The following is a 114,580-nucleotide window of genomic DNA, read 5'->3' as shown; positions in this document are numbered from 1 at the left end:
CAGGGACCCCTGCACCACCGTGGCCGTGGCGGCCCTGGTGGCCGAACCGGCGGGGTCGAAGCGGTTGGAGCCCATGCGCTGGAGGGAATCCGGGCTGGCGAAGTCCCGGATCTCGATCTGGCCCTTGGCCTCCGTGCCCTGCATGACCGTACCGTCGGCCAGCACCGTGAAGGCGGGGTCGTTGACGTCCAGGAGGATGGGCTGGCCATTTTTGCCCAGCACCTGGGCCCCGTCCAGGGTCTGCAGCTCCCCGGTCTTGGAGAGCCCCAGGCGCCCGTCCCGGGTGGCCAGGACACCCGCGGCGGTCCTGACCATGAAGAATCCGGAGCCCTCCAGGGCGAGGTCCATGTTCCGCCCCGTGGTCTTGAGGGTGCCCTGGGAAAAATCCGTGCCCCTTGAGGCCAGGACCGTGCCGTCGTTCAGGAACCCGGAAAGGGGCAGCCCCGAGCCTTCATTGACGGCCTTGTTGAACACCGCGAAAAAGCTCTTCTCGGGCTTGTAGCCGATCGTCGCGGCATTGGCCAGGTTGTTGGATACGGTGTCGAGCTGGAAGGAACGGGCCTTCAGGCTTCCGGCTGCGACATAGTATGCGGGATCCATGGGTGGGCACCTCTGGCCTGGGTCAGTGCAGAGGTCGTGCCAAAAACCTCAGGCCCGGTTCTCCCCCTCCACCCAGGCCTTCTCCCCGTCCCTGTAGTTCTCGCGCTTCCAGATCGGCACCGACTCCTTGATCCGGTCCATGATCCAGGCCACGGCCTCGAAGGCCTCCCTGCGGTGGCCGGAGGAGACGCCCACGACCACGGCGGCCTGAAGCAGCGGCACCTCGCCGGTGCGGTGGTGGATGGCGCAGCGGATCAGCGAGAAGCGGGCCATGGCCTCCTCGCGGATGCGGGAGAGTTCGGCCAGGGCCATGGGCGTGTAGGCCTCGTAGGCCAGGAGGTCGACGCTCCGGCCCTGGTGGTTGTCCCGGGCGCAGCCCTCGAAGACCACCACGGCGCCCGCGCCCGGGTCCAGCAGGGCCTCCCGGATCCCCGCCGCGTCAAGGATTGCGTCTGTGACATCGATCATACTAAGCAACGTAAGCCTCCCGGGACCCCATGGTAGTCTGGCTTTTTGCCGAGGCCGCCATGAAAAAAGCGCAGGAAACCCATGTACTCCCCGCCGAGGTCTTCGACGTCCTCGGGCGCCACCTCCTCGTCGACGGCTTCCACATGGTCATGGACCTGGAGAAGTCCTACGGTTCCTGGATCGTGGACGCCCGGGACGGCAAGAAGTATCTGGATTTCTACACCTTCTTCGCCACGGCGCCCCTGGGCCACAACCATCCCAGCCTCCGCGACGCGGCCTTCCAGGCCAAGCTGGGCTCCATCGCGGTGAACAAGCCCGCCAACTCCGACATCTACACCACCGCCTACGCGGAATGGGTGGAGGCCTTCGCCACCAAGGCCGCGCCCTCCTACCTGCCCCACCTGTTCTGGATCGACGGCGGCGCCCTGGCCGTGGAGAACGCCCTGAAGGCGGCCTTCGACTGGAAGGTGCGCAAGAACCTGGAGAAGGGCCTGCCCGAGAAGGGCTCCAAGGTCATCCACTTCAAGGAGGCCTTCCACGGGCGCTCCGGCTACACCCTCAGCCTCACGAACACCGCCGACCCGAGGAAGTACCAGTACTTCCCCAAGTTCGACTGGCCCCGCATCTCCAACCCCAAGATCACGTTCCCCCTGGACGCCGAGAACCTCGCCAAGGTCGAGCAGATGGAGAAGGTCGCCGTGGCCCAGATCGAGGCCGTGATCGCCCAGGATCCCGCCGAGATCGCCTGCCTCATCGTCGAGCCCATCCAGGGCGAGGGCGGCGACAACCACTTCCGCACCGAGTTCCTGCAGGCCCTGCGCGACCTCGCCGACAGGCACGAGTTCCTGCTCATCTTCGACGAGGTCCAGACGGGCTTCGGCGCCACCGGCAAGTGGTGGGCCCACGAGCACCACGCCGTGCGCCCCGACATCCTCGTCTTCGGCAAGAAGACCCAGTGCTGCGGCATCGCCGCCAGCGCGCGCCTGGACGAGGTGGAGAGCGTGTTCAAGGTGCCCAGCCGCATCAACAGCACCTGGGGCGGCAACCTCGTGGACATGGTCCGCGGCACCCGCATCATCGACATCATGGTCGAGGAGAAGCTGGTCGACCACTGCGCCGTCCAGGGCGAGCGGCTCCTCAAGGGCCTCCACGAGATCAACGCGGAGTTCCCCGAGTTCACCAGCAACCCCCGCGGCAAGGGCCTCTTCTGCGCCCTGGACATGGCCACCCCGGCCCTGCGCACCGCCACGGTGTCCAAGGCCCAGGACCTGGGCATGATCATCCTCTCCACCGGCCACAACGGCCTGCGGTTCCGTCCCGCCCTGAACCTGGCCACCGCGGACCTGGACCTGGGCGTCGAGCTGCTGCAGAAGAGCATCAGGCTCGCCGTGGAAGCCACCCGCCCCCACATGGCGAAGGTCTAGTGCAGGTCGAGCTTTACTGCGACGGCGCATGTCTCGGGAACCCCGGCCCCGGCGGCTGGGGCTTCCTGCTGCGCGTGAAGACCACCGACGGCACCAGGGAGAAGGAGGGTTCCGGCGCCGAGGCCGGGACCACCAACAACAAGATGGAGCTCACCGCCGCCATCGAGGGCCTCAAGCTCCTCACCAAGCCCTGCACCGTGGCCCTCTACAGCGACAGCCAGTACGTCGTGAAGGGCATCCAGTCCTGGATCAAGGGCTGGAAGGCCAAGGGCTGGCGCAAGGCCGACGGCAAGCCGGTGCTCAACATCGAGCTCTGGAAGGAGCTGGACGCGCTCTGCGGGAAGCACCGGGTGGACGCCCACTGGGTGAAGGGCCACGCGGGGCACCCCGAGAACGAGCGGGTCGACCAGCTCGCGTCGGACGCCGCCAAGAGCATCGCCTAGACGTCCAGATCGTAGGCCCGCCTCAGCCAGCCCTCCAGGTCCCCGTCGAGATCGGCGGCCGACCGCACCTCGAGCTTCAGGGTGATCCGGTCCTTCTTCGCGAAGCCGCCGGTGTCGACGAGGCGCGGCGCGCGGCCCGCGAGCTTCGCGGGGTCGCCCAGCACCAGGCCCAGGTCCAGGCGCGAAGCGAAGGGCTTGACCTCGGCGAACACGCGCCTTCGGTAGATGGAGACCAGGGTCCGGCAGGGGCAGGCCGTGACGTCGGCGCCCAGGCCGTAGGCGGCGTCCAGGATCCGGTCCAGGAGGGGGCGGAGGGCGGCCCTGGCGCCGGCGTACTGGGCGTCCAGGTAGCCGGGGCACTTGGCGAGGTAGCTCTCCGGGGTTTCCGGCTCCTGGCCGGCCGCCATCTCGGCCAGCCAACCGGCCGCGGACATGCCGAGGCCCCGCTCCCGGAAGAAGGCCCGGGCCGCCTTGAGGTCCACCGCTCCGGCCTCCCGGGCCAGGGCCAGCCAGGCCTCGGGCCCCCTGCCGGAGTTCCGCTCGAGATTCGCGAGAATGGCCGCCCCGTGGGCGACGCCGGGATGGATGCCCCAGGGCCGCCCCACGGCTAGCCCGTGATGGACTGGATCGCCAGGGACCAGAGCTCCTGGGGGTCCTCTGGCATGAGCCATTCGGGATTCAACGGCACGCGGACCCAGGCCCCGTCCTGGATCTCCTGGTCCAGCTGCCCGGCGCCCCAGCCCGCATAGCCGAGGAAGAGGCGGAAGGTGGATCTCGGCTCGACCAGCAGGGACTCCAGCAGGTCCTTGCGGTAGCTGATGAAGTCGGTGAAGTCCAGGACCGTGTCGTCGGCCTCGGGAAGCCCGCCGCGCACCAGGATGATGCCCCGCTGGGGATCCACGGGGCCGCCGCGCCAGGCGGTTGCATCCTCGTCCCCCGTGAAGGCCAGCCGGCTCTCCTGGCAGATCTGGCGCAGCGTCACGGGCAGCGGGCGGTTGAGGATCACGCCCATGCCGCCGGCCTCGTCGTGCTCCACGAGGAGCACCACGGAGTGGAGAAAATTCGGGTCCAGGAGCATTGGACTCGCCACAAGCAGACATGGGGCCAGTTGACTCATGCCCAAGATCATAACGCGCTACTCTCAGAGAATGATCAAGTCACCCAAATCCGATCTCGCCAGCTTCTCCGAAGGGATGGCCTTCCTCACCCGCCGCCCCCTCGCCGCCCTGGCCCTGGCCGCCCTGGGCATGGTCCTCGCCGCCCTCCCGCCGCTGCTCCAGATCAAGGTGGGCCTGCCGGACGACGACCTGGTCCGGTTCGTCCTCACCTTCGCATGCCTGGTACCCCTGGAAATGTATTTCATCCCCCGGTTCCTGGCCGAGGCCGACGCCAGCGCAGGGGACCGGACCCTGAACCCCGTGGCGGGGTGGGAACGGCTCTTCGAGGAGCGCTGGGTGCCGGCGATGGCCGCCCGGATCCTCCTCTACGCGGGGGTCTTCCTGGGGATGGTCCTCCTCGTCGTGCCCGGCCTCATGATCCTGTTCGCCTTCGGGTGGGCGCCCCTGCGGGTCCTCCTGCGGGGCGAGCCGCTGCCCGTGGCGGCGCGGGCCAGCCTCCGGATGATGGTGCAGGCCTGGCGCCGGGTGATGCTGGTGGTCCTGGCCCTGGCGACCCTCTACCTGGTCTACATGGGCGTGCTCGCCCTGGCCCTCACGCCCCTGGGCGAGGCCCCGACGCCCTGGGTGCGCCTCACCCATCCCGGCATGTGGGTGGGGAATTTCCTGGGGACCCTGCTGAACCTCTGGACCAGCGCCACGGTGCTCGCCCTGTTCAGGCGGGTCGAAGGGTTCGCGGCGGAGCACCCGACAGGTAATTAACAATTGATTCCATTTCGGATGACCGGTTTTTTGACATTGAATCCGGGTCGCGGAGGGCCATACTCCTGGCAACGCCCTCCGGACGCGCCCATGTGGAAACCCCTCCAGAAGCTCTTCGCCGACCCTGCGCCCCCCAGGGCCGAAGCCGAAGACCGGGAGTACCTCCAGGAGCGGTTCCAGCTCTTCATCGAGCAGGTCAAGGACTACGCCATCTTCATGCTGGACCCCCAGGGGAGGGTGGCCTCCTGGAACCAGGGCGCCCAGCGCCTCAAGGGCTACGAGGCCGGCGAGGTCCTGGGGCGGCACTTCTCCATTTTCTATGAGCCCGAGGACGTGGCCGCGGGCCTCCCGGCCCAGGAACTCGCCCTGGCGGGGGAGTACGGCACCTGCCAGCAGGAGGGCTGGAGGGTCCGCAAGGACGGCTCCCGCTTCATGGCCAACGTGGTGATCACCGCCCTGCGCGGCTCCGGGGGGGACCTGAAGGGCTTCGTCAAGGTCACCCGGGACGTCACGATGCAGAAGGACGCCGAGGCCCGCATGGCGTCCTTCGCCAAGGAACTGGAGGAGACCGTCGCGGCGACCACCCGCGGGCTCCAGGAAAGCGAGATCCGCCTCCAGGGCTTCGTGCGCCACGCCACCGCGGCCATCGCCTTCAAGGGCGCCGACGGCCGCTACCTGCTCCTCAACCCGGCCATGGAGGCCCTCCTGGGCCTGCCCGCGGAGCAGATCCTGGGCAGGACCGACCTGGACATCCTGCCGCCCCCCCGGGGCGAGGAGGTGACGCTCCTGGACCGCAAGATCCTGGGGGCGGCCCAGGCCGTGGAGGTGGAGGAGCGCTGGACCCACGCCGACGGGTCCGGCCACGACTACCTGTCCCAGAAATTCCCCCTGGTGGACGGCGAGGGCCGGAACTGGGGCATCGGGATCATCAGCACGGACATCACCGACCGCAAGCTGGCCGAGCAGGCCCGCCTCCAGAGCCAGAAGCTGGAGTCCCTGGGCGTCCTCTCCGGCGGGATCGCCCACGACTTCAACAACCTGCTGGGCGCCATCCTGGGCAACCTGGGCCTGGCCCAGATGGAGATCAACCCCGCCGCCTCCGCCTCCACCCGCCTCAAGACCATCGAGAGCCTCGTGGTCAAGGCCACCAACCTCACCCGGCAGATGCTGGCCTACTCGGGCCGGGGCACCTTCGAGATCAAGCCCCTCCAGCTCAACGCCCTGGTGGAGGAGATGACCCACCTGCTCACCATCTCCATTTCCAAGAAGGTCTCCATCCGCTACAGCCTGGACCGGACGCTGCCCCCGATCGAGGCCGACGCGAGCCAGCTCCAGCAGGTCGTGATGAACCTGGTGATCAACGCCTCCGACGCCATCGGGGACCGGCCCGGAACGGTCACCGTCCGCACCGGCGTCATGAGCGCGGACGCCGACTACCTGGAGCGCACCTTCCAGAGCCAGCCCATGAAGCCGGGCACCTTCGTCACCCTGGAGGTGGCCGACGACGGCGCCGGCATGAGTCCCGAGACCATGAAGCGGATCTTCGAGCCCTTCTTCACCACCAAGTTCTCGGGCCGGGGCCTGGGCCTCTCGGCCATCCAGGGCATCATCAGGGGCCACGGCGGCGGCATCCGCGTCTACAGCGAACTGGGCAAGGGGACCACCTTCAAGCTCCTGTTCCCGGCCTCCGGCGCCGCCGCGGGCCCCCAGGCGGCCCCGGAGGCCCCCCAGGAGTTCCGCGGCGCAGGCACCATCCTGGTGGTCGACGACGAAGAGAGCATCCGCTCCATGGCCGCGGGAATCCTCGCCCAGATGGGCTTCGACGCCCTCCTGGCCGCGGACGGCATGGAGGCCCTGATGCTCTACGAGACCCACAAGGCCGACATCCGCCTGATCATCATGGACCTGACCATGCCCCACATGGACGGCGCCGAGGCCTTCACCGCCCTGCGCGCCCGGGGGCACGCCACGCCCGTGGTGCTCAGCAGCGGCTTCAACGAATCGGAGGCCGTGAACCGCTTCAAGGGCGAGGGCCTGGCGGGGTTCCTGCAGAAGCCCTACCGGGTGCAGGCCTTCATCCAGGCGGTGAAGGGGGCGCTGGAGAAGTACGGTCGCGGTTGGCAAGGACCTTGATGAAATCGCTTGAGGTGCCAATTTCCAGTTTGAATTTTGCCTAACGCAATAGACTTCACCACTCAGGTGGTTATCGCTTCCCACCTATTTATGGAGCTGATTCAATCCGATTTTCCGTCTTCTGAAAAATATTGACCAAAGGAAGTCGAAGGGATGTCCCCATTCGAAATTTGATTTAGACCAAAGGATGCAAATAATGAAATTGTATTCGCGTCCTTCAGGCACATCTGGCCGGGCAAGAAATAGGTCCAGAAGCTGGGTCTTGAGGATGCCGGGCCTCCGTTCCGTTTTGATTCCACGCAGGGGCCCCCCTCGCGAACGCGTGAAAACAGGGCCGCGCGGCCTCCGGTGAACTCGCACGGGGAAAACCCCAATTCGGCGGTGTCTGAACCCGACTCGACGGTATTTCTGGCCCCTGGGCCATCCCCACCTATGCTGGACACTCATTCGGAAAAGGGGTTCCCATGGACATTACCGCCCTGACCGCCAGCACCGGAACCACGGCGACCACCGCGCTCCAGACCCAGCTCCAGGCCAGGCAGATGGAACTCCAGCGCGTCGAAACCAGCAAGATGGACGAGACCACCAAGGCCACGAAGATCCGCGAGATCAAGGCCCAGATCGAGGCCCTCCAGGCCAAGATCCAGCAACGGTCCCAGGCTAGGACGGCAAAGGCGGCAATGACTCTTGCGAACGCATCCACGGGATCCGTGGACGCGCTCGCCTAGGGCCTACTTCAGCGCCTCCACGCCTCCGAAGGCGCGCGCCGGGCTCAGCTCCTCCAGGATGGCGGCGTCGCCCTCCTGCAGGGAGTCCGTGGCCAGCCGCGCCACCAGGGCGCCCACGCCGGGGCCCAGCATGTAGCCCTGGCCGCACATGCCGATGGCGTCGATGTAGCCTTCCAGCGAGGCGGAACGGCCCACCAGCGGCGCGCCGTCGGGAGTCATGGGGTAGAGGCCGCGCCAGGTGCGGCGCACCTTCAGGTTGCCCAGCTTGGGCATGAGGTCCACCATGCGGCGGGCGATCATGGGCAGGTAGGCGCTGGTCTCGCGGCGGTCCGAGCCCACCACGGGGGGGTTGGGGGTGATGCAGAAGACCACCTGGCCGGGCTTGTGCTGGTAGAAGTAGAAGTTCTCGGAACCGGGGGCGGGGCGGATGTCCACGACCATCGGGTCCAGGAAGGGGGCCACGGCCTCGCTGATGCCCGCCTCGTGGCAGTCCGGCACCACCGGGGCGTCGAGGCCCCCGGCCTGGGCCACGGCCCGGGCCCAGGGACCGGCGGCGTTGACGATGCACCCGGTGGCGTAGCCGCCCTTGTCGGTGCGCACGCCCACCACCTTGCCCTTGCGCCGCATGATGCTGGTGACCTTCTCGTTGAAGCGGCAGTCCACGCCCAGTTCCACGGCGCGGCGGTGGAAGCCCAGGCAGCTGCGCATGGGGGAGGCCGAACCGTCCTCGGGGGAGAAGGTGCCGCCCAGCAGCCCTTCCTCCCGCAGGCCCGGAGCCACCTGAAGCAGCTCCTTGCGGTCCTTCCACTCGATGTTCAGGCCGGCCTGCTTCTGCACGACCAGGAGGTTCTTCAGGAGCCGCTCCTCGTGGGGGCGGTAGGCCACGAAGGCGTAGCCGCCCCGCGCCCACTCGATGTCCCACCCGTGCTCCTCCTTCCAGTGGCCGAAGGTGCGCAGGCTGTCCAGGCAGAGCTTGATCTTGGCGGGGGACGAGTGCGTGGCGCGGATGCCGCCGATGGCGCACTTGTTGCTGCCCTGGCCGGGGGAGGCGAACTGGTCGAGGCAGAGCACCTTCAGGCCCTTTTCCGCCAGGTGCATGGCGGTGGGCATGCCGACGCTGCCCGCACCGATGACGATGACGTCGTAGACGGCGGTGCTCATCACAGACCTCCCTGGAAGGCGCCTACCGCGTGCGCGCGCGCCACGTCCTGCACGGGACCCTCCCCCGTCACCACGCCCGCGAAGGCCCCCAGGGGCACCTCCATGAAGATGGGGCGCTGGGTGAGCTCGGTGATCTCGGAATCCTTGACGCCCTCCTCCCGGAAGATGCGCCGGATGAGGCTGGGGCAGGTCTTGCCGCCGCAGGCGCCCATGCCGGCCCGGGTCGAGGCCTTCAGCTCGTTCATGTCCCGCACCCCGGCCCGGATCTGGGCCCGCACGTCCCCGGCGGTGACCCGCTCGCAGCGGCAGACGATCTCGTCGTCGGCCAGGCGTTCCACCTTCTCGGGCATCGGCTCGGAAACCCAGGGCTGCTGCACCCGGATGCCCGCGATCTGCTTGGCGATCTCGAAGGGCGCCCGCACCTTCACCAGCACCGCGTGGTCGGCGAACTTGGGCGAGCGCACCCGGTCCACCTTCACGTTGCCCAGGATCCGTCCCAGCGTGTCCAGCACCGTGACCGTGTCGCCGGCCTTGATGGTGGACCCGGGGAACTCGTAGGGGATCGACACCAGGACCTCGTCCCCGCCCCGGCGGTAGTCCAGGAGCGTGATGGCCAGGCCCGGGCACACCGCGACGCACTGCTCGCAGGCGATGCAGTCCTTCTCGTTGAAGGTCGGCACCCCCAGGATGTCGTTGCCCTCGATCATGATCGAACCCTGCGGGCAGATGCTGGTGCAGGGGTTGCAGGGGATCTCCTGGCTGCAGTGGAAGACGGGGAAGACCCCCTTCTCGTCCTCGGGGATCTCCTCGGTGATGGTGGCGCCCGGACGGGACTTGAGCACGGCGGCGGTGCGGTGCCACTCCGTGGGCACTTCGCCCGTGTCCCGGCCCAGGGCCCGGGCGATCTCCAGGCCCCGGATCTTGCCGGTGAACATGGCCGCGGATGCCTCGGCGATCTCCTCGGCGTCGCCCGCGGAGTAGACCGGCAGGCCGAACTCCTTGGCCTTGCCGAAGAACTCGTTCACCGGCTCCAGGCCCACGGCCACCAGCACGGTGTCGCACTTGAACGTCTTCTCGGTGCCCGGCACCACCTTCCAGGCCGCGTCCAATTTGGCGATGGTCACCGACTCCACCTCGCCCTCGCCGTTGGCGGAGATGACGGTGTGGCTGTTGTGGATGGGCACGCCCATGCGCACCAGCTTGTCCCGGTGCACCTTGTAGCCGCCGCACTCCGGCAGGGCCTCGCAGAGCCCCACCACCTCGATGCCGGCCTGCAGCGCATGGTAGGCCGCGATCAGGCCCACGTTGCCGCCGCCGATGACGAAGAGCCGGTCCGATGGCTTGACCATGTCCCGGTTCACCAGGGTCTGGAAGGCGCCGGCCCCGTAGACGCCGGGCAGCGTGTTGCCCCGGAACACGAGCGACTTCTCCCGGGCGCCGGTGGCCACCAGCAGCACCTGGGGCTGGACGAGGACGTAGTGGCCCTCGCGCAGGATGCCCACCTTGCGGTCCGAGAAGACCGCCAGGGCATTGCTGTTGGCCCAGATGCGCACGTTCTCGAATTTCCGCACCTCGGCCTCGAGCTTGCGGCCGATGTCCATGCCGCGCGTGCCCGCGTGGCAGGCGTCGATGGACCCGAAGAACTTGTGGGTCTGCAGAACGAGCTTGCCGCCCAGGTCGGCCTTGTCGTCCACCAGCACCACGCCCACGCCCGCCTTGCCCAGCTCCACCGCGGCCGACAGCCCCGCGGGGCCGCCGCCCAGGATCAGGCACTCCACGTTGAGGGTCTCGATGTCCCGGAACGCCAGGTCGCCCTCGCCCACGTCGGGCAGGACGGGCTTGCCGTCCAGGGGGGCCACGGTCATGCCGTCGCGCACGGGGACCATGCAGGACTTCACCGGCAGCCCGTCGGCGATGACCGAGCACTGGGCGCACTGGCCGTTGGCGCAGAAGATGCCCATGGGGGCGCCGTCCTTGTGGTGGTGGCCGAAGGTCCGGATGCCGTTGGAGAAGAGCGCCGAGGAGATGGTCTCGCCCACCCGCGCCTTGAGGTCCCTGCCCTGCCAGGTGAAGGCCAGGGTGGGTTCCGCCGGGATGGGCAGAATCGGGTGTTCCTTGATCCGGTAGTCCGACATTCCTGAACTCCTCTCAGTCGCGCAAGCTTCAATTCAACCACCCCCGTGGCCGGGGCCGGGGCGAGTTGTGACCGGGGTCGCAGGGCTGCAACGGAATCTCAGGAACGGGGACCGCGCCGGTATCCTATCCTGGAGCCATGAGCGAGACCCGCCGGGAGAAGGACAACCTTGGAGAGCTGGACGTCCCGGCTTCGGCCCGCCACGGCGTCCACACCGCCCGGGCCCTGGAGAACTTCCCGCTGCTGGGCCGGCCCGTGCACCCCGAGCTGATCCACGCCTTCGGGGCCGTGAAGCTCGCCGCCCTGCGCACCAACCGGAACCTGGGCTTCCTTCCGGACGCCCTCAAGGCGGACGCCCTGGAGCAGGCCTGCCGGGAGCTCATGGACGGCCTCCTGGACGCCGACATCCCGGTGGATGCCCTGCAGGGCGGGGCCGGCACCTCCACCAACATGAACGTCAACGAGGTCCTGGCCAACCGGGCCCTGGAGCTGCTGGGCCTGTCCCGGGGCGACTACGCCGCCGTCTCCCCGCTGGACCACGCGAACCTCCACCAGAGCACCAACGACACCTTCCCCACCGCCCTGCGCATCGCCGCCATCCAGGGCCTCCGGGAGCTGGAGCGCCAGGTTCTGGCCCTCCAGGAGGCCTTCCAGGCCCAGGAGAAGGCGCTGGCCCACGTGGTCAAGGTGGCCCGCACCGAGCTGCAGGACGCCGTGCTGACGACCCTGGGCCGGTCCATGGGCGCCTACGCCGAGGCCCTCAACCGCGACCGCTGGCGCCTTGCCAAGGCCGAGGAGCGCCTGCGCGTGGTGAACCTGGGCGGCACGGCCATCGGCACGGGCCTGGCGGCGCCCACGGAGTACATCTTCCGGGTGGTCGACGAGCTGCGCGACCTCACCGGCATGGGCCTGGCCCGGGCCGAGAACCTCGTTGAGGCCACCCAGAACATCGACACGCTGGTGGAGGTCTCCGGCCTCCTGAAGGCCCTGGCCACCACCCTCGTCAAGATCTCCACGGACCTGCGGGTGCTTGCCAGCGGCCCCGAGGCGGGCCTGGGCGAGCTGAAGCTCCCTCCCCGCCAGGCGGGAAGCTCCATCATGCCCGGCAAGGTCAACCCGGTGATCCCGGAGGCCGCGACCCAGGCCGCCCTCCTCGCCATGGCCCACGACCAGGCCCTGTCCATGGCCGCTGCCATGGGCTCCATGGAGCTCAACCCCTTCCTGCCCCTGGCCGCCCACTGCCTCCTGGAGAGTTTCGACCTCCTGGCCCGGGCCTGCATGATCCTGCGGACCCATTGCGTCGAGGGCCTCACCGCCGACGAGGCCCGCTGCCGCGCCCAGGTGGAGAACGGCACCGCCGCCGCCACCGCCCTCCTGCCCCTGCTGGGGTACGACCGCGTCAGCGAACTGGTGGCCCGCGCCGCCGGCCGCGGGCTGCGGGCCGCCGGCATCGAGGACGGCTACTTCACCGCGGCGCAGTTCGACGAGCTCACCAGCCCCGAGGCGGTGGGCCGCCTCGGCTTCAGGAAGCCCCGCCCATGACCCAGCCCGCCCCCCGCTCCCTCCGCCTGCACATTGGCTTGTTCGGCCGTCGCAACGTCGGCAAGTCCTCCCTTCTCAACGCCTTCACCCGGCAGCAGGTGAGCATCGTCTCGGACGTGAAAGGCACCACCACGGACCCCGTGGAAAAGCCCATGGAGCTGCTTCCCCTGGGCCCCGTGCTCTTCGTGGACACGGCGGGCGTGGACGACGAGGGCGCCCTGGGCGAGCTCCGCATGGCCCGCACCCGCGCCGTGCTGGACCGGGTGGACCTGGGCGTCATCGTCACCGAGGGCACCAGCTGGGGCGAGTTCGAGGCGGGGCTCCTGGCGGAGCTCCAGGCCCGGAAGGTGCCGGCCCTGGTGGTGCACAACAAGGCCGACCTGGGCGGCGACGCCGCCCCGCGCCACCCGGCGGAGATCCCCTTCGTGGCCGTGAGCGCGCTCCGGGGCACCGGCATCCCCGGCCTCAAGGAGGCCCTGCTGCGGCTCGCGCCGGCAGACTTCTTCGACAACCGGCGCCTGGTGTCCGACCTGGTCCCGCCGGGGGGCCTCGCGGTCCTGGTGGTGCCCATCGACAAGGAGGCCCCCAAGGGCCGCCTCATCCTGCCCCAGGTCATGGCCATCCGCGATCTCCTGGACGGGGAGTCCATGGTGATGGTGGTGCAGGAGCGCGAGCTGCGGCCCGCGCTGGCGCGGCTCAAGGAGCCGCCGTCGCTCGTGGTGACCGATTCCCAGGCCTTCCTGAAGGTGGCCGCGGACGTGCCCCGGGACATCCCCATGACCAGCTTCTCCATCCTCATGAGCCGCTTCCAGGGCGACCTGGCCGAGCAGGTGCGGGGAACCCTCGGCATCGAGCGGCTCAAGGGCGGCGACCGGATCCTGGTGGCCGAGACCTGCGGCCACCACCCCGTGGGCGAGGACATCGGCCGGGTGAAGATCCCCCGCTGGCTCACCCAGTACGTGGGCGCGAAGCTGGAATTCGAGCACGTCCAGGGCCGGGACTTCCCCGAGGACCTCACCCCCTACGGCCTCGTCGTGCACTGCGGCAACTGCACCGGCAACCGCAGGGAGATGCTCAGCCGCATCCACCGGGCCCGGGAGGCGGGCGTACCCCTCACCAACTACGGCCTGACGATCGCGTATTCCCTCGGGATCTTCGAGCGGGCCCTGGAGCCCTTCCCCGCGGCGAAAGCCCTCCTGGAGCAGGTTCATGCAGCGAAATGAGATCCTTCACTGGCTCAAGGAGACCGACGAGGCCCGCCTGGAGGAGCTGTGGGCGCGCGCCGACGCCGTGCGCAAGGCCAACGTCGGCGACGAGGTGCACCTGCGCGGCCTCATCGAGATCAGCAACTTCTGCGTGCGCCAGTGCGCCTACTGCGGCATCAACGCCTGTTCCCAGGGCATCACGCGCTACCGCATGGAGCCCGCCGAGATCCTGGCCTGCGCCCGGGAGGCCCACCGCCTGGGCTACGGCTCCGTCGTCATGCAGTCCGGGGAGGACCCGGGCCTGAAGGTCGAGACCATCGCCGCCATCGTGCGGGAGATCAAGGCCACCACCCCCCTGGCCGTGACGCTGAGCCTGGGCGAGCGCGAGGACGACGAGCTGATGGCCTGGAAGGCCGCGGGCGCCGACCGCTTCCTGCTGCGCTTCGAGACCAGCGACCCCAAGCTCTACGACGTCATCCACCCCTCGCTGCCGGGCACCCTCTCGGACCGCATGGCCCAGCTGGACCGCATGCGGAGCTTCGGCTACGAGATCGGCACGGGCGTCATGGTGGGCATCCCCGGCCAGACCTGGGAGATCCTGGCCCAGGACATCGACACCTTCCGCGGCTACGACATGGACATGATCGGCATCGGCCCCTTCCTGCCCAGCCCCCGCACACCCCTGGGCGGCCCGGACGCGGCAAGCTACCTGGCTCCGCCCAGCCAGCAGGTGCCCAACGACGAACTCACCACCCTCAAGGCCGTGGCCCTCACCCGCATCGTCTGCCCCCAGTCCAACATCCCCAGCACCACGGCCCTGGCCACGATCGACCCCAAGGCCGGCCGGGAACTGGGCCTCTGCCGCGGCGCCAACGTGGTGATGCCCAACGTAACGCCGCCCGCGTACCGGGTCCTCTACGAGATCTACCCCGGCAAGGCCTGCGTGCACGAGACCGCGCAGGTCTGCCACGGGTGCATGGAGGCCCGGATCCGGTCCATCGGCCGGGTCATGGGCAAGGGCCCCGGAGGCCGCAGGGCATAGCCTTGAATTGGGCACCAGGCAGACTGGATCCTGCCGTCTCCACCGGAGGCATGCCCTTGACTCCGAGGGAAAGGGCGTCTTCAGCCCCCTGTCACGGAAGTCGCGACCCCGGATGGCGGCCGGCGGCCACTCCCCGCCACAAGGGCTTTCCACGCCTCTTCACATCCATGGTTCCGTAGGCGCTTTTCGTCCAGCAGAACCCAAGATGTCCTACCGGCGTGGCACGAGCGGCAAACGTTTCCCTGGATGGCCTCCAGGGGGAGTCCCTCCGGCTTTCCAGGGCCGTCAGCCCTGCGCCGAGTCACGGAGCCCCTTTTTCAGGAACAGCGTTCCCGGAATGGGAGTCGCATAGTAGGGCGGGATATCCTGGAATCCGAGCCGACGGTACAAGGCGAGGGCGCCGGCCATGGCCGGCAGCGTATCCAGGACCACTTCGGCATAACCCCGGACGCGTGCGCCAGACAGGGCAGCCTCCACCAATTGAGTTCCGGTCCCGGAGCGGCGGAATGCGGGGCGGACAAAGAGCCTTTTCAATTCGCATGTTCCTGGATGGAGGGGGCGAAGGGCCACCATGCCAACGGCGCGGTCATCGCTTAGGGCCAGGAAAATGGCCCCTCCCGGGGCGGCGTAGGCACCCGGAAGCAGATCCAGCTCCTTCTGGTAACCCTGGAACGACAGATCGATGCCCAGGCCTGCGGCGTACTCCTGGAGAAGTTCGCGGGCGGCACGGAAACCGGGTTCGGTGGTGACTTCCCGGATGCGGACCGGGCGGCTGCCGGATCCTACCTGACGCATGGACACCCCGGGCTCGCCTTCCTGGACATCCAACCGTGGCCACCCGCAAGGTGCTCGCCTCGGTCCGTGGCCACGACCGTATCAGGGCAAAGCAGATCCACATGGTACTGGGTCCAGGGCGTCAGGCCCAGCCCCCAGTGCACACAGCCCTGGTGATGGCCGTAGCTCTCATTCGGCGTGCGGTTGGCCGGGAGAGGAGTCATGGTCGTGTTGCTGCCGATACCTATTTCCCAGATGATCCGGTAGCGCGAATCCACCCTGAACAGGGCTTCCAGCATGGCCCTGGCGGTGCCGCTTCCGGCCCCACCCTCCCGGAGGGTCTGAATGCCCCCATTCTCAACGGTGGCGATCACGGTAGAGCTCTCGAGGCACGCCAGTTCCCCGAAGATCCGGTCCTGGTCTTCCCGCAGGAACGAGAGGGTTCCGGAGTTCACGATCGGCAGGCCGCGCAGCGCCAGTTCCCCCGTGAGCGCAAGGCGCCGGGAAGGGTCGAATCGTCCATGAACCATGGGAAGAACACTTATTTCCCCTGCTGGGCAGAATTGCTGGCCACCCCAGTCCAGGGGTCCCAGCTGTTCGAACCACTCATAGCCCTCGTTCAGGTGATCGAAACGCGCAAAGGTCCGTGCATCCTCGTCCGTGAAGGTCAAATATGACGCGGCTTCGCCAGCACGAAAAAACCGGTCACTCCAATCCTTCTGGGCCACGACATCCGTCGCCTCCATGGCACCGAGGTAGTGCTGGATGTCCTCCTCCTCGATGGAACTGGAATTGCAGGGCAACACCAACAGTTTGCGTTCCCGGCCCAGCCGTTCGGGTGCCGGGGAGGAGAAGCCGGAATCGGGAGCAACCACGAGCAGGTGCGAGGGGCGCGGAAGCACTTCTCCTTCGAGAAGACCCGCCAGCTCGTCCTCGCACATGAACGTGACGACGCCTGTGGTTTCGTAACGATCACTGTCTTCTATATGGAAGCTGGCTGAAAAACGGGGATTGGTCAGGAGCCTAAAGTGAACGCCCAGGGTGGCGCCGAGTTGCTGGTAGAGGTGTGGGCGCACATGGAGCACGAGAGCCTCCTGCGTGAAGCAATCAAGGGAGCTGCGTCCCTGGCGTCTCCCTTGATTCTGAATCAGGTTGAATCACCGGATAAGATTGCCAATATAGTTGCTATTAGTATTTCTACGCATGCTATCACCTCCTTTCCATAACCGGCCTGCTGCTTCATCGCTCAAGAGCTTAAGGGCCTGCCCTGCGGACGCTGGATGGGACTCATAGGGGCCCATACCAACTGGCTGCCGAATTGATTTCAGAAGTTTCACATGAGTAAGCATATGCGTTTCTACATGATACGATAACTATCAGCACATCACATTTTGGGATCACATTATTATTTTATTAAATATCTCAACGAAACATCGATTCTGGATGGTGCATCAACTTTCCAGGATGCGCTCCTTGGCGTAGTCCAGCGTCATTCGCATAAGCTGAGTCGAAGCACATACTTATCCATCAGTGTCACGGCATGCCTTCGTCACGGGGGTGCATATGAAAAATCTATTCATCAAGAAGCCCATTTCAAATTCAAAGATTGATATTGAACCATATTGTGACAATATCCATGACACCAAAACGTTGAAACGCTCACTCGGTCCTTTTAATTTAGCAATGATCGGCATTGGGGCCATCGTTGGGGCTGGAATATTCACGATGACGGGAGCTGGCGCCGCCTACTATGCGGGGCCCGCCATAGCCTATAGTTTCGTGCTGGCGGGCCTGCTCTGTTTCCTCTCCGGGCTCTGCTATTCCGAAATGGCGGCGATGCTGCCGGTTTCCGGCTCCGCCTACACCTACTCGTATGCCACGATGGGCGAATTCATGGCCTGGATCATCGGGTGGGATTTGATCCTAGAATACACCTTCGGCGCTGTCATTGTCGGCCATGCCTGGGGCGGGTATTTCTTGTCGCTCTTGGAAAAGCAATTCGCCGTGCACCTTTCGGACGGCCTGCTGGCCTTCACCAGGGGGCCCTGGGAGAGTCTCCTCCTTGCCGATGGCTCTACCCTGCACGGCATCTGGAATGCGCCCGGGTCGATCGTCGTCCTGATGGTGGGGGCTGTCGTCTATCGCGGCCTGAAGGAATCCACGTTTGCGAACAACCTGATGGTGTGTACCAAGATTGCGGTGATTCTAGGCTTCGTGTTGACCGGGTGGTCGGTGATGGACGCGACCCTCTGGAAGGCGAATCCCCAAGCGGTTGGCTTCCTCCAGTTCATCCCCCTTGAAGGCTCCATCCTGAAGAACGGCCGGGAAGTGAGCGGCTACGGATGGCCTGGAGTGCTTGCCGGAACGGGAGTCGTCTTCCTCGCATACATCGGCTTCGATATTGTCGCGACCTCCGCCCAGGAATGCAGAAACCCGTCCAGGGATATCCCCCGTGGAATCATCGCGTCCCTGGCCGTGTGCACCGGGCTCTATGTGCTGGTTTCCCTCGTTCTCACAGGCGTGGTGTCCTACAAGCTGCTGGGTATTTCCGACCCCATTGCCCTGGGCATCGACCGCATCGTGGCACTGCACGGCTGGTCCCCGGAGATGCGGAAACTCATCGGTGTCCTGGTGAAATTGGGCGCCCTTGCGGGCCTGACCTCCGTGCTGATCACGTTCATTTATGGACAGAGCCGGATCTTCTACGCGATGGGGAAGGACGGCCTGCTGCCCTGGTTCGACCGCCTTCACACCAGTCATGCAACCCCCCATGTGGCAATCTCCACCGCAACCCTGGCCATTGCTTTGGGAGCCGGCATCCTTCCACTGAGCCTGGTGGGGGAACTCGTTTCCATCGGCACCCTCCTGGCGTTCATGATCGTTTGCCTGGGCATTCCCGTCCTGAGGGTGACCAGCCCTCATGCAGCGCGGCCGTTCCGGACACCCCTGCCCTGGCTTGTGGGCCCCCTCGGGGCGCTGGCCTGCATCTGGGTCATGTCGGCCTTGCCCGTGGACGCCTGGATCCGTTTGGCTCTGTGGCTGGCAATCGGGATCGTCATCTATTTCAGATACGGAATGCGGAACAGCAAACTCCGGAATTCTTCCCGACCAAGCGCCGGAGGCGGCGATGACTGACTGGAACAACACGATATTGCAATGCCTCCAGCTGGATCCCGCAAAAACCCGCTTCCAGGTTTGGCCCGTGGGCGAGGTACCGGAGTCGGTCAAGCGCAGTTTCGACGAGCTTCCCGCGGACGCCTATCTGGATGCCCCGAGGGCTTACCGGTTCAGGAGCTACGGCTGCGGCGAAGTGGAGGATGGCCGGTTTTCATACCTCGGCGCGCCGCCATTCATCCAGGACCCGCGCTACAACGTATTCAAGGGCGGCGTGCACAGAACTTTCGGGCCGCTCTCAAGTCAGGTCAAACGATATTTGGAAACGACCCTGCTGAAGAAGATCTTCCTTCCCATTCTTCCTCCCGCCCCCGGGTACGACGTCGGCATCCATCAGATCAGGGTCATCGCCGGTCCGTCCCTGGTGGGCCTGCCTGCTCCCGAAGGCGTTCACCAGGACGGGTTCGACTTCGTTTCGATCCTGATGGTCGGCGTCGAGAACGGGATGGGCGCCAAATGCATGCTTTACGATCTGCAGGACAACGAGAGGATCGTTCTGGAAGCCACCATCCCGGAAAATACGCTTTTCATCTTCAACGACCGTACCTACAAACACTACACCACGGCCTTGACCCCCATGCGCTCGGGGCCGGCCAGGCGTGACGTGTTCATCTTCACCATTTCCCGAAGGATGCTCCATGGCCAAGCCGTCTGAGTACGCCATTCAGAGCTGGCTGTTTGAAGTGGCCCTGGGCAACTTCGACATCGACCTGGGCGAAAGCGGCATTCAATGTCGCCACCTTGAGGAACTGCGCCAAGCTCCGACGCAGGCCTTGGACTATGCCCCGGACCGGGGCCAGGCCACCTTGAGGGAGGAGGTTGCCCTCCTCTATTCGGTGGATCCGTCCCAGGTCCTCATTACCCACGGTGCCCAGGAGGGGCTCTTCCTTTTCTACTGCAGCCTGCTTGGCTCCGGCGACCACGTGGTGACCACGATGCCAGGTTGGCAGCAGTCCTGGGAAATCCCTCGCTGGCTCGGAGCGGACATCTCCACCCTTCGTTTCGGACGGGACCAGGGGTTCCGCTTCGATTTGGCTCAGCTGCGCAGGAGCATACGCAGGAACACGAATCTCCTCGTGCTGAATTTCCCCAATAACCCTATCGGTTGCGATCTTACGGAGGAGGAGTGGAAGGAGGTGGGAGCGTTGGCAGAGGAGCATGGGCTGAGCGTGATGAATGACGAGGAATACGCTAGCAATTATGCGAAATCCATCATTCACCGGATGCCCCGCGCTTCGGCGGTTTCAGGTCTTTCCAAGATATACGGCTTCCCTGGCCTTCGAATCGGGTGGCTCATTTCGGATTCTGCCACGATTCAGGCCGCCACCAATATGAAGCGGTACACCACGGTGTGCAATGCCTCCCTGTGCGAGCAGCTGGGACTTCAGGTGCTTAAGAAGAGGGCTATGTTTCTGGAGACCTACCAGACCTTGAACCGGGAGGGTCTGGCAATCCTGAAGGATTGGCTTGTGGACCACCCCAACCTCAGGCTTTCCGTTCCTCGAGGCACGCCCTTCGCTTACCTGACGGTCCCCCCGTCTGTGGACAGTGCCTGTCTGGCACGCAGACTCCTATACGAACAACGGACGTTGGTGATGCCAGGTGAAGTGTTCATGGATGAGCATGCCCTTCGCCTTACGTTCGGAAGATCGGCGGCCATTCTCAGGCGGGGGCTTCAGGCCCTGGCAAGGGTACTTTGACGCCATGTGCGGCCTTCGTCCTGTCCTCAAGACTGCTTTCCAGGATTCTGTTCCTGTCTTTTTCGGTTACGTTCCACTTGGCATCGTCTTCGGCCTCCTCCTGGTGGGCCACGGTCATCCCTGGGTGCTGGCCCCCTTGATGAGCACGTTCGCCTACGCTGGCACCACCCAACTCGTGGCCATCGGGATGATCGACCGGAATGCCTCACTATTGGCCCTTTTCTCGGCCATCGCCATCATCGACCTCCGCCATATCTTCTATTCCCTCTCAGTGGCGGAACGCTTTCCTGTCCGGTGGCGCAGAAAGTGGTATCTCACCCATGGCCTCACCGACGAGACCTATTCCATTCTTACCTCCCGTCCGCCTCTGCCCGAAAACGATGCGGAGTATTGCCTGTTCCTTACCCTCCTCAACCACCTCTACTGGATCGGCGGCACGACCCTGGGCGCGCTGTTCGGGACGCTGGTGAAGGTGGAGATCCCTGCCCTCCGGTTTGTGCTGACCGCCCTCTTCCTGGTTCTTACCCTGGAGCAGTGGCAGGCAAGCAGATCCCGGTATCCCTTCCTGGCCGCCCTCCTGGCGGGGGGCCTCGCCTTGGCCATGTGCAGAAAGCAGCTGCTTCTTCTTTCCCTGCTCATCGCGACAATCCTCCTGCTTATGGAAAGGGAAGAACCATGCGCTACCTGATCGGCGGCCTAGGTGTCATGTTCCTCACAACGGCGCTGACCCGGACCCTGCCTTTCCTCCTCGCTGCGCGCCTGGGAGCGAGGCCTCGGCTCAGAAACCTGGGCCGAAAACTCCCGGCGGCCATCATGGTGCTGTTGAGCCTGCAAAGCCTCAGCGAAGTGGACTATTTGAGGTATCCCCATGGGCTGCCCGAAATCCTGGCGTCGGGAGTCGTGCTGGCCGTCCATGGCCTGGGTAGGAACAGTCTCCTGAGTATTTCCGTGGGCACCCTCGCCTATGCCCTTTGTTCACAGTTTGTCTTCGTTCCGCCCATCGCCCCGTGATGACAGATTGAGGGGGTCATGGGCAAGGGCCCCGGAGGCCGCAGGGCCGTTTAGCGCCTGGAGACGGTTCCCGACGCGGTGTTGTTGGCGCACCAGATGTTGACGCCATCGAACGCGATGCCCGACACGCCCAGGCCCGCCGGGACGGTGGCCGCCAGACTGGCGTCGGCGACCTTGATCTTGCCCATGGTGTTGCCGCTTGCCACCCAGAGGTGGACGCCGTCGAAGGCCATCGAGGTGGGAGTGTTGATCCCGGTGCAGGTGGCGGCGACGGTGCCGTCGGCGACGTTGAGCTTCTTCACCGAACTCGGCACGGAGCCCGAGCCCAGGAGCGAAACCCAGATGTTGGAGCCGTCGAAGGCCACAGCGACCGGGAAGGCGCCGTTCTCCCAGTCCTGGTCCATGGAGCCCACCGTGTAGGTCGCCACGATGGCCGGATTGGCCACGTTGATCCGCGTGACGGTTATGTCGTTCGAGTTGGCGGTCCAGATGCTGGTGCCGTCGAAGGCCATGGAGATGGGCCCCTGCCCCACCAGGTAGGCTCCAAGCTGGCTGCCGTTGGACACATCGACCCGGTAGACGTACCCGTCGATGCTGGCGACCCAAAGGACCGTCCCGTCGAAGGCCACCGCGAAGGCGTTGTCGGTCCCGATCTTGTAGGAGCCGAGCACGGTGCCGTCGACGCCGCTGAATTTCGTCAGGTTGGTGGTGGCGCTCCCCAGCAGGCTGCAGACCCAGACGTTGACGCCGTCGAAGGCCACGCCGGTGGGGCAGTTGCCCGGAATCGCATAGGTGCCGAGCACCGCCCCGGTGGCCGTCAGGATCCGGGTCACGTTGTTGCTGGAGTAGTTCCCGACCCACATGCTCCGGCCATCGAACGCCAGCGCCACGGGATGGGAGCCCACCGCGATCGCGGGAAAGGTGGTGTTGGCGCCGTACCAGGCGAGCGTGGCGATCTGCAGCGGCGACCGCGTGGCCGAGCTACCGCCACCGGAACTGCCCGCCGGCCCCGCAGGCCCCTGAATGCCCTGGGGCCCGGTCGCGCCCGTTGCGCCGGCCGGCCCGGTAAGCCCCTGGGGTCCGATGCTGCCAGGCGCTCCGGTCGCACCGGCAGGTCCGGCAGGTCCCTGGAGTCCGGTCGCGCCGGCTGGGCCCGCGGGTCCGGCCGAGCCTGTCAGGCCGATGGGTCCCTGGGGTCCCATCGCCCCCGTCAGACCCGCTGCGCCCTGAGGACCGGCGGCACCGGTTGCGCCCGCGGGCCCGGCCGGACCCGTCAGACCGACGGGCCCCTGTGCGCCGACGGAACCGGTGGCGCCCGTCAGACCGATGGGTCCCTGTGGGCCGACGGAACCGGTGGCGCCCGGCAGGCCAATGGAACCCTGTGGGCCGACGGGACCGGTGGCGCCCGTCAGACCGATGGGCCCCTGCGTGCCGGCGGGGCCGGTGGCGCCCGTCGGACCGATGGGCCCCTGCGCGCCGGTGGGACCGGCGACGCCCGTCAGGCCGATGGGCCCCTGGAGGCCGGTGGGACCCGCCGTGCCCGCGGGGCCCTCGGGCCCCTGGGCTCCGGAGGGGCCGGCGATGCCCGCAAGGCTCGACGGAGCCCAACGGGTGCCGTCGAACACAAGCGACTGGCCGGGGACGGGGGCCGCCGTGGTCAGGTCCAGGGGGTAGCCCTGGAGGCCCGTCACCTGCGTCTGCCCCTGGGTTCCCGTGAGGTCCCCGGCAAAGGCGCCGGTGACTTCCCAGGCGCTGCGCGCCTGGAAGCCGGGGATGATGTCCACGTCGGGGGTGAGGGCCAGGCCGGAGAGGGTGACATGGAGCTTCAGGCCGGCCCGGCCCAGGATCTCGGCGGGCATGGGGGGCATGCCCGCGGAACCCAGCACCGCGGAATAGAGGCCGACGTTCACGGCGAGGGTCTGGGGGCCCGAATGCCACACCGGGCTTCCCGCCGCATCCAGGATGGTGAAGGTGAAGCTCCGGTCCCCGGTCACGGGCGCCGCGCCTTCCAGGAGCCGGCCCTGGTAGGCCAGGGTGGGCGGCGGGGCCGGATCGGCGGCGAGTGCGGGAGCGGCGAGGAGGATGGCGAGGAGGGGGGTTCGGAGGGCGTGTCGCAAGGGGGGCACCTTCAAGGGGGAGGTCGGGACGACGTTCAAAGGCCGGGAGGCAGGAAACCGTGGCGCACCTGCACGGCCGGGTCGGCGCTGACGGCGTTGGTGACCGGAACGACTTCACCCACCAGCGCGGCGTTGGCGGCGCCGGTGCCGGGCTGGGTCTGCCCCTGGCCCGAGGCCTGCTCCTGGCCCGGGGTGGAGGTGGCCGGAGCCGGGGGCGGGAGGATCGTCACGTTGGCCGTGGCGCGGTAGGGGGCCTCCAGGCCGTAGCTGACACGGACGGTGCACGCCCCGGGGGCGCCGGCGGCGGTGAAGGCGCCGGTGGGCGAGATGAGGCCGGCGGACGGAGGCTCCACGGACCAGGTGGCCACGGCTCCCGGCGGCAGGGCGGCGGAGAACTGCACCGACTGGCCCACGGCCAGGATGGGGGAAGACGGCGCCAGGACCAGGGCCGCCGGCGCCTGCGGGGAGCTCCTCCGGGAGCCTCCGCACCCCGCTGCGAGAAGGAGGGCCAGGGCCAGCCAGGAAAGGGAACGGGGACGGCAGGTGGACACGAGGGGGCTCCCTGTGGCTGATCACTCGGCTGACCACGCCGGGACTCCGGCGGGGATGGGGATCCGTCATTCGGGCCCACGAAGGCTGCCCTAGACCGAACCTTGAAAAGCGTATCGGCAATTGAGACTCATTACGTAATGTATTTTCAAAATTCCAAAGAGGCGCCGGAAGGCGGATCGGCCCCTTGAGAAAGGACGGGAAAACCCGTCGCGAGGAATGAGTCTCAACAAGGTTCAATCGCCTGGAAACGAAGCCGGAGCCCCGGCCTGCGGAGGAGACAGTTGCCCCCCCTTCCCCCTGGCTCCATCATGGGAACCAAGGCCCGTTCCAGGGCCGAGAGGCCCGCATGAACGAAGAAGCCCATTCCCAGAGAGCCCGGATCCGCGTCTCGACGCTGTCCATCACCGCGGGTCTCTTCATCCTCGGCCTGAAATACTACGCCTTCCACATCTCCCATTCCGCCGCCCTGAAGTCCGATGCCATCGAGAACGTGGTCAACGTGGTGGCCGCCGTGTTCGCCCTGGGCGCCATCATCTTCGCGGGCAAGCCGGCGGACAGGGAGCACCCCTACGGCCACGGCAAGATCGAGCACTTCTCCGCGGCCTTCGAAGGCGGCATGATCAGCCTCGCGGCGGTGCTCATCGGGTACGAGGCCGTGCACTCCCTGGTGGACCGCCCCCCCCTGGAGCACCTGGGCAAGGGCATGGCCATCAACTTCGCCGCCGGCGTGCTCAACGGCGCGCTGGGGCTGTACCTCATCCACTGCGGCAGGAAGCAGCGCTCCCTCGCCCTGGAGGCCGACGGCCACCATGTCCTGTCCGACTTCTACACCACCGTGGGCCTGGGCATCGGCCTGTTCCTGGTGGCCCTCACGGGCTGGCAGTGGCTGGACGCGATCATCGCCCTGGGCGTGGGCGGGCTCCTGGCCTGGACCGGCTTCAAGCTGGTGCGTTCCTCCAGCGCCGCCCTCCTGGACACCGAGGACCCCGACCTCCTGGACAAGCTGGTGGCCGCCATCAACCGGATCCGCCCCGACGACATCCTGGCCATCCACGAGCTGCGCACCATGCGCTCGGGCCGCTACATCCACGTGGACATCCACATGGTGGTGCCCGAGTTCTACGGCATCGCCCAGAGCCACGACCTGGCCGACGCCTTCGCGAAGTCCGTGGTGCGCGAGGCGGGCATCGAGGGCGAGCTCCACACCCACGTGGACCCTTGCCAGCGGGCCCTGTGCGACCACTGCTCCGTGGAGCCCTGCCCCATCCGGCAGCACAGCCAGGAGCGGACCCTGCCCATCACGACGGAGGAGGCGGTCGCGGCGGGCCCCGTCTAGCTGACCGGCACCGTGAGCCTGGCCTGGAAGGAATCCCCCGCCTCGTTGGTGATCTCGCACACCAGCTCCAGCTTCGGCCCGTCCCCGGCCTCGAAGACCACCAGGGGCGCGTCGGCTCCCGAGGTGATGGTTCCGCCCGTGACCTTCCACGCATAGCGGCACCCGGCCTGCTCCACGACGCTGGCCCGAAGGGCCTTGGCGCCCGGAGCGACCTTGCCGGGGCCCTTCACGGCGCCTGCGGGGGCGGCCACGACCTTCACGGGCACGGTGGCCTTGATGGCGGGATCGTCCTTGGAGCGCACCTGGACCGTGTAGGCGCCGGGCTTGCCGGGGGCGCGGTACCTGCCCGAGGCGTCCACCGTGCCGCCGCCGGCTTCCAGCACCGACCACTGCACCTCCCCGGTGGCGCCGCCCTCCAGGGTGAACCCGAGCTTCGTGCTGGCCCCGGCGGTCACGGTGACGGAGGCGGGCGTGACCGACAGGTCCACCCCGGGCGACAGGGGCAGTTCCAGGGAGGCCGTGAGCCCCTGGCCGGCGGCGTTGACCACCCGGCAGGAAAGGACGGCCCTGGGCCCGGAGCCGGCGTCGAAGGCCACCGTGGCGCCGCGGGCGCCGCCCTTGAGGACCCCGCCCTCCACCTTCCATTCGTAGGTGGCCCCCTCCTGCGCCGGCACCGAGGCGCGCACGTCGCGGGCGCCGGCCATCACCCTCGCGGGGGCCGTCACGGGGCCCCGGGGGGGAGGCACCACCTTGACCGTGGCCGAGGCCGTGCGGCCCCCGTAGGCCCTGGCCACCACCGTGGCCGTGCCCGGCTCGGCAGGCGCCGTGAAGTGCCCGGAGGCGTCCACGGAGCCGCCCTGGGCCTCCCAGGCCACCGCGGGCCTGGAACCGTCCTGGGCCCGGGCCTTGAAGTCCGTCCCCTGACCCGCGGTCACCGCCACGGAGGCCGGTTCCACCACCAGGGGCGAGGGGGCCATGGGGGACACGGGCGCGATGGCCTTGGGCTCGACGCAGCCCAGGACCAGGAGGAGGCAGGCCGGGATCAGAAGGGTGGAATGAGCCATGTGCGTCTCCCCAGGAATGCCTCCAGTCTACCAAAGCCAAGGTTCCGCACCGGCCCCCGGGGGGCCCCGGGCCGCCCCTGAAGGTCAACACCTTCATTTTCCAACACTTGAACGGTTGGCATCCCTTTCGCTCCCCGGTATCCCGGTGTCAACATGCTGACCTTCCTGGACAGGCTCCTTCCGTATATCACCCGCCTCTCGAAGCGGGCGGACCTGGCCACGCCCGTTTTCGTCCTCATCGTCATGGTCGTCATGATCCTGCCCCTGCCGGCGTTCGTGATCGACATCCTGATCGTCTTCAACATCACCATGTCCCTCCTGATCCTCATGGTGGGCATGTATGTGGCCAAGCCCCAGGAATTCAACGCCTACCCCTCCATCCTGCTGATCATCACCCTGTTCCGGCTGGCCCTGAACGTGGCCACCACGCGGCGGATCCTCCTCTACGGTGGCGAGCAGGGGCCCGAAGCGGCCGGGCACATGGTGCAGGCCTTCGGCCAGTTCGTGGTGGGCGGCAGCTACATCATCGGCCTGGTGGTGTTCCTCATCCTCCTGGCCATCCAGTTCCTGGTCATCAACCACGGCTCCGGCCGCATCGCCGAAGTCACCGCCCGGTTCACCCTGGACGCCATGCCCGGCAAGCAGATGGCCATCGACGCCGACCTGAACGCCGGCTACATCGACGAGGTGGAGGCCCGCAAGCGCCGCAGGGAACTGGGCGAGGAGGCCAACTTCTACGGGGCCATGGACGGCGCCGTGAAGTTCACCCAGCGGGACGCCGTGGCGGCCCTGCTCATCCTGGCGGTGAACATCATCGCCGGCATCCTCATCGGCATCCTCAAGTACAACCTGCCCGTCCTGCAGTCCATGGAGACCTTCACCCTCCTGACCGTGGGCGACGGCCTGGTGACGGCGGTGCCCAGCCTCCTCATCTCCGTGGGCGGCGCCATCCTCACCACCCGCAGCGGCTCCCAGTCCCCCAACCTCGGCACCGAGGTCATGGGCCAGCTGGGCATGGACTACCGGCCCCTGGCCATCGCGGCGTCGGTGCTGTTCCTGTTCGGGGCGGTGCCGGGCCTGCCCCTGGTCCCCTTCTGGATCATGGGGATCATCTTCGGCATCATGGCCTACGCCACCCGGAAGTTCGCCGCCCAGCGCCTGGAGGCCAAGGCCGAACCCAAGGAGAAGGCCAAGGCCGAGGCCCCCGAGCGCGTGGAGTCCCTCCTCAAGGTGGACCCCCTGGGCCTGGAGGTGGGCTACGGCCTCATCAGCCTCCTGGACGTGAACCAGGGCGGCACGGTGCTCGAGCGCATCAAGGCCCTGCGCCGCCAGATGGCCCAGGAGCTGGGCATCGTCGTGCCCCCCATCCGCATCCGGGACAACCTCCAGCTCCCCGCCAACACCTACCGGGTCCAGCTGCGGGGCGAGGAGATCGCCCGCAGCGAGGTCACCCCCGGGGCCTTCCTGGCCATGAACCCGGGCACCGCCACCGGCGACGTCCAGGGCACGGCCACCACCGAGCCCGCCTTCGGGCTCCCCGCCTTCTGGATCCAGGAGGCCCAGCGCGACCACGCCCAGCTCATGGGCTACACCGTGGTGGACCCGGCCACCGTCATCACCACCCACCTCTCCGAGCTCATCAAGCAGCAGGCCCCGGAACTGGTGGGACGCCCCGAGCTGCAGCAGCTCCTGGACAACCTCAAGGAGACCACCCCCAAGCTCGTGGAGGAGCTGGTGCCCAACGTGGTGCCCGTGGGCGTGCTCCTGAAGGTCGTCCAGAACCTCCTGCGGGAGCGGGTCCCCGTGCGGGACCTGGGCCGGATCCTCGAGGCCTGCGCCGACGCCATCCCCATCACCCGCGACCCCCTGACGCTCACCGAGTACGTGCGCCAGCACCTGGGGCGCTCGCTCACCACGCCCCACATCTCCGAGAACAACGAGCTGGGCGTGCTGATGCTGGACCCCCAGCTGGAGCAGACCATCCAGTCCGGCATCGAGACCACGGACCGGGGCAGCTTCCTCGCCCTGGACCCCGGGCGGCTCCAGGAGATCCTCGGCCGCATCTCCACGGGCATCACCAACCTCCTGCCCGGAGCCCAGCCCGTGCTCCTCACCAATCCCGTCGTGCGGCCCCACCTGCGCCGCCTGCTGGAGCGGGCCCTGCCCCACCTGGTCGTCCTGAGCCACAGCGAGATCCCCATGGACGTGCGCGTGGTCAACCTCGGGACGGTCTCATGACGCCACCCACCCCCCCTCATCGGACGGACCCATGCGTGTGAAGACTTTCGAAGCCGCTTCCATGCAGGAGGCTCTCGCCGTCGTCAAGCGCGACATGGGCGAGGAGGCCTTCATCCTCTCCACCCGCACCAAGCGGCGGAAGTCGCTCATGGGCGAGGAGACCTACATCGAGGTCACCGCCGCCGTGGACGAGCAGCCCGCGGCCGCCAACGGCACCTACGGCCTCCGGGATCCCCTGGCCAGCCGTCCCGCGGAGGCTCCGAAACCCCTCCAGGTGAAGGCCCCGCCCCCCCCGGCCCCCGCGCCCGCCCCGGCCCCCCCGCCCCCCATGGACCTCCAGCCCCTGCGCCGGGAGCTCCTGGAGATCAAGGGCGCCGTGGAGGCCCTCAAGGACGTGGAGAACCGGAACACCTCCATCCTGCGCGAACTGGACCTCATGAAGGCCCAGCTCACCCGCATCCAGAAGCAGGGCATGCCCCAGTCCCAGCTGCAGCTTCCCCAGACCCTGCTGGAACTGTACGGGGACCTGGTGGCCAACGACGTGGACCCCTTCATCGCCCTGCGCCTTTGCGAATACACCCAGCGCACGCTCCTGGACCAGGACGGGGAGAACCCCCTGGACCCCGAGAAGGCGCGGATCTTCATGCGGCGGATCATCTCCGACTTCATCCCGGTGGCCCCGCCCATCCAGCTGGAATCCGGCAAGACCCGCGTGGTGGCCCTGGTGGGGCCCACCGGCGTGGGCAAGACCACCACCATCGCCAAGCTCGCCGCCTACGCCAAGCTCGAGCTCAAGCAGAAGGTGGCCCTGCTCACCCTGGACACCTTCCGCATCGCCGCCGTCGACCAGCTCCACCAGTACGCCGAGATCCTCCAGGTGCCGCTCCACGTGGCGCTCACGGTGGAGGACCTCAAGAGCGCCCTGCGCTTCTACCAGGACCGCACCCTGGTGCTCATCGACACCCCCGGCCACAGCCCCAAGGACGCCGAGATGATGGCCCAGCTGCGCCGCTTCCTGGACGAGCTCCCCGACGTGGAGGTGCACCTGGTCCTGTCGGCCACCACCAAGCCCCGGGACCTGGCCGACATCGCCCAGCGCTTCGAATCCCTCAAGCCCACGCGCCTCGTGTTCACCAAGCTGGACGAGACGAGCACCCTGGGGCCGCTGCTCAGCACCCTGGTGCGGGTCAAGCGCCCCCTGAGCTACCTGGGCACGGGCCAGGAGGTCCCCCAGGACCTCGAGATGGCCACCAGCCGCCGCCTGGCGGACCTGATCCTCCCCCTGCCCCAGCCGGCCTGCTAATCATGTTCGAAATCCTGGCGGTAAAATGAACGATCAAGCCAACCGACTTCGCGCCCTCTCCCGCAACCAGCCCGCAGCCGGCACCCTCTTCGGCTCAAGGGTGATGGCCATCGCCTCCGGCAAGGGCGGCGTGGGCAAGACCAACGTGGTCGCCGGCCTCGCCATGTCCCTGGCCCAGATGGGCCAGCGCGTGGTGGTGCTGGACGCCGACTTCGGCCTGGCCAACCTGGACATCCTGCTGGGGCTCAGCCCCCAGTGGACCCTGGAGCACGTGCTCCGCGGCGAAAAGATCCTGGAGGAGATCCTCCTGGACGGCCCCTTCGGCATCCGCATCATCCCGGCCTCCAGCGGCATCCAGGAACTCACCCGCCTGGACGCGGCGGCTGAGCTGCGCCTGGTGCAGGGCCTCCAGCGGGTGTCCCAGGGCATCGACTGGCTGCTCATCGACACCGCCGCCGGCATTCATGATTCAGTGATAAAGCTCCTCATGGCCGCCCAGGAGGTGCTCCTGGTGACCACCCCCGAACCCACCGCCCTGGTGGACGCCTACGCCATGGTCAAGACCGTCCACCTGCGCGACCCCCACAAGCCCCTCTGGCTCCTGGTGAACAACGCCCAGAACGCCGAGGAGGCCGAGGAAACGATCGAGCAGCTCCAGGCCGCCACCCGCCGTTTCCTGAGCCGGGACCTGCAGGTCCTGGGCATGGTGCCCACCGATCCCTTCATGCTCCAGTCCGTGCGCCAGCAGCGCTGCGTGGCCGACCTCTACCCCCAGGCCCCCTCTTCCCAGGCCTTCCTCGGCGCGGCACAGCAGTTGCAACAGAAGATCCCCTTACAAAAAGAGGGATTTGCTGCATTCTGGAAAGGCCTTAGCGCAGAGGAGCCATGACGGAGGGAAGCCAGGGAGGAAAGGGCCCCGAGGCCAGAAAGCCCCCATCGCCCGTAGCCCGGGCGGCCATGAACGCCTATGGCCGCAACACCCCCCCGCCGCCGCCCAAGCCCGAGCTCCCCGACGCCGAGCCGGACTTCCAGGACCGCGAGTTCCTCATCACGGAATGCCTGCCCCTGGTGAAGTTCGTGGCCCACCGCATCTCCAGCCGCCTGCCCTCCCACGTGGAGATGGACGACCTCATCCACTCCGGCATCCTGGGGCTCATGGACGCCGTGCGCAAGTTCGAGCCCGACCGCAACGTCAAGTTCAAGACCTACGCCGAGCAGCGCATCCGCGGCGCCATCCTGGACGGCCTGCGAGACCTGGACTGGGTTCCGCGCAGCCTGCGCCGGAAGAAGAAGGACATCGAGACCGCCTACCACCTCCTGGAGCAGCAGCACGGCAGGGCCGCCACCGACGAGGAGGTGGCCGCGCACCTGGGCCTGGCCCTGGAGGATCTCCACCACAGCCTGGACGAGCTCAAGGGCGTGACCCTGGGCGCCTTCGTGGACGCCGGCGAGAACGGCGAGGGCGAGAACCTCATCAGCTTCGTGCCCGACCCGGACGGGGAGAACCCCCACATCCTCCTGCAGGCCCGGGAGGTGAGACTGCTTCTCAAGTCCGCCGTGGACCGCCTTCCCACCAAGGAGCGGTTCGTGGTGCAGCTGTACTACTTCGAGGAACTGACGATGAAGGAAATCGGCACGCTCCTCAACATCACCGAGAGTCGGGTATCGCAATTGCATACCAAGTCCATGCTCCGGCTGCGGGGCAAGCTGAAAGAACGGCGCATCGATGGTTGAATGGACTGACAAATGGCCAAGATTCTAAGCCAGGAAGAGGTAGATGCCCTCCTGAAGTCCCACGCCAAGGGGGCCAAGGCGCCTGCACCCGCTGCCGCGTCCGCGGAGCGTCCCTCGGCCGGACCCGCCCCCCAGAAGGCAAAAAAAGCCCAGCCCCAGAAGAAGGTCAGCCTCTACAACTTCCGCCGCCCCGACCGGGTGAGCCGGGAGCAGATGCGCAGCCTGCACTTCATGCACGACCGGTTCGCCCGGAACTTCTCCAGCTCCCTTTCCGCCTACCTGCGCACCATCACCGAAGTGAACCTGGTCTCCGTGGAGCAGCTGAGCTACCAGGAGTTCCTCCTCTCGGTGCCCGACCCCACCTGCTTCAACGCCATCTCCATCCGCCCCCTGGAGGGCGCCTTCGCGCTGGAGGTAAACCCCCAGCTGGTCTTCCCCATCATCGACAAGATGCTGGGCGGCCCCGGCGACCCCCTGAAGAACCTGCGCACCATGACCGACATCGAGCAGTCCATCTTCGACGGCGTGCTCAAGCTGGCCCTGGACGACCTGCGCGAGGCCTGGCGGGGCATCATCGACCTGGACTTCAAGATCCAGGCCCGGGAGACCAGCCCCCAGCTCATCCAGATCGTGGCCCCCAACGAGGTCGTGCTGCTGGTGGTCTTCGAGGTGAAGATGGGTACGGTGGTGGGCATGATCAACCTGGCCATCCCCTCCATCATCCTGGAGCCCGTGGCCAACAAGTTCGACCAGGAGATGTACACGGGCTACAAGAAGTCCGGCACCTTCGAGGAGGCCCGCCTCCTCATGGAGAGCATGAAGAAGTGCGACATGGCCGTGGCCGCCGAGATCCGCGGCACCAACCTGCGCCTCTCGGAGATCCTCGCCCTGCAGGAGGGCGACCTCATCCCCCTGACCAAGCGCTTCGACGCCATGCTCGACCTCACCGTGGACGGCATTCCCCGCTTCCACGGCTACGTGGCCCTGAACTCAAACCAGAAGCGGGTGTTCCAAGTGACCGCAAGCAAGGAGGGATGACATGGATCCCGTGATGTCCGACCTCGACCAGAAGATCGGCGGGTGCTTCTCCGAAAGCATGTCGAGCGTGTTCTCCATGCTCACGGGCCGGGAGTTCGCCATCAAGCCGCAGGACGGCAACACCCTGGACCACGTGGGCGTCTCGGTGCTCCACTCGGCCACCGTGGTGTACGTGAAGGCCCACTACACCAAGGGCATGACCGGCACCCTGCTCTTCGCCCTCCCCCTCAAGGAGGGCACCATGCTGGTGGACCTCATGCTGGGCGGCGACGGCACCCCTTCCACCGAGCTCGCCGGCGACAGCCGCGACGCCCTGGCCGAGACCTTCAACCAGATCATGGGCTCGGCCAACCAGGCCCTCTCCGACCTGGCCGGGGAGACGCTCTCCATCTCCAACGTCGAGATCTTCTCCGCCGAGGGCGGCGATTCCTCCGGCCTGGAGGAGATCATGGGCCCCGGCCCCTTCTACGACCTGCCCCTGGAGACGAGCCAGGAGAGCCTGGGCACCGTCATCCACCTCCTGATCCCCGACCTGCTCATCCAGCAGATCAAGCGCAAGCTGGGCATCGGCGAGGCCCCGGCGGCCCCGGCCCCGGCCGCCCCCGAAGCCCCCGCGCCCGCCGCGGCCGCCCCCGCCCCCCGGGCCACCGGCGGCACCGTCCCCGTCGCCGCCCCCGCCGCCGGCCCCCCCCAGCGCCAGGCCTCCACCGTCGACACCGGCAACCTGGACCTGCTCCTGGACATCGAACTGCCCCTCATGGTCCGCATGGGCCAGACCGAGATGCAGCTGGGAGAGCTCCTCAAGCTCACCCCCGGCTCCATCCTCGAGCTGAACCGCGCCGCCGACGCCCCCGTGGAGTTGCTGGTGAACAGCAAGCTCATCGCCCGGGGCGAGGTGGTGGTGGTGGACGGCAACTTCGCGTTCCGGATCACCGAGATCGAGAGCACGGACGCGCGGATCCGGAGCCTGGTGTAGGTCACCGCTTCGTCAGGGCCACCCCCTGGATGAGCAGCGGAGCCTGTCCAAGGCTCGCGAAACCGAAGGCGATCGTCGTGGCATCCCGCGGTATCCGGGCCTTCACCTCCATGTGGGTCCATCCGCCCTCGATCTTCCGGCTCCGCACCGCAAGGCCCGAGGGATGGCCGGACCGGCCTGTGCGGAGCCAGAGCCGCACTTCGTGCCCGCACTTCACGCGGGCCGAGAAGCGCACCTCCCTGCCCCGGTAGGGGGCCGCCTCCACGGCCTGCCCCATCACCGGAACCTTCAGGGGGTTGCCCGGGAAGCAGCCAAGGGACAGGATCCAGGTGCCGCCTTCCGCCGTGACGGAAACCGGAGCCGGTATCGCTTCGTTCCGCCCCGGAGGGGCATCCTCGGATTCAAAGGAGGTCAGCGCCCAGCCGGATCCCGGGCGCTCGGCCTGGAAATGCAGATTGCACGGTGCGGGATTCACGGGCCCCACAGGAAGATCAATGATGCTCCACTTGCTCGGATTGGGCTGGATGGGTGAGGTGCGATCGAAGAACACCACGGCGTCGAAGGCGGCGGCGACCCGGGTCGGGGAGCGGAAGAGCATGTAGTCGGGCTCGCCGGGACAGAAGCCGCCTCCGATCCCCACCATGGGGTGCGAAGCTTGGAACCAGTCCCCCACGGCCCCGCCCTTCGGAAGTCGCCTCAGATCGATGGCCATCTGCGGAAGCCTCGCCGAGGCCAGGATCCCTTCGACGGAGTCGGCGGGAGCCCTCCCCAGCTCGAAGTTCAGCTCGCCAAGGCCGCTTTCAAGGGGATGGGTCCAGGCCCGGAATCTGCCGCGGTTGAACGAGAACCCAATGGGGCGGTACCCCTGCCCCAGTGCCTCCCGAAGGTAGCCGCCCTGGCTCCTGAATCCGAAAATGTCCTCCATCCCCACGTGCCCGTTGTGGGCCCACAGGATTCCGCGGGCACCCTCGCCGGCCTGTTCCAGCAATGCCAAAACCGTGTCGGCCATGACCTTGTCCCGGGCCATGTAGGGATCCACCCCCGAATACCTCCAGAAATACTGCCGCGTCATCCGCGCGTCCAGCATCACCTTCTCGGCGGTGCCGGCCTCCCAGGCCCCCATCCGCTCCTTCAGCCCGGCCACGACCCCATCGGCCAGCAGAAGCCCTTTCCGGAGCGTCTCCTTGGTGGGGTGAGTCCTCATCTCGGCAGCCTGGATGAAGGCTGCATCCAGTCCCCGGGCGGCGGTCTCGGCGGCGAAGACCGGGTCCACCCGGGCGAGGCCCGCCATGAGACCGGCGTAGTGGGGCGAAACCGTGTGCGTATCGTTGCCCCGGAAGGAGACCTTCCGCTCGTGGGTTGCGTTCCAGGACCGCATCCAGCGGACCAGTTCCAGCACCTCGCGGGTATCCCACCAGTTCACATCCAGCTGGGCCAGGGCCGACTCCGGGTCGCCCTCCCCCCTGAGCACGTAGGCGTTCACCACCTCCGCCTTCGTGAAGTCCTCTTCGAAGACCACGAACGAGAACCCCTTGTCCGCGACCAGATGCTGGATCATCCGGGTCTTGAAGGCCTGGAAATCGTGGGTCCCGTGGGTGGCCTCCCCCAACCCGACGAGTCTGGAGTCCCCGATGACCGGATCCAGTGCCCGGAGGTCCGCAAGAGGCAGGGCTTGTTGGCGGACCCAGGCCTTGACCGCGGGCCCCGGGGGCAAAGAAGGGGACCGCAGGGGGACGGTGAGGGTCTGGTCTCCACCGAGGCGCGCGAAACCTTCGGCATCGGGAAATCCTGGGAATTTCAGGCGCAGGCGATAGGTTCCGGAGGGCAGGACGAGTTCGAACGCGCCTCCGGTCACGTCGCTCCGGAACAGCTTCTCCGCCAGGATGTCCGATATTTCCTGGATCCAGGCCTCACCCCTGGGGATGGCCCCCCCATCCGGGCGCGTGACCTTCACCTTGAGCTTCGCATCCCCCTTGCCCAGGCAAACCGAGAGTGGCGCCGTCGCCCGCCCCTCCAGGACGTCGACCCATTTCGCCGACGGGGCGAACCCCGGTGCGCGGGCGGAGACCCAGACCTGGCCCTCCGGCGCCTTCAGTGAAAAACGCCCATCCGGGTCCGTCTCGACCTCCCCCAGACACCGGAAGGTTCCGACTTCCGCCCAATCCACTTTCGCCTTGGACACCGGCCTGCCGTCCCCGTCCACGACTCTGCCCGTGAGCGGCCGTGCATTGGATGGCCTCTGGCCCAGGGCCCCGGCGCAGAGCAAAAATGCACAAAGAACTGCCTGCATCGAGGGCATGCGTTTCTCCCAGGTTCGAAGGTTGATGGGAGTCATCCTAGCGAAACGAGGTGCCCATTACACATATTTTCGGTTCTTCACGGATTTGAGGGGTGGCGCCGACCCACACTCACTTTAGCTTGGTGCTGACGAGGAGGCCGGGTCCGGTCGATAGGGGCCGCTCTGAGCCCGTCATCCAGGTAAGTTGAAACGAAAAGCTTATCGCCGAGGCGCCGAGGGGCCGAGGTTCGCCGAGAAAAGATCTTCTTTTTATTCCTCGGCGATCCTCGGCTCCTCGGCGCCTCGGCGATAGGCCCTTCGATCGAGATTGCCGGATTCATCGGGTAACAGGTCGGCAGCAGTGGACTTCAGGCATCTTGGAGTTGTCGAGAAACCAGGATGAGAGGAGGCCGCTGCTGCCTACCAAGGAGCTTATTGCCCGTTTGGGCGGATGGAAAGGGCATCGCGTCGGAACCGTGGAAAGGTTCGAACTGGGGGAGAAGGGTACCCGCGCCCAGGTCCGGATCGAGTTGCTCGGCTTCGGTGTCCACCCTCGGACCTGCAGCGGCTGCCAGCGCAAGGTTTCAGCGGTGCACGACTGGTCCCAGCGAGAGATCCGGGACCTGCCCGTGTTCGACGCGGATACCGTGTTGGTGGTCTGGCGTGCCCGGGTGGCCTGCCCTGCCTGCGGACCCAAGCTGGAGGCCCTGGACTGGCTGGAACCCTATGCACGGGTCACCAACCGCATGGCCGAGAGTGTGGCCCGCATGTGCAAGGTCATGCCCATCAAGCGGGCTGCCGAGCATTATGGCCTCCACTGGGGCACAGTGAAGGACATCGACAAGGCCTATCTGGAGCGCACGCTGGAGCCAGCCAGACCAGGCAAGGTCCGGCTGCTCATGATGGACGAGTTCGCCCTCCATAAGGGGCAGAGCTACGCCACGGTGTTCGCCGATACCGAAACCCGCCAAGTGCTTTGGGTGGGCAAAGGCCGGGGCAAGGCGGATATCAGGCCCTTCTTCGAATGGCTCGGCAAGCGGCGGTGCCGCAAGATCGCGGCGGTGGCCATGGACATGTCCCCCACTTTCGAAGCGGAAGTCCGCCAACACTGCCCCAATGCCGAGATCGTCCTGGACCAGTTCCATGTCCTGGCCAATTTCGGAAAGCAGGTGCTCGACCGAATCCGGGTCAACGAGGCCAATCGGTGCCGGGACGACAAGGCCGCCCGGGAACTCATCAAGGGGGCCAAGTGGCTCCTGCTGGGCAACTGGGAGAACCTGCCCAACCGGGAGAGCAAGACCAGGCTCAACGCGCTCCTGGAGGCGAACCAAGCCCTCATGACGGCCTACGTCATGAAGGACGCCCTTAAGGCCCTGTGGGGCTTTAAGCGAGAGGGCTGGGCCCGGAAGGCCTGGGAGAACTGGCTGGCCATGGCCACCTCAAGCGGCCTGCCGCCTTTGGTACGTTTTGCGAAAAACCTGGCCAAGCGGATCGAGGACATCCTCTCGCACTGCCGGTGGCACCTGAACACCAGCATCCTGGAGGGGATCAACAACAAGATCAAGGTCCTGAAGCGGATCGCCTATGGGTACCGGGATGAGGCCTACTTCTTCCTCAAGATCCGTGCGGCCTTCCCCGGAAATCCGTGAAGAACCATATTTTCCCCATCCGTGAAATTGGGATTGAAATCCACTCAAAGCCATTAAACATTACCGCCCGGCATAGCGGTGGAACGCCCCACCCTCACCCCCAACGAACCCGGAGCCCGGGTCCGCCGGACCGGGAAGGCGCAGGGGCGGCGCCAGGACCCGCGGGCTGGGTTCGCATACGGGGGACTTCGTTTCATCGTGGACCTGGAGGCAGGCAAGCCCTTCAAGGTTCTGGAAATGCTCGGCTGCAGCATGGCAATCACGCCACCTCGGGTGGAGCCATGGCCCGGACGCCCGAAAGCGATGGGCGGCCCTGGTCGGGGACCGGTCCCGCCGGTGCGCCCTGAGCCTTTCCGGAAAGTGAGGCGATTCCGCCACACCTCCCGCCACACCCCCCGCCACGCCCTGTGGGCAAACGAACCACATTGGCAAATTCCCGCAAATGGTCTTTACTTGGGTCTGACCCAGGAGCTCCCATGTGCGGAATCGTCGGATACATCGGCAGCGAAGGCGCGGCGCCCATCCTCGTCGAGGGCCTCAAAAGCCTCGAATACCGCGGGTATGACAGCGCCGGCATCGCGCTGGCCCCCGGCGGCGGCGAGTTCCGCATCACCCGGGCCTCGGGCAAGCTGCGCAACCTCCAGAACCGCGTCGACATGAACGACCCCGCCACGACGGGCATCGGGCACACCCGCTGGGCCACCCACGGCCGGCCCACGGAGGAGAACGCCCACCCCCACCGCAGCGCCGACGGCCAGGTGGTGGCGGTGCACAACGGGATCTTCGAGAACTTCCTGGAACTGCGCGCCGAGCTGAAGGCCGCGGGCCAGACCTTCGTCACGGAGACCGACACGGAGTGCTTCCCCGTCATGGTCTCCCAGATCATGAAGACCCAGCCCGACTTCAGGGAGGCCTTCCGCCTGGCCGTGGGGCGCATGCACGGCATCTACGCCATCGCCTGCCTCCACGCCACCGAGCCCGGGCGCATCCTCGTGGCCCGCAGCGGCCCCCCCCTCGTCATCGGCCTGGCCGAGGGCGAGAACTTCATCGCCTCCGACGTCATCCCCCTGCTCCGCCACACCCGCCGGGTGATCTACCTGGAGGACGGCGACCTGGCCGAGGTCACCAAGGACGCCGTCACCGTCTTCCGCCTGGACGGGACCGCCGTGGAGCGCCCCGTCTTCGTGGTGCCCTACGACCCCGTGGCCGCCGAGAAGGGCGGATTCAAGCACTTCATGCAGAAGGAGATCTTCGAGCAGCCCCTGGCCATCTCCAACACCCTCCTGGACCGGCTGCCCCTGGACGGCGGCGGCGTGCCGCTGGACCTGCCCTACTCCGACGAGGAGCTGAAAGGCTTCCAGCGCATCACCATCCTCGCCTGCGGCACCAGCCGCCACGCGGGCCTGGTGGGGCAGTTCTACCTGGAGCAGCTGGCGCGCATCGGCGTCGAGGTGGACTACGGCTCCGAGTACCGCTACCGGGACCCCGTCGTCATGGCCAACACGCTCGCCATCGGCATCACGCAGAGCGGCGAGACCGCCGACACCCTGGCCGCCATGAAGGAGGCGGCCTCGCGCGGCGCCCGCGGCATGGCCATCTGCAACGTCCAGGGCTCCACCGCCGCGCGCCTGGCCGAGGCCACCCTCCTCACCCACGCCGGCCCCGAGATCGGCGTGGCCTCCACCAAGGCCTTCACCACCCAGCTGGTGGTCCTGCTCCTCCTGGCCCTGCGCCTGGGCGAGGCGAGGGGCACCCTGGACCCCGCGGTGCGCGCGGAGATCGTCCAGGCCCTGCGCGAGCTCCCCGCCCTGCTGGAGCGGGTGGCCTCCACGGAAAAGCAGATCCACCAGTGGGCCCAGAAGTGGCACGAGGCCACCGATTTCCTCTACCTGGGCCGGGGCCCCCTCTACCCCATCGCCCTGGAGGGCGCCCTGAAGCTCAAGGAGCTCTCCTACATCCATGCCGAGGGCTACCCCGCCGGCGAGATGAAGCACGGCCCCATCGCCCTCATCGACCGCCACCTGCCCATCGTGGCCCTCATGCCCCGGGACGCCCACCGGGAGAAGGTCCTCTCCAACCTGCAGGAGGCCGCCGCCCGCGACGGCCGCATCCTGGCCCTGGTGGAGGAGGGCGACACCGGCCTGGACCACATCGCCGAGGACGTGCTGCACCTCCCCAAGGTCAACCCCTGGCTCGCGCCCATCCTCTACGTGGTCCCGCTCCAGCTCCTCAGCTACCACATCGCCGTCATCCGCGGCTGCGACGTGGACCAGCCCCGCAACCTCGCCAAGAGCGTCACGGTGGAGTGATCACCGGGTATCCTGGATCATGCCCGCAGGATCCGCCCCCAAGCGCAACGTGGCCCTGGTCCTCCTCTGGACCGTGGTGCTCCTCATGGGCTGGCTCATGGCCGTGCAACTGGCCCTCATCGCCTTCGCCCACCAGGGCGAGTGGCAGTGGCCCGACGTCTACCAGGCCGAGGTGGTGGAAGTGTTCAAGGACACGTCCAACGCCTTCACCCGGGACGTCTACGTCACCATCGACGGCGAGCTGGAGACCATCACCCTCCCCAAGCCCGACGCCGCCCGCCTCCAGCCCCACGACACCATCCGGGTCCTGGACAACTTCTACGCCACCCCCCTGCGCCCCGCCCAGTTCATCCTCACCCCCGGCCGCGTCCTGGGCGAATACCCCGAGATCCTGCTCCTCCTGGCCCTCCTGGCCATCCAGCTCCTCCGCCGCTCCAAATGGGGCCTCATCCCCGACCCGCCCCCCGTCCCCGAAGCCGACAAGAAAGTCTTCCGCGACACCTTCCACCAGCGCGCCCAGCGCCACGGCGAGAACCCCTCGACAAAGGGCCCGGATGCGCTAGAATGAAGCTTCGTCATTTTGGCGCGTAGCTCAGGGGTTAGAGCACTACCTTGACACGGTAGGGGTCGGTGGTTCGATTCCACTCGCGCCAACCAGCTAACAGAACGACACAGGCCACTTTCGGGTGGCCTGTGTTTTTGTCCGCCCCTCGGAAAGGGAATGTCTGCCTGATAGTCCGGCCCTGAAACCGATCGATACTCCGCGCCGGATCCAGCCGTGGCGTGCCTCAACGGGAACCTGGCATCGGCAGACTCCTGACCGGGATCGAAGTTCCCAACCGGAGGAGCGGCACCTCGCGTGCCTTGTCCTCCTGCGAGCAAACGGACCTTGGGTCGAGGACGTTTGAAAAGGTAAGACCTGATCAAACGCTGGGATCCCCTGCCCCCTCCGGGTCATGCTAGTTCTATATCTAGAAATAATTTGAGTTAAAATTAATGATTAAAAATTTTTACACCTGTGAAATTTTTTGATGATCCTGCTATCCTCTATTGTGCAAACGGCCTTTCACCTTCCAGGGGAGTTCCCATGACGATCGACACCGCACTCGAAGCCACCCTCCTCCAGAACCCGATGTTCGATCCCGACAAGCGCTGGCCGGCGCCGGATCCGTCCGTCTGGGCCTTCCACCGCAGGATGCCGGCCTACATGGCCACGACCCTCTACGACTGTCCGCTGCTGGCGGCCAAGTACGGGGTCGGCCGGGTGCTGGTGAAGGCGGAATCCCACCGCCTCGGCCTCCCCAGCTTCAAGATCCTGGGCGCCTCCTGGGCGACGTACCGCGCCATCTGCGATCATCTCGGCTTCGAACCGGAACCCTGGCCGAACATCAACGATCTGGCCAGGCGGCTGGGCTACCTCAAGCCCTTCAGCCTGGCGGCGGCCACCGACGGCAACCACGGCCGGGCCGTGGCCTTCATGGCGCGCCTGCTGGGGTTCTCCTGCAGGATCTTCGTGCCGGAGGGCACGGTCCCGGCGCGCATCCACGCCATCCAGAACGAAGGCGCCGAGGTGATCGTGGTCCAGGGCGACTACGACGCGGCGGTGGCCCGTTCGGCGAAGGAGGCCTCCGCCAACTGCCTGGTCATTTCGGACACCTCCTGGCCCGGGTACGACACCACGCCCCGCCGGGTGGTGGACGGCTACACGACGATCTTCTCGGAGATCGACCGGACCCTCCTGGCCGCCGGCGCCAGGCAGCCCGACGTGGTCATCGTCCCCGTGGGCGTGGGCGCGTTCATGTCCGCCACGGTGAGCTGGTTCCGGAGCCGCGACTGGAAGGGCGCCATCGTGGGGGTGGAGCCCGCGGACGCCAACTGCGTGCAGGTTTCCGCCAGGGCCGGGAAGATGACGCCCGTCCCCGGACCGCACCGCTCCATCATGGTGGGCCTCAACTGCGGCCTGCCGTCCCAGGTGGCCTGGCCCCGGGTGTCCACGGGGGTGGACTGGATGGTCTCCATCGACGACGAACGCGCCCGCCAGGGCATGCGGGAACTGGCCGAAAGCGGCGTGGTGGCCGGCGAGACGGGCTCGGCCTCCCTGGGCGCCCTGGCGGCCCTCAGCGAGGACGCCTCCACCCAGGCCTTCCGCGCCGCGGGCCTGCTCGGCCCGGACGCCACGGTCCTGCTGCTCGTCACCGAAGGCGCCACGGACCGCGGCAACTACCAGTCCATCGTCGGCAAGGCCCCCGAGGAAGTGGGCACGATCCTTACCGTAGCCCGCTGACAGCGCCCATCAGGGGGACCTGCTTAAATGAATCCGCAGGGCTGGCGTCCCCGGTCCCGGAGGGTGGTTGTGAACCGAGCCTTCATGAAGGATCCCGACGACGCGGCCCGCCCGGAGGTGCTGCCCGAGCGGCCCCAGAGCCCCCACCCCAACTACGTCACGCCCTCGGGACTCCAGCGGCTGCGCGTCCAGGCGGCGGACTTGGCGGCCCGTCTGCAGGAGATCGGCCCTTCCGCGGATCCGCACGAACGGGCGCTCCTGCAGCGGGACCTGCGCTGGGTGGAGGGGCGGCTGCAGCGGGCCATCCTGGTGGATCCCGCCGTCCAGGCGCCGGACCGGGTCCGCTTCGGGATGACCGTGGAGGTCCGCCACGAGGATGGCAGCACCGAAGCGCTCACCATCGTGGGGGAGGACGAGGCCGAGCCGGGCACCGGCCGCATCAGCTGGTTGTCGCCGCTGGCGGCGGCGCTCCTGGATGCCGGGCCTGGCGACGAGGTGACCTGGCAGCGGCCTGCGGGGAGGACCCGCCTGGAGATCCTGGGCGTGCGAAGCTCCTGACCGGCCGTCACCCGCCGACGGGCATGATCCCGGTCGAACGGCCCGCCTGGAGACCACCTGGCCCCGGGCGGGAGGACCTTGAATACAAACCGGCTCCAGCCTGACGGCGGTGTCGGCGCCCCCATCCCCATCCCGGTGGAGGACGGACCTATATTCCTTGAAACATCCCAAAAGCGGTCCTACAGTACCCCCGCCCCAACCTACAGTTCGTTGGCTTGCTTGCTTTCTGGGAGGTGCCCATGGCCCTTCAAAGGCTTGGACTCCGGACGCGGTTCGCCCTTCTCGCCCTCCTGACGGCCCTGGCCGCCGGCTGCGGAGGCGGCTCGGGGGGCGCCCCGGCGGCCCCTGCGGACCCGACGATCACGGCCTTCTCCGCCACCCCGGCCATCCTGACCCGGGGCGGCACGGTGGACCTGACCGCCGCCTACCGCGACGGCACCGGCACCGTGGACCACGGCGTGGGCGCCCTGGCCAGCGCCGCAGTGGCCCACGCGACCCCCCTGGAGGCCACGACCTACACGCTGACGGTCACGGGCAACGGCAAATCCGTGACCCGGACCGCGCAGGTGGACGTGGTCGCGCCCCCGGTCCTGCCGGTGGTGCAGGCCACGGCCCAGGCCACCGAGGGCCAGACGGCCCTGGCCGCCTCCGTGCCGGCCCAGAGCGGGTGCACGTTCGCCTGGACCCTGACTTCGGGGACCCTCACGGCCGGCCAGGGCACCGCGCAGATCACCTTCACCGCCGGGGCCGCCGGCAGTCTGGGGATCTCCTGCGTGGCCACCAACGCCGCCGGCACCGCCTCGGAGGCGGGGACCGCCACCTGCACCGTGGTCGCCGCGCCCCGCGTGGCCTCCTTCGAGGCGACGCCGGCCATCCTGACCCTGGGCGACACCTGCAGCCTCACCGCCCGGTTCAGTGGCGGCACGGCCGTGCTGCAACCCGGGGCCGTCGCCCTGGTCAGCGGCCAGGCCGTCCAGGTGGCGCCCGCCGAGGCGACCCACTTCGTGGTCACCGTCACCAACCCGCTCGGCATCAGCACCGCCCTGGGACTGGACGTCCAGGTGGTGGCGCCGCCCGCGATCGCCGCCTTCTCGGCGGAGGGGGACTGGCGCCCCATGGCCCAGGGCCTCACGCTCACCGCCACCTTCAGCGGCGGCGCGGGGGTGGTCCGGCCCGGGAACCGGCCGATCCTGAGCGGCACGCCCCTTGCCTGGACGGGCCCGATGCCCGATCGCTTCGAACTGGCCGTCACCAACGCCGCCGGCCGGACCGCAACCAACCGGGTGCAGGCCCGGCCGCGCCGGGCGGTGGCCCTGGCCCGGAACAGCTCCTGGATGCTCAAGGACGACGGGACCCTGTGGGTCTGCGGCCAGAACGCAGCCCAGATCCCCATGGGCTATCCGGACTGGACGCCGGACTCCTCGGTACCCACCCGGAACGCCGCCCTCAGCGGCGTGGTGAGCCTCGCCGGCAGCAGCACCGAGGCCCTGGCCCTGAAGGCCGACGGCACCGTCTGGCATCTTGCGGCCAACGCCACCTTCCCGGCGGCCCAGATCACGGGCCTGCCCTTCATCACCTCCATCGCCGGCTGCAACACGCACAGCCTCGCCCTGGCCGCCAACGGCACGCTCTGGGCATGGGGCTACAACTTCACCGGGCAGCTGGGGGATGGCACCACCACGGACCGCACCACGCCGGCCCAGGTGGCCGGCCTCCCCGCCATCGTGGGCTTCCACGCCGGGGACAACTGCAGCTTCGCCTTCGGGGCGGACGGGTCGGTCTGGGGCTGGGGCAGCAACTACAACGGGCAACTGGCCCGGAGTTCGGCGGCCGACGTGCTCGCCCCGGTGCAGCTCCCGGGCCTGCCCTTTCCGGCCTCCCTGGCCTCCACCAGCCAGGGCACCTTCGCCCTGGACTTCGAGGGGCGCCTTTGGGCCTGGGGCAACTTCCACGGCAACTCCAGCTATGCGACCGTCACCCGGCAGCCGGACCTTCCCGGCGCGGTGCGCCTGATCTCCGCGCCCGGCTCCGTCGCCGCCCTGGCGCTGGACGGCACCCTCTGGACCTGGGGCCGGAACGGCTCGGGCTGCCTCGGCACCGGGGACCTCCTGGAGCGGACGTCCGCGTTCAAGGTCCCTCTGGGTCCGGCACTGGATCTGGCCACCGACGGCGGATCCACCCTCGCGCTCCTCCAGGACGGCACCTTCTGGACCTGGGGCTCCAACACCTCCGGCCAGCTGGGCGACGCCTTCCCCCTGGACCGCACCAGCCCGGCCGCCCTGGCCGTATCCAGCCCCCTGGTCGCCCTGGCTGCCTCCACCTACGCCACCGCCGCCGTGACGGCCGATGGGGGGCTCTGGCTCTGGGGCCAGGATTCCCGGACCACGGCCTATCCCTACCTGGCCACGCCCACCGCCGCTCCGGGTTTCGCGCCCCTGGCCAGGCTGGCCCTGGGCGATTTCCAGGGTCTGGCCCAGCGCGTGGACGGCAGCCTCTGGCGCTGGGGCTGGACCAATCCGGCCTCCTCGAGGGACGGCGCCTCCGCGCAGGCGCAGGTGACCGGCCTGGGGCCCGTGGCCGGGATCACGGCCGCCGGCTCGTCGGCGTTCTTCGTGCTCCAGGACGGCACCCTCTGGGCCCAGGGCTACAACGGCTCCGGAAACCTGGGCGACGGTTCCACCACCACCCGGGCCACGCCCGTCCAGGTGACGGGGGTGACCGATGTGCGCAAGGTCGCCGCGAGCCCCTGGCATACCCTCGCCCTCGACGGAGCCGGCCGGGTCTGGTCCTGGGGCGACAACAGCTACGCCCAGCTGGGGGACGGCACCCTCACCGGCCGGACCTCCCCGGTCCTCGTCCCCGGCCTCGCCGGGGTGACCGCCCTCGGCGCCGGGGCGACCTTTTCCGCGGCCCTGCTGGCCGACGGCACCGTTTCCACCTGGGGCTGGCTGCCCACCCAGGCCTACCGGGCCCCGCCCGGCGTGCTCCCGGGCTCGGCCAACACGACGGGCCTCGCCGCCGGTCACCAGCACCTGCTGACCCTGCAAAGCGACGGGAGCGTGCGTTCCATCGGGTACGCCACGTACGGACAGACCGGCCAGGGCAACCGCGACGACCTGGCCGTCCTGACCGCGATCCCGGGCCTCACCGGGGTTCAGGGCATCGCGGCCGGGGAGTTCTCCTCCTTCGCCTGGGGCGCCACCTTCGCCAAGGGCTGGGGCGAGGACAGCTGGGGCAACCTGGGCCTGGGCCGCATCGTCCTGAGGGCCACGCCTGCGCGCATCGAGGGACATACGGGCTGGTGATCGCGAGGATCCCGGCAACCGCGGGGGTTCCGCCGGAGGGCCGATTTCTCCCTTCCGGCAGGCCAGGGGTCTGCGAAACGCCTCGAACCGGGTTGCCCGGTCCGGCCGGCCACCCCATGCTGGCCTGCCAAGCCCGTCCCGGGCACCGGAGGCTTCCATGCGGATCCTGATCGTAGGCCTCGGCGCGCTGGGCGGGGTCATCGCCACGCGCCTGCAGGCCGCCGGAATTCCCGTCCATCTGGCGGTGCGCAGTGCCGAGTCGGCGGCCCGCGTGAAGGCCGCCGGGCTCAGGGTGACGGGCGCGGGCGGGGAGGCCTCGGCCGCCGCGGCGGACGTGGCGCCCCTGGACGCCTATGCCGGCGCCGCGCCCTTCGACCTGATCCTCCTGGCCACCAAGGCCCAGGACGCGCTGGCCGCGGCGCCGGCCCTGCCCGGGCTGCTCGCCGCGGACGGCGCGATCCTGCCCATCCAGAACGGCTTCGTGCCCCAGATGGTCGCGGACCGCCTCGGGGATTCCCGGGTGGTCGGCGGCCTCTCGAACCTCGGCGCCACCATGAGGTCGCCGGGCGTCTACGAGCAGCGCAATGCCGGGCATCTGCTCATCGGCGAACGGGCCGGAGGGGAGGGTGACCGCACCGCGAGGATCGCCAGGACGCTGGGCCCCGGGATCGAGGTCCGCGTGACCCGGAACCTCCGGGGCGCCGTCTGGTCCAAGCTGCTCCTGAACTGTTCCGTGACGACCCTCGGCGCCGTCGCCGGGCTCACGATGCGCCGGTACCTCGCCCTTCCCGGAGGCCGGGACCTGTTCATCCGGACCTACGACGAGGCCCTTTCGGTGGCCCTGGCCAGCGGGGACCGGCCGGAACCGATGGTGGTCGAGCCCGTGCCCCCCGGATGGGACGGACGCAGCCGGCCCGGCCCGGAGTTCGAGGCCTGGCTGGAAGGGATCCTGGGCTTCTACGGGGATATCAAGGCTTCCATGCTCCAGGACTTCGAGCAGGGCAGGCCCACCGAGATCGATTTCATCAACGGCCACGTCGTGGCCGCGGGCCGCCGGCTGGGGCTGGCGACGCCGGTCAACGCGGCGATCACGGAAACGGTCCGCGCCATCACGCGCGGGGAGGCCGTCCCGGGTCCCGGGCTGCTGGCCGGGATCCGGGTCCGGCCCATCGGGACGTTTCCGTGAAGGAACCTCCTAGACTGGAGGCCAGGAGCGCCCCATGATCCCCATCCAGGACCCCTCCCTGTTCCGCGAGACCTGCCTCATCGGCGGCGCCTGGACCGGAGCCGACGACCTCGCCTCCTTTCCGGTGGAGAACCCCGCCACGGGCGAGGTCCTGGGGACGGTGCCGCGCCTGGGCGCCGCCGAGACGCGGCGCGCGGTCCGGGCCGCGCAGGAGGCGCTGCCGGGCTGGAGGGCCCGGGCCGCGGGGGAGCGCGCCGCGCTGCTGCGGCGGTGGTTCGACCTCATCCTGGAGCACCGGGAGGACCTGGCGGCGATCATGACCCTGGAGCAGGGCAAGCCCCTGGCCGAGGCCCGCGGGGAGATCGCCTACGCGGCCTCCTTCATCGAGTGGTTCGCGGAGGAGGCCCGGCGCGTCTACGGGGACGTGATCCCCGGCCACGCCTGCGACCGGCGCATCGTGGTGCTCAAGGAGCCGGTGGGCGTGGTCGCGGCCATCACCCCCTGGAACTTCCCCTCGGCCATGCTCGCCCGCAAGGCCGGGGCGGCCCTGGCCGCGGGCTGCACGATGGTCGCCAAGCCCGCCGGCGCCACCCCCTATTCGGCCCTGGCCCTGGCGGTCCTGGCCGAGCGCGCCGGCATTCCCGCCGGCGTGCTCAACGTCGTCACCGGACCGGCCGCCGTCCTCGGCGGGGTGCTCACGTCCGACCCCGCCGTGCGCAAGCTGAGCTTCACGGGCTCCACCGAGGTGGGCAAGCAGCTCCTGGCGCAGTGCGCGGGCACGGTGAAGAAGGTGTCCATGGAGCTGGGGGGCAACGCGCCCTTCCTCGTCTTCGGCGATGCGGACCTGGACGCCGCGGTGGCGGGGGCCGTGGCCTCCAAGTTCCGGAACTCGGGCCAGACCTGCGTGTGCACCAACCGCTTCCTGGTGCAGGAGGGCGTCCATGACGCCTTCGCCGCGAAGCTCGCCGCGGCCGTGGCCCGGCTCAAGGTGGGGAACGGAATGGAGCCCGGGGTCGAGCAGGGCCCGCTCATCGACGCCGATGCCCTTGCGAAGGTGGAGGCCCACGTGGCCGACGCCCTGGCCAAGGGGGCCCGCGTGGTCCAGGGAGGGGCCCGCCACGCGCTGGGCGGCACCTTCTTCCAGCCCACGGTGCTCTGCGGCGCGACCCCGGAGATGGCCCTGGCCCGGGAGGAGACCTTCGGCCCCGTGGCGCCCGTCTTCCCCTTCCGCACGGAGGCGGAGGCCGTGGCCCTGGCCAACGACACGCCGTCGGGCCTGGCCTCCTACCTCTACACCCGCGACCTGGCGCGCTCCTGGCGCGTGGCGGAGGCGCTGGAGTACGGCATGGTGGGGATCAACACGGGCCTGATCTCGACCGCCGTGGCGCCCTTCGGGGGCGTGAAGGAGTCGGGGCTGGGCCGGGAAGGCTCGAAGTACGGCATCGAGGACTACCTGGAAGTGAAGTACCTCTGCATCGGACTCTAGGGCGCGGTCCAGGCCACCCGGGTGCGCAGGCCGTCCTCCTCGAAGGTCATGTCCACCCGCACCTCCCGGACGCCTTCGAACAGGCCGAAGTCCTCCCCGGGCTTGCGGACCGGGAGGAGGGGGCGCCACGGCGTGCCGTAGCGCAGGTTCCGGGGGGTGGAGCCGGGGCCCAGGTCGGTGGGGGACAGGAGGGGTGCGCCGCCGAATACCAGGAGGCTGCGGGCCTTGGCGGCGTCCACGTCCAGGCCGGAGGCGAGCCAGGGGGAAAGCCAGCGTTGCTCGGCCCAGGCCCGGTCCGCCTGGCCCTCCACCGCCGCCTGCCAGGCGGCGGGAAGGCCCAGGTTCAGGTCGAAGGGGCGCAAGGACAGGGCTGCGTGGGAGGCCGGGCGGGGGGCGGAGCCGGAAACCAGGGGGGCGGGCTGGGAGGTGTCGTTGCACACCACCAGCCAGCCGTCCTCCAGGTCCAGGGAGAAGCGCATCGTCACCAGGCCCAGGAGGGAGGCGCTGAGGATCAGGCGCCGGTCCGTCTCCTGATGGACGCGCCATTCCAGTTCCCGCGGCAGGCCCTGGCGCAGCGCGGCGCTCTGGGCCAGACGCCGGAAGCCCTCCCGGGCCGCGGCCGGGTCCCGCACGGGGATGGCCAGCGCCACGGGACGGGTGAGGGGGCCCAGGAGGAGCGGGGCCAGGAACAGGAGGCCGCCCTGGGCGAGGCGGTCCTGGGAGGCCATGAGGCCCGCGGGGGAGCCGCCTCCCACCTGGAGCACGGGGGCCGCGTCCAGGAAGGCGAGGTGCGCCTCCCCGCCCAGGGCCCCCAGCAGCTCCCCGGGCACGGGCACCGGGGACCTGCCCAGAAGGCCCGCCCAGTCCACGGGCAGGCTCAGGGTGGCCACCTGGGGCCGGGCCCAGCGAGGGGCGGAGGCCAGGGCCGGCACGGGCCCCGGCTTCAGGAACCGGCGGAGCTGGCGGTAGGCGCTCTGGTCCAGCAGGGGGAGGATGAAGGTGTCCAGGCCGTAGGCCCCGTCCCGGGCCTCCAGGCGCAGGGCGACGGGGTCGAAGTAGCGGCTCCAGTACTGGCTGTAGTTCGCCCGGAAGGCCTCGTAGGCCCGGGCCTCCCACGCCTCCACCTCGGCTGGGGGAGCCTGGGGGCGCATGCGGTCCAGCCGGCCCCACGCACGGCTGGCCACCACGCCGTCCTTCACGGTGAGCCCGGACAGGTCCAGGCCGGGCGCGAGGTAGCCCAGCTTGCGCAGCGTGGCGAGGTCCAGGGGACTGCCGGGAGCGTCCAGGCGGCGCAGCTCCACGGCGGCCGCCACGGCCTCCAGGTCGCGGCGGGCGGCGGCCTGGCGCAGCTGGCCGATGCGCTGGGCCGGGCCCACCAGGCGGCGGATGAAGGGGTCGGAAAGGTAGGCGTAGGCCCGGGTGGCGCCGGTGGGAGCCAGTTTCGTGAGCATCACCTTGAACTCGTCCGAGGCGCCCAGGGACCCCTGCCCTCCGGCCCGGTGGAGGGCCAGGGCCCGTTCCAACTCGGGACGGGAGGTGGACAGGAACACCCGGCCGCCCTCCCGGGCCCGCCAGGCCTCGCCCCGGGGGGTGGCGACGGCCCGGGGCGCGCCGCTGCCGAACCGGGCGGCGGCCGCGGGGGTGAGCTCGGCCACGACGGTGAGGTCGGTGCCGCCCAGGAGGTTCAGGTCCGGCAGGAAGACCGCGGCCGCGGTGACCGCGCCCAGCAGGCTCCTGTCCACGCCCAGGTCCTCCAGGGCGCGGGCGATGAGGTCCCGGTCCAGGGTTCCCTGGCGGCCGAAGGCGCTCACCCGGGCCAGGAAGGCCGCGCCGCCCCCCGCCAGCCCATCCAGGGCGGCCGCGGGATCGGGCAGGTAGAGGAAGGCGCGGTCCGGGGGCACGCACAGGGCCAGGGGCGGGACGGCGGGCTGGCGTCCGCCCAGCATCTCGGCCCAGGGGTGCGCGGCCACGGTGACACTCGGAAGGGAGGCCAGGGCGACCCGGGGCGCGGCGGCCCCGGGGCCGCCCTCCAGGCCGCGGTCCAGTTGCAGGGTCTCCTCCACGGCGGCGCGGCCCCCCAGGAGGCTGAGGAGGCTGGGGCCCTCGTCCCGGCGGCGGGGCGCCGCGGGCTCGGGCTCCCGCCCTCCGAAGAAGAGCCGGTTCTGGATGGCCCGGAAACCCGCCACCAGGGGCGAAGGGTCCCCGGCCCCCTGCTCCCAGGCCCGGGCACGGGCGCGGGCCCACTGCTCCAGCAGGGACCGGTCGCCGGGCGTCCCACCCTCCAGGTTCCAGCTCAGGGCGCCGGGGGCCCCCTCAAGGCGGGCGACCTTGGCGCCGGCCACGCGCAGGGCCAGGACGGTGACGGACAGCGGACCGGGTGCCGCTGGGGCCGCGGGCACCAGGAAGACTTGCCGCACCCCCGCGGCCGCCACCAGTTGGGGCCAGGGCTGGCCGGGCGGAAGAACGAGCTCTGCCTTCACCACCTCCAGACCCAGGGCCGCATCGCGATAGCGGGCCACCGTGCGCAGCGGGGCCTGGGCCGCCAGGACCAGGGAAAGGAAGGGCACGGCCAGGCGCAGCGGGTTCATGGGATCTCCTCACCGCAACGCTACGCGAAAGCCCGTTTTTTGCCAATTCCTTCGTTCCCACGGCTGGACTTTCCGTTGCGCCGCCGGGACCTTCCTGCTCTCATGTTCACACAATCAAGCGTGAGCGCCATGTCCGATCCGTCAGCCATGCCCGGCCCGAACCTGCGGCTCCTCGCCCTGGCCCTGCTGGCCGCCGCGGGTCTGGGGACCGCCGGCTGGGCCCTCGCCGCATGCCGACCCGCGCCCGGGTACCTGGGGCTGGGCCTGGCCTTGGCGGCCGGCCTGGGACTTGCGACCCGCCTGGCCGGAAGCCGCAGGGATCTGGTGGCCCGCCAGGACCGGCTGCAGGAACTGAACCGGAGCCTGGACGAGCAGGTGCAGGGCCGCACCGCGCGCCTCATGCAGACCATCGAGGACCTGGAGTCCTTCAACCGCATGGTCACCCACGACCTCAAGTCCCCTCTCACGGGACTGCTGCTGGGCATGGACAACCTGCAGGAACGCCTCGGCGAAGACCGGCCCGACCTCCTGCGCCACCTGGATCTCCTGCGCGCGGGGGCGGACCGCATGCAGCAGCTGTTGGAGGGGCTCCAGGAGCTGGCGCTGATCTCCGGGCGCCTGCCCACGGTGCAGCGGGTGGACGTTTCCCACCACGCGCGCCTGGTGTTGCTGAACCTCCAGGAGAAGGAACCGGAGCGCAGCGTGCGCTGGGAAATCGAGCCGGGGCTCACCGTGCTGGGCGACCCCAATCTCGTGCGCATCGCCCTGGAGAACCTCCTGGGCAACGCCTGGAAGTACACCCTGGGCCGCTCGCCCGCGGAGATCACGGTGCGCGGCGGCGCGGGCCCCGCCGCCGCCATCGAGATCCGGGACAACGGCATCGGCTTCCCCATGGCCCAGGCCGAAGCCATGTTCCGGCCCTTCCAGCGGCTCCATTCGGATCCGCGGATTCCGGGCCACGGCATCGGCCTGTCCATCGTCAAGCGGGTGATGAGCAAGCACGGGGGCACGGTCACGGCCCAGGGCTGGCCCGGGGAGGGCGCCCTGTTCCGCCTGGACTTCAAGGCCCAGAGCCCCGCGTAGGCGGAAGGCGAAGGTCCTCCGCGCGCGACCCCAGGACTTCCGGTCAAGGGGTATTGCCGGACTGGGTCACCCCCGTCGACCTCACGATGGCGAGGCCAGCCGTTCCGTTGCCGGTCAGGACATTGTTGGTGAGGATGGGGTTGGTGCTCTGGTAGACGAACAGGCCGTACTTGGAGTTGCCGGTGGAGGTGTTGGCATTCACCGTGGTGGCGGTGTCGTTGTAGATCTCGATGCCGGCGCCGTCGCCGCCGGTGCCCGTCCCGGATACGGTGTTGCCCTGCACCAGCGTCCCGTTCATGCCGTCGTGGATGTAGATCCCGAACGCGGATTCCGTGGAGACGGTGTTGTTCAGCACCCAGGAACGGGTGGTGTTCTCGCCGTTCAGGCCCGACTGATTGCCCGAAACCGTGTTGCCGATGACGAACACATCGCTCGTGCTGGAATTCGCCACCCCGAGGATGCCCCAGGCGAAGCCCGCGGCCCGGTTGCCGGTGAACCGGTTGTTGGCGGCCAGCACGGTCCGGACGGACTCGTTGGCGTTGGCCTCCACGTCCACGCCGATTCCGTTGACCATGGGCCCCCCGGCGGTTTCCACCGAACCGATGGCCCCGTGGAACGTGCTGTTGATGAGGTAGAACCCCTGGCCGTAGGTGATCGCCATGCCGTGGCGCCGGTTGAACTGGCTCGTGATGCCGCAGACCGTGACGTTGGTGGAGTTTCCGCCCACGTAGATGCCGTCGTTGAAGGCGTCCTGGACCACGCTCCCTTCCACGACCACGTTGCGGGACTGGACGATGTGGATGCAGTCGCCGGCTTCCACCTTGGTGGGGGTGGGGATGGAATTATTGAGGTTGTTGCCTTTGAACGTGCCTCCGCTGATATTGACATTGGAACAGCCCGAGACCGTGACCATCGCGTAGTTCTGCGTGGAAGTGGGCCTGGCCTGGAGGATGGCCTGCGGGTCCAGGAGCAGGGTCATGTTGCTGCCCAGCCGGATTCCTCCGTTCTGGTTGGAGGTGGGGTCCATGAGGTAGGTGCCTGCCGGCAGGTAGACCGCCTTGCCGGTGCCGGCGACCGCCTTGACCGCGGCCGAGATGGCCGCGGTGTCGTCCGTGACACCGTCGCCCGCGGCGTTGTACGGGGAGCTCCGGACATTGGCTCCGATGGGAATGCTGCCTGCCTGGACGAGGGTCGCGGTGACCGGGATCGTGATGGACGCGCTCTGGGTGGGCGCGGCGGCGCTGGTGGCCGTCACCCGGTGGGAACCGGTGGTGGCCGGAGCCGTGTAGACGACGGTTCCGCCCGTTGCCGGCACGAACAGGGTGCCGACGGAGGCGTTCCCGTCGGGCACGCCATCCACGGCCCAGGTGACCGAGGCGTCCGAGGCGCCTGAAACGCCTGCCGTGATGAGCATGGAACCGGACGGCACGACGTTGGCCGGGCCGGCCACGGCGAGGGTCACCACCACGCCGGAGGGGGCCAGGACCGACACGGAAACGGAGGCGGTCCTGGAGGTGTCCGCCGAGCTGGTGGCGGTGACCGTGTGGGTCCCGGCGCTGGCCGGGGCGTTGTAGGCCACGCTGAGGCCGCTGCCGGCGATGGTCCCCGCCGAGGCGGAACCGCCCTGGATTCCGTCCACCGACCAGATCACCGCCGTGTTGGAGGTGCCCGCCACCGACGCCGTGAAGGAGAGGGTGCCCGAGGTGTTGACCTGCGCGGATCCTGATGGGGTCAGGGCGATTTCGACTGCGGGGACCGTGACCGTCACGGTCGCCGAGGCGCTCTTCACGGTATCCGCGGCCGCGAAGGCGGTCACGGTGTGCGAACCGGCGGTGGCGGGCGCCGAGTAGGTCGCGCTGGCCCCGGTGCCGACCAGGGTGCCCACGGCGGCGCTGCCGTTGCTGACGCCGTCCACGAGCCAGCCCACCGACGTGTTGCTGGATCCGGTCACGGTGGCGGTGAACACCTGGGTGCCCCCCGGACCGAGGTTGACCGTGCCCGAGGGGCTGAGGGTCAGGACCACCGCGGTCGGCGCGGCCACGACGACCGTGGCCGAGGCGCTCCTGGACGGGTCGGCCACGCTGGTGGCCGTCACGGCATGGCTGCCCGCGGCCATGGGGGCCGTGTAGGTTGCGGTCGCTCCGGTGCCGCTGACCGTACCGGAAGTGGAACTGCCGCCGGGAGTCCCGTCCACCGCCCAGACCAGGGCCGGCATGGGGCTGCCCGTCACCTGGGCTGTGAGGGTCAGGCGCCCGCCTGCCTGAAGGGAGGCGTCGGCGGGCGTGATCTGAAGGGTGACGGGCTGGACCACCGACGTTTGAACCAGGGCGGCCTTGCCGCCGCAGGAAAGGAGCGAACCGGCGACAAGGAGCCCCGCCCATGCAAGGCTGCTCGACAAGGCGGTCCTGATAGCCATGGGATCCTCCTCAGGTGCCTGACGCTTGGGTGCGTATTCCGGGATGCAGCTGGTCTGGTAGGCCCATTGTAGCCCTACGCCGGCGAACCGGATAGCCTTGACCTGCAAGGATGGCCGACGGAAAAAAACAATCAGGATCTCATGATTCTGCTCCTTTTAAATCAGTCCGACCCCCAACGGCGAGACAAGGCTGGCTGCGACGGTGCCCGGCTGTCCGCACGCACCCTCCGGCAAGGGGACGGTCCAGGCGGCGCCGACCCGGGAACCCTTCCGGGGCTCGCGCCACGTTGACTGGCGTGGCGGCCATCGCCCGTCTTTCTTGAGGTTGCCATGTTCCCCTTCCGTCCCGCCCTTGCCGCCCTGCTCCTCCTGGGCGGCCCTCCCGGTGCGGCCGACATCACGCTGACCAACCGGACCCGGGCCACCGTGCGGGTGGAGCTGACGGAAGTCAGCACCGGCGATGGCGAACTCTCCGTGCTCGTGGACCCTCCCTTCGTTTCCGGCGCCCCCAGGGCTGCCTGGTCGGAGGATCCGGCCCCGGAATCCGGCTCGATTCTCCACGGCATCTACGGCCACGACGCGACCTTCTCCGCGAACCGGCTGGCCCTCGTCCCCGGCGCCACCCTCGTGATCCGGTCCCGGCCCGTGGCGGCGGGCGCCGGGCCGTTCCAGCTCCTCTCCTTCAAGGTGTCCAGGCTCGGCCGCAAAGGCGCGGGCACGCCCAAGGAGGTGCACTACCTCAGGCTCCCCTCCGAGGATCCGGAGAACCGGGAGCAGCTGATCCTCCCGCCCGATCTCAAGGCCCCCCTCGCCTCGTCCTCTGGGCCGCTGAGCATTTCGCCCCGGCCGGCCGGGAGCGGCGACCATGATCTCAAGGAGCTCCCCGGAAGCTCCTGCGTGATCCTGTAGACCCGGGAATCTTGCCAGGCTATTAAATCTTTATTACATTGGCCACCGGACGGGAGCATTTCGATGAAGGGGTTGGGAATCTACATGCTCACCTGGCCCCTCCTGGCCGGAACCGGCGGCGGGTTGATGGGCGGCTACCGACCCGCCCCTTTGGACGCCCCCCCGGTCCTGGAGGCCCGGACCTTCGTCCAGACGCATTTCGCCCGGCTGCGCCTGGGGGAGGTGCGGAAGGCCGGAACCCAGGTGGTGGCAGGCACCAACGTCAAGCTGGTCTGCCGGGTCACCGGCGAAGGCGCGCCGGCCCGCTGGGAATTCGTGGCCTGGAGACGGCTGGACGGCACCTGGGAGCTGATTTCGGCGCGGCGCCTGAGCCCCGCCGGAACCAGGCGGATCCTGCGGGCGCCGTAGTCCAGGGACTCCTTGGCGGTCCTGCCCCGGGCCTCGGCGGCGGTCCCGGGGTGGATCCCCCGGTGGCGATGCGCCTCCCGCACCTCGACCTACATCCGGAGATGGAAGCGTTCGGGCAGATCCGGCCTGGTTCGGGGCACCGGGCTCTCCTCGGCAGAAGCCTTGCGGAGGGGCCTTGCGAAGGGTCCGCAGGGGGCTTACTATTTATTGTTTATTAATAAACACCCCTTGGAGCGATCCCATGTTCAGGCCCTGGCCACCGAGTGCCCTGCTTTTCCTGCTTCTGGTCCAGGGCCCGGCCGGGACCCCCCAGGCTCCCCCGGTGTCGGCCCCGCTCGGCAACCATTACGATGTTTCGGCAGGCAATGCCCCGGTCGGGCCCTTCCTGGCCGAACTGGCCGCCAAGGAGGGGGTGTCGCTGCGCTACCCGCCCGAGCTGGACCTGCGCTTCAGCCTGGACGTGTCCGGAGCGAGCTTCCAGGAGGTGCTGGACCGGGTCTGCGAGGCACAGGGCCTGCGGCAGCGAACGGCCCGGGACGGCAGCCTCCTGGTGGGACTGATCGAAGACTTCCAGGCCGGGTTTCCCGGCGAAGAGACGGCGGAACGGACCCAGGTCGCCTACCCCTGCCGGAATCTCGGCCCCGAGACCTTGGCGGAAAGCCTCAATCAGGCGTTTCCGGACCTGAAATGCATTCCGGGACCGAAGGTGCGGACCCCGGGGGCGGACCCGGCGGCGGGCGGCTTCGGCCCGGTCCAGGGCGGCACCGGCGGCACGGGCTACGGGGGCGGAATGATCCCTTCCGGCATGCCCGTGGGCACGAGCTACGGGGGAGGCGGACCCGTCATGGGAGGGGCGCCGGGCAGCTACCGCGCCGGCGCGGAATCCCTTCGGCTGGACCTGATCCTCACCGGGCCGGCCGCCGTCGTCCGCCAGGCCCTGGCCTTCGCCCGGACCCTGGACCGGCCCCGCCAACAGGTCCGGGTCAATGTCAGCATCACCGAGCTCACCTCTTCCGCCAGCAGGGACCTGGGCATCGATTGGACGTTTTCCGGGGAATCTGGCGGGCCTCCCGCCGTCCAGTTCACCGAAGGGGCCGGCAACAGCCGCCTGAAGCTGGGCAGCTTCACCCACACCCCGGCCCAGGTCAACCTCAGCCTCCAGGCCCTGGAGACCCGCGGCCTCGTGAAGACCCTGGCCAACCCCAGCCTGCTGGTGATGGATGGCGAGAAGTGCTCCATCCTCATCGGCGAACGCCGGCTGTACCCCAAACAGACCGGAACCAACGCCCAGGGCAGTGCCACCTTCGACGTGGCCGAGCTCAAGACCGGCGTGATGCTCCAATTGGCGGTGCAGATCGGCCAGAACAACGAGGTGACCTTCTTCATCTACCCCCAGGATTCCATCCAGGCCGGCGTGGACACCATCCTGGGCTCCACCTACCCGGTCATCTCCACCCGGGAGATCCAGACGACGGTGCACCTGAAGAGCGGGACGCTGCTGGTGGTCGGCGGTCTCAAGGTGGACCAGAACCTGCGCACCTCCCAGGGCGTCCCGGTGCTGTCCCGCATCCCGCTGGTCGGATCCCTGTTCGGATCGCGCAGCAAATACAACGGCACCAAGGAACTGGTGATCATGGTCCAGCCGGAGATCCTGCCGCAGGAGGCTCCCGGGCGGAGCCGGATCTCAATCAATCCCTCCTGAGGAACATCGCCAGTTCCATATCCTCGGCCTGGAGGTGGTTGAGGATCGCGTCCTCCATGGCGTCCAGGAGGGCCGGCGTGAGGTCCGCCTCCCCCGCGTGGAGGCGGGACTCCAGGGCCCGGAAGGCCTTCATCAGGCGGGCGTGCGCGGCGGCGTGGGGCCGGCGGAACGGGAAGTCCGAGGCGGTCATGATCTCCTCCTCGCTGCGGTAGTGGCGTTCCATGGCCTCCACGAACCGGGCCAGGCCCTCGCCGCCCATGCCGGGGGACAGCTGGTCGAAGGCCAGCGCCAGGTCCCGGTGATGGGCGTCCAGGGAATCCAGCCCGGTCTTGAGGGTCCCGACCCAGCTGGCGAGTTCCCTGGAGGGCGGGCGCCGGGCCTGGCCGGGGTCCCCCTCCAGGGCGTCCCGCACGGACGCCACCAGGGCCTCCAGGCGGTAGGGCTTCTGCAGGAACCCGGCCAGGGCCGTGCCGGTCAGGCGATGGCGCGCCTCCTCGGGACTGAAGCCGCTGGTGAGGATGATGGGGGTGATGGACCCGGCCCGCCGCAGGCCCCGGCAGGCCTCCTCGCCCCCCATGTGGGGCATGGTGAGGTCCATGAGGACGAGGCGGATCCGCGGCCCGTCGGCCTCGGCGAGCAGGAGGGCCTCCAGGCCGTCCCGGGCCTCGAGGGTCGCGAAGCCCAGGCGCTGGAGGGCGCGCGCGGCGACCGTGCGGATGGCGTCCTCGTCGTCCACCACCAGGATGAGCCCTGAGCCCCGGTAGGCATCCGTACGGGCGACAGGCCGGGCCACTTCCGGCGCCCGCCCGGGCAGGGCCGGGAACACCAGCCGGAACGTGGAGCCGCTGCCCGTCTCCGTAAGCACCTGGATTCCCCCCTGGTGGCTCCGGAGGATCCCCTGGACCGCCGACAGGCCGAGACCCCGGCCGGCGAACTTGGTGGTGAAGAAGGGCTCGAAAATCCGCTCCTTGAGTTCGGGCGCCATGCCCTGGCCGTTGTCGGCCACCTCCAGGACCACGTAGGGGCCCGGGTCGAGGGCCTCGCCCGGGAAGTGGCGGTCGAGGGCGGCGCGGGTGAGCTCCTCCTGGGCGGTGCGGATGGTGATGACGCCCCCGTGCGGTTCCATGGCCTCGGCGGCGTTCATGACGAGGTTGATGATCACCTGCTGCACCTGGCCCACGTCGCCGTGCAAGGGCGGCAGGCCGGGCTGCGGGATCCAGCGCAGGTGGGCCCGGGCCTGGAGCGGCGTGCGCAGGATGCCCAGGACCTCCTCCACGCGGTGGTTGAGATCGAGCGCCTGGGGGTGGAACTTCCCCTTGCCCGCGTAGGCCAGGATCTGGGAAACCAGGCCGGAGGCCCGCGCGATGAGGTCCTCCAGGGCCCGGAGATGGTCCAGGGGGCCCTGCTCCATGGCCGCCAGTTCCACGATGCCCAGCATGGCGCCCAGGAGGTTGTTGAAGTCGTGGGCGATGCCTCCGGCCAGGAGGTTGAGGGACTCCTGTTTCCGGTTCTGGAAATGGGCCTGCTCGCCGTTCCTGCGCCCGGTGATGTCCGTGGCGATGATCCCCAGGCCCCAGCCGTGGTCCTGCGCGTCCACGATGGGGAACTTCTCGATGAGGAAGGCCCCGGGCTGGCCGCCCGGGAGGGTGACGGTCTCCTCCGCCTGCACCACCTCCTGGAGGCGCAGCACCCGCTCGTCCTGGGCGGCGCCCTGGGCCACCTCCCCGGCCGGGAAGAGCTGCCCGGCGGCTTCGGCCGGGGTGACGGCAAGGCAGACGCCGATGAGGGCCTCAGCCCGCTTGTTGATCGCCACCATGCGCCCCTCGGCGTCCTTGACCGCCATGGCGGCCGGGGCGTGCCGGAAGACCGCCTCCAGCCGGGCCCGGCTCTCCCGCAACTCCGCGGTGAGCGCGGCCACCCGCGCCTCCCGCTCCCGTTCCCGGGCCCCGCTCCTGCGGCGGAGGAAGGCCCAGGCCAGAACGAGAACGCCCAAGGCGGCCAAGGTGCCGAGGGCCAGAGCGCCGACCTGGAGACGAGCGAGGATGGGCATGGTGAAGGGCTCCCGGACCTCCAACCCTGGGTGTCGCCAGGGGCCTCCCGGTTCACGGGAAACGCCCCCCGGGTCCGAGGCATCTTTGTCCCGACAGGGGGAAGCGCCATGAGGGATTTCCTGGAGAACCTGTTGTCCTCCGACCTGATGCCCCACGGCCAGTGCTGGTCCTGGGAGCCGTGGGTGGTGTGGACCAACGTCGGTGCCGACGCCGTCATCGCCGTCACCTACGCGGTCATCGCCTGCAACCTCATCCTCCTGGTCGCGCGGCGAAAGGACGTGACCTTCGACTGGGTGGTGGCGATGTTCGGCGCGTTCACCTTCGCCTGCGGCTGCACCCACGCCATGGAGGTGTACAACACCTGGCACGGCTTCTTCCGCCTGGCGGGCGTCATCAAGCTCATCACGGCCGCCGCCAGCGTGATGACCATGGCCTTCCTGCTGCGGATCACCCCCAAGCTCCTGGTGGCCCCCACCCTCGACCAGGCCCTGGCCATGATCGCCGGACAGAAGGCATCCCAGGCCGCGCTCCGCGACCTGGCCGCCAACCTCGAGGACAAGGTGAGGGCCCGGACCCAGGAGCTGCGGGAGAGCGAGGCCCGGCTCCAGGGCTTCATCCGCCACTCCCCGGCGGGGATCGCCTTCAAGGGCCTGGATGGGCGGTACCTGCTCATCAATCCGAGCATGGAGGCGCTGGTCGGGCGCCCCTCCGGGGAGATCCTCGGGCACACCACCGCGGAGCTCTTCGCATCGCCCGACTGCATCCCCCTGCTGGAACTGGAGCAGAGGGTGCTGCTCCAGGGACGGGACCTCCAGACGGAGCAGGCGTGGACCGACCGCCACGGCGTGGCCCGCCAGGCCCTCACCCACGTGTTCCCCCTGGTGGACACCACGGGGCGGTGCTGGGGCGTGGGCGTCATGGCCACCGACATCACCGAGCGCAAGGAGGCGGACCGGGCCCTCCTCCAGAGCCAGAAGCTGGAGTCCATGGGCGTCCTGGCCGGAGGCATCGCCCACGACTTCAACAACCTCCTGGGCGCCATGCAGGGCAACGTGGAACTGGCCCTCACCGAGGCGACCCTGGGCGCCGTCCGGACGCACCTGGAAACCCTCAGGGGCCTCATGGCCAAGGGCTCCGACCTGCTCAGGCAGATGCTGACCTATGCCGGGCGCGGCAAGGCGGTGCTGGAGACCGTGGACCTGAACGCCCTGGTGAAGGAGATGCTCCAGCTGCTGCGGGCCTCCATTTCCAAGAAGGCCCAGATCCGCGAGGACCTCCATCCCGGGCCGCTGTCCCTGCTGGCCGACCCTTCCCAGATCCAGCAGGTGGTCATGAACCTGGTGATCAACGCCTCGGAGGCCCTGGGCGAACGCACCGGCGCCATCACCCTGCGCACCCGCGTGGAGGAGGTGGGTCCGGACGTGCCCGCCGCCGGGGACGACGGCCAGCCCCTGCGGCCCGGGCCCTTCGTGACGCTGCAGGTGCTGGACGAGGGTTCGGGCATGACCCCCGAGGTCCTCAAGCGGATCTTCGATCCCTTCTTCACCACCAAGTTCACCGGGCGAGGCCTGGGGCTGGCCGCCATCCACGGCATCGTCCGGGGGCACCGGGGCGGGATCCGGGTCACCAGCGAGCCCGGCAGGGGCACGTGCTTCAAGCTCCTCTTTCCGGCCGCGCCCGGCCCGCCGGCCCCCATCCAGCCCAGCCCCAGGCTGGTGCCGGCCGGCACCGGGGGCCCCGCGCTCCAGGGCACCGTCCTGGTGGTGGACGACGAGGACGCCATGCGCGACGTGGCGGCCAAGGCCCTGGGCCGCCTGGGCCTCGCCGTGCTCCAGGCCCGGGACGGGCGGGAGGCCCTGGACCTCTACAAGGGCCACCGGGAGCGCATCCGCCTGGTGGTCATGGACCTCACCATGCCCCGCATGGACGGGGAGGAGAGCTGCCGCGAGCTGCGCCGCCTGGGGGCCGACGTGCCCGTCATCCTCACCAGCGGCTTCAACGAGGCCGAGGCCATGGCCCGCTTCGAGGGCCTGGGCCTGGCGGGGTTCATGAAGAAGCCGTTCAGCCTGGGGACCTTCGCCGAGCTGGTGAGGAGCCTCCTCGCGGCCTGAGCGCCTCCGGCACCTGCCCCACCAGAACGGCGTGCCGTCCTTGAGCAGCCGCCAGCCGGACACCCTGCCGGGCCCCCGGGAAAAGCCGGGAGAGGCGCTGGAACGGGGCTGGTCCCCGGGAATTCCCGCCCCCGCCGGGGCACCCTCCCTCCGGAGGCCCCCCATGGATGCACCCATGCCCTTCTGGCCCGGAAACACGGCCGTCCACTGGGTGAAGGCCCTGCTGGCGGCGACGGCGTCCCTGGGGCTCCTCTACGGCCTCAAGGCCCTGGCCACCCGCAGACGCCGGAGCGAAGAACCGCCCGGCAGCCCTCGCGTATGTCTGGCCGAAGCCATGGACGCCACCCGGTTCCCGCTGCTGCTCGCCCTGGCCCTCTGGGCGGGCTCCCGCTTCCTGGAGCTGCCCCGTGCCCTGGAGGAGGCCCTCCTTCATGTGACCCTGCTGGCGATGCTGCTCCAGGCCGGGCTCTGGGCCAACCGCGTGGTGGGCTGCTTCCTGCGGGACTTCCTGGAGCGCCGGGAAGCCCACGGGGAAGTCACGGCCATGGCCGCCCCCGTGCTGGGCCTCATGGCGCGCACCGCGCTCTGGTCCCTGGTCCTGCTCCTCGTGCTGGACAGCTTCGACGTCAACCTCTCCACCCTCGTGGCCGGTGTGGGCGTGGGGGGCGTGGCGGTGGCCTTGGCGGTGCAGAACATCCTGGGGGACATCTTCGCGTCGCTCTCCATCGCCCTGGACAAGCCCTTCGCGCTGGGCGACTTCATCATCGTGGACGAGGTCCTCGGCACCGTGGACCGCATCGGCCTGAAGTCCACGCGCATTCAGAGCCTGTCGGGCGAGCAGATCATCCTCGCCAACGCCGACCTGCTCAAGAGCCGCATCCGCAATTTCAAGCGCATGCGCGAACGCCGCGTGCTCTTCACCTTCGCCGTGACCTACCAGACCGCCGCCGATGCCCTCTCCGCCCTGCCCGGCCACCTGCGCGACATCATCCAGGCCCAGCCCGGCACCCGCTTCGACCGGGCGCACCTCCGGGAATTCGGGGACTCGGGGCTCATCTTCGAAGTGGTGTACTACGTGCTGGACGTGGACTACAACGTCTACATGGACACGCAGCAGGCCATCAACCTCGCGCTGCTGAAGGCGCTGCGGGCGCAGGGGGTGGGGTTCGCGCATCCCGTGCGGGTGATGTTCCCGAGGCCGGAGGCGGTGTGAGTCGGGGGGCATCCCGACGATCGCGGGTTTCCCCGGCGCACCGGGGCTGTAGGATGGTCCCCTGGGAGGGAGCCATGCACGTCCTCATCGCCGGATGCGGTTGGCTGGGCCTCGCGGCGGCGCGGGCGCTGGCGGCCAGGGGGGACCGGGTCACGGGGGTGCGGTCCTCGCCCGCGGGCGCCGAGCAGCTGCGCGCCGCCGGCGTGGAGCCCCTGGTGCTCGACCTGGCCGACCCGGCCTCCGCGGAGCGCCTCCCCGCGGACCTCGACGCCATCCTGGCCCTGCAGGCCGCCCGCGGCGGAGGCGAGCCCGCCTACCACCGGGCCTACCTGGACGCCAACGCCACCCTGCTGGCGGCGCGCCCCCGGGTCCGGGCCTTCGTGTACACCGGATCCACGGGGCTCTTCGGCCAGCGGGACGGGTCCGACGTGGACGAGGCCACGCCGCCCGCGCCCACGACCCCCGAAGGCCTCGTGCTCGCCGAGGCCGAACGCAGGCTCCTGGCCGCGGACGCGCGCGTGCTGCGCCTCTCCGGGCTCTACGGCCCGGGCCGGCTGTGGGTGCTGGATGGCGTGGCCTCCGGGCGCATGGGCCTGGGGCCCGGGGACGGCGCATGGATGAACTCCTGCCACCAGGACGACGCGGTGACCGCGCTCCTGGCGGTGCTGGACCGGGGACGGGACGGCGCGGTCTACCACGGCACGGACGCCTGGCCCCTGCGCCGCCGCGAGGTCGTCGCCTTCGTGGCCGCGCGCCGGGGCCTGGAACCCGCGGCCGTCGCCGCCGCCCCCGGCCCGGACCGCCGCGTCCTGGGGGCACGCACCCGGGAGGAGCTGGGGTTCAACCTGCGATGGCCTTCGCTTCTGGAAGGGCTGGAGCCGTTCCTCTGAGGCCTACCCCGGCCGGTCCCCGCCCAGGCCCAGCCGCTGCTCCACCACGGGCCGCAGGTCCTCGTAGGACTCCCGCCGCTCGTGGATGTGGCAGGCCCCCAGGGCCTCCGCCACGTCCCAGGCGTAGGTGTTGCGGTACTCCGCCACCAGGATGACCGGCGCGTCCAGCAGCAGGCCCTGGCCGTGCAGCAGCCGCATCATGTCCTTGGCCCAGTGCCCGCCCATGGTGTTGTCCAGGAGCACCAGGTCGACGTGCAGGGTGGCGGCCAGGTTGCGGACCTCCGCGAAGGACCGCGCTTCGGAGACCTGGCGGAAGCCGTCCTGCCGGAAGGCCCCGGCCAGGGCCTGGGTGGAGCCGCCGGCGGAAAGGAACAGGATCCGCTTCGAGGCCTTTCGCAACCGGGCCGCGGCGCTGGTGGGGGGCGGGGGCGGCGGTTCGGGAGCGGGCCGCTCCAGGGGGCGCTCCACGACCTCGGCGGGCCTGGGCTTGACGCGGGTGGGGGTGGGGACGCCGGGGCGGTCGGCGGGATCCGTCCTGGGCTTGCGGTCGGGGAAGCCCGGGCCGAAGCTGGGCGGAAGGCGCGGCGCGAGGATCCGCTCGAGGTTCTTCCGGTCGGTCTCGGCCAGCCCTTCCAGGACCATGCCGCCCGCGCGGCCTGTGAGGTGCGCCAGGGTGCCGCGGCACTGGATGGCCGGCATGTGGGGCAGGCCCGCGACCCGCACGCCCTGGAAGCGGTCCCCCGGCCGGAGTTCCACCACGGGGCCGCTGAGGGCGTCGAACTCGTCCAGGGTAAGCCGCAGGCCCCTTTCGCTGAGATCCTGGAGCCGGCCCTGGAGGGTCCTCCCGCCCGGGAAGGTCCCGTCGAGCTGCTCGACCGCGAAGACCTCCGCCGCGTCGCCGCGCCCGAAGGCCGCGCGGGGTGCGGCCCTGCGCTCGCCGTGCGCGATGCTGGACGGAAGGCGGAAGACCCCCGTGCCCTCGGCCCGGGTCAGCGCGGTGAAGCGCCGGGCGTCCAGCATGAAGGCCATGCGCAGGGTCCGGCCGGGCTCCAGCGCGGGCGTGGTGGTGGTGGAGAAGGTGTCCCGCCCCACCTGCTCGAGCGACGTTTCGAAGGGCAGCGCGCCGGCCACGGGGAGCCACAGCTGCACCGGCGCCTTCAGGCGCGCCAGCTCCTCCAGGTAGGCCCGGATGGTCCCTTCGTCGCGCAGCTCTGGGCGGTGGTCGTGTGCGGTCAATCCGGATCCGTTATCCCCTCAAAGGAGGGAACTTCCAGTATATGGGGAATCCCGGCCGGAAGTCCCTTGACAGCTTCGGCATTCGCAACCATGATGGTTACAGAACGGACCCCCGATGACCGCCAGTTCCCGCACCACCATCGCCATCCACATCCTCACCCTCCTGGCCTTCTGCGGCCCGGAGCCCCTGACGTCCGGGTTCATCGCCGGCAGCGTCAACACCAACCCCGTGGTCATCCGGCGCCTCCTGGCCCGGCTGCGGGAGGCCGGGCTGGTGGGCTCCCAGGGCGGGCCCGGGGGCGGATGGCAGCTGCTGCGGGCACCCGGGAAGGTGACCCTCCGGGACATCCACCTCGCCGTCGAAGGCACCCCGCCCTTCGCCCTGCACAGCGCGGACCCCAACCCGCGCTGCCCCGTCGGCAGGAACATCCAGGCCGCCCTGGAGGGCGTCTACGCCTCCGCCCAGGCGGCCCTGGAGGCCGATCTGGCCCGCACCACCCTCTCCCACCTGGTGAAGGACGTCAAAGGCCGGGCGTCCTGACCCTTTTTTTTACCCAAATTCGTAACCTTTTTGGTTACAAGGAGAATTCCATGATCGCCATCACCGGTGCCTCCGGCCAACTCGGCCGCCTCGTCATCCAGGACCTCCTCCGGAGGGCCCCCGCCTCCCGGATCCTCGCCCTTGCCCGCAAGCCCGCGTCCGTCCAGGACCTGGGCGTCCAGTCCCGCCCGGCCGACTACGAGCGGCCGGAGACCCTGGCCGCCGCCCTGGCGGGGGTCGACAAGCTCCTCCTCATCTCCTCCAACGAGATGGGCCGCAGGGCGGCCCAGCACAAGGCCGTCATCGACGCGGCCCGCGAGGCCGGCGTGAAGCTGCTGGTCTACACCAGCGTGCTGCGCGCCGACACGTCGCCCCTGGGCCTGGCCCCCGAGCACGCCGAGACCGAGGCCTACCTGAAGGCCTCGGGCATCCCCTTCGTGATCCTGCGCAACGGCTGGTACACCGAGAACTACACGGCGAGCATCCCCTCGGCCCTGGCCCACGGCGCCTTCCTGGGCAGCGCGGGCGGTGGGCGCATCGCCTCGGCGGCCCGGGCCGACTATGCGGCGGCCGCCGCGGCCGTCCTGCTCCTGGACGGCCAGGCCGGCAAAACGTATGAGCTGGCGGGCGACACCTCGTACACCCTCACGGACCTGGCGGCCGAGATCGCCCGGCAGTCCGGCAAACCGGTGGTCTACAAGGACCTGCCCGAGGCCGAGTTCAAGGGCGTGCTGGTGGGCGTGGGCCTTCCCGAGGGCCTGGCCGCCCTGCTGTCGGACTCCGACGCGGGGGTGGCCAAGGGTGCCCTGCAGGACGAGGGGCGGCAGCTGAGCCGGCTCATCGGCCGGGCGACCACTCCCATGGCCGTGTCGGTGGAGGCCGCCCTCAAGGGATGAGGCGCGGAATGGCCCCGGTTCGCCGGTTCGTCCGAAGTACCCGGCGCCCGCGGAAAAATAATTAGCTCGTCCCAAACCGGAGCTGGACGGGTGCCCAAAAGCCGCCAGCCGGGTTCCGGGACCGGCAGCCCCTCCAGGCCCGTTTCCACCTCCACCAGGAACCGGAACCCCCGGCCGGGAAGGGGCGCGGGGAGCCAGGTACATGGGTCGCCTCCCGACGGGTACTGAACGTTCATCTTGGCGCTCCCACTATAGGCCCAAACCAACCCATCGTGGAGCCTCAAGGTGCTGCTACCCTGGCCTATCCCCCCAACCTTCAAAGCAGTGGAGTTGCCTTCCATGACCAGCCTCTCTGGAGAAAAAATCGGCGCCTTCCGCGTTCTCGAACTGCTGGGCCAGGGCGGGATGGGCGATGTGTACGTGGGAGTGGATGAACGGCTGGACCGGCGGGTGGCTCTGAAGGTCCTGAGGTCCGACCTCCATCCCGGGCATGAGACCCAGCAGCGCTTCCTGCGGGAAGCCAGGGTCCTTTCCCAGGTGGCCCACCCCAACATCTGCCAGATCTTCGACTACCTCTCCTCCGGCGGGCTGGAGGTGCTGGTGCTGGAGTTCATCGAGGGCCAGAGCCTGGGCAGGGCCATGAAGCAGGGCCTGACCCGCCGGCAGCGGCTCTCCATCGCCCTGCAGGTGGCCGAAGCCCTGCTGGCCGCCCACGAGAAGGGCATCATCCACCGCGACCTCAAGCCCGACAACATCCTCATCACGCCCGGGGACCAGGTGAAGGTCCTGGACTTCGGCATCTCCCGGCTGCGGTCGGACGAACCCGACCTGCCCCGGCCCGCCGCGGGCGTCCAGCCGCCCCTGCCCGGACTGGAGGACGGCGTCACCCGGCCGGCCTCGGAGCCCGGCCAGGATGCGGACGAGATCACCGCCGCCACCGGGTCCCATCCCAGCCGTTCCACCAGCTTGACCTCCCAGGGATCGATCATCGGAACCCTCGCCTACATGAGTCCCGAGCAGGCCCGGGGCGAGCAGGCCCAGGCCGCCAGCGACCTCTATTCGCTGGGCCTGCTGCTGCAGGAGCTCTTCACCGGCCGGAGGCCCTATCCCAAGGGCCTGGATTCCGCCGAGCTGCTCGAGCTGGCCCGGCAGGGGAAGACGCGCCCGGTGGAAGGGATCGACGCGGACGTGGCCGCGCTCATCCGGCGCCTGACCGCCCTCGCGCCAGCCGCCCGGCCCTCCTCCGCGGACACGGTGGAGCGGCTCCTCTGGATCCTGGCCAAGCCCAGACGGCGGCGGCAGAAGGCGTTCCTGGCCGCTTCGCTGGCGGTGATGGCCCTCTTCAGCGCCGGCATGACCGTGCAGACGGTGCGTGCCCGGCGGGCGGAACGGAGCACCCGGGAGGAGGCCGAGGCCGCCCGCCGGGTTTCGGCCTTCCTCACGGGGCTCTTCAAGGTCTCGGATCCCGGGGAGGCCCGGGGGAACTCCGTGACCGCGCGGGAGCTGCTGGACAAGGGCGCGCAGACCATCGGCAGGGAGCTCCGGGACCAGCCCCAGGTCCGCGCCCAGCTCATGGACACCATGGGCATGGTGTACTACGAGATGGGCCTGTACCCCCAGGCGCGGCCCCTCCTCCAGGAGGCCCTGGCCATCCGGGAGGGCACCCTGGGCCCCGTCCACCTGAAGGTGGCCGAAAGCCTGAACGACCTGGCCATGCTGGACCTCAAGGAGGGCCGCTACGACGAGGGCGGGGCGCGCTTCCAGCGGAGCCTGGACCTGCGCATCCGGCTGCACGGGGAAGGCTCCGCGGAGGTGGCCGCCACCCGGGGCAACCTCGGCGGCATCTACTACAACCAGGGAAAGTACGCCCTGGCCGAGCCGCTGTTCCGCCAGAGCCTCCAGACCCGCGAGCGCCTGCTGGGCCCCGACCATGAGGACGTGGCCGTGAGCCTCAACAACCTTGCCAGCCTGTACTGGCAGCAGGGCAAGTATGCGGAGGCCGAGCCGGTCTTCCGGCGCAGTCTGGCGATCAAGGAGGCCAAGCTGGGCCCCGACCACCCGGACGTGGCCCTGGCCCTCACGAACCTGGGCATCCTCTGCCGGAAGCAGCGGAAGTACCAGGAGGCCGAGACGTACTTCCGCCGGAGCCTCGCGGTGGGCGAGAAGGTCCAGGGTCCCGGCCACCCCAGCGTCGCAGCCACCCTCTCCAACCTCGGGACCACCCTGCTGGAGGCGGGCCGGAACGCCGAGGCCGAACCGCTCATGCTGCGCGCCCTGGCCATCGAGGAGAAGAGCCTCGGCCCCGCCCACCCCGAGGTGGCCCGCACGCTCAGCGGCCTGGGCACCCTCTACCACGCCATGGGCCGGGATTCCGAGGCCATCGCCCGGTACCGCAGCAGCATCGCCCTGGGGGAGAAGACCCTGGGCCCGGCCCACCCCAGCATCGCCGGCCCGCTCACCCACCTGGGAGAGCTGTACATGGACCGGGGCGACTTCGCCGCGGCCGAGCCGCTGTTCCTGAGGGGCCTGGGCAACACGGAACCGGTCCTGGGCGGCAGGCATCCCGGGGTCGCGGGAATCCTGTACGGCCTGGCCTGCATCGAAGCGGAACTGGGCAAGCCGCGCGAAGCGTTGGGCTACCTGGCGCGGGCCGTCCAAGTGGACGGCAAGCCGTCCTGGCTGGGCACGCTGCGTCAGGAGAAACAGCTCCGGTCCCTCAGGGGCAACGCGGATTTCGAACGCATCGCCACGGCGGGCGAGAGGTAGCCAGAGACCCAGGACCTCGGCAGTTCCCGGCGGTTGCCATTGCCGGGGACGAACGGGGCTGCAGAAAGGATGAAAGACGTTCCACCCTCTCGGGCCCTGCCCACCCGAAATGGCGAGGAACCGAAGGAGGGAAGGTCCAGCCCGGGATCCTCGCTCAAGGTCCTTGCGGGATCCGGCTACTGCATCGCCCGTCCGTACCGCAGCGACATGGTGATCCGCCGCCTGGCCTCACGGCCGTCGAGCGGCTTGGTGACCCAGTCGTTGACGGGGATTTCCGCCCCGGGTTCCTCGCCCTTGCCCGCCACCACCAGGATCGGCACGGCCGCCCAGGTGGGCTGGCTGCGCACGCTCGCGGCGACATCCTTGAGGAGGCCGTTGGCCATGGACGCGTCCAGCACCAGCAGGGCCGGTGGAGGGCCGTCCAGGTGGTCGAGAATTTCGCCCGCTCCGGCGCAGGTGTCCACCTGGATGCCGGCGGGGGCCAGCTGCAGGGAGAGCTGGGACAGCAGGAGCGCCGAGGCGGAAGCGGCAAGGACGCGCGAGCCGGCGAAGGACTCCAGGGGCTCGCCGATGCTGACGCCCCGGGTGGCGATGTCCAGCAGCATCCGCACCCGCAGGCGCAGGAGATCCTCGCTGGCCCGCTTCAGGAAGAAGTCGTCGGCGCCCACCTGCAGGCTTCGCTCGCCCACGTTCTGGGAGAGGGAGGTGATGATGGCGAACGGCAGGTCCCGGGTGGCCGGATCGTCCTTGATCTGCTTGCAGAACTGGAAGCCGTCGGTCACGGGCATGACGGCGTCGCAGAGGATGAGATCGGGGCGGCGGTCCGAGATGATGTCCAGGGCGTTCTCGGCGTTGGCGGCGGTGAGGATCTCCACGCCCAGAGGCTGTAGGACCTCAGGGAAGAGTTTCCGCTGAAGCCGGTCGTCGTCGATGAAGAGCAGGAAGGCCTTGGATAAATCCGTGTGCAATGAACAGTCCTCTGAGAAATGATACATGGAGCGTAATCAAGCGTAGCTTATTTTCCCCCGTCGAGGGCCGCCCGCAGGTTTTCCAGCAGGTCGCGCCGGCTGAACGGTTTCTGGAGGAATCTCGCCGAGGGAGGGAGGGTGTCGCGGCCGTCATGGGTTTCCAGGGGGTAGCCGGACATGAACAGCACCTTGACCCCGGGCCGGTGGCGCAGCACGATCCGGCTCAAGGCCACGCCACCCATGCCGGGCATCACCAGGTCCGTGACCAGGGCGTGGATGCCGCGGTCCTCCCGGGCCAGACAGGCAAGGGCCTGGGCGGGCCGGGGGAAGGCGAGCACCTGGTAGCCCGCGTCCTCCAGCACGGTCCGGCCCAGGTCCAGGAGGGCCTCCTCGTCCTCCACCAGCAGGATGGTCTCCCAGCCGCCGGGGGCGGGCGCTTCGGAGGCTTCCGGCTGCTGGCCGCCCCCCGGAAACTGGAAACGCGGCAGGTGCAGGCGGAAGGTGGAGCCCTGGCCGGGGGTGGAGTCCACCGAGACGAAGCCGCCGTTCTGGCGGAGGATCCCGTACACCATGGCCAGTCCCAGTCCGGTGCCCTTTCCCACCTCCTTGGTGGTGAAGAAGGGCTCGAAGATGTGGCTGAGGATCTCCGGGTCCATGCCCTGCCCGGTGTCCGTGACCGAGAGCACCACGTAGTCCCCGGGCCGGGCGTCCAGGTGCCTCTGGGCGAAAGCCTCGTCCACCACCTGGTTGCCGGTCTCCAGGAGGATGGTGCCGGCGTCGAGGATGGCGTCCCGGGCGTTCACGACGAGGTTCACCAGCACCTGGCCCACCTGGGAGGGGTCGATCCACACCGTCCACAGGGTGGTGGCGGGCTTCCACACCAGGGCGTGGTTCTCCCCGATGAGGCGGCGGAGCATGGCCTGGGTCTCGTCCACCAGGGCGTTCATGTCCACGGGCCGGGGCTCGATGGTCTGCTTGCGCGCGAAGGCCAGCAGCTGGCGCGTGAGGTCGCTGGAGTGGGTGGCCGCCTTGCGGATCTGGTTCAGGTGCTGGCGGACCGGGCCCTCCGCGAAGGCCGGGTCCTCCAGGAGCAGGTCCGAGTAGCCGATGATGACGCTCAGCATGTTGTTGGTGTCGTGGGCCACGCCCCCCGCCAGCTGGCCCAGGGAGTCCAGCTTCTGGGCCTGGCGGAGGATCCCCTCCGCCTGCTTGCGCCCGGTGATGTCGCGGACCACGGCGGCCAGGACGTCCTGGCCGTACCAGGTGGCCGGCTTGACCGCCACCTCCACGTCGAAGGGCGGGCTGCCGTCCGGTTTCACGGCCCGAAGCTCGAAGACCGCGAACCCCTCCTGGTCCAGGTGGGCCAGGAGGCCTTGCATGGCGGCCTCGGGCGCGCCACGTTCCGGATCGGGGATGCTCAGGCCGTACACGCTCTGGCCCAGCAGCGCCTCCCGGGGGAGGCCGAACATGAGGGTGGCGGACTGGTTGGCCTCCAGCACGATCCCCTGGCGGTCGTGGATGAGGATGGCGTCGTGGATGCTGTTGAACACCGACAGGAGGTTCTCCTGGGACACCCGCAGCCGTTCCCGCACCTCCTCGAGCTGCTGGAGGCGCTGCTGCAGCTCGGGGTAGAAGCTCTTGCGGCCGGACTCCTCGCCCAGGCCGATGATCCGCTCCCGCATCGCCTCGCGGCCGATCCGGGCGGGCATCAGAGGGCTTCCAGGTAGAGGACCTCGAGGTCGGCCAGGGAAGGCTCCCGGGGGTTGGTGGCGTTGCAGGGGTCGTCGTAGGCCTTGGCCGCCAGGCGGCCCGCGTCCGCGGCGGCGATCCCCCGGTAGGCCAGGCCGCCGGTGATGCCGCAGGCGCTGCGCAGGGCCACCGCCTGGTCGACGAGGCCGCTGCGTACCTGCGCGTCCGTCAAGCCCGCCGGATGTCCGCCCATGGCTTCCGCCACCCGCCGGTAGCGCTCGGGCGCCGCCGGGAAATTGAAGTCGAGGACGTGGGGCAGGAGCAGGGCGTTGCACTCCCCGTGGGGCAGGTCCTTGAAGCCGCCCAGGCTGTGGGCCATGGCGTGCACGGCCCCCAGGCTCGCGTTGGAGAAGGCCAGGCCCGCGTGGAGGCTGGCCTGCATGATCCGCCCGCGCAGCTCCAGGTCGCCCGGGTCGCGCACCGACGCGGGCAGGTTGCCGGCCACGAGGCGGATGGCCTCCAGGGCGTGCACGTCCGTGACGGCGGAGTGGGCGTTGGAGACGTAGGCCTCCACCGCGTGGACCAGCGCGTCCAGGCCCGTGCAGGCGGTGAGGAAGGGCCCCAGGGTCACGAGCGTGCCGGGGTCGATGAGCGCAACGTCGGGCACCACGGCCTTGCTGATGATGGCGATCTTCACCTGGGCGGCCACGTCGTTGATGATGGCGAACTGGGACACGTCCGCGGAGGAGCCGGCGGTGGTGGGCACGCAGATGAGGGGCGGCATGGGCGTTCGCACCTCGTCCACGCCCTCGTAGTCGAGGATGGACCCGCCGTTGGTGGCCACGATGCCGATGCCCTTGGCGCAGTCCATGACGCTGCCGCCGCCCACGGCCACGATGAGGTCGCTGCCGCTCGAACGGTACACCCGGACGCCTTCGGCCACTTCCCCGGACCGGGGATTGGGGGAGACGCCCAGGAAGCGCGTGACCTCCAGGCCCTCCTCCTGGAGGAACAGGGCGGCCTCGTTCGTCCACCCCGCCGCGTCCACCCCGGGGTCCGACACCAGGAGGACCCGGCGGGCTCCGAGGTTCCGCGCATAGCGCCCCAGGAGCCTGCGGGCGTCCAGCCCGAACAGGAACTCGGGCGCGACGAATTTGCGCAGTTCAGACAGCACCGGATTGCCCAAAAATCATCCCTTTCCCACGGATGCTGCAACCCTACCACGGCCCCCGCCGGGCCATGCCCGGAGATTTCTTTTTTTCAGGGCTCCGGAGGCGGCGCCGGCCCCAAGGCGTCCAGTCGCTCGTCAGCCTCTTCCCGCGACCCGGCGGTGCCGAACTCCCAGCCGGTATCCTTGGCGATCCGCTCCAGCTGGAGCCGGGCCAGGGGAATCCGGGCGATGCGGATGACCGACCGAAGGCCCTTGATCTTCGCGGCGGACTGGACCCGCACCAGGTCCCGCAGGCCGTCGGCGTCCGTGGGATGGAGCCCGGCCAGGTCATGGACGATATCGAACCCGGGCCCGAGCTGCCCCACCCCGGCGATGACGGCCTTGGCCGCCTCTTTTCGTTCGGCCGCTTCCAGGTGGCCCCCGAGGGTCACGTACAGGCGGTTCTTCTCAACGTTGACAGTCACTTCGAACATGCGCGGGCCTCGGGCGGGTCCTCCCATTATCCATGGATGTGCCCACCCATCAGGGAGGCGTGTATCCTTGTACGTGGCCAAAATCCTCGTGATCGACGACAGCCGGATGATGCGGCTCTACCTGCGGCGCTGCCTGGAGAGGGCCGGGCACGGGGTGGAGGAGTGGGTGCCCCTGTCGGCCATGGACGTCCCCGACTACGTCACCACCAGCGCCCCGGACCTGATCATCAGCGACTTCCAGATGCCCGGCTGCAACGGCTCCTCCCTTGCCCGCATGGCCCGCAAGGCCCGCCCGGACTGTCCCATCCTGATCCTCACCGCATTCCGGGACGACGAGATGGAGGCCGGGCTCCTCAAGATGGGCGTCACCCGGGTCCTCGCCAAGCCCATCGAGGAGACCGCGCTGGTCGCCGCGGTCACGGGCACCCTGGCCGCGCCCGGCGACTCCGAGTGATCAGACCAGGCGCCTGAGGGCCCGGATCTCGTCCTTCACCAGGATCAGCCGCTCATGGGCCAGTTCCACCTCCTCCACCGAGAGGTGCCTGGCGACCAGGTCCTTGTGCTCGGCCGCGAAGCGCGCTCCGTTCTCCGCCGCGAGCGATATCCACACATAGGCCTCGGCCTGGTCCTGGGGGATGCGCTCGTCCTCGTCGAAGCAGAGGCCGTGGTGGTGGCTGTAGCCCAGATGGAACTGGGCCTCGGGATCCCCCCACAGGGCCGCCCGGCGGTACCAGGTGGCGGACCCGGGCGCGTCCCCCCCCGTGTAGTGGTCGCCCCAGGGGTTCTGGATGTCCAGGATGACCTGGGCCGCGCTGCAGCCCCCGTGGGCCGACAGGAGGAAGAGCTCCTGGGCCGCCGCCTCGTCCAGGGGCATGCCCAGGCCGCGCAGGTAGCAGACGCCCAGGTAGTAGGTGGCCAGGGGATCCCCCGCGTCGGAAGCGGCCCGGAAGCGCAGGGCGGCCTCCTTCTCGTCCCTCGGCAGGCCGATGCCGTTCTTGAAGTTGAAGCCGGTCACGAGCTGGGCCCGCCGGCTGCCCCAGTCCGCGGCGATGCGGTACCAGCGCACGGACTCCCCCAGGTCCCGGGGGACGAGATCCCCCTCCTCGTACAGCCGGGCCAGACGGAGCTGGGTGCGCTCATCCCCGTTCTCCCCGGCCTTGCGCAGCCAATGGAGGGCCTGGGCGAAATCCCGGGGCACGCCGTCGCCGTCCTCGAAGATCCGGGCCAGCTGCAGCTGGGCCTCAGTGCTCCCATGCTCGGCGGCCTTGCGGAACCAGGCCACCGCCTGGACGGGATCCCGGGGCCCGAACTCCCCCAGGCTGGCGCAGTGTCCGAGGAGGTACTGGGCCTCCTGGGAGCCGAGTTCCGCGGCCCTGCGCCACCAGCGCAACGCCTCGGCCCCGTCCCGGGGCACCCCGGTGCCCGTGGCGTAGTGCCGGCCGAGGGTAACCTGGGCGCTGGCGAGCCCCCGTTCGGCCTCGGCCCGCAGATCCGGTGTCGGTTCGGTCATGGACGTCCCTTTGGGGAGGAATTGGTTTATTGGGCTGATCCGCCCCGATTCTAATATTTATTTCCAATAATCAATCATGCAAATTGGGTTAAAATTTTCAAATTCTACGGATCCAACATGGCCCTTCTCATGAGGCAGCTGTTCGCCGACCGCCGGCTGCGCAGCCAGATCGTCCGCCGCGCGGTCCTGTGGACCCTGGTGGTGGCGGTCATCATCGGGACCGGAGCGGTCTTCTCCCACCGGGAGACCCGCGCCATCGCCCTCGGCAGGGCCCGGGACAGCTTCCAGAAGGACGTGACCACGCGCCAGTGGGTCACCCAGCGGGGCGGCGTGTACGTGCCCCTGGACGAGCGGACCGCCCCCAATCCCCACCTGGCCCACGTGCGGGACCGGGAGATCATCACGACCTCGGGCAAGGTCCTCACGCTCGTGAACCCCGCCTACCTGACCCGGATGCTCCACGAGCTGGGCCGGGAGAAGTATGGCCTGCAGGGGCACATCACCAGCCTCAAGCCCATCCGCGCCGCCAACGCGGCCGATCCCTGGGAGGTCCGGGCCCTCCGGGCCCTGGAGACCGGTGCCGCCGAGTTCTACGAGGAATCGCCCGTCGACGGGCGGCCCACCCTGCGGTTCATGGGCGCCCTGGTCACCCAGGAGGGCTGCCTGCGGTGCCATGCCTCCCAGGGCTACCAGGTGGGCGACGTGCGGGGCGGGATCAGCGTCACGGTGCCCATGCCCCGGGGTTCCGCCCTCGTCGGCGGGCTGGGCAACCTGCCGACCCTGATCGTCATGGGCGCGGTCTGGAGCGTGGGCCTGATCGTCATCCTCCTGGCGGGCCGGTGGAACCTGGCCCGCCTCCAGGACCGCCAGCGGAGCGAGACCGAGCGCGACCTTCTCCAGGCGCAGCTTGCCCAGGCCCAGAAGATGGAAAGCCTGGGCGCCCTGGCGGGCGGGGTCGCCCACGACATGAACAATGTGCTCGGGGCCATCCTGGGCCTGGCCTCGGCCACCGTGGACCGCCATGCTCCCGGCGATCCGACCCGCCGGGCCCTGGAGACCATCATCAAGGCCGCCGAGCGGGGCGGGAAGACCGTGCGCGGCCTCCTGAGCTTCGCCCGCCAGAGCCCCGCCGAGGAACGGGACCTGGACCTCAACGGCATCCTCCAGGAGGAGGCCCGGCTCCTCGAGCACACCACCCTGGCGAGGGTCGCGCTCACCCTGGACCTGGCCCCGGACCTGCGGCCCATCCGAGGCGACGCCAGCGCCCTGTCGCACGCGCTCATGAACCTCTGCGTCAACGCCGTGGACGCCATGCCCCAGGGCGGGACGCTGGCCCTGCGCACCCGGAACGTGGACGGCGACTGGATCGAGCTCTCGGTGGAGGACACCGGGGAAGGCATGCCGCCGGCGGTCCTGGAGCGGGCCCTGGACCCCTTCTTCACCACCAAGGACGTGGGCAGGGGCACCGGCCTGGGCCTCTCCCTGGTCTACAGCACCGTGAAGGCCCACCTGGGGCAGCTGGAGATCCAGAGCGAGCCCGGCCGCGGCACCCGGGTGCGCATGCGCTTCCCCGTGAGCGAGAGCGCCGCCCAGCAGGCCCTGGAGGCGCAGGAGGCCCGGGAGGCCGCCCAGCCCGGGGCGTTGCGGGTGCTCCTGGTGGACGACGACGAACTGATCCAGTACTCCATCCGCACCGTCCTGGAGGTGCTGGGCCACGCCGCCACCGCCGTCTCCAGCGGGGAGGAGGCCCTGCGGCTGCTGGAGGGAGGCTTCCAGCCCCAGGTGGTGATCCTCGACATGAACATGCCGGGCCTGGGCGGCCCGGGCACCCTGCCCCGCCTGCGGGCCCTCCGCCCGGACCTGCCGGTGCTCCTGGCCACCGGACGCGCCGACCCGACGGCCATGGACCTGGCGGAGGCCCACCCGCAGGTGAAGCTGCTGTCCAAGCCGTTCACCATGGAAGATTTGCGCAGAGAGCTGCAGCGGCTGAGGGGCTGAAGATCCGGCTTCCATCCCGGGATAACCTCGTAATATGATGGCTTACTTCCCGAGGCCCCCCATGCGCACCCCCCTGCTCCTCGCCGCCGTGTCCCTCTGCGCCCAGGCCCAGACGGCCAACCCCTTCTTCGCCGAGTGGAAGACGCCCTTCGGCGTCCCGCCCTTCGCCGAGATCAAGGAGGAGCACTTCCTGCCGGCCTTCAAGGAGGGCATGGCCCGCCACAAGGCCGAAGTCGCCGCCATCGCGGATTCCGCCGAGGCGCCTACGTTCGCGAACACGGTGGAGGCCCTGGAGCTGTCGGGCCAGTTCCTGGAGCGGGTGTCCCTGGTGTTCGGCGCGCTCTCGGGCGCCGAGACCAACCCCAGGCTGCAGGCCGTCAACCGCGAGCTTGCGCCGCTGCGCGCCGCGCACTACGACGAGATCAACCTCAACGGAAAGCTCTGGCTCCGGGTGAAGGCGGTGTGGGCGAAGCGCCAGGGGCTGGATCCCGAGCAGCTGCGGCTGCTGGAGGACCGGCGCCGCGGATTCCTGCGCGCCGGCGCGGACCTGGACGAGGCGGGCAAGACCCGCATGCGCGCCCTCAACGCCGAGCTCTCCCGCCTGGGCGTGCAGTTCGGCGACCGCATGCTGAAGGCCACCAAGGACTTCAAGCTGACCCTGGACAAGCCCGCGGACCTGGCGGGGCTGCCCCAGGCCGTGCGGGACGCCGCGGCCAGGGACGGCGCCTGGGTATTCACGCTGGACGGGCCCAGCATCTGGCCCTTCCTGCAGTATGCCGACAACCGCGACCTGCGCCGCCGGCTCCTCGAAGGCTACCTGGAGCGCTGCCGCGCCGGGGAGACCGACACCCGCGGGCTGGTGAGCCGGGTGGCCGCGCTGCGCGTGCAGAAGGCCAGGCTCCTGGGCTACGCCACCTGGGCCGACTACATCCTCGAGGAGAACATGGCGAAGACGCCCGCGGGCGCCTACGGCCTCATGAAGCCCGTGTGGACCGCGGCCCTGGCCAAGGCCAAGGAGGAGCGCGCCGAGCTGCAGGCCGCCATGGCCAAGGACCGCCCGGGCGCCAGGCTCGAGGCCTGGGACTGGCGGTACTACCAGGAGAAGGTGCGCCGCGCGAAGTACGACCTGGACGAGTCCGCCCTGAAGCCCTACTTCAGCCTGGACAGCGTGCGCGGGGGCGCCTTCGGGCTGGCCACGCGGCTCTACGGCGTGACCTTCACCGAAGCGAAGGACGTCCCCGTCTACCATCCGGAGGTGCGGGTCTTCGAGGTGAAGGAACAGGACGGCCGCCACCTGGGCCTGCTCTACACCGACTACCACCCGCGCCCCGGCAAGCGCGGCGGCGCCTGGTGCGGCAGCCTGCGCCCGGGGCGGGACAACCACCGGGTCCACGCCGTCGCCACCAACGTGGCCAACCTCTCCCGGCCCTCCGGGGACGCCCCCGCCCTGCTCACGCCCGACGAGGTCCGCACCCTCTTCCACGAGTTCGGCCACGCCCTGCACGGGCTGTTCTACGCGGGCCGGTACCGGGGCCTGGGCGGGGCGCCGCGGGACTTCGTCGAGCTGCCCAGCCAGATCATGGAGAACTGGGCCATGGAGCCCGAGGTGCTCAAGACCTACGCGCGCCACTGGAAGACCGGGGAGCTGATCCCCGCCGCCCTGGGCGACCGCATCAAGAAGTCCCGCACCTTCGGCGAAGGCTTCGCCACCACGGAGTACATGGCCGCGGCCCTCCTGGACATGGACTGGCACACGCTCGCCGACGACGCGCCCCGGGACGCCGACGCGTTCGAGAAGGCCAGCATGGAGAAGTGGGGGCTGCCGCCGGAGATCCCGCTGCGGTACCGCACGGCCTTCTTCAACCACATCTGGGGCGGGGGCAACGGGTACAGCGCCGGGTACTACGCCTACATCTGGAGCGCCGTGCTGGACAGCGACGCGTTCCTCGCGTTCAAGGAGAAGGGGAACCTCTACGACCCCGCCACGGCGAGGGCCTTCCGCGCCAAGGTGCTGGACAGGGGCCAGACCGCGGACCCGGCCCAGCTCTACCGGGACTTCCGGGGCCGGGATCCCAGGGTGGACGCCCTGCTGGAAAAGCGCGGGCTCAAATAGGACCCGTCCATGGGATCCTGGTCCCATGGACGCCGACTCCCTGTCCCTCCTCACCCAGCGCCTGCGGGCCTTCGCCGCGGAAAGGGAGTGGGACGCCTTCCATTCCCCCAAGAACCTGGCCATGGCCCTGACCGGCGAGGCCGGGGAATTGGCGGCCGAGTTCCAGTGGCTCACGGAGCTTGAGAGCCGCGCCCTGGACCCCGAGCGCATGCGGCGCGTGCAGGAGGAGGCGGCGGACGTGCTGCTGTACCTGGTGCGCCTGGCCGACAAGCTGCAGTTCGACCTGCTGGAGGCCGCCGACCGGAAGATCGAGCTCAACGCCCGGCGCTACCCCGCGGACCGGGTCCGGGGCAGCGCGAAAAAATACGACGAATACAAGGAACCTGGGGGGGCGTAGAAGCCATTAATATCTTACGGCGGACTGCCGAGGAGCGCCCATGACCCAGCGAGACACCGCCCCCGCGGCGCGTCCGATCCTTGTCCTCAAGGGGCCGGCCAGCGCCGTCCAGGGCACGAGCGCCGTGGTGCGGGTGGAGGTCCGCGGCGCCGCCCCGGGCCAGCCGGTGTCCGTGCGCGGCTGGGTCAAGGGGGAGAAGGTGTTCGAAACCTTCCGCACCCTCGAGGGGGCCTCCGCCTTCGAGGCCGCCATCCCGGTCCCGCTTCTCGGGGAGGTCCAGACCCTGGTGGTGCAGGCCCACTGCCAGGGGGCCCGGTCCCCTGCCCACGCGGTGCCCCTGCGCCTGGCGCCCCTTGCCGGCCGCCGATCGGACCTCAGGACTCAAGCACTTCCCGCACCTTCCCCAGGAGAGCCTTGATCCGGAAGGGCTTCTGCAGGAAGTGGGTCTCCTCGCGCATCAGGCCCCGCTTGGCGAGGATATCGCCGGTGTAGCCGGAGATGAAGAGGACCTTGAAACCGGTCCGGGCCTCGAGGATGCGCTGCTGGAGCTCCTTCCCGTTCATTCCGGGCATGACCACGTCCGTGATCAGGAGATGGATCGGCCCCTCGTGGCGGGAAGCGAGCAGGACGGTGTCGAGGGGGTTCGAGGCGGCGAGCACCTTGTAGCCCTTCTCCTCCAGGACCAGCCTCATGACGTCCAGCATCGGCTTCTCGTCCTCGGCGATGAGGATGGTCTCGTCGCCCCCGCGGACCGATTCCTCGGCGGCCGCATCCGTGAACGCGTCCTCCGGATCGTAGGCCGGCAGGTAGATCTTGAAGGAGGTCCCCAGGCCTGGGTTGCTGTAGACCGAAACCGCCCCGCCGTTCTGCTTGATGATGCCGTACACCATCGAAAGCCCGAGGCCCGTGCCCTTCCCTTCGCCCTTGGTGGTGAAGAAGGGTTCGAAGATGTGCCTGAGGGTGAAGGGGTCCATGCCGCAGCCCGTGTCGCTGACGGTCAGCTGCACGTAGTTCCCGGGCGCCAGGCCCCCGAAGATCAGGGCCGAGGAGTCCTCCACCTGGACGTTGCAGGTCTCGATGCTGATGGACCCGGCGCCCGGCAGCGCGTCCCGGGAATTGACCACCAGGTTCGTGAGCATCTGGCTCACCTGGGACGGGTCGATGAAGACCGCCCGCAGGTCCGGGCCGGGGTGCAGGATCAGTTCGATGTCCCGCTCGATCATCCGTTTCAGCATCTTCCGGTTCTCCTCCACGGCCTCGTTGAGGTCCAGGCGCCTGGGCTGGGCGGCCTGCTTGCGGGAGAAGGCCAGGAGCTGCCGGGTGAGATCCGCGGAGCGTTCCGCGGCGGTCTTGATCTCCAGGATGCGCCTGCGGGCGGGTTCCGGGAGGGCCTGGGTCTCGAGCGAGATCTCGGAATTGATCAGGATGACGTTGAGCATGTTGTTGAAATCGTGGGCGACCCCTCCCGCCAGCCTGCCGAGGGCCTCCATCTTCTGGGACTGGAGCAGCTCGGACTCGATGCGCCGCTGCTCGGTGACGTCCTGGAGGATGCCGATGAAATGGGTGACGGCGCCGCCGTCCCCCCTCACCGGCGAGAGGGCCGTCTGGAAGAGCCTGGGCATTCCGCGCTTGTGCCGGTCCTGGATCTCCCCCCGCCACACCTGGCCGGAGGACAGGGTGGTCCACATCGTCTCCTGGCCGCCGGCGCCCTGGCTTCCGGATTCCAGGAAGCGGGGCCTGGACCCGAGGATCTCGCGGCTTTCGAAGCCCGTGATCTCCAGGTAGGCCAGGTTGGCCCATTCGATGACCCCCTGCCGGTCCATGATCAGGATGCCGTTGGCGGCCGCATCCAGCGCGATGCTCCTGAGCCGGAGCCGGGCCTCGGCCTGCTGCAGTTCCTCCACCTGCCGGGCCAGGCTCTGGGAGCGCTGGTCCAGTTTCTGCACCAGGCGCTCGTTGTAGAGCTTCAGGAAGGAGCCCTCGTCGGTGGGGGCGGGGTCCTGCGGCCGGATTTCCCCGATCTGGGTGCGCGCCACCACATCCTGCACCTGGAGCAGGAAGGCGTCCGGCTCCATGGGCTTGCGCAGGAAGGCGGCGGCCCCCAGGGAAAGGGCGAAGGCTTCGTCCTCGTCGGACTGGTAGGTGGCGGTGTAGAAGATGAAGGGGATCCGGGCCAGGACCGCGTCCTCCATCCAGGCGCGGCACAGGGAGTAGCCGTCCATCACGGGCATCAGGATGTCGGAGATGATGAGGTCCGGCGGTTCCCGGCGGGCCGTCTCCAGCGCCTCCCGGCCGTTCACGGCCTCCCGGATGGCATGGCCCTGGCTCCCCAGGAGCAGGTCCAGGAGCTTGAGGTTGGTAGGGATGTCATCGACCAGCAGGATCTTCATGCTCGGCTCCCCCGGATGGCGGGTCAAATGAACGAGGCGACGGTGCCCGTGAAGGTCTCGGGGTTGATGGGCTTCTCGATGTATTCCGTGAAGCCTTCCAGCAGGGCCCGCTCGCGGTCCCCGGCCATGGCGTAGCTGGTGATGGCCATGATGGGGGTCCCGGCCGTCCCGGGCAGGGCCCGCAGGGCCTTGACGACCTGGTACCCGTCCATGCCCGGGAGCTGGATGTCCAGGAGGATGAGATCGAAGGGCTCCGCCTGGGCGATGGCGATGCCCGAAGGCCCGTCGGTCGCCTCGACCAGGTGCACCTTCAGGGGGCTCAGGAGCATCCGCACGAGAAGGAGGTTGTCCGGGTTGTCTTCGATGACCAGGATGCGTTTCATGGTTCTCCTCTAGAGCGGCAGCGACAGCGTGAAGGTGGCGCCCCTGCCCGCCTCGCTTTCGGCCAGGATATCGCCGTTCATGAGACGGGCCAGTCGCCTGCTGAGCGCCAGGCCCAGGCCGGTGCCCTCGTTGCGGCGGGCGAGTCCCTCGTCCAGCTGCTCGAATTCCCGGAACAGCCGGTGAAGGTCCTGGGCGGCGATGCCGGGCCCGGTGTCCTGCACCTCCACATCCACCCGGGCCTCCCGGAGGCGGATGCGGACCGTGACGCGCCCGGTGTCCGTGAATTTCACCGCGTTCGAAAGGAGGTTCAGGAAGATCTGGGACACCCGCCGGCGGTCGCCGGTCATGGGGAGCGCCTCCGGGAAGGCGTCCCGGAGCAGGTCCAGGCCCTTGGACGCCGCGGCGGGCGCCAGGGTCTCCATGGACTCCCGTAGCGTCTGCACCAGGTCGTAGGGCTGGGCGGCCAGCCGCATTTCCGAGGCCTCGATCTTGGAGAGATCCAGGACGTCGTTGATCAGGTCCAGCAGGTGGCGGCCGTTCCGCTGCACGATCCGCAGGGGCTCCTCCTGCTGGGCCTGCAGGGGGCCGGCCATGCCGCCCAGCAGGACGCCCGTGAATCCGATGACCGAATTGAGCGGCGTGCGCAGTTCATGGGACATGGCCGACAGGAAGGCGGATTTGGCGCGGTCGGCGGCCTGGGCCCGTTCCACGGCCAGGGCCAGGTCCTCGTTCGCCTCCCTCAGGAGGGCCGTGCGTTCCTCGACGCTGCGTTCCAGTCCGGCGGCATGGGCCTTCAGGCGCTCGTGGAGGAGGGCGTTCTGGAGGCCCGTGGAGACCTGGCCCGCCAGGGTCTCCAGGAACGTGGCCTCCGCCCCGTACGCCCGCGGCCGGCCCGAACCCAGCACGAGCCGTCCGATGTCCTGGCCCGCCTTCCTGAGGGGGAGGATCGCGAAGGACACCACGCCGGGGGCCCCGAAGCGCGGGTCCGCCGCCGCATCCTCAACATAGACGGCCCGGCCGTCCATGGGACCCAGGGCGTCGACGCGCAGGTCCCCCTCCTCGTCCCGCGCGGCCCCGGCAGGTGCCCGGACGCTGTCCAGGAGCCGGAGCTCCGCGCCCTCCTGGAGGTAGAGCGCCGCAAGGTCCGATCCCGTGGCGGAAAGGGTTCCCAGCAGGGCGGCCTGGGAGCAGGCGGCAACGTCCAGGGTCATCGTGAGGCGGTTGCCCAGCTCGTTCATGGCCGCAAGCTGGGCGGCCCGCCTCAGGAGGGCCGCCTCCGCCAGCTTCTGGTCCGTGATGTCCTCGCCCAGGCCGATGGTGCCGATGATGGCTCCGGCCCGGTCCCGGAGGACCGTGTTGTTCCACCGGATGAGCCGGCGCCCGCCGCCGCGGGTGAGGATCTCGTTCTCGTTGTGGACCTGGATCTCCCCCTTGTTCATGGATGCGTCGAGGGCCGCCTCGACCCGCGGGCGGTCCTCCGGGGGCACGAACATGTCGAACCAGTTGCGGCCCAGGACCTCCTCCCGGGACCGGCCCGTCAGCTGGAGCAGGTGGTCGTTGCAGAAGGTGATGGTGGCCTGGGCGTCCAGGGACACGGCCACGAGCTTCACCGTTTCCAGGGTCGCCCGGAACCGGCGCTCGGATTCGGCCAGGTCCATGCGGGTCTCCATGGCCGCCAGCGCGTAGCCCATGTCCCCCGCCAGCTCGCCCAGGAGCCGGCCTTCTTCGGTGCCGAGGAGGTCCGGCTCCCCGTAGCAGGCCATGAGGGCGCCCACCGCCTTCCCGGCCTGGAGGATCGGAAAGGCGCACTGGGCCTGGTAGCCCAGGGTCAGGGCCCGGGCCCGCCAGGGGGCGAAGGCCGGATCGTTCAGGCAGGCCGGAAAGACCACGGCCTGGCCGGCGAGGGTTTCGTTGTCCGGGAGGGCGAGGCCGCCCAGGTGGCCGAAGGAGGCCCCCGGGACCAGGCACCCCGTGGCTTCGTCCTTGAACCCCAGCCAGGCCATCTGGAAGCCGCCCATTTCCACCAGGAGGCGGCTGGCTTCCCGCAGCAGCGTGGGGCGGTCCTCGGAATGGACGATCGCCTGGTTCACCTCGGACAGGGTCCGGTAGAGCCGGTTCTGGAGGCGCAGCCGGTCCTCGAGGCGCTCCCGTTCCTGCAGCGCGGAACCCAGCACGAGGGTGGTGATGGCCAGGGTGCAGATGAAGCCCTGCTGCAGGAGGAGGGACCCGTTCAAGGGGCCGGGAAGCAGGAAGGGGCCCGCGCCGAGCACGGTGGACGTGGTGGCGAGGAGGGCCAGCAGGGCGACCAGGGCCGACGCATGGAAGGGACCGAGCCGGGAGGTGCTCAGGACCAGCAGCGGAAAGAAGAAGAAGGCGAGGGGCGGAAGGAAGGGGCAGACCCCGAACCAGAAGACGAGGATCAAACCGGCGGCCAGCAGCGCATCCCGGTGGACCTTCCGGGGCAGGGCGGCCAGCTGCCGCCTCCGGAACGTCAGCAGCATGGGCGTCAGGACCAGGGCGCCGGCGGCATCGCCCAGCCACCACGAGGCGCCCACGGCCTGGAAGAGGTGCCAGCGGCCCGTCGCCGAGCAGAACGCCAGGGTCCCCACCAGGGCGCTGGCGAAGGTCGCCACGACCGCCCCGCCCAGGATGAACTGGAGGACGTGGGCCACCCGGTTGAAGGGATGGCGGGTGCCCGTGAACCGCTCAATGAGATACCCGGCCAGGAGGGCCTCCGCGGCGTTGCCCAGGGCCGTGGCCAGGGAGGCGGCCACCAGGTTGACGGGAGGCAGGCCGAGGCGGGCGAGGACCAGCGCGTTGGCCAGGAAGGCCCCGAGGAGGACGGCCGACCAGATGCCTGGGCCGTACCGCAGGCAGGCGGCGATGGCCAGGCCCGTGGGAATCCACACGGCCGTGGCGTTGGAGCCCGGCACGGCCAGGGCGAGCCCGAGGGCGGCCAGGACGAAATAGGCCGCCGCGAGGCCCGCCAGGTGGCGGACGGGAAGGCGTTTCCAAGGGAAGTGCCAGTGGGGCTTCATGGGTGGCCGCCGGGGTTGAAGGGATGCTTTGTTCCTTTATACCCCGGAAGGGCTCCCGGCCGCAGCGTTCACTGGGGCAGCAGCCCCAGCTCCTCCGCGTTGGCGTGCAGGACGTCCACCACGCGCTGGAAGTGCTCGTCCTCGGTCCCTCCGACGAGTTCGGACAGCTTCCGGAACCCTTCGATCATCTCCTCCCGGTTCACCCCCGCCGCGAAGGCGGGGGTCTTCATCTTCTTGCGGATGCTTTTGGGCTCGAGGCCCTCCGTGCGCTGGGGACGCACCAGGGCGCAGGCGGTGACGAAGCCGGTGACCTCGTCCGAGGCCACCAGGGCGCGCTCCAGGAGGTCCTCGGGGCGGATGCCGGTGCGCTCCCAGGCGTGGGCGGCCACGGCCCGGGCCAGGGCGGGTTCGGAACGCTCCTCCAGCCACGCGACCACGCGCGCGGGGTGCTCCCCGGGCCAGCGGTCGTAGTCGGCGTCGTGGAGCAGGCCGGCCAGGGCGAAGGGCCGCGGGTCCCGCCCCAGGCGCCGGGCCAGGTCCTCCATCACCAGCTCCACGCCCCGCGCGTGGATGCGCAGGCGCTCCGAGGGCGTCCACTCGCAAACCAGGGTCCAGGCCTCTTCGCGCGTCAGCATGCGGTCCTCCACGCCAATTCTAGGCCAGTTCGCGGATCTTCCGGGCCAGTTCCTGGACGGAGAAGGGCTTGTGCAGGAGCCCCACCGAGGGCCGGCCCTCCACCATGGCCCGGGCGGCGGCGTCCACGTAGCCCGAGGACACCAGGACCTTCTGGCCGGGCCTGAGCTCCAGGATCCGCGGCAGGGCCTCGTTGCCGGTCATGCCGGGCATGTTCAGGTCGAGGATCACCAGGTCGAAGGCCGCGGGGCCGGCCAGCGCCTCCAGGGCCCCCGCGCCGCTGTCCGCGCACGTCACCTGGTGGCCCTGCCAGTGCAGCACGTCGGTCACGGACTCGCGCAGGAGTTCGTCGTCGTCCACCACCAGGATCTCCAGGCCGCGCACCGCGGGACCCTCGCGCACCGGCGCGGGCTCCACGGGCCGGTCCTCGGAACCCGGGAAGGCCAGGCGCACCTGCGTGCCCTCCCCGGGGCGGCTGGCGATGGAGAGGGTGCCCCTGTGGGCCTGCACGGTGCCGTAGACCATGGCCAGGCCCAGGCCCGTGCCCTTGCCGGCGGGCTTGGTGGAGAAGAACGGCTCCGTGGCGCGCAGGACGACCTCCTCGGTCATGCCCGCGCCGGTGTCCTCCACGTCCAGCAGCACCTCGCCGCCGGGGCCGTTGGCGGTGCGCAGGGTGATGGTCCCGCCCTGGGGCATCGCGTCCACGCTGTTGACGCAGATGTTCATGACGGCGTGGTTCAGGGCGCCGGGATCGCCTTCCACGGCGCGCAGGTCCGGGGCGAGCTCGGTGACGAACCGGACCCTCTGGAGCGTGGTCCGGCTCAGGAGGCCGACGACCTCCTCCACCTGCCGGTTGAGATCCACCGGCAGGATCTCCCCCAGGTCCCGCCGGGCGAAGCACAGCAGGCCCTGGACCACTCCGCGCCCGCGCACGCAGGCCTGGCGGATGGTCTCCATGGACCGGTTCCCCGGGTCCCGCTCCATCTCGAGCGAGGCCAGGCCCAGGATGGCGCCCAGGACGTTGTTCAGGTCGTGGGCGACGCCGCCGGCGAGATTGCCCAGGCTCTCAAGCTTCTGGGATTGCTGAAGGCGCAGCTCGAGGTCGCGCTGCTCGGCTTCGGCGCGCTTGCGGCGCTCCTCCTTGTCCATGTCCTCCAGGGCGTACGTGAGGTCCAGGCAGACCTCCTCGAGGAGGGCGATCTCCTGGGGGCCGAAGAACCCCGCCTCCTCCGCGTAGATGGCCAGGACGCCGAAGACCGTCCCGTCGCCCCTGCGCAGGGGGAAGGAACCCGCGGCCTTGAAGCCCAGGGATCTTCCGGTGTCCCGCCAGGGCGCGGTGCGCGGGTCCTCGGTGAAGTCGTAGGCGAGGACGGGGCTCCCCTCCCGGAAGGCCCGGCCCATGGTGCCCCGGCCCTCGGGCCGGTCGTCGGTGGCGTAGACCACCAGGGACTCCACCCAGCCCTCGGGGCCCCCGTGGAAGGCCAGGGGCTTGAACCGGCCGGTCTCCGGCTCGGGCGCCGCGATCCACGCGCCCCAGAAGCCGCCGCCCACCACCAGGTCCCGGCAGATGCACCGGAAGAGCTCCTCCGGGGACTGGACCCGGACGATGGACTGGTTCACCTGGCTCAGGGCCGCGTAGAGCCGCGAAGCCCGGGTCAGGGCCTCCTCGTCGGCCTTCCGGGCGGTGATGTCCTCGATCACGGTGAGGATCCGGAGGCCGCCGTCCAGCTCGAGGAGGTCGCCCGAGACCCGGCCCACCATCACGACCCCGGCCTTGGTGCGGAAGAGGGCCTCCATGCCCTCCACCCGGCCCGCGGCCCGCAGCTGCTCGAGGTACGTCTTCCGGGCCTCCGGGGACACCCAGAAGTCCGCAGCCGAGCGCCCGGCCAACTCGTCCCGGGTGTAGCCCGTGAGCCGGAGCATGGTGTCGTTGACCTCCTCCACTTCGCCGCCGGGGTACCTCGCCAGGATGATGCTGGAGGGGTTCGACCGGAAGATCCGCTCGAACTTGTCTTCGGCCAGCTTCAGGGCCTCCTCGGCCTGGGCCGCGGAGGTGACGTCCCGCACCACGGCGATCACGCGGCCGCCGGCCCGGGTGAGGCGCACTTCGCTCCAGAAGAGGGAGCCGTCGGCCCGGCGGGAGCGCCAGGGGAACTCCACGCTTCCCCGGGCGCTGGATTCCCGGATCCGGACCTGGGCCACCGCCAGGGTATAGCCCTCGGCGCTGGCGCTGAGCAGTTCCAGGTCCAGCCGTGCCAGGGCCTCGGCGGTGTACCCGAACATCTCCAGGCCGGCCCGGTTCACTTCCAGGATCTGGCCGGTGACCGCGTCGTGGACGAAGACGGCGTCGGGCAGGGCATCCAGGATGAGCGAATAGTCGAGGGGCGGGCTCCCGGGGCCGGATACCAATGCTTGTGGCCCAATGGGATACATGGGTCTCCTCGCCTGGGGCGCTTCAGGATCGACGGGCGGTTGGGTGACTCATTATGCCCTACCGGGAAAGGCCATCCACCTCGAACAGTTCGCTGAGCTTGCGGTCATAGGTGTAGGCAACCGTCCGGGCGTCCGGCGTCATGAACACGCTCCGGATCTGCAGGTGGCCGGCGGGGTCCGGCGGCGAGAAGCTGCGCACCACCGTGCCGGCGCCGGTGACGGGGTCCAGGCGCCGCAGGACCACGGGCAGGGCGGCCAGTTCGCTGCGGACGTGGATGCCCCGGCCGTCGCCCGTCCAGCCCACGACCCGCTCGCCCTTGGCCAGTCCCCGGATGGGCTGGGGCGCCGCGTCCCCGTGCACGGGCACGATGAACCATTCTTTCGCGTTGCCCGTGGCGATGAAGCGGCTGCCGTCGGGGGAGAGCGGCGTGAGGCCGGCCACCATGGCGCCCAGCCCCTCGGGAGTGAAGAGCCGCGGCTCCCCCTTGCCGGGGACCCAGCTGTACCAGCCCATCCGGTCCTTCTCCTGCCCCTGGAAGACCAGCTCGGCCCCGCGCTGGTAGGCGGTGCCCAGGCCCTGGAACCGCTTGGGCATGGGCAGCACCTGGGACCTCCCGGCGCCCGTGGGCATGAAGAAGAAGTAGCCCACCGGGTTGCCCTGGGCGTCCTTGACGGCCCCGGGGGTGAGGCCGGCCTGCTGGAAGGCCGCGGCGGCCCCGCGGTCCAGGTCCCCGGCCCCCAGGAAGTCGATGGAGAGCTGCAGCGAGGAGCCGTCGGGGGCCAGGGTCATGGGGTTGCCCCGGGCCAGCTTCACGGGGGAGGCCTCGTCCAGGCGGTACACGTAGGCCTGGTCCCGGGAGGTTCCGCCGTCCAGCGCGGGGGACTCCAGCAGCAGCAGGGTGCGCCCGTCGGCGCTCAGGCCCGCGGCCTGGGTGCCCTCCAGGATGGAGATCTCCCGGGTGGCGCCGCCCTGCTGCACGAAGACGCCCCGGCGCACCCGCTGGCTGGCGAGGAGGGCCCGCCCCTGGGGCGAGACGTCCATGAGCTGCTTGGCCCCCTCGCCGCGCCAGACCAGGCGCCTGGCGCCGCGGGAGGAGAGGGCCCACAGGGAGGTCTGGTCCCCTTCCCATTCCGTGAACCACAGCTCCCCCGACGGGCCCCAGGCCATCCCCGTCAGGGTCTGGGCCAGGGAGTCCCCGGCCTTGGTGAAGAGCACCTTCAGGCCCCCCTTGCGGTCGAACACGCCGATCTCGGACACGCCGCGGTTGCTGTCGCTGTGGATGACGGCCAGGCGTCCACCGCCGGGGGCCAGGCGCAGGCACTTGATGCCCGTGGCGCCTCCGTCCTCCGTGAAGACCGTGCGCCCCGAGGGGAACTCCACGCGGATGACGCCCTTGTCGTCCATGGCCAGGAGGGCCATGCTCTGGCCGTCCCAGGCGGCGTCGCTGACGTCCTCCAGGATGTCCTTGACGCTGCCGCCCCCGCCCGGGGCCTGGGCCAGGAGCCCGCTGAAGCGGCCCCCGAAACGGCGCACCGGGTTGCGCAGGAGGGCCAGCTCGCCCTGGCTCGAGACGCCCAGGAGCAGGGCGTCGGAGATGCCCAGGGCCTTGGGGCCCTCGGTGCCGGGATAGAGCGCGAAGAGGCCGGGCGCGCCGCCCTGGACGCGGGCGGAGTAGAAGATGGTCGTGCCGTCGGGCCCGAAGAAGGCCGATTCCAGGGTGCCCGGGGCGGTGTTCACCCGGTGGAAGACCGGCGCGGGCGCGGCGGGCGCCGGGCGCAGGACGGCCGCCGCCAGGGCCAGGGCCGCCACGGCCCCGAAGGCCCAGGCGGGCACCTTCCGGCGGGGCTTGTGGGGCGCCATGGGACCGCCCAGCGAGATGGTGTCCAGGTGCTGGAGGGCGAAGGCGATGTCACGCATGGACTGGAACCGCGCCTCGGGGCGCTTTTCCAGGCAGTGGGCCACGATGCTCTCCAGGACGGGGGAGAAGGGGCCCCGGGAGCCCTTGAGGTCGGGGGGGTCCTGGTTGAGGATGGCCTCGAAGGTCAGGGCCGCCGTGTCCCGCCGGAAGGCGCGCTGGCCGCTGAGAAGCTCGTAGAGCAGGACCCCGAAGCTGAAGATGTCGCTGCGGGCGTCCAGGTCCTCGCCCCGCACCTGCTCGGGGCTCATGTAGCCCAGGGTGCCCACCACCATGCCGGCCTGGGTGCCCGGGCCGGAGGGTTCCGGGGCCGGAAAGGGCGCCTGGGCCACCGCGGTGGCGGAGGGCGGAGCCGAGGCGGTGAGGGTCTCGTCCAGCGGCCCCGGGGCCGGGGTCCAGCGGGGCATGGGCTTGGCCAGCCCGAAGTCCAGGAGCTTCACCTGCCCGTCCTTGCACAGGAAGATGTTCTCGGGCTTGATGTCCCGGTGGAGGATCCCCTTGTCGTGGGCCGCCGCCAGCCCCAGGGCCACCTGGGAGGCGATGTCCAGGGCCTTGCGGGGCGCCAGGGCCCCGGGCCTCAGGCGCTCCCGCAGGTTCTCGCCCTCCAGCAGCTCCATCGCCGCATAGCAGATGCCGTCCTGGCGGCCGAAATCGAAGATGCCCATGACGTTGGGGTGGGAGAGGGCCGCGACGGCCTTGGCCTCCCGCTCGAACCGCGCCACCCGGACCGGATCGTCGGCCATGGAGGGCGGCAGGACCTTGATGGCCACGAGGCGGTCCAGCTTGGAGTCCTTCGCCTTGTACACGACGCCCATGCCGCCCATGCCGATCTGGGACAGGATCACGTAGGGCCCGAGGAGGGCGCCGGCTTCCAGGGTCATTCGGGGCTCCTGCCGATCAGCTTACTATGCCTTGCCCTGCCAGCGCTGGAAGCGAAGGGCGTAGTCGGCGACCGTGGCCCCGGCGCCCAGGCCCAGGGCGGCGAGGTAGGCGGTGAGGTAGCCCCGCACGATCACCGCGGCCGAGGGCAGGTCCCGGAACCGCTCCTCCTCCAGGGCCTCCAGGTAGGCGAGGCGGACGTTGGTCTCGGCCGCCATGCGGTCCAGGGTGACGCCCGCGGCCTCGCGGGTGCGCTTCAGGGCGGGACCGTCCAGGATCCGGTCCGGCTCCCGCGCCGGGGCGGGCAGCGGCCGCGGCGGGGGATGGGGCGCGTCCAGGATGCCGCAGAGCTCGGCGTAGGCGGCCTCCACCTCGGCCAGGACCCGGGCCTGGGCCGCCGGGCCGAACTCGTCCATGGAGGGCAGCCCCGAGCCGGAATAGAGCCCCTTGAGGAACGTGTGGGCGCGGCGGATCTCGTCCAGGCCGGCGCCGGCGTCCACTTCCAGGAGCTCGCGGCAGCGCGCCTCCCCCATGGCCCCGGATCCGGTCATGGCGTCGCCTCCCCGCGGGCCCGGGTCTTCAGGATCCCGTCCAGGATCGATTCCAGGTCGTTGCGCAGGGCGAAGGAGGCGCCCTTGAGCACCAGGGTGGATCCCTGTCCGAACTGGTTCCACAGGTCCTTGTCGTGGTGGATGAATCCCGCGAGCTCCGTGGGCACCTGGAAGAACTTGACCACGGCGCTGCGGGCGGCGCGCCCCTTGTCCACCTGCCGGAACTCGCGCACCTCGTTGAGCACCAGGTGGAGCGCCAGCCTCGCGTGCTCGCGTCCGTAGGCCTCCTTGAAGGTCTCCGAGAGGCCCGAGAGGTGCCGGGCCAGATCCTGGACGGTGACGATGCCGTGGGCTGCGCGATCCTTCCAGATGGCCCGGGCGGGGTCGCGCAGGCGGGCTTCGGTCAGGACCCCGCTGAGCAGCCGGAACTGGAGGTTCTTCACGAAGAGGTAGAAGTTCTCGATGGAGAGCGGCTCGGGGGTGATGACGGCCACCTTCACGTCGGCCAGGAGGAAGGCATCCAGGGTGTCGTACTGGGTGCCCGCCCCCAGGTCCAGGATCACGTGGTCCGCCTCCAGGCGCCGGAGGTGCCGGAAGAACTTCTGCTTCTGGGCCGAATTCATGCCATCGGTGTTGGCGGAGTTGAGGTTGCCCGGCACCAGCTGGAGGCCGGGGACCCGGGTGTCCAGGGCCAGCTCCTCCAGGGTGGCCTTGCCGTCCAGGAACCGGCCCAGGTTCGCCGGGGGGTTCCGCAGGCCGCAGTAGGTGTGCTGGTTGGCGCCGCCGAAGTCGGCGTCCACCAGGACCACCCGCCGGGAGCGCTCCGCGAGCCGGATGGCGAGGCCGTTGGACACGAGGCTCTTGCCCGTGCCGCCCTTGCCTCCCCCCACTGCCCAAATCAGCATGAAAGCCCTATAGAAACATCCGAGTCCACCCTAACAGAATCGGACCAGTAAGGTTAGGCGGGCGAATGACCCTATTGCCAGAACGGATCGTATTGAGATTTTTATATAGTGGGTTGGGTTTGTTGACATATTCTAGGAAATAACACTGGAAGGCTCATGGATCCTATCAACCCAGCGGCTGCCCCCTCACCCTTCCTCAACTGGAAGGAACCCCGGGAAGTTGCCAAACGACTTAAAGTCCTCATCAAGGCCATCGAGCAGAGCCCGGTCTCCGTCATCATCACGGACCCCAAGGGCGTCATCCAGTACGTGAACCCCAAGTTCACGCAACTCATGGGCTTCTCGCTGGAGGAGGCGGTGGGCCAGACCCCCCGCATCCTCAAGGGCGGGTTCCTCACCCGGGACTTCTACAAGAACATGTGGGACACGATCCAGGAAGGCCGCGAGTGGCACGGGCTCTTCCACAACCGCACCAAGGGCGGCGACCTTGTGTGGGAGCTGGCCTCCATCTCGCCGATCCGGGACGACTTCGGGACCATCACCCACTTCGTGGGGGTGAAGGAGGACATCACCGAACTCAAGCGCCTCCAGGACCAGATGGCCCACATGGCGCACCACGACCAGCTCACGGGCCTGCCCAACCGGTTCCTCTTCCTGGACCGCCTGGGCCAGATGCTCGCCCAGGCCAAGCGCCGGGACACCACCTTCGCCGTGCTCTACCTGGACCTGGACGACTTCAAGGCCGTCAACGACACCCGGGGCCACGCCGCCGGCGACAGCCTCCTGACCGCGGTGGCCCAGCGCCTCATGGGCTGCGTGCGGGAGACCGACACCGTCAGCCGCATGGGCGGGGACGAGTTCACCATCCTCCTGGCGGACATCCACGACATGGCGGACGTGGAGCGCATCGTGGGCATGATCCTCAAGGCGATCTCGAACCCCTTCACCATCGGGGCCGGGGAGTGCAGCGTGGGCATCTCCATCGGCGTGGCCATCTACCCCCTGGACGGCCTGGACACGGACCCCCTGCTGTCGGCGGCCGACAGCGCGCTCTACAAGGTCAAGGCCGACGGCAGGGGCGGCTACTGCTTCCCCTCCCGCAACCTGGGGCTGCCGCCGGCCTGAGGGGAATCAGGAATCCTTTCCCGGCGAACCTCGGCTCCTGTCCCGGACCCAGGCCCGGAAATCATGAGGGCTTTCCTTTTTGACACCTTCTAGAATCGAACGATGAGCCTGGGTCTTTCCGTTCGCGAGTTCGTCGCCCCCCTGGAGCCTTCGGGAAGCCTGGACGCCAGGCGCTCCCTGGCCGCCGAGGAGGACCCCATGGCCCTGGGGGCGCGGCTCCACGCGCGGGTGCAGAAGCGCCTGGTCCAGGAGGACGCCCGGACCCGGCCGGAGGTGGCCGTGCAGGCCGCGCTGGCCCACGAGGGCTTCGAGGTGCTGGTGCGGGGCCGGGTGGACGTGCTTTTGGGCTCCAGCCCGCCGGTGGTGGAGGAGATCAAGACCAGCTTCCGCCCCGGGGCCGTTCTCGCGGAGCTGGACGCGGAGCACCCCTTCGCCCTTCAGGCGCTCATGTACGCATGGATCGTCTGGAAGGACGCGGGGGAGGTCCCCCTCTGCCGCATCCGGGTCATCAGCCTCCTGGACGAGAGCGAGACCCTGGTGGAGCTGCCCTTCGACCCCGGGGCCTTCTCGGCCTGGGTGGAGACGCGGCTCCGGGACCTGCACGCGGCCTGGGACCGGGCCCAGGCCCGGCGCGCGGAGCGCCGGGAGCTGGCCGGGAGCCTCGCCTTCCCCTTCCCGGAACCCCGGCCCGGGCAGGCCCGGCTGGTGGAGCTGGTGGCCTCCTCCCTGGCCTCGGGCCGGCGCATGCTCCTGCAGGCCCCCACGGGCCTGGGCAAGACCGCCGCGGTGCTCTTCCCCGCCCTGGCCCGGGCCCTGGCCGACGATCTGCGGGTCTTCTACTGCACGCCCCGCAACAGCCAGCACGAGGTGGCCGAGGACTGCGTGCGGCGCATCCGCGCCAGCGGCCACCCGGTGCGCTCGGTGACCATCAAGGCCAAGGAGAAGGTCTGCCCCCAGGCCGAGGTGGACTGCCGGCCCGAGGTGTGCCCCCGGGCGGACCTCTACTTCGACCGCCTCAAGGCCTCGGGCGCCGTGGACGCGCTCATGGCCTCGGGCTGCGCCGACGCCGCGGCCGTGAAGGCCGCCGCGGACGAGCACCTGCTCTGCCCCTTCGAACTCTCCCTGGACGCCGCGCGGAGCGCCGACGTGGTCATCGGGGACTACAACTACGCCTTCGCTCCCAACGCCACCCTGGTGCGGTTCTTCGGTTCCCCCGAGGAGGCCGCGCGCAACGTCGTGCTGGTGGACGAGGCCCACAACCTGCCGGTGCGCGCCGCGGACTGGTTCAGCCCCGCCCTGGAGATCGCCTTCCTGGAGGAGCTGCGCAAGCGGCGCACCGTGCCCAGGGACCGCGCGCTGCGCACCCGGCTCACCGCCCAGATCAGGCGCTGCGTGGCGCTCCTGCAGGCCCAGGAGGGCGACCACCGCGTCGTGGAGCTGGATCCCCAGCCCTTCCTGGGGGAGGAGTTCCGCATCACCCGGCTCGTCGCCGAGACCGCGGCGCGGGGCGTGGAGCTGCGCCCCTCCCATCCGCTGGTGGAGCTGCAGCGGGCCTGGGGGGCCTTCTGCGCCGTGCTGCGCATCCTGGCCGCGCCCCACATCGTCACCTGGGTCCCCCCCGGGCGCCTCCAGATCACCTGCGCCGACGCCTCGGCCCACCTGCAGGAGCGCATGGCCGGGTTCCATTCCGCCGTGCTCTTCTCGGCCACCCTCAAGCCCTTCCTCTACCACCGGCGCCTGGCGGGCCTGGCCTCCCTGGACGTCGTGGAGGCCGAGATCCCCTCGCCCTTCCCGCCCGCGAACCGCAAGATCCTCGTGGTGCCGCAGATCTCCACCCTGTACCGGCTGCGGGACCGGGAGGTGCCCCGCATCGCCCACTTCCTGGGCCGCGTCCTGCCCCTGCGCCCCGGCAACTACTTCGTCTTCTTCCCGAGCTTCGAGATGCTGGAGAAGACCCTGCCCCACCTGGACCTGCCCGGCTTCCAGGTGCTCGCCCAGCCCCGCAGGGCCGGCGCCGCCCGCATCGCCGAACTGGTCCAGGCCCTGCGCGCCGGCACCGGCACCGTGGTGCTGGCCGTGCAGGGCGGCTCCCTCTCCGAGGGCATCGACCTGCCCGGGGAGGCCCTGATCGGGTGCGTGGTGGCCGGCCCCCCCCTGCCCCCCTTCGACCTGGAGCGGGACCGCGTGCGGGCCTACTTCCAGGCGGCCTACGGCTGCGGCCAGGCCTACGCCTACACCTACCCCGCGGCCGCCAAGGCCGTGCAGGCCGCGGGGCGGGTGATCCGCACTCCCGAGGACCGCGGCCTCCTGGTGTTCCTGGACGGCCGGTTCCTGGAGGCCGACTATGCCGCCTGCTTCCCCGAGGGCTGGTTCCGGGAGTCCCCCGCCGAGCTGGTGTCCGCATCGATCCTGGGGGACATCGCGGACTTCTGGACTGTGCCATCCTGAGGTATGCGCCTTTTCGCCCCGTTCCTCGCCATCCTCCTCCTGGCCCCGCTCCAGGCCCAGGCCCCGCCGCTCCTGGCGGCCTCGGCCCAGGTGGACGACGGCCCGCACGTCGTGTGGGAGGGCCGCAAGGCCCGGGTGCTCCGGTGGCGCCAGGGCAAGCCCGAGGAGACCCCCCTCCCCGCGAGCCGCCTGCTGGCCCTGGACGGCCTGCCGCCCCTCCAGCTGGATCCGGAACCGGCCCCCCAGCAGCCCGCCGTCTTCCCCCTGCCCGCGAAGATCGCCGCCATCAGCGACATCCACGGCAACTACGCCGCCATGACCACCCTCCTGGTGAACCAGGGCATCCTCGCCAAGGACCTCACCTGGGCCTTCGGCAAGGGCCACCTGCTGGTCCTGGGCGACACCGTGGACCGGGGTGCCCAGGTGACCGAGATCTTCTGGCTCCTGCGCTCCCTGGAGCGGCAGGCCCGGGACGCCGGCGGCAGGGTCCACATGCTCCTGGGCAACCATGAGGTGATGAACATGAAAGGGGATATCCGGTACCTGAACGCCAAGTACCGCGCCCTGCCCCTGACCGCCCCCTACCTCCTGGGCCCGGACACCGAGGCCGGCCGCTGGGTGCGCTCCCACCCGGTCATGGTGCGCCTGGGCGACGTGCTCTTCGTGCACGGCGGCGTGTCGCCCCACCTGGCGGAGGCCTTCCCGACCCTGGAAGCCGTGAACGCCGCGGCCAGGGACGCCCTTCCGGCCATCAAGAAGACCCTCCTGGGAGGCGCCGGCCCCTTGTGGTACCGCGGCATGGTCATGGATCCCCTGGACTCGGCGGCGGTGGTGGAGGCCAGCCTCCGCCCCTACCAGGCCCGGACCGTGGTGGTGGGCCACACGACCGTCAAGCAGGTGACGGCCATCCGTCCCGGGCAGGTCTACCTCATCGACGCCGGCCTGAGCGAGGGGCGGCCTGGCGAGCTCTGGCTCCAGACGGACGGCAAGCGGTGGCGGGGGCTGGCCGACGGGACGCGGCTGCCGCTGGACTAGGCGGGCGATCCAGGACGACGCGCACCCGGGGGTTCCACCCGGCACCGGGGACGCTACACTCTTCCCTTTGGGGGACCCTTGAACCGCGCTTTCCTCCTTTGCCTCCCGCTCGCCCTGCTGGCCTCCTCGGCAGCCGCGCAACCCCCCACCCGCGCCAAGAAGAAGACCCCGGCGCCCGTCACGAAAAAAGGACCCGTCATGATCACCACCCCCAGCGGCCTCAGCTACCTCGAAACCAACGAAGGAACGGGCGAGTCCCCGAAGAAGGGCCAGACGTGCGTCATGCACTACACCGGCTGGCTCTCCGACGGCGGCAAGCCCGGCAAGAAGTTCGACAGCTCCGTGGACCGGGGCCAGCCCTTCTCCTTCAGCGTGGGCGTCGGCCAGGTCATCAAGGGCTGGGACGAGGGCGTGATCACCATGAAGAAGGGCGGCAAGCGCACCCTCCACATCCCCGCCGCCCTGGGCTACGGCTCCCGCGGCGCGGGCGGCGTGATCCCCCCCAACGCGGACCTGATCTTCGACGTGGAGCTGATCGACTTCCGCTAGAACTGGAAGCCCGCCGAGATCGTGACGTTCCTCAGCTGCGTGCTCCGGTCCCCGGCGGACCGGGGCCGGCCGAGGATCCTGTCCACGTCCGCGGCGTACTCCAGCTTCAGGGGGATGCCCAGCTTCACGATGATGCCCAGGCCCAGCGCGGTGCGCAGGGGCAGGTTGGTGCGGTTGCCCTTGGCGTCCTCGGACCAGGCGCGGCCGGGCTTCTGGTAGACCTGGCCGGTGTCCACGAAGACCTCGCCCCACAGGGTCGGGCCGAGGATGGGGAAGCGGTACTCCAGGTTCGCGATGAAGAGGGCCTGGCCGCCCAGGGGGATCTGCTCGGTGGCTTCCACCGGAAGGCCGTCGGGGCCGGTGATCATCTTGATTTTGCCGTCGGCGTTCAAGATGGGGATGCGGCCCAGGGGGCCCAGGAAGTCGGGCTCCACGCCGCGCATGGTGCCCGAACCGCCCGCGAAGAACCGCTCCGAAAGCGGCAGGTCCTCGGCGGTCTTGGCGGTGGGAACGGCCAGGCCCAGGCGGACCCCGAAGGCCACCACGCCGGCCGAGGCCTTGTAGCCCACGGGCCAGGTCCACTGGTTGCGCAGGTCCAGCTTCATGAAGCTGCTGTTCTTGCTGGTGAGGAAGAACTGGCTGGCGGCCTCGAATCGGGCCAGGGAGTAGGTTCCGGTGGTGGGGTCGAAGGCGCTGTCGCGGGTGTCCCGCACCACCTGCACGTAGGGGGAGGAGATGATGGCCCGGTCGGGGTACTTGGCGATCTTGGTCAGGTCGTCGCTGTTGATGTTGTCGTTGCTGGCCGCCACCTCGACCCGCTCGAACCGGTACCCGGCCTCCACGGCCACCCGGGAAGGCAGCGCCCACCGCAGCGAGGCGAGGAACCGGCGCCGGCGCACCTGGTAGATGTAGCGCTGCTCCTGGATGTACGCCCCCTCCGTGCGGAAGGTGGTGCGGTCCGGCAGCGCCTCGCCCAGTTTGCCGTGTTCGAACCAGGGGTCGGTGTAGCCCAGGGAGACGGAGTTCAGGGACCTCGTGTACTGGCCCGTGGGGAACGTCTCGCGCAGGGTGCGGTTGTTCAGGAACCCGTCGCCGGCGCGGGCGTTGAAGTCCACGGTGCGGCCCATGCCTCCGACGTTCAGGCGCTGGACGCCCGTGCCCAGGTAGTAGCCCTGGGTGCGGTCGTAGCCGAAGGAGTTGGTGATCACCCAGGGGGAGCGCTCCTCGGCGCGGAACAGCAGGTCGCCGGCCTTCCACGGGGAGGGCGGGCCCGCCTCGGCGCCTTCGGCGAGGTTGGACACCTCCACCCGCTGGAAGGCCCCGAGGCCGCCCAGGCGCCCCTGGGCCCGGCCCAGCTTGTCCTGGTCGAGGGGATCGCCGGGGTTCAGGTTGATCTCGCGCAGCACAGCCCTGGCGCGGGTCCTCCCGGCGCCCCGCACCACCACGCGGTCCACCTTCTCCATGGGCTGGTCGGGCACCTCGAAGAGGATGCCGCAGGCGCCGCTCTCCTCCACCACCACCTGGGAGCGCACGGTGGGGCGCAGGACGCCCAGCGCGACCAGATGCTGCTGGCGGACCGAGGTGTAGGCCCGGAAGAGGTCCGCCTTGAGGAGCGGGATGGGCCTGGAGAAGGTGAGCGTGACCTGCAGCCTCCCCTCCACGGGGTGGAGGGCCAGGGCGGCTTCGCAGCCCGCCATCTCGCGGCGGTCGCTGCGGTAGATCCGCGCCCCGTCCCGGTCGGCGACGAACACCGGCTTGTCGGCGAACAGCAGGGCCAGGCCGGACCCCAGGCCCCAGGGATCGCCGAAGCCCTCGGGGGGCAGGTCCAGCCGCGCCCAGTTCACGAGCCGCTGGCGCCCTTCGCGGATGCGGAACACCAGGTCGGCCTTGCCGTTCCTGAGCTCCACGGAGCGCCGGACCTTGGCGTCGGTGAACCCGCGGCTCTCGTACAGCGCCTGGATGTGGTTCTCGGCGGCGTCCAGGAGCTCGGGCCGGGCCTTGGCGCCCAGGAAGCCCCCCACGTCGGCGGCCTTGCGCAGGTCCTTCTCGCTCACGGCCTGGTTGCCTTCGAACGTGAAGGCGCCCAGCTTCGAGACGGGGCCGGGAGCCAGGTGGTAGGTCACGACCACCTCTTCCGGCCCCTCGGGGCCGGTCTTCGTCACGGTCCGGCTGTAGGTCACCTGGGGGTCCAGGTGCCCGCGGGACCGGAACAGGCGCACGATGCGCCGCTCCCCCTCGTCCAGGAGCTCCGGGGTGTAATGGTCCGCCCGGGCGAGGGGGACCAGGTCCTTCAGGGTGGTGGTCCAGCCCAGCCCGGCGCCGTCGGACGTGAGGATCACCTTCGGCCCCACGTCCAGGGTGATGCGCAGCAGGCCGCCGGTATCCCAGTCGAGGTCGACGTGGCTCTCGAAGCGCTTGGCGCCCACCAGCTTCTTCCGCAGGCGCCGCAGGCACTCCAGCTCCACCTCCCGGTTCCACAGGGTGACGCCCGGCACCACCTTGGTCTCCCGGACGAGGGACGCCGTTGAAAACGGGCCGACCTTGCCCACCACCTCCACGCCCCGGATGAGGTTGGGCCTGCCAAGGGCCAGGTCCATCACGATCCGGGTGTCCCCTTCGGCCCTGGACACGGCGACCCGGGCGGCGGGGTAGCCCGCGGCGACCAGGTGCTCCTGGGCCTGGGCCCGCTGGGCCTCCAGGCGGGTGGCGCCGACCCGGTCGCCCTTCCGGAGGCCCGGGAAGAGGTTCCTGCGCAGGGAGGAGGGCGCATCGCCCCGCACCTGGATGGCGGCCACCCGGGGCCAGGGATCCAGGCGCACCACGCCCTGGCCGCCCTCCACGGCCCGGAAGCGGTCCGTGGCCCGGATGGCCTCGAGGGCAAGCTGGAACTCCGGCCCCGACAGGGCGTGGCCAGGGCGGACCCCGGCTGCCGCCCGTGCGAACGCCTGATCGTCCACGCTTCCGCCCACGAACTCCAGCCGGTCCGCCGGCGCCTGCCCCAGGCCCAGGGCAGGAACTGCCAGGAGGAGCAGGGGCGGGCCGAAGCGGTTCATCGGCTTGGGTTAGAAGCCGGCGAGGGACTCTTCCTCGGTTTCCTTCACGTCGAAGACGGAGTGGAGGCTGGTCATGGTGATCAGATTGAAGATGCGGGAGTTCATGCCGCAGATGCGCAGCTCTCCGCCCTTGTTCTTGATGGAGGTGTAGCAGCCCACCAGCTCGCCCACGCCCGAGGAATCGAGGTAGCTGACTTTGCTCAGGTTAAGAATGATGCGGCGGCTGCCGGCCTCCAGGACGGTGCGCACGGCCTCGCCGAGTTCCTGGTCCCCGTCCCCCAGCGTGATCTTGCCCTCGGGGTAGAGGATGGTGATGCCCTGGTGGTCGCGTTGGGTGATCTTCATATGCATTCCTCACGGTATTCCAGGAGTCTACCAAGGCGGGTGGCCAAACCCAACCCACGATTGCGGTGCGGGGCGATGCGGCATGAACCATGCAATGAGGGGGGGGTCCGGATGGCTTTCCGGACACCTTCACCTAGGTGTCCCCATGTTCGACCTGGTTTCCCAGAACCCCATGATCGCGCTCGCCGACAAGGGCATGTCCCTGGCCACCCAGCGCATCTCCCTCATCGCCTCGAATCTGGCCAACATCGATACGCCCGGCTACCGCACCAAGGACTTCGACTTCGCGGCGGCCTTCAAGACCGAGATGGAGAAGCTGGATAGGCAGTTCTCGCCCACCCCGGGCGCCCCATCCTCCTTCGACAAGGGGATCACGCCCCCGGCCATCATCCACCCGGTCGACATCACCTCGGAACGCAACGACGGCAACGACGTGCACCTGGACCGGGAGAACATGCTGCTCAACCAGACCCAGACCATCTTCACCATGAGTTCCAACCTGGCCCAGGGCGAGCTCAAGCTCGTGCTGGGCGCCATCCGGGATGCGGCCAAATAATGAGCACCTTCGACGCCATCAACAACATCGCCGCCTCCGGCATGGCCGCCCAGCGCCTCCGGGCCCAGCTGGTGGCCTCCAACATCGCCAACGCCGAGACCACGCGGACCCCCCAGGGGGGCCCCTTCCGCCGCAAGGACGCCGTGTTCTCGGTGGACACCCTGGACATGGGCCCCAACGGCGTGCCCGTGACCGGCGTCAAGGTGGCCGAGATCCGCGCCTCCCAGGACCCCTTCCTCACCAAGTACGACCCGGGCCATCCGGACGCCGACGCCTCGGGGATCGTGCAGTACCCCAACGTCAACCCCGTGGAGGAAATGGTCAACCTCACCGAGGCCAGCCGGGGCTTCGACGCCAACGCCTCGGTGGTGCGGGCGGTGCGGACCATGACACTTTCGGCCCAGGATTTGCTCCGGGTTACCTGATGGGCGGATTTCGCCCGGTGACGGATTTCTGACTGGCCCCCCGGCCAGGAACACCCCATCCTGAAGCAGTTCCATCGCAAGGTTCGCCATGAACCCCATTCTCCCCAGCCAGCTCCCCTCCCTCGACGCCCTCGCCCAGGCCGCCCAGAAGCCTGCCGCCAGCGGCCAGGCCGGGTCGGAAGCCACGCCGTTCGCCGACATCCTGAAGCAGGCCCTGGCCGAAGTGAACGACTCCCACGCCAACGCCGAGCAAGAGGCACGGAACTTGATAAGTGGAAACTCCACTGACATGCACACGGCGATTCTGGCGGTCCAGAAGGCCGATGTCAGCTTCCAGATGATGATGGCCGTCCGTTCCAAGCTGGTGGACGCATACCGCGAAGTGATGCGAATGCAGATGTGACGCATAGCTTTCCGGCCATCGAAAGGACCCAATGGCCGACGAGAACAGCGTCACCAAGCAATTCACCCAGGCACTGGAGAACATGACGGCCACCCAGAAGGGGATGGTCGCCGCCATGACCTTGACGGTGCTCCTGGTCCTCATCGGCTTCGGCCTGTGGGCCGGGCAGGAGAACATGGGGGTGCTCTTCAGCAACCTGCCCCCCCTGGACGCCAACCGCATCGTCGAAGAGCTGAAGAAGCAGAATATAAAATACGAATTGAGCACGGACCAGCGCACGGTGTCCGTGCCCGAGAAGCGCGTGGGCGACCTGCGCCTGAAGTTCGCCGGGGACGGCCTGCCCCAGGGCGAGGGCATCGGCTTCGACAAGCTGGAGAACCCCGGCCTCACCACCACCGACTTCACCCAGAAGATCATGTACCGCCGGGCCCTGGAGGCCAACCTGGCCAAGACCATCATGGCGCTCCAGCAGGTGGCGGGCGCCACGGTGCACATCACCCCCCAGAACGACAGCCCCTTCGCCACGGAGAAGGAGGAGGCCAAGGCGTCCGTGCTCCTCAAGCTCAAGGGCGGCCGGGCCCTGCCCGACGAGAACACCCAGGCCATCGTGAACCTGGTGGCCGCCAGCGTGGAGGGCCTCAAGCCCGACCAGGTGGTGGTCATCGACCAGTTCAGCCGGATCCTCAGCCGCACCGGGCGCGACCCCGCGGTGGGGGCCTCGGACGTGCAGAAGAAGGCCCAGCGAGAGGAGGAGGACCACCTGGTGAGGATGGTCACCGAGCTGCTGGAGCCGGTGGTGGGCATCGGCAAGGTGCGGGCCACCGCGCGGGTGGACCTGGACTTCGACAAGGTGAAGGTCAATTCCGAGACCTTCGACCCCGCCGGCCAGGTGGAGCGGGACCTCAAGGTCCTGAAGGAGGAGGGCCAGAAGCGCGACGGCGTGGCCGGCGTGCCCGGCACCCCCTCCAACGTGCCCCCCATCAACCAGCCCGCTCCCGGCACGCCGGGCACCGACAGCCACAAGAAGGAGGAGACCACCACCCACTACGAGATCTCCAAGACCCTCAAGTCCGTGGAGCAGGCCCCCGGCAACGTGCGGCGCCTGTCCCTGGCCGTCATCGTGGACGACGGCAGCAAGTGGGAGAAGGACGCCAAGGGCAATCCCGTGGAGAAGGTCACGCCCCGCACCGCCGACGAGCTGAAGAAGATCCGGGAGCAGGTGGCCTCGGCCATCGGCTTCCAGCAGAAGCGCGGTGATGAATTGACAGTGGAAAACATGGCCTTCGCCCCCACCAGCAACCCCAAGGAGGAGCAGGAGGCCAGGCAGCAGAGGTGGATCAATCTCGGCTGGGAACTGGCGCCCAAGGTCCTGTGGATCATCCTTGGGTTGGTCGTCTTCTTCCTGATCATCCTGCCCATGCTCAAGCGCCTCTCCTCAGCCCTCAACCGTCCCGCCCCCCTCCGGGTGCGCGTGGGCGCCGAAGGCGGAGCGCCGGGCGAACCCGGGGCCCCCCGGAAGTTCACGCCGCTCAAATCCATGGCCGAGATGGAATCCGAGATCGAGGCCGAGCTCAACGCCGAGGGGGCCTCCTCGGCGCCCGAAGCCCAGCGCCGCTCCCTGATCAAGAAGCGCATCCAGGAGAGCACGCTCAGCGACGCCGAGACCGTTGCCTCCCTGGTGAGATCCTGGATGATCGAGGACGGGAGATAGCATGGCCAAGCTTTCCGGCGCGCAAAAAGCCGCGGTCCTCATGGTCGCCCTGGGCGACGAGACCGCCTCCAGCATCTTCAAGTTCCTGGAAGAAGACGAGATCCAGAACATCTCCAAGGAGATCGCCCTCACCAAGCACGTGCAGCCCGAGACCGCCGACGAGGTGCTGGAAGAGTTCCACACCATGACCCTGGCCAAGACCTACATCGCCCAGGGCGGCATCGAGTATGCCAAGAAGCTGCTCATCAAGTCCGTGGGCCCCGAGGCCGCGCGCAAGATCATCGACCGGCTCACCAAGGCCCTGGAATCCTCCGCGGGCTTCTCCAGCATCGAGCGGGCCAATCCCCAGCAGCTCTCGAAGTTCATCCAGAACGAGCACCCCCAGACCATCGCCCTGATCCTGGCCCACCTCAACGCCTCCCAGGCCGGGGACCTCATCGCCAGCCTCCCCGAGGCCCTGCGGGCCGACGTGGCCATGCGCATGGCCAACCTCCAGGAGATCAGCCCCGAGGTGGTGCGCCGCATCTCGCTCATCCTCGAACAGAAGCTGGAGGCCCTGGGATCGTTCGCCACCGAGGCCTACGGCGGGGTGCGCGCCGTGGCCGAGCTCTTCAACCGCATGGACCGCACCACGGGCCGCGTGGTGCTGGAGAAGATCGAGAACGAGAACCCGCAGCTGGCCGCGAGCATCCGCGACCTCATGTTCGTCTTCGACGACATCCTGCTCATCGACGACCTGGGCATCGCCGAGATCCTCAAGCGCGTGGACAAGAAGTCCCTCACCACGGCCCTCAAGGGCACCTCCGAGGAGCTGCGCAACCAGTTCTTCCGCAACATGTCCTCCCGGGCCGTTGAGCTCATGAAGGAGGAGATGGAGTTCATGGGCCCGGTCAAGCTCAAGGACGTGGAGAAGGCCCAGCACGAGATCGTGGAGATCGTGCGCCAGCTGGAGGAGGAAGGCGTCATCAGCATCGGCGGCGGCGGCGGGGACGACTATGTCAGCTGAACGGGTCATTCCCGCCCGGCACGTGGACCTGGACGCCATCGAGGCCTTCCCCTACTTCGCCGCGGACTTCTCCGGGCCCATGGAGGGCGGGGAGAGCCTGGACGACGAGCCCCTGTCCTCGGAGCTCACCACGCCCGAGGAGGACGCCCGGCGCCTGGCCTCGGTGGACCAGATCATCTACGAGAAGCTCCAGCAGGCCGAGCGGGACGCCCACGACGTGGCCCGCAAGGCCTACGAGGAGGGGTTCCAGGCCGGCGAGGCCGAGGGCCGCACCTTCGGCGAGAGCCAGTACAAGGCCCAGATCCAGCGCCTGGACGCCGCGCTGGGCGACCTTTCCGCCTCCCTCGACCTCAACGCCAAGGTCACCCAGGAGGAGCTCCTGGCCCTCACCCTGGCCATGGCCGAGTACCTGGCGGCCCGCGAAGTGCAGGAGGGCGCCTCGACCATCGCGCCCCTCCTGGCCCGGGTGCTGGAGTCCCACCCCTTCCCCGAGGGCGACGCCGATCTCCAGGGCCGCCCCGGCCTCACCGTGCTCATGAACCCCCGCGACCTGGACCTGCTGGGGCCTTCCGCCCGGAACCACCCCGGCGTGGGCGTGCGGGAGGACGATGCCCTCAGCCGCGGCAGCCTGCGGGTGGAAAGCGTCGCGGGCGTGCTGGACGCCACCCTCGAGCGCCGCCGGGTCCGTCTCCTGGAGCTCCTGCAGAGGACCCGGGAGCAGGAGGGCTGATGGACTTCGCCGCCCTGACCCGCGAGGTCAAGCTGCTGCCCCCCGGCGACGTGCTGGGACGGGTGAGCAAGGTCGTGGGCCTGGTGGTAGAGTCCCGGGGTCCCGAGGGCTCCGTGGGCGAGCAGATGATCATCCACATGCAGGACGGGCGCCAGGTCATCGCCGAGGTGGTGGGCTTCCAGGGCCAGCAGGTGCTCCTCATGCCCGTGGAGAACATCGAGGGCATCCGCCCCGGCCTCATGGTGGAGGCCCGGGGGCACCAGCCCGAGCTGCCCGTGTCCAACGCCCTGCTGGGCCGGGTCATCGACCCCCTGGGCCGGCCCCTGGACGGCGGCCCCCCGCTCGACGCCCAGGACCGGGTCCCCATCCACGGGCGCCCCCCCAATCCCATGCAGCGCCGCATGATCAAGGAGGTCCTGGCCACCGGCGTGCGCGCCATCGACGGGCTCCTCACCCTGGGCAAGGGCCAGCGCATCGGCATCTTCTCGGGCTCGGGGGTGGGCAAGTCCACCCTCATGGGCATGATCGCCCGGAACACCTCGGCCCAGGTGAACGTCATCGCCCTGGTGGGGGAGCGGGGCCGCGAGCTGAAGGAATTCATCGAGAACGACCTGGGCCCCGAGGGCCTGGCCCGCAGCGTGGTGGTGGTGGCCACCAGCGACCAGACCCCCCTCCTGCGCCTGCGCTGCGCCCTGGCGGGCATGGCCGTGTCCGAGTACTTCATGCGCCAGGGCAAGGACGTCCTCATGATGATGGACAGCGTCACCCGCTTCGCCATGGCCCAGCGGGAAGTGGGGCTGTCGGCGGGGGAGCCGCCCTCCTCCCGGGGCTACACGCCGTCGGTCTTCGCCCTGCTGCCCCGGCTCATGGAGCGGGCCGGCACCTTCGAGGGCCAGGGGTCCATCACCGGAATCTTCACGGTGCTCGTGGAAGGCGACGACATGAACGAGCCCATCTCGGACGCCGTGCGCGGCATCCTGGACGGCCACGTGATCCTCTCCCGCAAACTGGCCTCCAAGAACCACTTCCCCGCCATCGACGTGCTCCCGAGCATCTCGCGCCTGTTCTCGGCCCTGGCCGTCCCGGAGCAGAAGCAGCTCTGCGCCAAGATGCGGGACCTCATGGCCACCTACGCCGACGCCGAGGACCTCATCCAGATCGGCGCCTACACCAAGGGCGCCAGCCCCAACATCGACCAGGCCATCCAGTTCCAGCCGGTCATCCAGGCCTTCCTGCGCCAGGCGGTGGCGGAGGGTTCGGACTACCGGTCCACCCTCCTGGCCATGGGCCAGATATTCGGTATCGACCTGGCCCCCTTCCTGAAGCCGGCGGTGTGACATGCCGGCCCGGTTCCGGTTCCGCCTCGAGTCCCTCCTGCGGGTGCGCGTCGCCCTGGAGGAGGAGGCCAAGCGCCGCCTGGCGGTGGCTGTCCTCGCCCGGGACCGGGCCGCGGCCCGGGTCGCCGAGCTCCGGGAGGCCCAGCGGGTGGCCCTGGAGAGCCGGCGCACCGGCCTGAACGAGGCCGTCGACCTGGACCGGTGGCGGGCCACGGAGCGCTTCCTCCTCGTGGTGGAACGGCGCATCGCGGAGGCCGAGGAGGCCGTGGCCCAGGCCGAGGCCCGGGTCGCCGAGGCCCGGCAGGCCCTGCTCAAGGCCCACCAGGACCAGCTGGTCCTCCAGCGCCTCAAGGAGCGCCGCCAGGAACAGCACGCCCTGGAGCTCCTCCACGAGGAAACCCGGGAAATGGATGAAATCGCCGTTCTCCGGTACCACTTTACGCATTCGCAGGCATCCAATCGGTGAGGCAGCCATGAACGTCAAGAACCTCGCATGGGTCGTCGCCCCCCTCGCACTGTCCGCCGGGGTCATCTGGCTCTCCGCCCAGGCCCCCCAGACCACCGAGGGCGTGAAGATGGGCGAGCTGGCCGAGAAGGTCCAGGCCCGGGAGAAGGCCGTGAACCAGAAGGAGGCCGAGCTGCGCCAGATGGAGGAGCGCCTGACCACCCTCCAGGGCTCCCTGGAGAAGGACCGCGCCGACCTCCAGAACCGGGAGAAGGCCCTCCAGGAGGCCAACCTGAAGCTCACGGCCCTGAAGACCCGCCCGCCCATCGACATCCAGATCATCCGCACCTACGAGAACATGGACCCCGTCGCCGCGGCGCCGGCGGTGAAGGAGCTGGCCGGCCTGAACCAGGAGGTGTGCGTGAGCCTGCTGGGCGGAATGCAGGCCAAGAAGGCCGCCCACATCCTCGATCAGCTGGCTCCCAGGGACGCTAAACTTGCGGCGCTGCTGTCTGAAAAAGTAGGGTTGACACGCCCCAAGGAGTGATAAGGTACCTCTTAGTTTTTTTGTGAAGGAGTTTATGAACGGATAAAAACAATTAATTGCCATATGAACACTTTTAATAAATATTTTTTAGATCTTATCAAAGCCGTCGAGGAAACTTTTTCCCGTCCGGCCCCAGAACAATGGAGAAGTGGAGGACATCATGGCAGCCAACAACGATGAAAATATCCAAATGAACGCGCAGGAAGCCGCACCTGCCACCCGGGACCACATGGCCGAGATCGGCCGCAAGGGTGGCCAGTCCGTGAGCCAGAACCGCGCCCACATGGCGGAGATCGGCCGCAAGGGCGGCCAGTCCGTGAGCCAGAACCGGGCCCACATGGCCGAAATCGGCCGAAAGGGCGGCGAGGCCGTGAGCCAGGACCGGTCCCACATGTCCCAGATCGGCCGCAAGGGCGGCGAGGCCGTGAGCCAGGACCGGTCCCACATGGAGGAGATCGGCCGCAAGGGCGGCACCTCCGTGAGCCAGGACCGGAGCCACATGGCCCAGATCGGCCGCAAGGGCGGCGAGGCCGTGAGCCAGGACCGGTCCCACATGGAGGAGATCGGCCGCAAGGGCGGGGAAGCCTCCCGCACCCGGAAGCCCCAGGAATGAGCCGGGCCACCCGGCGAAATCCGCCGGGTGGTTCCGGCACGGCCTGTGCGATGGAAGGTCACCCGGTCCAGTCTCCCGGGTGGAGGTCCGATGCTTCAAGCCGTCACCAGCCACGGGGAGTCCGCCGCGGGAGTCCAGGGGAAGGAACCCGCCCAGGGTTCCGGCTCCCGGTTCTCGGGCATCATCAATAATCTGGTGTCCGACACCCGGGACGCAGCCCCCGCTCCCCGGCCGGAGCAGGCTCCCGAGGGCCCGGAATCCGCCCAGGCGGCCGTGAACAGGCGCCAGGACGCGGCTCCGCGGGCGCCCGTCAAGCGCCAGGATCCCGCCCCCAAGCCGGCCGCGGATCCCGCCCCGAAGCCGGCCGCCGCACCTGCGGCGGATGCCGCCCCGGCCAATCCCGCCGCCCCCGAGGGCGGACCGGACCCCAAAACGGCCGGAACCAGCCCGGCAGCCACCCTCGACCCCCAGGCAACGGATGCCGCCACGAAACCCGCCGATGCGCCCGTGGTCATCCCCGATCCGGGGGCGGCCATGGCGGCCCTCCTGGCGGCCATGGCCCAGCCCGCACCGGATCCGAAGGCCGCAGCGCCCCTGGCGCCGGTGCCGGCCGATTCGGCTCCCCTGGCGGTGGAGGCCCCGGCCGTCGGGGCAGCGTCCGGGTCCTCCCTGGCAGGGGCCAAGCCTGCCGGGCAAGCGGTTCCCGCCCCAGCCCCTTCGGTCCCTGTGGACCCTTCGGTCCCTGTGGCCCCTTCAGTCCCCGCGGCCCCTTCAGCCCCGGTGGCCCCTGCGAGCGCCGCGGGGACCGCAACCGCCGCTGCCCCCGCCGCGCCGGTGGCCCCCTCGTCCAGCACCCAGCCACCCGTATCCCCGGATGGGACGGGGGCCGGGGCGGGGGTTGCGCCCCCCCCGGTCCCCGTGGAGAATCCGCAGACCGCCCAGGACCCGGCGCCCAAGCCTGGAACCGAGCACCTCCAGGCGGATCCCGGCGTCGAACCCGCCCCTGCCCGGCCGGTTGCCGACCCCCAGGCCGCCGCCCCCGCGCTCTCCCTGCCCCAGGCCAAGGCGGCCCTCGACCTGGCGGTCCCCGGCGTAAAGCTCCAGGTGAAGGCGGCGGCCCCCGCCGAGGCGCCCGCCGCCGCCAAGCCCGCCCTCACCGAGCTGCTCCACCAGCCCAGGCCGGCGGTGGAGACGCCCGCCATCCTGGGCCAGGCCGCGCAGCCGGACCCCGCGGCCCCGGCGGTGGCCCCGACCCAGGTGGCCCAGCTGGCCCAGCCGGCGCCTGCCGCGCCGCGCGCGGCCGCGACCCCGGGGCCCGAGGCGGCCCTGGCGGCCCTCGCGCCCGGAGCCACGGCCGCGGTGCGGGTCGCGGCCACCACGGCCGCGGCGGAGACGCCCCTGCCGGCGGCCCATCCCAGCCTCGTGACCCAGGTGGACGGCAGCATCCGCTGGCTCCTGAAGAACCATGAGACCGGCGCCGAGCTCCAGCTCCACCCCGAGTCGCTGGGCACGGTGCAGATCAAGCTCCGCGTCGAGGGCACCGACGTCCACGCCCGCGTCTGGGCCTCGGACGCCTCGGCCCTGCCCGTCCTCCAGGAGCACCGCGCCTTCCTGGAAGCCTCCCTGCGCGAGCAGGGCCTCAACCTCGGCAGCTTCGATCTCCACCAGGGCCGGCAGGGCGGTGAGACGCCTTTGCCCACCGAGCCCTCCCAGGCCGCCGCCGCCTTCCGGGGCGGCCCGGAAATCGGGCAGGAAACGCCCATTCCCGCGGGCCCAGTCCCCCTGAACCCGCACCGGATCGAGATCGTCGCCTGACGGCACGACTCCTGCCTATAGCCTCCCGGAGGAATCCAGCATGCAATCCCCGACCGTCTCCACGACCAGCTCCACGACGGCCAACACCGCCGCCACGACCAAGGCCTCGAACACCCTGTCCAAGGATGCGTTCCTGAAGCTCCTGGTCGCCCAGCTCCAGCACCAGGACCCCACCAACACCCAGGACCCCAACCAGATGGTGGCCCAGATGGCCACGTTCTCCTCGCTGGAGGCCCAGCAGAACACCAACACCCTGCTGGCCAGCATCCAGACCCAGAACGCCGCGCTGTACCAGGCCCAGAGCGCCGACCTCATCGGCAAGAAGATCCAGATCACCTCGAGCAACGTCGCCCTCTCGGGCGGCGCCGCCGCGATCGGGGTGAGCATGGGCGCCGACGGCAACGCCACGCTGACCATCAAGGACGCCAACGGCAAGATCGTCAGGACCCTGGGCCCCGGCGCCCTGGGCGCGGGCGACAGCACCCTGAACTGGAACGGCAAGGACGACAACGGCGTCCAGCTGCCCGACGGGAACTACACGGTCGCCGTCTCCGCCAAGACCGCCAACGGGGCCCCCGTCACCGCCTCCACCACCACCAGCGCCGTGGTCTCCGCGGTCTCCTTCGTGAACAACGAAGTGAAGGTCACCGCCGGCGGCAGCCAGTATTCCCTGTCCAACATCACCCGGATTTCCAGCTAGGAGCGAACCATGGGCCTCTACTCTTCCTTCTACGCCAGCCTCTCCGGGCTCTCCACCAACGCCTCCGCCTTGAGCGTGATCGGCAACAACCTGGCCAACCTCAACACGGCCGGGTTCAAGGGGTCCAGCTCCCAGTTCCAGGACCTCTTCAACGCCGCCATCGCCAACCAGGGCACCCAGGGCAACGGCAACCCGATGCAGGTGGGCCTCGGCGCCTCGCTGGGCTCGGTGGCCCAGGACTTCGCCCAGGGCTCCTTCCAGCAGACCGGCAGCGTCACCGACATGGCCATGCAGGGCAACGGCTTCTTCACCCTGCAGAACAAGACCGGCAGCGCGGTCTACACCCGCAACGGCAACTTCACCATCGACAAGACCGGCTACCTGGTCGATTCCCAGGGCGACAAGGTCATGGGCTGGAACGCCAACGCCGGCGTGGTGAACCCGGGCGGCCTGCCCGCGCCCATCCTGCTGAACATGGCCGGCACGTCGGGCGGCGTGCCCACCTCCAACCTGGAGATCATCGCCAACCTGGATTCCACGGCGGCGGTGGGCTCCACGCCCTTCACCTCCACCGTGCAGGTCTACGACAGCCTGGGCGCCACCCACAGCGTGACCTTCACGTTCACGCCCACCGCCACGGTCGGCCAGTGGAACGTGGCCGCCACGGCCACCGACGGCGGCACCGTCGCCGGCATGCCCACTTCCGTCCAGTTCAACAGCAGCGGCGTCCTCACCAGCTACACGCTGGGCGGCGTCGTCATCACGCCCACGGCGGCCGCCCCCAACAACCCGGTGCTGACCATCAGCGGCTGGACCAACGGCGCCGCGGCCAACACCACCAACTGGCTCCTCACCACGCCCACCAGTTCCGGCGGCCTCACCAAGTTCCTCACCAGCTACGCGGCGGCGTCGACCACCTCCGGCAGCAGCCAGGACGGCTTCGGGGCCGGCACCGTGAGCAGCCTGACCGTGGACCAGGACGGCATGATCATCGGCAACTACACCAACGGCCAGACCATCGCCATGGGCCAGGTGGCCATCAGCACCTTCCTCAACGAGAACGGCCTCTCCAAGCAGGGCGGCAACAATTACATCGCCACGGTGGCCAGCGGCTCGGCCGCGGTGGGCGCGGCGAACCAGGGCGGCCGGGGCGGCGTGCTGGGTTCCAACCTCGAGCTGTCCAACGTGGACGTGGCCACCGAGCTCACCCGGATGATCATCAACCAGAACGGATATCAGGCGAACAGCCGGGTCGTCACCACCGCCAACAACCTGCTCCAGGAAGTCCTCAACCTCGTGCGCTGATTTTTTACCTCTGACAACATGGGGCTTCCGGAGTTAATCTGCTATCCGGGAGCCCCATGATCGATTCCTATATTCCGACGCCTGCGAACCCCGGACGCATCCTCATCGTCGACGACCTCATCGGGAACCTCAAAGTCCACGAACGGGAGCTGCGCAACCTCCCCTTCAACCTGACCCTGGTGCAGAGCGGGGACGAGGCCCTGGAGGTCTGCTCCCGGCTGGTGTTCGAGGGCATCCTCATGGACGTCAGCCTGCCCGGCATGGACGGCATCGAGGCCTGCCGGCAGATCCGCAGGTCCCAGCTCAACGCCACCACCCCGCTCATCTTCATCAGCGCGGTGCGCATCGGGGAGGACTGGGTGAAGGAGGGCATCGATTCCGGGGGCATCGACTACCTGGTCAAGCCCTACGTGTTCAGCGAACTCCTGGTGAAGCTGCGCATGATGGTGCGCCTTTCCCGCCAGCGGGACGCGGCCCTGGCCGGGGAGCGCAACCGGGCCCTCCTGGAGGTCGCCGGCGGCACGGCCCACGAGCTGGCCCAGCCCCTGGCTTCCGCCCAGATCCTGCTGGACCGCTTCATCAAGTCCAGCACGCCCCCCACCCCCTCCGAGCTCCGGGACCTGAGGGACTGCCTCGAAAGCACCAACAAGGTGCTGAACCAGATCCAGAACCTGCACACGTACATCACAAAGCCTTACGCATCGGGGCGGATCCTGGATCTGGCCCTCAGCAGCCGGCAACCGTTCCAGTCCCCCATTACCGACCCGGCGGATCAGGATTAGACTGGGGAGATCCAGCGCGGAGCTGGCCGAGGTCCACCTATGTCCGAACTTGCTTCCCGATCCCTCGCGCCCCGGCGCAAGACCCGCCAGATCCTGGTGGGTGGCGTGCCCGTGGGAGGGGATGCCCCGATCACCGTGCAGAGCATGACCAAGACCGACACCCGGGACGTGGAGGCCACCGTCAAGCAGATCTACGCGTACGCGGCCGCCGGCTGCGAGATCGTGCGGGTCTCGGTGCCCACCAAGAAGGCCGGGGAGGTGTTCCACGAGATCACCGCCCGCAGTCCCATCCCCGTGGTGGCCGACATCCACTTCGACTACCGCCTGGCCCTGGTGGCCGCCGACGGCGGCGCCGCCTGCCTGCGCATCAACCCGGGCAACATCGGGGGGCAGGACCGGGTGCGGGCCGTGGTGGAGAAGGCCGGCGGCCTGGGCATCCCCATCCGCATCGGCGTCAACGCCGGCAGCCTGGAGAAGGACCTGGTGGAGAAGTTCGGCGGCACGGCCACCCCCGAGGCCATGGTGGAGAGCGCCCTGCGGCACCTGGAGATGCTGGAGAAGGA

Annotated in this window: 93 protein-coding genes, 1 tRNA gene and 1 pseudogene (2 of these 95 running past the window's edge); 64 read left to right on the top strand and 31 right to left on the bottom strand. The window is 69.4% G+C overall.

Annotation, left to right across the window (positions count from 1 at the left end):
- On the bottom strand, positions 1–600 hold the 5' portion of the coding sequence (locus tag RAH40_RS22915) for a flagellar hook-basal body protein (protein ID WP_306599968.1). 141 nt of this gene lie to the left of the window's left edge; the window shows 600 of its 741 coding nt (coding positions 1–600); its start codon is at positions 598–600; the stop codon falls past the left edge of the window.
- Between the two features lie 48 nt (positions 601–648).
- Positions 649–1,068, bottom strand: a complete 420-nt coding sequence (locus RAH40_RS22910; protein ID WP_306599967.1) for a molybdenum cofactor biosynthesis protein MoaE — start codon at positions 1,066–1,068, stop codon at positions 649–651.
- Between the two features lie 59 nt (positions 1,069–1,127).
- Here RAH40_RS22910 and lat point away from each other — a divergent pair, with 59 nt between their 5' ends.
- Both lat and rnhA read left to right on the top strand, forming a co-directional pair.
- The gene (gene lat, locus RAH40_RS22905; protein ID WP_306599965.1) at positions 1,128–2,492 is read left to right on the top strand and encodes an L-lysine 6-transaminase; all 1,365 of its coding nucleotides are present in this window, start codon (positions 1,128–1,130) and stop codon (positions 2,490–2,492) included.
- Positions 2,492–2,935, top strand: a complete 444-nt coding sequence (gene rnhA, locus RAH40_RS22900; RefSeq protein WP_306599964.1) for a ribonuclease HI — start codon at positions 2,492–2,494, stop codon at positions 2,933–2,935. Before lat ends, rnhA begins: the two co-directional genes overlap by 1 nt.
- On the opposite strand, the gene RAH40_RS22895 is transcribed toward rnhA, so the two are convergent.
- Together RAH40_RS22895 and RAH40_RS22890 are read right to left on the bottom strand one after the other, a co-directional pair.
- Positions 2,932–3,540 carry a DUF5655 domain-containing protein gene (locus RAH40_RS22895; protein WP_306599963.1) on the bottom strand — a complete coding sequence of 203 codons (609 nt, stop codon included), beginning with the start codon at positions 3,538–3,540 and terminating at the stop codon, positions 2,932–2,934. The genes rnhA and RAH40_RS22895 overlap by 4 nt on opposite strands.
- A 2-nt stretch (positions 3,541–3,542) precedes the next feature.
- Positions 3,543–4,013: a YqgE/AlgH family protein gene (locus RAH40_RS22890; protein WP_306599962.1), complete on the bottom strand. Its 471-nt coding sequence runs from the start codon at positions 4,011–4,013 to the stop codon at positions 3,543–3,545.
- 70 nt (positions 4,014–4,083) lie between these two features.
- Between RAH40_RS22890 and RAH40_RS22885 the strand changes: the two genes are divergently transcribed.
- From RAH40_RS22885 to RAH40_RS22875, 3 genes are all read left to right on the top strand, one after another.
- Positions 4,084–4,812, top strand: coding sequence for a hypothetical protein (locus RAH40_RS22885; protein WP_306599961.1), 729 nt, complete (start codon positions 4,084–4,086; stop codon positions 4,810–4,812).
- Positions 4,813–4,902: 90 nt separating this feature from the next.
- Positions 4,903–6,945 carry a PAS domain-containing sensor histidine kinase gene (locus RAH40_RS22880; protein WP_306599960.1) on the top strand — a complete coding sequence of 681 codons (2,043 nt, stop codon included), beginning with the start codon at positions 4,903–4,905 and terminating at the stop codon, positions 6,943–6,945.
- Between the two features lie 464 nt (positions 6,946–7,409).
- Positions 7,410–7,673 (top strand): FlxA-like family protein, encoded by a 264-nt coding sequence (locus RAH40_RS22875; RefSeq protein ID WP_306599959.1) that lies wholly within the window; start codon positions 7,410–7,412, stop codon positions 7,671–7,673.
- A gap of 3 nt (positions 7,674–7,676) precedes the next feature.
- Here RAH40_RS22875 and RAH40_RS22870 read toward each other — a convergent pair whose 3' ends face one another.
- On the bottom strand, positions 7,677–8,834 hold the full coding sequence (locus RAH40_RS22870; protein WP_306599958.1) for an FAD-binding oxidoreductase: 1,158 nt from the start codon (positions 8,832–8,834) through the stop codon (positions 7,677–7,679).
- On the bottom strand, positions 8,834–10,969 hold the full coding sequence (locus RAH40_RS22865) for an FAD-dependent oxidoreductase (RefSeq protein WP_306599957.1): 2,136 nt from the start codon (positions 10,967–10,969) through the stop codon (positions 8,834–8,836). Before RAH40_RS22865 ends, RAH40_RS22870 begins: the two co-directional genes overlap by 1 nt.
- A 137-nt stretch (positions 10,970–11,106) precedes the next feature.
- Between RAH40_RS22865 and RAH40_RS22860 the strand changes: the two genes are divergently transcribed.
- From RAH40_RS22860 to hydE, 3 genes are read left to right on the top strand one after another with little or no spacing between them, the layout of a single operon-like run.
- The gene (locus RAH40_RS22860) at positions 11,107–12,510 is read left to right on the top strand and encodes an aspartate ammonia-lyase (RefSeq protein ID WP_306599956.1); all 1,404 of its coding nucleotides are present in this window, start codon (positions 11,107–11,109) and stop codon (positions 12,508–12,510) included.
- A complete protein-coding gene (gene hydF, locus RAH40_RS22855) occupies positions 12,507–13,733 on the top strand; it encodes a [FeFe] hydrogenase H-cluster maturation GTPase HydF (protein ID WP_306599955.1) in 1,227 nt (408 codons plus the stop codon). Before RAH40_RS22860 ends, hydF begins: the two co-directional genes overlap by 4 nt.
- On the top strand, positions 13,720–14,757 hold the full coding sequence (gene hydE / locus RAH40_RS22850) for a [FeFe] hydrogenase H-cluster radical SAM maturase HydE (RefSeq protein WP_306599954.1): 1,038 nt from the start codon (positions 13,720–13,722) through the stop codon (positions 14,755–14,757). Before hydF ends, hydE begins: the two co-directional genes overlap by 14 nt.
- Positions 14,758–15,042: 285 nt before the next feature.
- Here hydE and RAH40_RS22845 read toward each other — a convergent pair whose 3' ends face one another.
- Both RAH40_RS22845 and RAH40_RS22840 read right to left on the bottom strand, forming a co-directional pair.
- On the bottom strand, positions 15,043–15,552 hold the full coding sequence (locus RAH40_RS22845) for a GNAT family N-acetyltransferase (protein ID WP_306599953.1): 510 nt from the start codon (positions 15,550–15,552) through the stop codon (positions 15,043–15,045).
- Entirely contained in the window at positions 15,540–16,616 is a 1,077-nt protein-coding gene (locus RAH40_RS22840) for a hypothetical protein (protein WP_306599952.1), read from the bottom strand. The genes RAH40_RS22845 and RAH40_RS22840 overlap by 13 nt, the downstream gene beginning before the upstream one ends.
- Positions 16,617–17,094: 478 nt before the next feature.
- Between RAH40_RS22840 and RAH40_RS22835 the strand changes: the two genes are divergently transcribed.
- Genes RAH40_RS22835 through RAH40_RS22815 form a run of 5 tightly spaced genes read left to right on the top strand, consistent with a single transcriptional unit; the run spans position 17,095 to position 21,416 of the window.
- Positions 17,095–18,666 carry an amino acid permease gene (locus tag RAH40_RS22835; protein WP_306599951.1) on the top strand — a complete coding sequence of 524 codons (1,572 nt, stop codon included), beginning with the start codon at positions 17,095–17,097 and terminating at the stop codon, positions 18,664–18,666.
- Positions 18,659–19,360 carry a 2OG-Fe dioxygenase family protein gene (locus tag RAH40_RS22830; RefSeq protein ID WP_306599950.1) on the top strand — a complete coding sequence of 234 codons (702 nt, stop codon included), beginning with the start codon at positions 18,659–18,661 and terminating at the stop codon, positions 19,358–19,360. The genes RAH40_RS22835 and RAH40_RS22830 overlap by 8 nt, the downstream gene beginning before the upstream one ends.
- A complete protein-coding gene (locus tag RAH40_RS22825; protein ID WP_306599949.1) occupies positions 19,344–20,405 on the top strand; it encodes an aminotransferase class I/II-fold pyridoxal phosphate-dependent enzyme in 1,062 nt (353 codons plus the stop codon). The genes RAH40_RS22830 and RAH40_RS22825 overlap by 17 nt, the downstream gene beginning before the upstream one ends.
- Positions 20,323–21,093, top strand: a complete 771-nt coding sequence (locus RAH40_RS22820; protein WP_306599948.1) for an AzlC family ABC transporter permease — start codon at positions 20,323–20,325, stop codon at positions 21,091–21,093. The genes RAH40_RS22825 and RAH40_RS22820 overlap by 83 nt, the downstream gene beginning before the upstream one ends.
- Complete coding sequence (locus RAH40_RS22815; protein WP_306599947.1) at positions 21,081–21,416, top strand: branched-chain amino acid transporter permease; 336 nt, start codon at positions 21,081–21,083, stop codon at positions 21,414–21,416. Before RAH40_RS22820 ends, RAH40_RS22815 begins: the two co-directional genes overlap by 13 nt.
- 50 nt (positions 21,417–21,466) lie before the next feature.
- On the opposite strand, the gene RAH40_RS22810 is transcribed toward RAH40_RS22815, so the two are convergent.
- A complete protein-coding gene (locus tag RAH40_RS22810) occupies positions 21,467–23,533 on the bottom strand; it encodes a hypothetical protein (RefSeq protein ID WP_306599946.1) in 2,067 nt (688 codons plus the stop codon).
- Positions 23,534–23,568: 35 nt separating this feature from the next.
- Entirely contained in the window at positions 23,569–24,084 is a 516-nt protein-coding gene (locus RAH40_RS22805; protein ID WP_306599945.1) for a hypothetical protein, read from the bottom strand.
- A gap of 347 nt (positions 24,085–24,431) precedes the next feature.
- Here RAH40_RS22805 and RAH40_RS22800 point away from each other — a divergent pair, with 347 nt between their 5' ends.
- Entirely contained in the window at positions 24,432–25,421 is a 990-nt protein-coding gene (locus RAH40_RS22800) for a cation diffusion facilitator family transporter (RefSeq protein ID WP_306599944.1), read from the top strand.
- Here the strand turns inward: RAH40_RS22800 and RAH40_RS22795 are convergent.
- Positions 25,418–26,485, bottom strand: coding sequence for a hypothetical protein (locus RAH40_RS22795; protein ID WP_306599943.1), 1,068 nt, complete (start codon positions 26,483–26,485; stop codon positions 25,418–25,420). The genes RAH40_RS22800 and RAH40_RS22795 overlap by 4 nt on opposite strands.
- A 153-nt stretch (positions 26,486–26,638) precedes the next feature.
- On the opposite strand from RAH40_RS22795, the gene flhA reads away from it, so the two are divergent.
- The 6 genes from flhA to fliN all read left to right on the top strand — a co-directional run bounded on the left by flhA (position 26,639) and on the right by fliN (position 33,774).
- Entirely contained in the window at positions 26,639–28,723 is a 2,085-nt protein-coding gene (gene flhA / locus RAH40_RS22790) for a flagellar biosynthesis protein FlhA (RefSeq protein ID WP_306599942.1), read from the top strand.
- A gap of 31 nt (positions 28,724–28,754) precedes the next feature.
- Complete coding sequence (gene flhF, locus RAH40_RS22785; protein WP_306599941.1) at positions 28,755–30,026, top strand: flagellar biosynthesis protein FlhF; 1,272 nt, start codon at positions 28,755–28,757, stop codon at positions 30,024–30,026.
- Between the two features lie 25 nt (positions 30,027–30,051).
- Positions 30,052–30,915 (top strand): MinD/ParA family protein, encoded by an 864-nt coding sequence (locus tag RAH40_RS22780; protein ID WP_306599940.1) that lies wholly within the window; start codon positions 30,052–30,054, stop codon positions 30,913–30,915.
- Positions 30,916–30,983: 68 nt separating this feature from the next.
- Positions 30,984–31,760 carry a FliA/WhiG family RNA polymerase sigma factor gene (locus tag RAH40_RS22775; protein ID WP_306599939.1) on the top strand — a complete coding sequence of 259 codons (777 nt, stop codon included), beginning with the start codon at positions 30,984–30,986 and terminating at the stop codon, positions 31,758–31,760.
- A 12-nt stretch (positions 31,761–31,772) separates the two neighbouring features.
- Entirely contained in the window at positions 31,773–32,798 is a 1,026-nt protein-coding gene (fliM, locus tag RAH40_RS22770) for a flagellar motor switch protein FliM (protein ID WP_306599938.1), read from the top strand.
- 1 nt (position 32,799) lies between these two features.
- On the top strand, positions 32,800–33,774 hold the full coding sequence (gene fliN / locus RAH40_RS22765; RefSeq protein ID WP_306599937.1) for a flagellar motor switch protein FliN: 975 nt from the start codon (positions 32,800–32,802) through the stop codon (positions 33,772–33,774).
- Position 33,775: 1 nt separating this feature from the next.
- Here the strand turns inward: fliN and RAH40_RS22760 are convergent, their stop codons facing one another.
- Entirely contained in the window at positions 33,776–36,064 is a 2,289-nt protein-coding gene (locus RAH40_RS22760) for an erythromycin esterase family protein (protein ID WP_306602321.1), read from the bottom strand.
- A gap of 464 nt (positions 36,065–36,528) precedes the next feature.
- On the opposite strand from RAH40_RS22760, the gene RAH40_RS22755 reads away from it, so the two are divergent.
- The 10 genes and pseudogenes from RAH40_RS22755 to RAH40_RS22715 all read left to right on the top strand — a co-directional run bounded on the left by RAH40_RS22755 (position 36,529) and on the right by RAH40_RS22715 (position 48,829).
- Positions 36,529–37,701: an ISL3 family transposase gene (locus RAH40_RS22755; RefSeq protein ID WP_306599936.1), complete on the top strand. Its 1,173-nt coding sequence runs from the start codon at positions 36,529–36,531 to the stop codon at positions 37,699–37,701.
- A gap of 78 nt (positions 37,702–37,779) precedes the next feature.
- A pseudogene (locus RAH40_RS23130) lies at positions 37,780–37,971 on the top strand (transcriptional regulator); the annotation flags it as partial.
- A gap of 206 nt (positions 37,972–38,177) precedes the next feature.
- The gene (gene glmS / locus RAH40_RS22750) at positions 38,178–40,010 is read left to right on the top strand and encodes a glutamine--fructose-6-phosphate transaminase (isomerizing) (protein WP_306599935.1); all 1,833 of its coding nucleotides are present in this window, start codon (positions 38,178–38,180) and stop codon (positions 40,008–40,010) included.
- 19 nt (positions 40,011–40,029) lie between these two features.
- On the top strand, positions 40,030–40,578 hold the full coding sequence (locus tag RAH40_RS22745; protein WP_306599934.1) for a hypothetical protein: 549 nt from the start codon (positions 40,030–40,032) through the stop codon (positions 40,576–40,578).
- A 13-nt stretch (positions 40,579–40,591) separates the two neighbouring features.
- Positions 40,592–40,667, top strand: a tRNA-Val gene (locus tag RAH40_RS22740).
- Positions 40,668–41,097: 430 nt separating this feature from the next.
- Entirely contained in the window at positions 41,098–42,294 is a 1,197-nt protein-coding gene (locus RAH40_RS22735) for a diaminopropionate ammonia-lyase (protein WP_306599933.1), read from the top strand.
- Positions 42,295–42,363: 69 nt separating this feature from the next.
- Complete coding sequence (locus RAH40_RS22730) at positions 42,364–42,852, top strand: GreA/GreB family elongation factor (RefSeq protein WP_306599932.1); 489 nt, start codon at positions 42,364–42,366, stop codon at positions 42,850–42,852.
- 239 nt (positions 42,853–43,091) lie between these two features.
- Entirely contained in the window at positions 43,092–46,157 is a 3,066-nt protein-coding gene (locus RAH40_RS22725) for a hypothetical protein (protein ID WP_306599931.1), read from the top strand.
- Positions 46,158–46,314: 157 nt separating this feature from the next.
- Positions 46,315–47,343, top strand: coding sequence for a ketopantoate reductase family protein (locus tag RAH40_RS22720; RefSeq protein WP_306599930.1), 1,029 nt, complete (start codon positions 46,315–46,317; stop codon positions 47,341–47,343).
- A gap of 34 nt (positions 47,344–47,377) precedes the next feature.
- Positions 47,378–48,829, top strand: a complete 1,452-nt coding sequence (locus RAH40_RS22715) for an NAD-dependent succinate-semialdehyde dehydrogenase (protein WP_306599929.1) — start codon at positions 47,378–47,380, stop codon at positions 48,827–48,829.
- Here RAH40_RS22715 and RAH40_RS22710 read toward each other — a convergent pair.
- Positions 48,826–51,417: a hypothetical protein gene (locus RAH40_RS22710; protein ID WP_306599928.1), complete on the bottom strand. Its 2,592-nt coding sequence runs from the start codon at positions 51,415–51,417 to the stop codon at positions 48,826–48,828. The two genes, RAH40_RS22715 and RAH40_RS22710, sit on opposite strands and share 4 nt — an antisense overlap.
- A gap of 129 nt (positions 51,418–51,546) precedes the next feature.
- On the opposite strand from RAH40_RS22710, the gene RAH40_RS22705 reads away from it, so the two are divergent.
- Complete coding sequence (locus RAH40_RS22705; protein ID WP_306599927.1) at positions 51,547–52,500, top strand: ATP-binding protein; 954 nt, start codon at positions 51,547–51,549, stop codon at positions 52,498–52,500.
- Positions 52,501–52,543: 43 nt separating this feature from the next.
- On the opposite strand, the gene RAH40_RS22700 is transcribed toward RAH40_RS22705, so the two are convergent.
- Positions 52,544–54,916 (bottom strand): right-handed parallel beta-helix repeat-containing protein, encoded by a 2,373-nt coding sequence (locus RAH40_RS22700; RefSeq protein WP_306599926.1) that lies wholly within the window; start codon positions 54,914–54,916, stop codon positions 52,544–52,546.
- Positions 54,917–55,246: 330 nt separating this feature from the next.
- Here RAH40_RS22700 and RAH40_RS22695 point away from each other — a divergent pair, with 330 nt between their 5' ends.
- The 3 genes from RAH40_RS22695 to RAH40_RS22685 all read left to right on the top strand — a co-directional run bounded on the left by RAH40_RS22695 (position 55,247) and on the right by RAH40_RS22685 (position 57,935).
- Entirely contained in the window at positions 55,247–55,825 is a 579-nt protein-coding gene (locus tag RAH40_RS22695; protein ID WP_306599925.1) for a hypothetical protein, read from the top strand.
- Positions 55,826–55,909: 84 nt separating this feature from the next.
- Complete coding sequence (locus RAH40_RS22690) at positions 55,910–56,233, top strand: hypothetical protein (protein ID WP_306599924.1); 324 nt, start codon at positions 55,910–55,912, stop codon at positions 56,231–56,233.
- A 241-nt stretch (positions 56,234–56,474) separates the two neighbouring features.
- The gene (locus tag RAH40_RS22685) at positions 56,475–57,935 is read left to right on the top strand and encodes a type II secretion system protein GspD (RefSeq protein WP_306599923.1); all 1,461 of its coding nucleotides are present in this window, start codon (positions 56,475–56,477) and stop codon (positions 57,933–57,935) included.
- On the opposite strand, the gene RAH40_RS22680 is transcribed toward RAH40_RS22685, so the two are convergent.
- Complete coding sequence (locus RAH40_RS22680) at positions 57,922–59,985, bottom strand: ATP-binding protein (RefSeq protein WP_306599922.1); 2,064 nt, start codon at positions 59,983–59,985, stop codon at positions 57,922–57,924. The genes RAH40_RS22685 and RAH40_RS22680 overlap by 14 nt on opposite strands.
- A 108-nt stretch (positions 59,986–60,093) precedes the next feature.
- On the opposite strand from RAH40_RS22680, the gene RAH40_RS22675 reads away from it, so the two are divergent.
- The 3 genes from RAH40_RS22675 to RAH40_RS22665 all read left to right on the top strand — a co-directional run bounded on the left by RAH40_RS22675 (position 60,094) and on the right by RAH40_RS22665 (position 64,200).
- Positions 60,094–62,097 carry a PAS domain-containing sensor histidine kinase gene (locus RAH40_RS22675; RefSeq protein WP_306599921.1) on the top strand — a complete coding sequence of 668 codons (2,004 nt, stop codon included), beginning with the start codon at positions 60,094–60,096 and terminating at the stop codon, positions 62,095–62,097.
- A 163-nt stretch (positions 62,098–62,260) separates the two neighbouring features.
- Entirely contained in the window at positions 62,261–63,310 is a 1,050-nt protein-coding gene (locus RAH40_RS22670; RefSeq protein ID WP_306599920.1) for a mechanosensitive ion channel family protein, read from the top strand.
- Between the two features lie 74 nt (positions 63,311–63,384).
- The gene (locus tag RAH40_RS22665; protein ID WP_306599919.1) at positions 63,385–64,200 is read left to right on the top strand and encodes an NAD-dependent epimerase/dehydratase family protein; all 816 of its coding nucleotides are present in this window, start codon (positions 63,385–63,387) and stop codon (positions 64,198–64,200) included.
- Between the two features lie 3 nt (positions 64,201–64,203).
- Here RAH40_RS22665 and RAH40_RS22660 read toward each other — a convergent pair whose 3' ends face one another.
- Positions 64,204–65,436: a PilZ domain-containing protein gene (locus RAH40_RS22660; protein ID WP_306599918.1), complete on the bottom strand. Its 1,233-nt coding sequence runs from the start codon at positions 65,434–65,436 to the stop codon at positions 64,204–64,206.
- Positions 65,437–65,551: 115 nt separating this feature from the next.
- Here RAH40_RS22660 and RAH40_RS22655 point away from each other — a divergent pair, with 115 nt between their 5' ends.
- The 3 genes from RAH40_RS22655 to RAH40_RS22645 all read left to right on the top strand — a co-directional run bounded on the left by RAH40_RS22655 (position 65,552) and on the right by RAH40_RS22645 (position 69,639).
- Positions 65,552–65,977 (top strand): Rrf2 family transcriptional regulator, encoded by a 426-nt coding sequence (locus RAH40_RS22655; protein WP_306599917.1) that lies wholly within the window; start codon positions 65,552–65,554, stop codon positions 65,975–65,977.
- 50 nt (positions 65,978–66,027) lie between these two features.
- Entirely contained in the window at positions 66,028–66,873 is an 846-nt protein-coding gene (locus RAH40_RS22650; protein ID WP_306599916.1) for an SDR family oxidoreductase, read from the top strand.
- A gap of 339 nt (positions 66,874–67,212) precedes the next feature.
- Positions 67,213–69,639, top strand: a complete 2,427-nt coding sequence (locus tag RAH40_RS22645; protein WP_306599915.1) for a serine/threonine-protein kinase — start codon at positions 67,213–67,215, stop codon at positions 69,637–69,639.
- Between the two features lie 176 nt (positions 69,640–69,815).
- On the opposite strand, the gene RAH40_RS22640 is transcribed toward RAH40_RS22645, so the two are convergent.
- The 4 genes from RAH40_RS22640 to RAH40_RS22625 all read right to left on the bottom strand — a co-directional run bounded on the left by RAH40_RS22640 (position 69,816) and on the right by RAH40_RS22625 (position 73,940).
- Entirely contained in the window at positions 69,816–70,607 is a 792-nt protein-coding gene (locus RAH40_RS22640; protein ID WP_306599914.1) for a response regulator, read from the bottom strand.
- 47 nt (positions 70,608–70,654) lie between these two features.
- Positions 70,655–72,316 (bottom strand): PAS domain-containing sensor histidine kinase, encoded by a 1,662-nt coding sequence (locus tag RAH40_RS22635; RefSeq protein WP_306599913.1) that lies wholly within the window; start codon positions 72,314–72,316, stop codon positions 70,655–70,657.
- The gene (gene ercA / locus RAH40_RS22630; RefSeq protein WP_306599911.1) at positions 72,316–73,470 is read right to left on the bottom strand and encodes an alcohol dehydrogenase-like regulatory protein ErcA; all 1,155 of its coding nucleotides are present in this window, start codon (positions 73,468–73,470) and stop codon (positions 72,316–72,318) included. Before ercA ends, RAH40_RS22635 begins: the two co-directional genes overlap by 1 nt.
- An 86-nt stretch (positions 73,471–73,556) precedes the next feature.
- Positions 73,557–73,940: a hypothetical protein gene (locus RAH40_RS22625; protein ID WP_306599910.1), complete on the bottom strand. Its 384-nt coding sequence runs from the start codon at positions 73,938–73,940 to the stop codon at positions 73,557–73,559.
- 73 nt (positions 73,941–74,013) lie between these two features.
- Here RAH40_RS22625 and RAH40_RS22620 point away from each other — a divergent pair, with 73 nt between their 5' ends.
- Positions 74,014–74,394 (top strand): response regulator, encoded by a 381-nt coding sequence (locus tag RAH40_RS22620; RefSeq protein ID WP_306602320.1) that lies wholly within the window; start codon positions 74,014–74,016, stop codon positions 74,392–74,394.
- Here RAH40_RS22620 and RAH40_RS22615 read toward each other — a convergent pair whose 3' ends face one another.
- Positions 74,395–75,450, bottom strand: a complete 1,056-nt coding sequence (locus tag RAH40_RS22615; protein ID WP_306599909.1) for an SEL1-like repeat protein — start codon at positions 75,448–75,450, stop codon at positions 74,395–74,397.
- A 117-nt stretch (positions 75,451–75,567) separates the two neighbouring features.
- Between RAH40_RS22615 and RAH40_RS22610 the strand changes: the two genes are divergently transcribed.
- The 4 genes from RAH40_RS22610 to RAH40_RS22595 all read left to right on the top strand — a co-directional run bounded on the left by RAH40_RS22610 (position 75,568) and on the right by RAH40_RS22595 (position 80,376).
- On the top strand, positions 75,568–77,448 hold the full coding sequence (locus RAH40_RS22610; protein WP_306599908.1) for an ATP-binding protein: 1,881 nt from the start codon (positions 75,568–75,570) through the stop codon (positions 77,446–77,448).
- A gap of 61 nt (positions 77,449–77,509) precedes the next feature.
- Positions 77,510–79,561 carry a M3 family metallopeptidase gene (locus RAH40_RS22605; protein WP_306599907.1) on the top strand — a complete coding sequence of 684 codons (2,052 nt, stop codon included), beginning with the start codon at positions 77,510–77,512 and terminating at the stop codon, positions 79,559–79,561.
- 25 nt (positions 79,562–79,586) lie between these two features.
- The gene (locus tag RAH40_RS22600) at positions 79,587–79,958 is read left to right on the top strand and encodes a nucleotide pyrophosphohydrolase (protein ID WP_306599906.1); all 372 of its coding nucleotides are present in this window, start codon (positions 79,587–79,589) and stop codon (positions 79,956–79,958) included.
- A gap of 40 nt (positions 79,959–79,998) precedes the next feature.
- Positions 79,999–80,376, top strand: a complete 378-nt coding sequence (locus tag RAH40_RS22595) for a hypothetical protein (RefSeq protein WP_306599904.1) — start codon at positions 79,999–80,001, stop codon at positions 80,374–80,376.
- Here RAH40_RS22595 and RAH40_RS22590 read toward each other — a convergent pair.
- The 8 genes from RAH40_RS22590 to RAH40_RS22555 all read right to left on the bottom strand — a co-directional run bounded on the left by RAH40_RS22590 (position 80,333) and on the right by RAH40_RS22555 (position 93,087).
- Complete coding sequence (locus tag RAH40_RS22590; protein WP_306599903.1) at positions 80,333–82,348, bottom strand: response regulator; 2,016 nt, start codon at positions 82,346–82,348, stop codon at positions 80,333–80,335. The two genes, RAH40_RS22595 and RAH40_RS22590, sit on opposite strands and share 44 nt — an antisense overlap.
- Positions 82,349–82,371: 23 nt before the next feature.
- A complete protein-coding gene (locus RAH40_RS22585) occupies positions 82,372–82,731 on the bottom strand; it encodes a response regulator (protein WP_306599902.1) in 360 nt (119 codons plus the stop codon).
- 9 nt (positions 82,732–82,740) lie between these two features.
- Positions 82,741–85,770: an MASE1 domain-containing protein gene (locus RAH40_RS22580; protein WP_306599901.1), complete on the bottom strand. Its 3,030-nt coding sequence runs from the start codon at positions 85,768–85,770 to the stop codon at positions 82,741–82,743.
- 68 nt (positions 85,771–85,838) lie between these two features.
- Positions 85,839–86,405 carry an HD domain-containing protein gene (locus tag RAH40_RS22575; RefSeq protein ID WP_306599900.1) on the bottom strand — a complete coding sequence of 189 codons (567 nt, stop codon included), beginning with the start codon at positions 86,403–86,405 and terminating at the stop codon, positions 85,839–85,841.
- A 19-nt stretch (positions 86,406–86,424) separates the two neighbouring features.
- Positions 86,425–88,836 carry a PAS domain S-box protein gene (locus RAH40_RS22570; RefSeq protein WP_306599899.1) on the bottom strand — a complete coding sequence of 804 codons (2,412 nt, stop codon included), beginning with the start codon at positions 88,834–88,836 and terminating at the stop codon, positions 86,425–86,427.
- A 58-nt stretch (positions 88,837–88,894) separates the two neighbouring features.
- Entirely contained in the window at positions 88,895–91,633 is a 2,739-nt protein-coding gene (locus RAH40_RS22565) for a serine/threonine-protein kinase (RefSeq protein WP_306599898.1), read from the bottom strand.
- 24 nt (positions 91,634–91,657) lie between these two features.
- A complete protein-coding gene (locus RAH40_RS22560) occupies positions 91,658–92,182 on the bottom strand; it encodes a RodZ family helix-turn-helix domain-containing protein (RefSeq protein WP_306599897.1) in 525 nt (174 codons plus the stop codon).
- On the bottom strand, positions 92,179–93,087 hold the full coding sequence (locus RAH40_RS22555; protein WP_306599896.1) for an AAA family ATPase: 909 nt from the start codon (positions 93,085–93,087) through the stop codon (positions 92,179–92,181). The genes RAH40_RS22560 and RAH40_RS22555 overlap by 4 nt, the downstream gene beginning before the upstream one ends.
- Before the next feature lie 156 nt (positions 93,088–93,243).
- Between RAH40_RS22555 and RAH40_RS22550 the strand changes: the two genes are divergently transcribed.
- The 4 genes from RAH40_RS22550 (at position 93,244) to RAH40_RS22535 (ending at position 98,244) form a co-directional block, all read left to right on the top strand.
- Positions 93,244–94,212 (top strand): diguanylate cyclase domain-containing protein, encoded by a 969-nt coding sequence (locus tag RAH40_RS22550; protein WP_306599895.1) that lies wholly within the window; start codon positions 93,244–93,246, stop codon positions 94,210–94,212.
- Positions 94,213–94,314: 102 nt separating this feature from the next.
- Complete coding sequence (locus tag RAH40_RS22545) at positions 94,315–96,660, top strand: ATP-dependent DNA helicase (protein WP_306599894.1); 2,346 nt, start codon at positions 94,315–94,317, stop codon at positions 96,658–96,660.
- A 3-nt stretch (positions 96,661–96,663) separates the two neighbouring features.
- Positions 96,664–97,695, top strand: a complete 1,032-nt coding sequence (locus tag RAH40_RS22540) for a metallophosphoesterase (protein ID WP_306599893.1) — start codon at positions 96,664–96,666, stop codon at positions 97,693–97,695.
- A 78-nt stretch (positions 97,696–97,773) separates the two neighbouring features.
- A complete protein-coding gene (locus RAH40_RS22535; protein WP_306599892.1) occupies positions 97,774–98,244 on the top strand; it encodes an FKBP-type peptidyl-prolyl cis-trans isomerase in 471 nt (156 codons plus the stop codon).
- Here RAH40_RS22535 and RAH40_RS22530 read toward each other — a convergent pair.
- The gene (locus RAH40_RS22530; protein WP_306599891.1) at positions 98,241–101,297 is read right to left on the bottom strand and encodes an outer membrane protein assembly factor; all 3,057 of its coding nucleotides are present in this window, start codon (positions 101,295–101,297) and stop codon (positions 98,241–98,243) included. The genes RAH40_RS22535 and RAH40_RS22530 overlap by 4 nt on opposite strands.
- A 9-nt stretch (positions 101,298–101,306) precedes the next feature.
- A complete protein-coding gene (locus RAH40_RS22525) occupies positions 101,307–101,642 on the bottom strand; it encodes an STAS domain-containing protein (protein WP_306599890.1) in 336 nt (111 codons plus the stop codon).
- 145 nt (positions 101,643–101,787) lie between these two features.
- Here RAH40_RS22525 and flgB point away from each other — a divergent pair, with 145 nt between their 5' ends.
- The 15 genes from flgB to ispG all read left to right on the top strand — a co-directional run.
- A complete protein-coding gene (gene flgB / locus RAH40_RS22520; protein WP_306599889.1) occupies positions 101,788–102,198 on the top strand; it encodes a flagellar basal body rod protein FlgB in 411 nt (136 codons plus the stop codon).
- Complete coding sequence (flgC, locus tag RAH40_RS22515; RefSeq protein WP_306599888.1) at positions 102,198–102,623, top strand: flagellar basal body rod protein FlgC; 426 nt, start codon at positions 102,198–102,200, stop codon at positions 102,621–102,623. Before flgB ends, flgC begins: the two co-directional genes overlap by 1 nt.
- 88 nt (positions 102,624–102,711) lie before the next feature.
- Positions 102,712–103,026: a flagellar hook-basal body complex protein FliE gene (gene fliE, locus RAH40_RS22510; protein ID WP_306599887.1), complete on the top strand. Its 315-nt coding sequence runs from the start codon at positions 102,712–102,714 to the stop codon at positions 103,024–103,026.
- A 31-nt stretch (positions 103,027–103,057) separates the two neighbouring features.
- A complete protein-coding gene (gene fliF / locus RAH40_RS22505) occupies positions 103,058–104,737 on the top strand; it encodes a flagellar basal-body MS-ring/collar protein FliF (RefSeq protein ID WP_306599886.1) in 1,680 nt (559 codons plus the stop codon).
- 1 nt (position 104,738) lies between these two features.
- The gene (fliG, locus tag RAH40_RS22500) at positions 104,739–105,743 is read left to right on the top strand and encodes a flagellar motor switch protein FliG (protein WP_306599885.1); all 1,005 of its coding nucleotides are present in this window, start codon (positions 104,739–104,741) and stop codon (positions 105,741–105,743) included.
- Positions 105,733–106,473 (top strand): FliH/SctL family protein, encoded by a 741-nt coding sequence (locus RAH40_RS22495; RefSeq protein ID WP_306599884.1) that lies wholly within the window; start codon positions 105,733–105,735, stop codon positions 106,471–106,473. The genes fliG and RAH40_RS22495 overlap by 11 nt, the downstream gene beginning before the upstream one ends.
- Positions 106,473–107,810, top strand: a complete 1,338-nt coding sequence (locus RAH40_RS22490) for a FliI/YscN family ATPase (RefSeq protein WP_306599883.1) — start codon at positions 106,473–106,475, stop codon at positions 107,808–107,810. Before RAH40_RS22495 ends, RAH40_RS22490 begins: the two co-directional genes overlap by 1 nt.
- A 1-nt stretch (position 107,811) precedes the next feature.
- Positions 107,812–108,276, top strand: coding sequence for a flagellar export protein FliJ (gene fliJ / locus RAH40_RS22485; protein WP_306599882.1), 465 nt, complete (start codon positions 107,812–107,814; stop codon positions 108,274–108,276).
- Between the two features lie 7 nt (positions 108,277–108,283).
- Positions 108,284–108,802: a hypothetical protein gene (locus RAH40_RS22480; RefSeq protein WP_306599881.1), complete on the top strand. Its 519-nt coding sequence runs from the start codon at positions 108,284–108,286 to the stop codon at positions 108,800–108,802.
- Positions 108,803–108,992: 190 nt separating this feature from the next.
- A complete protein-coding gene (locus tag RAH40_RS22475) occupies positions 108,993–109,415 on the top strand; it encodes a hypothetical protein (RefSeq protein WP_306599880.1) in 423 nt (140 codons plus the stop codon).
- A 90-nt stretch (positions 109,416–109,505) separates the two neighbouring features.
- Positions 109,506–111,230 (top strand): flagellar hook-length control protein FliK, encoded by a 1,725-nt coding sequence (locus tag RAH40_RS22470; RefSeq protein ID WP_306599879.1) that lies wholly within the window; start codon positions 109,506–109,508, stop codon positions 111,228–111,230.
- A 40-nt stretch (positions 111,231–111,270) separates the two neighbouring features.
- Entirely contained in the window at positions 111,271–111,930 is a 660-nt protein-coding gene (locus RAH40_RS22465; RefSeq protein WP_306599878.1) for a flagellar hook assembly protein FlgD, read from the top strand.
- A gap of 9 nt (positions 111,931–111,939) precedes the next feature.
- Positions 111,940–113,235: a flagellar hook protein FlgE gene (locus tag RAH40_RS22460; RefSeq protein ID WP_306599877.1), complete on the top strand. Its 1,296-nt coding sequence runs from the start codon at positions 111,940–111,942 to the stop codon at positions 113,233–113,235.
- A 56-nt stretch (positions 113,236–113,291) separates the two neighbouring features.
- Positions 113,292–114,017, top strand: a complete 726-nt coding sequence (locus tag RAH40_RS22455) for a response regulator (protein WP_306599876.1) — start codon at positions 113,292–113,294, stop codon at positions 114,015–114,017.
- Positions 114,018–114,056: 39 nt separating this feature from the next.
- Positions 114,057–114,580, top strand: partial view of a flavodoxin-dependent (E)-4-hydroxy-3-methylbut-2-enyl-diphosphate synthase gene (gene ispG / locus RAH40_RS22450; RefSeq protein ID WP_306599875.1) — the start only. The gene runs 577 nt beyond the window's last position; 524 of the gene's 1,101 nt are visible here — the first part of the coding sequence; it begins with the start codon at positions 114,057–114,059; the stop codon falls past the right edge of the window.

The organism is Geothrix sp. 21YS21S-2 (assembly GCF_030846775.1).
In the GTDB taxonomy this organism is placed as follows: Bacteria; Acidobacteriota; Holophagae; order Holophagales; family Holophagaceae; genus Mesoterricola.
Note: the sequence above shows the minus strand (reverse complement) of the source record. Positions and strands in the feature narration are given on the sequence as shown.

What these genes read in the sequence shown, in the direction of transcription:
- RAH40_RS22910 (WP_306599967.1), bottom strand. Translation starts at nt 1,068, where the DNA reads ATGATCGATGTCACAGACGCAATCCTTGACGCGGCGGGGATCCGGGAG.
- lat (WP_306599965.1), top strand. Translation starts at nt 1,128, where the DNA reads ATGAAAAAAGCGCAGGAAACCCATGTACTCCCCGCCGAGGTCTTCGAC.
- RAH40_RS22890 (WP_306599962.1), bottom strand. Translation starts at nt 4,013, where the DNA reads ATGCTCCTGGACCCGAATTTTCTCCACTCCGTGGTGCTCCTCGTGGAG.
- RAH40_RS22885 (WP_306599961.1), top strand. Translation starts at nt 4,084, where the DNA reads ATGATCAAGTCACCCAAATCCGATCTCGCCAGCTTCTCCGAAGGGATG.
- RAH40_RS22880 (WP_306599960.1), top strand. Translation starts at nt 4,903, where the DNA reads ATGTGGAAACCCCTCCAGAAGCTCTTCGCCGACCCTGCGCCCCCCAGG.
- RAH40_RS22875 (WP_306599959.1), top strand. Translation starts at nt 7,410, where the DNA reads ATGGACATTACCGCCCTGACCGCCAGCACCGGAACCACGGCGACCACC.
- RAH40_RS22870 (WP_306599958.1), bottom strand. Translation starts at nt 8,834, where the DNA reads ATGAGCACCGCCGTCTACGACGTCATCGTCATCGGTGCGGGCAGCGTC.
- RAH40_RS22865 (WP_306599957.1), bottom strand. Translation starts at nt 10,969, where the DNA reads ATGTCGGACTACCGGATCAAGGAACACCCGATTCTGCCCATCCCGGCG.
- RAH40_RS22860 (WP_306599956.1), top strand. Translation starts at nt 11,107, where the DNA reads ATGAGCGAGACCCGCCGGGAGAAGGACAACCTTGGAGAGCTGGACGTC.
- hydF (WP_306599955.1), top strand. Translation starts at nt 12,507, where the DNA reads ATGACCCAGCCCGCCCCCCGCTCCCTCCGCCTGCACATTGGCTTGTTC.
- hydE (WP_306599954.1), top strand. Translation starts at nt 13,720, where the DNA reads ATGCAGCGAAATGAGATCCTTCACTGGCTCAAGGAGACCGACGAGGCC.
- RAH40_RS22845 (WP_306599953.1), bottom strand. Translation starts at nt 15,552, where the DNA reads ATGCGTCAGGTAGGATCCGGCAGCCGCCCGGTCCGCATCCGGGAAGTC.
- RAH40_RS22835 (WP_306599951.1), top strand. Translation starts at nt 17,095, where the DNA reads ATGAAAAATCTATTCATCAAGAAGCCCATTTCAAATTCAAAGATTGAT.
- RAH40_RS22830 (WP_306599950.1), top strand. Translation starts at nt 18,659, where the DNA reads ATGACTGACTGGAACAACACGATATTGCAATGCCTCCAGCTGGATCCC.
- RAH40_RS22825 (WP_306599949.1), top strand. Translation starts at nt 19,344, where the DNA reads ATGGCCAAGCCGTCTGAGTACGCCATTCAGAGCTGGCTGTTTGAAGTG.
- RAH40_RS22820 (WP_306599948.1), top strand. Translation starts at nt 20,323, where the DNA reads ATGAGCATGCCCTTCGCCTTACGTTCGGAAGATCGGCGGCCATTCTCA.
- RAH40_RS22815 (WP_306599947.1), top strand. Translation starts at nt 21,081, where the DNA reads ATGCGCTACCTGATCGGCGGCCTAGGTGTCATGTTCCTCACAACGGCG.
- RAH40_RS22800 (WP_306599944.1), top strand. Translation starts at nt 24,432, where the DNA reads ATGAACGAAGAAGCCCATTCCCAGAGAGCCCGGATCCGCGTCTCGACG.
- RAH40_RS22795 (WP_306599943.1), bottom strand. Translation starts at nt 26,485, where the DNA reads ATGGCTCATTCCACCCTTCTGATCCCGGCCTGCCTCCTCCTGGTCCTG.
- flhA (WP_306599942.1), top strand. Translation starts at nt 26,639, where the DNA reads ATGCTGACCTTCCTGGACAGGCTCCTTCCGTATATCACCCGCCTCTCG.
- flhF (WP_306599941.1), top strand. Translation starts at nt 28,755, where the DNA reads ATGCGTGTGAAGACTTTCGAAGCCGCTTCCATGCAGGAGGCTCTCGCC.
- RAH40_RS22780 (WP_306599940.1), top strand. Translation starts at nt 30,052, where the DNA reads ATGAACGATCAAGCCAACCGACTTCGCGCCCTCTCCCGCAACCAGCCC.
- RAH40_RS22775 (WP_306599939.1), top strand. Translation starts at nt 30,984, where the DNA reads ATGAACGCCTATGGCCGCAACACCCCCCCGCCGCCGCCCAAGCCCGAG.
- fliM (WP_306599938.1), top strand. Translation starts at nt 31,773, where the DNA reads ATGGCCAAGATTCTAAGCCAGGAAGAGGTAGATGCCCTCCTGAAGTCC.
- fliN (WP_306599937.1), top strand. Translation starts at nt 32,800, where the DNA reads ATGGATCCCGTGATGTCCGACCTCGACCAGAAGATCGGCGGGTGCTTC.
- RAH40_RS22760 (WP_306602321.1), bottom strand. Translation starts at nt 36,064, where the DNA reads ATGCAGGCAGTTCTTTGTGCATTTTTGCTCTGCGCCGGGGCCCTGGGC.
- glmS (WP_306599935.1), top strand. Translation starts at nt 38,178, where the DNA reads ATGTGCGGAATCGTCGGATACATCGGCAGCGAAGGCGCGGCGCCCATC.
- RAH40_RS22745 (WP_306599934.1), top strand. Translation starts at nt 40,030, where the DNA reads ATGCCCGCAGGATCCGCCCCCAAGCGCAACGTGGCCCTGGTCCTCCTC.
- RAH40_RS22735 (WP_306599933.1), top strand. Translation starts at nt 41,098, where the DNA reads ATGACGATCGACACCGCACTCGAAGCCACCCTCCTCCAGAACCCGATG.
- RAH40_RS22725 (WP_306599931.1), top strand. Translation starts at nt 43,092, where the DNA reads ATGGCCCTTCAAAGGCTTGGACTCCGGACGCGGTTCGCCCTTCTCGCC.
- RAH40_RS22720 (WP_306599930.1), top strand. Translation starts at nt 46,315, where the DNA reads ATGCGGATCCTGATCGTAGGCCTCGGCGCGCTGGGCGGGGTCATCGCC.
- RAH40_RS22715 (WP_306599929.1), top strand. Translation starts at nt 47,378, where the DNA reads ATGATCCCCATCCAGGACCCCTCCCTGTTCCGCGAGACCTGCCTCATC.
- RAH40_RS22710 (WP_306599928.1), bottom strand. Translation starts at nt 51,417, where the DNA reads ATGAACCCGCTGCGCCTGGCCGTGCCCTTCCTTTCCCTGGTCCTGGCG.
- RAH40_RS22705 (WP_306599927.1), top strand. Translation starts at nt 51,547, where the DNA reads ATGTCCGATCCGTCAGCCATGCCCGGCCCGAACCTGCGGCTCCTCGCC.
- RAH40_RS22700 (WP_306599926.1), bottom strand. Translation starts at nt 54,916, where the DNA reads ATGGCTATCAGGACCGCCTTGTCGAGCAGCCTTGCATGGGCGGGGCTC.
- RAH40_RS22695 (WP_306599925.1), top strand. Translation starts at nt 55,247, where the DNA reads ATGTTCCCCTTCCGTCCCGCCCTTGCCGCCCTGCTCCTCCTGGGCGGC.
- RAH40_RS22690 (WP_306599924.1), top strand. Translation starts at nt 55,910, where the DNA reads ATGCTCACCTGGCCCCTCCTGGCCGGAACCGGCGGCGGGTTGATGGGC.
- RAH40_RS22685 (WP_306599923.1), top strand. Translation starts at nt 56,475, where the DNA reads ATGTTCAGGCCCTGGCCACCGAGTGCCCTGCTTTTCCTGCTTCTGGTC.
- RAH40_RS22680 (WP_306599922.1), bottom strand. Translation starts at nt 59,985, where the DNA reads ATGCCCATCCTCGCTCGTCTCCAGGTCGGCGCTCTGGCCCTCGGCACC.
- RAH40_RS22675 (WP_306599921.1), top strand. Translation starts at nt 60,094, where the DNA reads ATGAGGGATTTCCTGGAGAACCTGTTGTCCTCCGACCTGATGCCCCAC.
- RAH40_RS22670 (WP_306599920.1), top strand. Translation starts at nt 62,261, where the DNA reads ATGGATGCACCCATGCCCTTCTGGCCCGGAAACACGGCCGTCCACTGG.
- RAH40_RS22665 (WP_306599919.1), top strand. Translation starts at nt 63,385, where the DNA reads ATGCACGTCCTCATCGCCGGATGCGGTTGGCTGGGCCTCGCGGCGGCG.
- RAH40_RS22655 (WP_306599917.1), top strand. Translation starts at nt 65,552, where the DNA reads ATGACCGCCAGTTCCCGCACCACCATCGCCATCCACATCCTCACCCTC.
- RAH40_RS22650 (WP_306599916.1), top strand. Translation starts at nt 66,028, where the DNA reads ATGATCGCCATCACCGGTGCCTCCGGCCAACTCGGCCGCCTCGTCATC.
- RAH40_RS22645 (WP_306599915.1), top strand. Translation starts at nt 67,213, where the DNA reads ATGACCAGCCTCTCTGGAGAAAAAATCGGCGCCTTCCGCGTTCTCGAA.
- RAH40_RS22635 (WP_306599913.1), bottom strand. Translation starts at nt 72,316, where the DNA reads ATGCCCGCCCGGATCGGCCGCGAGGCGATGCGGGAGCGGATCATCGGC.
- RAH40_RS22625 (WP_306599910.1), bottom strand. Translation starts at nt 73,940, where the DNA reads ATGTTCGAAGTGACTGTCAACGTTGAGAAGAACCGCCTGTACGTGACC.
- RAH40_RS22615 (WP_306599909.1), bottom strand. Translation starts at nt 75,450, where the DNA reads ATGACCGAACCGACACCGGATCTGCGGGCCGAGGCCGAACGGGGGCTC.
- RAH40_RS22610 (WP_306599908.1), top strand. Translation starts at nt 75,568, where the DNA reads ATGGCCCTTCTCATGAGGCAGCTGTTCGCCGACCGCCGGCTGCGCAGC.
- RAH40_RS22605 (WP_306599907.1), top strand. Translation starts at nt 77,510, where the DNA reads ATGCGCACCCCCCTGCTCCTCGCCGCCGTGTCCCTCTGCGCCCAGGCC.
- RAH40_RS22600 (WP_306599906.1), top strand. Translation starts at nt 79,587, where the DNA reads ATGGACGCCGACTCCCTGTCCCTCCTCACCCAGCGCCTGCGGGCCTTC.
- RAH40_RS22595 (WP_306599904.1), top strand. Translation starts at nt 79,999, where the DNA reads ATGACCCAGCGAGACACCGCCCCCGCGGCGCGTCCGATCCTTGTCCTC.
- RAH40_RS22590 (WP_306599903.1), bottom strand. Translation starts at nt 82,348, where the DNA reads ATGAAGATCCTGCTGGTCGATGACATCCCTACCAACCTCAAGCTCCTG.
- RAH40_RS22585 (WP_306599902.1), bottom strand. Translation starts at nt 82,731, where the DNA reads ATGAAACGCATCCTGGTCATCGAAGACAACCCGGACAACCTCCTTCTC.
- RAH40_RS22580 (WP_306599901.1), bottom strand. Translation starts at nt 85,770, where the DNA reads ATGAAGCCCCACTGGCACTTCCCTTGGAAACGCCTTCCCGTCCGCCAC.
- RAH40_RS22575 (WP_306599900.1), bottom strand. Translation starts at nt 86,405, where the DNA reads ATGCTGACGCGCGAAGAGGCCTGGACCCTGGTTTGCGAGTGGACGCCC.
- RAH40_RS22570 (WP_306599899.1), bottom strand. Translation starts at nt 88,836, where the DNA reads ATGTATCCCATTGGGCCACAAGCATTGGTATCCGGCCCCGGGAGCCCG.
- RAH40_RS22565 (WP_306599898.1), bottom strand. Translation starts at nt 91,633, where the DNA reads ATGACCCTGGAAGCCGGCGCCCTCCTCGGGCCCTACGTGATCCTGTCC.
- RAH40_RS22560 (WP_306599897.1), bottom strand. Translation starts at nt 92,182, where the DNA reads ATGACCGGATCCGGGGCCATGGGGGAGGCGCGCTGCCGCGAGCTCCTG.
- RAH40_RS22555 (WP_306599896.1), bottom strand. Translation starts at nt 93,087, where the DNA reads ATGCTGATTTGGGCAGTGGGGGGAGGCAAGGGCGGCACGGGCAAGAGC.
- RAH40_RS22550 (WP_306599895.1), top strand. Translation starts at nt 93,244, where the DNA reads ATGGATCCTATCAACCCAGCGGCTGCCCCCTCACCCTTCCTCAACTGG.
- RAH40_RS22545 (WP_306599894.1), top strand. Translation starts at nt 94,315, where the DNA reads ATGAGCCTGGGTCTTTCCGTTCGCGAGTTCGTCGCCCCCCTGGAGCCT.
- RAH40_RS22540 (WP_306599893.1), top strand. Translation starts at nt 96,664, where the DNA reads ATGCGCCTTTTCGCCCCGTTCCTCGCCATCCTCCTCCTGGCCCCGCTC.
- RAH40_RS22530 (WP_306599891.1), bottom strand. Translation starts at nt 101,297, where the DNA reads ATGAACCGCTTCGGCCCGCCCCTGCTCCTCCTGGCAGTTCCTGCCCTG.
- RAH40_RS22525 (WP_306599890.1), bottom strand. Translation starts at nt 101,642, where the DNA reads ATGAAGATCACCCAACGCGACCACCAGGGCATCACCATCCTCTACCCC.
- flgB (WP_306599889.1), top strand. Translation starts at nt 101,788, where the DNA reads ATGTTCGACCTGGTTTCCCAGAACCCCATGATCGCGCTCGCCGACAAG.
- flgC (WP_306599888.1), top strand. Translation starts at nt 102,198, where the DNA reads ATGAGCACCTTCGACGCCATCAACAACATCGCCGCCTCCGGCATGGCC.
- fliE (WP_306599887.1), top strand. Translation starts at nt 102,712, where the DNA reads ATGAACCCCATTCTCCCCAGCCAGCTCCCCTCCCTCGACGCCCTCGCC.
- fliF (WP_306599886.1), top strand. Translation starts at nt 103,058, where the DNA reads ATGGCCGACGAGAACAGCGTCACCAAGCAATTCACCCAGGCACTGGAG.
- fliG (WP_306599885.1), top strand. Translation starts at nt 104,739, where the DNA reads ATGGCCAAGCTTTCCGGCGCGCAAAAAGCCGCGGTCCTCATGGTCGCC.
- RAH40_RS22495 (WP_306599884.1), top strand. Translation starts at nt 105,733, where the DNA reads ATGTCAGCTGAACGGGTCATTCCCGCCCGGCACGTGGACCTGGACGCC.
- RAH40_RS22490 (WP_306599883.1), top strand. Translation starts at nt 106,473, where the DNA reads ATGGACTTCGCCGCCCTGACCCGCGAGGTCAAGCTGCTGCCCCCCGGC.
- fliJ (WP_306599882.1), top strand. Translation starts at nt 107,812, where the DNA reads ATGCCGGCCCGGTTCCGGTTCCGCCTCGAGTCCCTCCTGCGGGTGCGC.
- RAH40_RS22480 (WP_306599881.1), top strand. Translation starts at nt 108,284, where the DNA reads ATGAACGTCAAGAACCTCGCATGGGTCGTCGCCCCCCTCGCACTGTCC.
- RAH40_RS22475 (WP_306599880.1), top strand. Translation starts at nt 108,993, where the DNA reads ATGAACGCGCAGGAAGCCGCACCTGCCACCCGGGACCACATGGCCGAG.
- RAH40_RS22470 (WP_306599879.1), top strand. Translation starts at nt 109,506, where the DNA reads ATGCTTCAAGCCGTCACCAGCCACGGGGAGTCCGCCGCGGGAGTCCAG.
- RAH40_RS22465 (WP_306599878.1), top strand. Translation starts at nt 111,271, where the DNA reads ATGCAATCCCCGACCGTCTCCACGACCAGCTCCACGACGGCCAACACC.
- RAH40_RS22460 (WP_306599877.1), top strand. Translation starts at nt 111,940, where the DNA reads ATGGGCCTCTACTCTTCCTTCTACGCCAGCCTCTCCGGGCTCTCCACC.
- RAH40_RS22455 (WP_306599876.1), top strand. Translation starts at nt 113,292, where the DNA reads ATGATCGATTCCTATATTCCGACGCCTGCGAACCCCGGACGCATCCTC.